Here is an 87,514-nt window from a genome sequence, read left to right as displayed (position 1 = left end):
ACGGCCTCGTCCTCAAACGCCGGACGGGCTGGGATACCTGGCGGGGGTCCAGGGGGCGCAGCGCCCCTGGCGGGGGTTTGGGGGCGGAGCCCCCAAGGACGGGACGGGTAGGGGCGGCGGGGGCGAAACACCCCCCACCCCAGCCCCGGACACACCGCAAGCCACCACCAACCAGAGAGGTTCACCCGACGTGCAGGACGAACTCATCGCACGGGCCAAGGCGTGGCTGGCCGAGGACCCCGACACGGACACCCGTGAGGAACTCGCGAGGCTCATCGACGCCAAGGACGTCACCGAGCTCGCCGCACGCTTCAGTGGCACCCTCCAGTTCGGCACCGCAGGTCTGCGCGGCGAACTCGGCGCGGGCCCGATGCGCATGAACCGCGCGGTGGTCATCCGCGCCGCCGCCGGCCTGGCCGCGTACCTGAAGAAGAAGGGCGAGACGGACGGCCTCGTCGTCATCGGCTACGACGCCCGCCACAAGTCCGCCGACTTCGCCCGCGACACGGCCGCGGTGATGACGGGCGCGGGCCTGAAGGCCGCCGTACTCCCCCGCCCCCTCCCCACCCCCGTCCTGGCCTACGCCATCAGGCACCTCGGCGCCGCCGCGGGCGTGGAGGTCACCGCCAGCCACAACCCGCCCCGCGACAACGGCTACAAGGTCTACCTCGGCGACGGCTCCCAGATCGTCCCCCCGGCCGATGCCGAGATCGCCGCGGAGATCGACGCGATCACGAGCCTCACCACCGTCCCCCGCCCGGACGACGGCTGGGAAACCCTCGACGAGGGCGTCCTGAACGCCTACCTGGCCCGCACGGACGCCGTACTCGCCCAGGACTCCCCCCGCACCGCCCGCACGGTCTACACGGCGATGCACGGCGTCGGCACGGAAACCCTGCTGGCCGCCTTCGCCCGCGCCGGCTTCCCGCAGCCCGTGCTCGTCGCCGAGCAGGCCGACCCGGACCCGGACTTCCCCACCGTCGCCTTCCCGAACCCGGAAGAGCCCGGTGCGATGGACCTCGCCTTCGCGAAGGCCCGCGAGACGAACCCGGACCTGATCATCGCCAACGACCCGGACGCCGACCGCTGCGCCGCGGCCGTCAAGGACGGCGCCGACTGGCGCATGCTCCGGGGCGACGAGGTGGGCGCGCTGCTGGCCACCCACCTGGTCCGCCGCGGGGCGCGGGGCACGTTCGCCGAGTCGATCGTCTCCTCCTCCCTCCTCGGCCGGATCGCCGAGAAGGCGGGAGTCCCGTACGAGGAGACCCTGACCGGCTTCAAGTGGATCGCCCGCGTGGAAGGCCTGCGGTACGGCTACGAGGAGGCGCTCGGTTACTGCGTCGACCCCGACGGCGTACGCGACAAGGACGGCATCACGGCGGCGCTCCTCATCGCGGAGCTGGCCTCCGAGCTGAAGGAGCAGGGCCGCACGCTCCTCGACCTGCTCGACGACATCGCCGTGGAGCACGGTCTGCACGCCACGGACCAGCTCTCCGTCCGCGTGGAGGACCTCTCGCTGATCGCGAACGCGATGCGGCGCCTGCGCGAGCAGCCCCCGACCCACCTCGCGGGCCTGCCCATCACCAGGTCCGAGGACCTGACGAAGGGCACGGACAAGCTCCCGCCGACGGACGGTCTGCGCTACACGCTGGACGGCGCCCGTGTCATCGTCCGCCCCAGCGGCACGGAGCCGAAGCTGAAGTGCTACCTGGAGGTCGTCATCCCGGTCGGCTCGCACGCCGGACCGGCCGCGGCCCACGCGAAGGCCGCCGAGCTGCTGGCGGCGATCAAGCGGGACCTGTCGGCGGCGGCCGGCATCTGACGCCGACGTCGCCCCCGGGCGCCGCCTGCCGATTCATACGGAGTTGGGCTGTCGCATGCTCCCCGGCTGCCCGCCCCGGCACCTCGCGCCCCACCATAGAACTGCTGTCCGGATGTGTTTCCGGTCCCCCCTGAAACACAATCGGCGTCAGGTGCCCCGCTGCCCCCCTTCACACCAGGCGGGATGCCGAACGGGGCCGGGCACGGTGGCTCAGTCCCTCATGAGGTAGCTGAATCCCGTGTCCGGCCCCACACACGACTGCAGGGTGAGATCGCCCCAGTAGAGCCCGGCGGCCGGGGCGCCGCGCCCCGGGGTCACGTAGCCGGCGTACACCGTGTAGGCCCAGGTGCCACGCGGGGTGGCGATGGTGACCTTCGTGCCGACGGGCAGGGTCGCGAACCGGTCGAAGCCGCAGTAGTCGTGGCCGACGAGCACGGCGGTACGCATGGTGTAGCCGTTCTCGGTGCCGAGCGCGGGCCCGGTCCACTGCACCGCGTCCCGGCAGGCGTCCACCTCGTCCTGACCACCGCGGGCGACCCGCGCGGACCAGGTGCCGATACGGATCGTGGTCTCGGTGCGTCCGGCCGCCGCCCCGGATCCGGTGCCGGTTTTCGGCGCGGAGGGCGTCGCGGGGGCTTTCGTAGGAGAGTCACGCGAGTCACGTGCAGACGTGGCGGGCGCGGGCTGGGACAGATCCGGCCCTCGTACGCGGCTGTCGCCGGTGGTGGCCGGGGCGCTCGTGGTGTCCGGCTTCGGGGTGACCGTCGCGGCAGGGCCGGACGGCGCGACGGAGTCGGGTGAGCTGCGCTCCGCGGACGGCTCGGAGGCGGACGCGGAGGCGGAGGCGGAGGCGGTAGGGGCCCGGCCCCGGGCCGCGGTGTCCCCGGCGGACTGCCCGGTGCCGGTCCCGGCACCGCCCCCGGTGAGCAGCGCGGCCAGGGCGAGTGGCGCCACCAGCGCCGCCCTCGGCCGGCGCCGCCTGCCCCCGGGTTGCCGTCCCGTCACCCGAAGCGCCCGTTCACGTAGTCCGCGGTCCGCTCGTCCTGCGGCGAGTTGAACATCGCGTCCGTGTCGCCGTGCTCGACGATCACCCCGGGTGTGCCGTGCGAGGCCAGGAAGAAGGCGCAGGAGTCGGAGACGCGGGCGGCCTGCTGCATGTTGTGGGTGACGATCACGATGGTGACCTCGGACTTGAGGTCGGCGATGGTCTCCTCGATGCGGCGGGTCGAGGTCGGGTCGAGCGCCGAGCAGGGTTCGTCCATGAGGAGCACCCGGGGGCGTACCGCCAACGACCGTGCGATGCACAGGCGTTGCTGCTGTCCGCCGGAGAGGGCGCCGCCGGGCTGACGGAGGCGGTCCTTGACCTCCTTCCACAGGCCGGCCTTGGTGAGGCACTCCTCGACCAGGTCGTCCTTGCCGTCGCGGCTGGTCTTGATGGCGTTGAGCTTCAGGCCCGCCAGGACGTTGTCGTAGAGCGACATCGCCGGGAACGGGTTCGGCTTCTGGAAGACCATGCCGATCGAGCGGCGGGCGTGGGTGATACGGCGGCCGCGGTCGTAGATGTCGTCACCGTCGAGCAGTACGCGTCCCGCGAGCGAGGCCGAGCCGATCAGCTCGTGCATGCGGTTGAGGATGCGCAGGAAGGTCGACTTGCCGCAGCCGGAGGGCCCGATGAGCGCGGTGACGCGACGGGCGGGCATGGTGAGCGAGACCCGGTCGAGGACCTTGTGGTCGGCGAACCAGGCGGAGATCTCGTCGGCCTGCAGTGTCGCGGGCCCCTGCCCGGGGACGACCGGCGGCTGGACGACGGTGTCGATGAGGTCGGAAGACATGGCTTGAGGTCAACTCCCGTGACGTACAAGGATGTTCTAGGGATCAAGGGATGAAGGGGCCGCTCAGAGAAGGTTGGGCAGCAGTCGGGTCAGGCCCGAGGAGACCGCGAGCCCGAGGGAGAGCAGCACCGGCACCGCGCAGATCCAGGTCTGCCAGCGGCCCCACTTCCGAAGGGTCCACACGGTCAGCAGCGCGGCGAGGAACAGCGCCTGCGACCACAGGAACACCGGCAGCCAGGCGTCGCTGTCGCCGCCGAGGGCCTCCTCCGCCGGGGTGATCCAGCCGCTGCGGATCAGCCGGGGCGGGCTGGGCTGGACGTCGGTGAGCAGCTTGGCGTCGACGCGCAGAATGCCGGAGGGGGTGTACGGGCCGCCGGTCGCGGTGATGAGCGTGAGCCGGCCCTGGCTGCCGGTGAGCGCGGCGGGGATCTCGTCGCCGGCCCGGCGGATGCCGGTGACCTCGTACACGGCCCTGCCCTGGCCGGTGGTGATCTCGACACGGCTGCCGGTGGGCAGGTCGTCCAGCTTGACGAAGGGGCTGCCGTAGCCCCACTGGCGGCCCATGATGACGGCGGTGCCGGCCTGTCCGGGCAACGGGGTGTCGCGGCGGTGGCCGGGGCCGGACATCAGTACCTCGGACGTGGTGCCCTCGGCGACGACCTCCTTCAGGCCCAGCGCCGGGATGCGCAGCAGGGCGACCGGCGCGCCGAGTGCGAGCGGCTTGTCGTCGAAGGTGCGCTGGCCCACCGGGGCGGTGCCCAGGGCGAGTTGCTCGCGCAGTTCGTCGTAGGCGATCTGCTGGTCACGGGCGTGCTGCAGATGCCCGGCGAGGGTGAGATGGGAGGCGAAGCCGAGCAGGACTGCGGCCAGCACGCACAGCGCGGCACCGGCGAGCGCGAGCCCCGGCCGGGCCGGCGGTCGCGGCTCGGCGGGCCGCGGGGACGGAGGTGCCTGGGCCGCGGGCGGGGCCGGGGGCGGTGGGGCGAGCACGGACACGGTGGGTGCGCTCCTCGGGCGTACGGGTGTGCATACGGGTGGGTGTGTGCGCGGCCGGGGGGCGGGGTCGGCGGCCCGCCCCCGGCCGTGGGCTGTGGCTAGAGGTGCTTCGGGGTGTCTCCGCCGAAGGTGAGCAGGCCCTTGCGGCGTACGTGCGTCACGAGCGCCGCGCCCGCGCACACCAGGGCGAGTCCACCGAGGCTCAGGGCGCCGACCTGGGCGCCGGTGGCGGCCATGGATCCGGTGCCGCCGGAGCCGCCGGTGCCGCCGCCCGAGGTGTCTCCACCGGTGCCGCCGCCGGAGGAGTCGCTGACACCGTCGGTCGCGCTGTCGCTGGTGGACGGGCTCGGCTCGTCGGTGGTCTCCACGCCGGTCGTGAACGCGAACTCGACGCTGTGACCGTCGGTCTTGTCCTCGGCGAGGGTCAGCACGTGGTCGCCGTCGGCGATGCCCTCGGGCACGGTGAACTCGTAGTCCGTGACGGTGCCGTCGGTGTCGGCCGTGGCGTCCTCGAAGGTCTCCTCACTGTCGGCGAGGGTGACGTCGACCGTGGAGTCGGCGCTGTAGCCGCGGGCGGTGATGTTCACCTTCTGGCCGGCGGCGAGGTCGGGGTTCGCATCGAGGGTGTTGCCGTCCTCGTCGGTGACGTCGAGGTCGGCGGGCTCGGTGGGCGAGACGGAGTCGGTGGGGGAGACCGAATCGGTCGGGGAGACGGAGTCGGTCGGGGTGACGGAGGTGGTGGGGGACGCGGAGGTGGTGGGGGACTGGCTCGGCGCGGTGATCTGGATGCTCTTGATGCTCTTGGAGCCGAGATAGGCGTCCGGATCCGCCGGAGTGAAGGTGGCGAAGTAGTAGAGAGTGCCGGAGGTGGCAGCCGCCGTGGTGGTGAACTCCGCTGTACCGTTCGCGACGTCCGCCGTGCCGAGCTCCGTAGGCGTTCCGGCGGCGGTGTCGCTGTATCCGAAGGAGACCTTGCCCGCGGCGCCCGGGGCCACGGTGGCGGTGAGCTTCAGTGAACTGTTGACGGCGGCGCTCGCGGGTCCTGACAACACGGTGGTGGTCGGCTGCGCCTGGACCAAGGACCAGTTTTCACCCGAGACTTGAATGGTTGCCGCGAACCCGGAGGTAGTGGCGGTCACTCCCCCACCACAGCCCAGGTACAGAATGTACTTCCCGTCCAGCGACCCGGTCGGCAGGTAGGCGCGCAGCTTGGTCTCCAAGCTCGGGTTCCCCGTGACAGCCGCCATCGAGACCGTGAACGGTCCCGTGATGGAGATCCCGTCGGCCGAAGAGGTCGTGGCGAGCCGTGCGCTGACAAGAACGGTCTCCGGGCTCCCCGGCTTGGCCAGCCACAGGTTCATGGCCGAGGGGATTGGTTTGTCCGGGTTCGAGGTTGCCGGGCAGGCGCCATCCGTCGTGACGGAGGTGGCGAACGGCGCGTCCTTGATACTTCCCGAGGTCGGCTGCATCGTGAACTTGCCGATCGGAGTCAACGCCTCAGCCTTGCCCGCCAACGCGAGCACCCCTGACAGGGCACCCAACAGCAGCGCGCAGCACATCAGCAGTGCCGCCGGCGATCTCCGTAGTGCTTGGCGATTCATGTGGTGTTCCCCCCACAGGGTTTCGGTTGTGTGTGGATACGCCGCTGGGCCGGGCACCCGTTGGGCGCCCGGCCGTCGTGCGGTTACGCGGTGGTGCTGATCAGCGCTCGCCCTTGAGGGTCGTGGTGCCGCAGTTGCTGATCGTGCCGAAGCCGTACGCCTCGATCGTGGCCGTGTCGGCGCAGACCTTGGAGGTCGTGCTGGAGGTGTTGACGAAGGTGGCCGCGATGGTGGCGTCGGTCAGCTTCGAGGTCGGGACGACGTTGTAGACGTCACGGCCGTAGGGGAAGGCGGTGTTGAGCGCCCCGCCGACGATCGGGGCGACACCGTTGACGTTGCCGAGGACGGTGTCACCGTGACGGTCGTTGACCACGCCGCTGGTCTGGGCGATGTACTGCGCGACGGAGTACGGCGCGATGTCGCCCGCACCCGTCAGCTCCCCACCGTTGTGCTCCTGCATGGTGCCGACGCAGGAACCGACCTGGGCCTCGCTGACGCCGATCTGGCCGAGGAAGAAGGTCCGGGTGCCGGAGTTGGCCTGCGGCAGCTTCGGCGTGAGGGTCACGCCGTTGAGCGTGCGGTGGTCCGCGGCGCACCGGTAGATGGCGGCGATGTCGGCCGTGAGCAGGTTCAGGGGGGTGGGGTCGTTCAGATCGCTGTCTTCGCGGACCGCGATGGTGACCGCGTCCCGGCCGAACGGGATCCACGTCAGGTCGGTCGTGGAGCTGTCGGCCGGCACCCGCGAGGAGCGGGCGAAGTCCAGGCAACCGGTGGTGTTGTCGACGGCGTTGCGCAGCGCGTCGATGCCCGCGGAGGAGCCGTTGGGGCGGTTGATGACGCAGCCGCTGTCACGCGTCTGGATCGTGGCGGAGCCGGTGGCGTCGTACGAGGCGATCGTTGCACCGCTGTCCACCGAATCACCCAGACCGTTCGCGACGTCCTGGGTGGTGTCGGAACCGACACCGGCGAGCACGCGGTGGCTGCCGTCCGCCGGGTCGGCGACAGCCGGAGCGGCCATGGCGCCGACACCGAGGGCAACAACGCTGACAACGGCACCGATACGTGCACGGGACTTGACGTTCACTACTGTTCTCCTCCGTCAAAACGGATTGCGAGGAATGGACGGTCAAGCAGAATCCGGATTTTGTTGCCGCCGACCCGTCGGCCGACCGCTGGAAACAATTCCGCACACCGGATCACTACGACCACCAAATCCAGCCGCCCATTGAGTTAAGAACACATTTCCAAGGTGACACATAGGGAGTTCGGCGCCGGGGAGCGCTTTTCCCCGGGACGGAAACCGCCCCGGGGAGCGCCTGCACCAGCCGGTTGATTCACACGGCGTCTCCCGAGGCCGCGGCCGCCCTGCGCATGGACAGCTTCAGCAGCACGGGCCCCGCCAGAGCGGCGACACCGCCGGCCACCAGAACCCCGAGCAGCACCCACCGGATCAGGCCCAGCACCTCCGACGGTGTGAGCCCGCCCGACTGCGCCACGGTCTGCTTCTCCGGGTCGGTCGGCGCGGCGGACGGCTGCGAGGTGTCCGCGGCGTCCGGATCGGCGCCCGCCGTCGGGTCCGTACCGCCGTCGGTGCCGGAGCCCGCCGACGTTCCGCCGCCGGCCGCACCCGCAGCCGCGCCTGAACCGCCGGAACCGCCCGAACCGCCCGAGCCACCGCTCGATCCCTCATTCGCCGAGGTCGGCGTGGTGCTCGGGTCCGTGGACGACGCGACCCCGCGCTCCAACTCGTCGGCGGCCTGCTCCGCCTGGTTCCGCCAGGCCGTCGGCAGTGGCGCGTAGCCCGGGGGCAGCTCCCCTCGGGCGGTGCCCTGCGTCTGGCCCGCGTCGGCCGCGTACCGGATCAGCCGCGCGTAGTCCTGGCGGGCGTCCTTGGCCTGGTCGAGGGAGGCCGCCGCGTAGACGGGCGCGGTCAGCGGGTAGGCGCCGTCCTTCGCCTTGGCGGGGGCGGGCGCCTTCACGTCGGCCACGGACGAGGCGGGCATCAGGGCTGCGGCCTTGAGCAGCGAGTCGTTGGTCGGTTTGATGTATTCGCCGTCGGCGTTCTCCAGCGCCGCCACGTCGAGCTGGTAGCGGGAGGCCGAGGCGGCGTCGGTGACGCCGTAGGCCTTGCGCTGCCCGGCAGGCTCTGTCACCCCGACCAGCTTCGGCGGAGTGTCACCACTCGCCAGGAAGGCGCCGCTCGTATTGCCACGCCGAGTCTTGAGTGCTCCGGTGTGCATGTCCTGTACGTAGGGCCCGAGGTCCAGGACGCCGTAGGACACCGTCCCGAGGCTGGTCGACACGTCGGTCGTGGTCGGATCGGCCTTGGGGAAGTCGGTCCGGGTGGTGTCCGTCGCCAGGTCCAGTTCCTTGAAATAGGGGTTCACCTTCATGCCCCAGCGGTCGGTCGCTCCCTTCAGGAAATTCCTGGCATCGACGTCCGACTGAAGGTAGTTCCACACCATTCGGTTCACGTCGGAGTTGTCCGACGTCAGCATGATGGGAAGCGGTGCGTCGGAAATGTTGACGCCCTCGAATTCCGGATTGAGAGCAAGGAATTCCGGGTCCGCGGTGATGGACTGGGGATTTCCCGCCAAGTGCTCGGGCACCGTCATACTCGACGAGTTCATCATGCGTACGTCTCGCACATAGGACTCGGTCAGTATTTTGGCGAGCAGCCTGGGGTTCAGTTTGACGTTCTTCATTCGGCCGCCGCGTGACGGGATCTCCCAGAAGAAGCCCACGGCCAGCCCGCTGAGCGCGACGGGCGCGTGCACCACGGGGGCCGCACCGTCCGGTGTTTCGACCGGGTCGACAGTGAAGGCGAGGCCGGGCGAGGAGGTTCCCGGGTTGGTGATCTGCAACCTGGCGTAGTCCTCTCCGCTCTGTGTGAAGGTGAAGCGGTTGCTGTTGCCTTCGCAGAGCTTGGACTGCCATGAGGTGATCGCGTCGGTCACCAACTCCGAGCCGATCACGCGGCGTTCCGCCTTGTCCGCGGTGCAGTCGTCACCGACGGGAAGGAAGTCCAGGCGGAAGTCCAGCCGGAGGTTCCAGTTCGACCGGCTCAGCGCAGAGGTGCGCAGCTGACCGTCGCTGGGCCGGCTGCCGTCGGGGTCGTGCTCGCCGCGCGGAACGACGACCAGCCAACAGGGCCGTATCGCCCCGGTCGCTGTGGTGCGCGCACCACAGCCCAGATGCGGCGACTCCCGCGAGGACTTCATCTCGAAGACCGCCTCGCCTCCCCCACTGGTGTCGTTGGGGATCCAGGACATGGAGTTGGTGTCCTCGGGACCGAAGTAGGTGTGGTCGCGGGGAGAGGTGGTCGCGGCTCCTTCCACGGGCCGGAAGGGGGCCCAGGTGACCGCGGTCGGGTCCTCGCCCGCCGGCTCCGACGGGTCCGCGCCCGGAACGAATTCGCGTAGCCCCTCGAAGAACGTGCTTCCTCCGGGCTCCGACCCGAACTCGCACTGGGTCCGGTCCGGCCCCTTGTCCGGGTCGTCACCCCAGCACTGCATGATCTGCAGGAAGTTCACATGCCTCCCGTCGCCGGGCTTCCCGCCCGACCAGGTGACCTGAACCCCCTGCCCCCGCAGATTCTTCGTCTGGTGAACCGTCACCTTCAGATCGGAGAAGTCGTCGTACTCCCCCTTCGACCCGCTCTTGGTCACCGCCGAGTCATCGGCGACCGCGGCCTGCGCCTCCCCCTGAGGCAGGGGCACAACCCCCAGCACCAACGCGGCGAACAACGCCCCGACACCGGCCACAACCCGCCGGCGTCCACGAAGCACGAACCTCATGCCGCACCTCCCTTGCGGCGAGCCCGCCCAGCGAGCGCACGTGCCGCGACCGGAGGTCCGACCACCACGCCCACCAACAGCAGCGCGGACAACGCCATCAGCGCCCCGCGCAGCCCGAACGACGAGCCGTACGCGATGTTCACCGGGTTGGCCGCCACGGACGTGTCCCCGGTCGCGGCCCCGTCGCCGAGGACCTCACCGGTGTCGGGGTCGATGGCCCCGCCGGTCGTACCGCCCGCGGCGCTCTGCGCGTCGGGCGTGCCGTCACCGTCGGTGTCGGTGGTGTCGGCGGAGGAGCCGGTACCGCCCGTACCGTTCGTACCGGACGAACTCCCCGACCCCGTGCCACCGCCGGCGGCGGCACCCGCCCCGGTGCCCCCGCCCGTGGACGTGGACCCGCCGTTCGCCGACGGCTTCACCGGGGTCTCCTGCTGGGCGCCCGCCGTGCCGGTGGTGCACTGCGTGGAGCCCTTCTTGTCGCAGTCCTTGGGGTAGGGCGCGCTCTTGATCAGGGTGTTGACGCCGCCGGAGAAGGTGGGGTTGCGGCAGTCGTTGATGTCGATGGACGACGTGGGGGCGCCGGGCACCCGGCGGACCTGGTCGAAGCCCGCCTGGACCAGGTTCTTCGGCAGCGGCGAGTAGCCCAGCTCCTCGGCCTGCTGCTGCCCGTCGCACAGGAAGTAACGGGCGAAGGTGCCGAGCGAGTTGCCCTTCGCCTCCGTCATCGGGTTCTTGTCGCCACCGATCGAGGTCGGCAGGATCATGTAGCTGTAGCTGGACAGCGGATACGTACGGCGGTCGTTGTTGCGGTACACGCCGTCGAGGATCTGGGTCAGGTAGTTCGACGAGTTCTTGTCGTTGTTGATCTGCGCGCCGGTCAGGGCGACCGCCACGCTGGACGCGGTCGGCTCCACGTAGTAGTTCGACTTGTTGAGCACCTTGGCCACCGGGAAACCGGTCTTGATGGCGTACGAGTACTCGACGTACGTGATCGACCCCTCGGCCTGCGGCTGCCTGACGAAGCCGGACACACCCAGCGAGCTCGACTTGGCGATCATGGAGGAACCGGGCAGCACCGGGTAGTACGAGGTCATGCCGCAGTTGCTGCCGCGCCCGGTGCGGCCGCAGTAGTCGTTCCAGATCGAGCCCTGCTCCTTGGCGAGCCACGTGGTGAACTGCGCGGTCGTACCGGAGCCGTCGGAGCGGACGACCGGGACGATACGGCGGGCCGGGAGGTTCAGGCCGGGGTTGTCGGCCTTGATCTCGGCCGCGTTCCACTGGGTGATCGCGCCGGTGAAGATCTTGGCCAGCACCGGGCCGGACAGACGCAGGTTGGTGACCTTCTTGCCGCTGATCTTGAGGTTGTACATGAACGCCGTACCGCCGGCCACGATCGGCATGTACGCGTACCCCCGGGGCGGCGGCGCGTCGGTGACGCCCTGCTCCGTGAGGCCGTACGGAATCTCGGAGACCGCGAAGTCGACGGTGCCGTTCTTGAACTGCTCACGACCCTGCGAGGAGCCGTTGGCGGTGAAGTTGACCGTCATGCCGAGGTTGGCGGAGATGTTGCGCCGCCACTGGTCGAGCGCGTTGGAGCTCCAGGTCGAGCCGGAGCCGGTGATCTTCGCGTACGACGCCGCCTGGGCGTCGGGCGGATGGACGGCGACCAGCGCGCACAGCAGCGCCAGCACCGTCGCCCCCAGTCGGAAGGCGGTTGCGGGTCTCACGACGAACTCCTCGGTTGCGTACGGGTCTGGGTGCCGGACTGTGTGGGGGCCTGCGTACGGGCCTGCGTACGGGCCTGCGTACGGGCCTGTGTGCGGGTCTCGAAGCGACGCGCGTCACGTCGCGACGCGGTGACCCGGCGGTGTTCCTGACGGTGCGTCAACTGGCCAGGGCCGCGCCCGCCGGCGATCCGGGCCGCCACGAAGAGCAGCAGCACCAGCGCCATCAGCGTGGCGGCGGTACCGAAGCCGCGCGCGATCATGGTGGGTTCGGGCGACTTGACGAACTCGAAGGTGGCCAGCGGCAGCGAGACCATCGGGCCCGCGGTCGGATCGAGGTTCATCTCGGCCGTCATCCCCGCGGTGAGCAGCACCGGCGAGGTCTCGCCGACCCCGCGGGCCGTGCCGAGGATGACGGCGGTGGTCAGTCCGGAGCGCGCGGTGGGCAGCACCACGTGCCAGACGGTGCGCCAGCGCGAGGTGCCCATCGCGTACGCGGCCTCGCGCAGCGTGCCGGGCACCAGGCGGATGACGACGTCGGCGGCGCGGATGATGATCGGCAGCATCATCACCGACAGCGCGAGCGCGGCGGCGAACCCCGAGCGCTCCAGGCCGATGGTGAGGATCACGGTCGCGTAGATGAACAGGCCCGCGACGATCGACGGCAACGCCGTCATCGCCTCGACGATGGTGCGCACCAGGCGGGCGAAGCGGCCCGGCACCTCGTTGAGGAACACCGCGCACACCAGTCCCGTCGGCACGGTGATGACCAGCGCGATGGTGATCTGGATCAGCGTGCCGGTGATGGCGTGCAGGATGCCGCCGACGCTCAGCGGCTCCAGCGGACCCGCGAGTTTCATGTCCTGGGTGAAGAAGTTGAGGTGTGGCAGGGCTCTGCGGCCCTCCCACAGCGTGTACACCACGACGAACACCAGAATGGTGACCAGCAGCACGCCCATGGTCCTGACCATCGCGGCCGCGATCCGGTCGACCACCGCGGGCCCGTCCTCGTCGAAGGAGACGAGCAGCGCGTACAGCAGCAGGAACAGGACGTAGGCGACGACGACGAAGCCGACCGCGCCGTTGAACGGCAGCAGCCGCGCGAACATCAGCCAGGTCAGGGCGAGGGCCGCCGCGGCGGAGCCCACCATGGCGTACACGTCGGAGGCCCGCAGCTGGGTCAGCGCGCGACGGCGCTCACCCGCCGGGTCGGTGGTGCGCGCGGGTCCGGGCCGGGTCGTACGGGGTCTGCCGGGAGCCGTGGGGCTCTCGGGTGCTTCGGGCGCGACGGTCATGCTGCTGCTTCCTCCTTGCGTGCCGCGAGCGGCCGTACGAACGTCATGGCGGCCCCCACGACTCCCATAGCCCCCACGACTCCCATAGCCCTCACGGTCCTCATGGACCTCACGGCTCTCACGCGTCACTCGCCGCGCCGGAACGGCTGCGGGCGACGATCGAGGAGGCGGCGAAGTTGACGATCAGGGTCATCACGAACAGGGCGAAGCCCGCGGCCATCAGGGCGGACATGCCGAACTCGCTGGCCTCGCCGTAGCGCAGGGCGATCAGCGACGACACCGAACTCGTGCCGGACTGCAGGACGTGCCACTGGACGACGAAGATCTGCGAGATGACCATGTAGACGGCGATGGTCTCGCCGAGCGCCCGGCCGAGCCCGAGCATGGTGCCGCCGATCATGCCGCCCTTGCCGAACGGGAGGACGACGCTGCGGATCATGCCCCAGCGGGTCGCCCCGAGCGCGTACGCGCCCTCCCGTTCACCGGCCGGCGCCTGCGAGAAGACCTCGCGCATGATCGAGCAGATGATCGGCGCGACCATCATGCCGACCACCAGGCCCGCGATGAACGTGGACGAGGTGTAGACGGTCTCGGGCGAGAGCGGGTCGCGCGGGTCCGCGCCGTCGACCTTGAAGACCGGGATCCAGCCGAGGTAGGCGGAGATCCAGCGGGCGGTCGGGAGCACATGGCCCTCGAGGAAGAAGACCCCCCACAGGCCGTACACCACGGACGGGACCGCCGCCATCAGGTCGACGACGCTGATCAGGGTGCGGCGCAGTCGCGGTGGCGCGTACTCGGAGATGTAGAGCGCGGCGCCGGTGGCCAGCGGTACGGCGACCGTGATCGCGACGAGTGCGATGAGGACGGTGCCGAGCAGGATGGCCGCGATGCCGAAGTTGTTCTGGTCCGGCGCCCACGCGGCCGTCGTCAGGAAGGACCAGCCCGCCCGGTCGAGCGCCTGCCAGGCCCGGTACAGCAGAAAGCCGCCGACCAGGAGCATGACGGCGAGCACGAAGCCGCCACCGCTCCGGGCGACGGCACGAAAGACCCGGTCCGGGATCCCGGAGTCCGCGTACAGCTGTCTGGGTACGTCATCGGCCGCGGCGGCTACCGCGGGCCGCGGCTGTCTCCCGAGCAGCGGTCTCTTCAGCGACGGTCTCTTCAGCATGGGCACACGCCCGACGCTGATGCCGCCTCATTGACATGCCCATCCCGAAGGGTTAACGAGGGGTTCCCTGCGGGCAACTTCCGTCATGTCACGCCACTCAGACCTCACCCCATAACTCCGCCCCCATGGTGCCCAGTTCGGGCAGCATCGCCCGGAAGCGCTCGTACGAGGAACGGCACGTGGCGTGTCGTTCGTACGTGCGCGCCGACGCCGCGACGTGACGGCCCGACGCGTCCCAGAGCACCCACACCCAACCGCCGCCCTCGGTGCTGTGCTGGATGCCGCCGCCGGTGTCGGCGTGACGTGTGCACATCCCGGTGAAGGCAGCGCGACATCGCGCGTGCGTGTCCTGCGACATGACGGAGACAGCGACCGAGCGGCCGTTGGGCGCCACTAATCGCCAGCCGAACCGGCCCTCACCGTCTATGTCGATCTGACATCTCATACCCGCCACCGGGACGGCGGGTCTCGCCGTCCTTCCGGACTGCTCCATGTCCCCACCCCCGCCGCCCATTGAGGAGTAAACCCGCAGGTACGGCACTCTGGACGGCATCAGTAATCTACTGAGACGGGAGTGACAGCCGACAGACGAAACTGGTGGCCGGGCACACGCTTCATGTCGAAGTAGCCCCTAGGTAACCCCTAGGAAAGCCAAGGAGAAAGCGCTCGCTGCACGGGTCGGACAACGTTGCCACAAAGGGACGGAAGCGCCCCCATGCGGCACCCGGTCACACAGCGGTCACACGAACTGATCAGCGAGTCAGTGGGCCAGGTCGGTGGGCCAGGGGTCAGTGGGCCAGCACCACGACCGCCGCCCACGCCACCGTGCCCACCACGGCGAGCGGCCACAGCGGACGCCCGCGCTCCCGCTCACCGCTCTCGCCCGTCGGCCGCAGCGAAGGGTCCTGCCACATGGCGGTGATCTCCGCCGCCGTCTTCTCGTACGGGTGGATCAGGTTCAACTTCCGCTCCAGCCAGGGCCATCGCGGGCCGTGGACCGTCCATGCGTCGAAGCTCGCACGATGGCTGTCCACCTTCAATTCGGCTCCCTTGCACCGGACGACCCGTATGTGGTCCCACTCGACGTGCCGGGACCCGCGCAGGCCGTTGACCCACAGCCCGGAGCTGTCGGCGGTGACGCGCCACGCGGCCATACCGGGCAGCGACAGCACACCGACGAGGCCGACCACGACACCCAGCGGATACCGCCACGAGCCGCTGTCGTCGAGGGCGATCGACGCCCCCCACACCACCAGCACGGCACAGGTGAGCCAGTCCACCCAACCCGCCCGCCAGCGCCGTACGGGCACGACGGTGACCTCCACCGCCGCCGCGGCCGCCCCGCGCCGCTCCTCGTACCGCGCCTCCCGGGCGACGGCCCGCCGCTCCGCGGCCGTACGACGCCGCACTCCCCACGCCGACAACGGCCGCACCGGCCCCGTCGACCACGCCACGACCGGCGGCTCACCCGCTTCCTCGGCGGCGCTGACGACGAGGACCTCGGCGCCGTCATAGGGCACTCCGTAGAGAACGGCCTCGCGCAGGGGCCCAGGAGAGTCGACATCGAGCGCGTCGAGAAGCTCCCCCAGATCGTCCTCGTCCTCGTCGTCATCGTCATCGCCGCCGTTCTCCTCCAACTCCCGCAGGGAGACGGTGAACAGCGGCCGCCGCGCCTTCAGGTCGTCCGCGGCGAAGACCTCCGTGTCCCCGCCCGCGTCGTCGCGGACAAGCACGCTCAGCACCGGCGCGGCGTCGCGCCGCAGTACAGCGGCCCGTCGGCGCCCCAGCCATCCCGAGAGCGCCGAGGTCAGGCCGAGCCCGACCGTGAAGTAGCCGACCATCCAGTTGCCCTGCCGGTCGTCGGCCAGGTCCCAGAGGTGCGTGGTGGCCATCAGAATCACCCCGAACACCGCCAGGACGAGACCGAGCGGGAGCAGGAACTTCCCGCGCTCCAGCGGCTTGCCCGCGTCGGGCAGCGGCGCCGTCACCCCGTCGGCCGCCGGCAGGGCCGCCTCCCGCTGCCGCCCCCTACCCGCCAGTCGTACGACGGCCACCGTCCCCGAGGCAACGAGAACCACCACCCCCGACACGGTCACCCCCCACGGCAGCGCGGGCTGCTGCACGAGCAGGACGACGACCAGCGCGGGGGCCGAGACCCGTACGACCTCGGGCCGCACCAGAACCCAGACCACCTGGAGCGGAACCAACGCGGCGAGGAAGGGCCGCACGTCCGCGAGCACCATCGCGAAGAAGGCGGCCGCCAGGGCGAGCCCACTCAGCACGGCGCTGTACCCCGCCCGCGTCCCCACCGGCACCCAGCGCGGTGGCAGGGCGTCCGTCCAGCGCCGCGCCCGCTCACCGTCCCAGGGACGAGTGCCGTCGGGAACCGCGGACGCGAGCAGCCGCAGCGGCCCGTCACCATTCATGTTCATTGATTCCCAGACGTTCGGGCCGGTGGAGCGTGACCCCTCTTTAGCCGAGAAGGCTGTGAAACCGGTCGGCGGTGCCGCCGCCACCGCACAGGTAAGAGAAAAACCGTGAACACTTTCCGCGAAGGTGTTCACGGTTTCCAAGGAAGGTTCCCGGGGGGACAGGTCAGCCCACCGCCAGCAGCACCGCGAGCAGCACCGCCCCGGCGACCGCGGCCCCCATCACCTCGTACGCCCACCGCACACTGACCTCGCCCTGCGCGCCCTCGGCGGCCCCCCGGGCCTCGGCCAGCCGGCGCAGGTCCTCCATGATCTGGTCGCTCTGAGCGCGCGACGGCTCGGCCATCGCCGCGGGCGTACGCCCGCCGCTGTTGGCCTTGGCCCCCCGGGCCTGCCGCCCGGCCGCGCGCTTGCGGGCCCGCAGCGAGACGGGGATCGCCCACAGCTGGTACTTCGTGCCGGAGGTGTCGACGACCTCGTTGGAGTAACTGGACCGCAGCGTGGCGACCGTGCTCCAGGGCAGCACGATGACGCGGAACGGGTTGCGGATGCGCAGCCGGTCCTCGTTCGCGTAGACGGCGGGGCGCAGGGTGAAGGCGCCCACCAACGGCACCAGGAGGAGCAGCGTGGCGAGCGCCACCCACGGCGTGCGGCCGTGCCCCGAGATCAGCGCGTCGATACCGAGCCAGCCGGCGAGGGCGAGCAGCAGTGCGCCGCCTGCGATGCCTGCGGGCGAGCGGTAGACCCGATCCTTCGACTCGGGTCGCGAGGCGTCCGGCACGGGTGACTGGTGGTCCGGGGTCGTCATGCCCCCGATTCTGCCCGACGGCTCGCGGCCGGTTCCCTCGCCCCCGCCGCCCCTACCCGTCCCATCCGTACCTGGGGGCTCCGCCCCCAGACCCCCGTTCGGCCTGAACGGCCTCGTCCTCAAACGCCGGACAGGCTAAAAGATCGCGGCCCGGCACTGAGAGTCCCCGGCCCCGACGGGGCCTTTTAGCCCCGCCGGGGCTATCCAGCCCGTCCGGCGTTTGAGGACGAGCCCTTCGGGCGAAGGCGGGGGTCCAGGGGGCGGCAGCACCCCTTGCGGGGGTCCAGGGGGCGGCAGCGCCCCTTGCGGGGGTCCAGGGGGCGGCAGCGCCCCTTGCGGGGGTCCAGGGGGCGCAGCGCCCCTTGCGGGGGTCCAGGGGGCGCAGCGCCCCTTGCGGGGGTTTGGGGGCGGAGCCCCCAAGGATGGGACGGGTAGGGGCGGCGGGGGCGAAAACCCTCGGCCCGCACACCCACCCCAGGGGTGTACAGCCGCTACGCGCGTAGATATGCTCGGCTGGTGACCATGCCCACCACTGCACCCGCACTCGGCGACGTAACCGCCTCCGACAGCACGCTGCGCCGCTTCCTCCACGGGCTCCCCGGCGTAGACGCGGTCGGCCTGGAGGCGCGCGCCGCCTCGCTCGGCACCCGTTCCATCAAGACCACCGCGAAGGCGTACGCCATCGACCTCGCGATTTCGATGGTCGACCTGACGACGCTGGAAGGCGCGGACACCCCGGGCAAGGTCCGGGCGCTCGGCGCCAAGGCGGTCCACCCGGACCCGACGGACCGCACGGCACCCACGACCGCGGCCGTCTGCGTCTACCCCGACATGGTGGCCACCGCGAAGGCGGCCGTCGCCGGCTCGGGCGTGAAGGTCGCCTCCGTCGCCACCGCGTTCCCCGCGGGCCGCGCCGCGCTCGACGTGAAGCTCGCCGACGTCCGCGACGCGGTCTCCGCGGGCGCCGACGAGATCGACATGGTCATCGACCGCGGAGCGTTCCTCGCGGGCAAGTACATGAAGGTGTACGACGAGATCGTCGCCGTGAAGGAGGCCTCCGGCGAGGCCCGCCTCAAGGTCATCTTCGAGACCGGCGAGCTGTCGACGTACGACAACATTCGCCGCGCGAGCTGGCTCGGCATGCTGGCCGGGGCGGACTTCATCAAGACCTCCACCGGCAAGGTCGCCGTCAACGCGACACCCGCGAACACGCTCCTCATGCTGGAAGCCGTCCGTGACTTCCGCGCCCAGACCGGCATCCAGGTCGGCGTGAAGCCCGCCGGCGGCATCCGCACCACCAAGGACGCCATCAAGTTCCTGGTCCTGGTCAACGAGACCGCGGGCGAGGACTGGCTGGACAACCACTGGTTCCGCTTCGGCGCGTCCTCGCTCCTGAACGACCTGCTGATGCAGCGTCAGAAGCTGGCCACCGGCCGCTACTCCGGCCCCGACTACGTGACGGTGGACTGATCCATCATGGCTTTTGAGTACGCACCCGCACCGGAATCCCGTTCCGTCGTCGACATCGCGCCGTCGTACGGCCTGTTCATCGACGGCGAGTTCACCGAGGCCGCCGACGGCAAGGTCTTCAAGACCATCAGCCCCTCCACCGAAGAGGTCCTCTCCGAAGTCGCCCAGGCGGGCGCGGCGGACGTGGACCGCGCCGTGCAGGCTGCCCGTAAGGCCTTCGAGAAGTGGTCGGCACTGCCCGGCTCCGAGCGCGCCAAGTACCTGTTCCGTATCGCCCGGATCATCCAGGAGCGCTCCCGCGAGCTCGCCGTCCTCGAGACCCTCGACAACGGCAAGCCCATCAAGGAGACGAGGGACGCCGACCTCCCCCTCGTAGCCGCGCACTTCTTCTACTACGCGGGCTGGGCCGACAAGCTCGACCACGCGGGCTTCGGCGCCAACCCGCAGCCGCTGGGCGTCGCCGGCCAGGTCATCCCCTGGAACTTCCCCCTCCTGATGCTGGCGTGGAAGATCGCCCCGGCGCTGGCGACCGGCAACACGGTCGTGCTCAAGCCCGCCGAGACGACTCCCCTCTCCGCACTCTTCTTCGCGGACATCTGCCGCCAGGCGGGCCTCCCCAAGGGCGTCGTCAACATCCTTCCGGGGTACGGCGACACGGGCGCCGCACTCGTCGCGCACCCGGACGTCAACAAGGTCGCCTTCACGGGATCGACGGCCGTCGGCAAGGAGATCGCGCGGACCGTCGCGGGCAGCCGCAAGAAGCTGACCCTCGAACTCGGCGGCAAGGGCGCGAACATCGTCTTCGACGACGCCCCCATCGACCAGGCCGTCGAGGGCATCGTCACCGGTATCTTCTTCAACCAGGGCCAGGTCTGCTGCGCGGGCAGCCGCCTCCTCGTACAGGAGTCGATCCAGGACGAGCTCCTGGACTCGCTCAAGCGGCGCCTGTCGACCCTCCGCCTCGGCGACCCCCTCGACAAGAACACGGACATCGGCGCGATCAACTCCGCCGAGCAGCTCGCACGCATCACCGCGCTCACCGAGCAGGGCGAGGCGGAGGGCGCCGAGCGCTGGTCCCCGGCCTGCGAACTCCCCTCCTCCGGCTACTGGTTCGCCCCGACGCTCTTCACGAACGTCACCCAGGCGCACACCATCGCCCGCGACGAGATCTTCGGCCCGGTGCTGTCCGTCCTCTCCTTCCGCACCCCGGACGAGGCCGTCGCCAAGGCCAACAACTCCCAGTATGGCCTCTCGGCGGGGATCTGGACGGAGAAGGGCTCCCGGATCCTGGCCGTCGCGAGCAAGCTGCGCGCGGGCGTCATCTGGTCCAACACGTTCAACAAGTTCGACCCGACCTCGCCGTTCGGCGGGTACAAGGAGTCGGGCTTCGGCCGCGAGGGCGGCCGCCACGGCCTGGAGGCGTACCTCGATGTCTGATCGACTCTCAGTCTTCAAGACCTACAAGCTGTACGTCGGCGGGAAGTTCCCGCGTTCGGAGAGCGGCCGGGTGTACGAGGTGACGGACCCTAAGGGCAAGTGGCTGGCGAACGCCCCCCTCTCCTCCCGAAAGGACGCCCGTGACGCGGTGGTCGCCGCCCGCAAGGCGTTCGGCGGCTGGTCCGGCGCGACGGCGTACAACCGCGGCCAGGTCCTCTACCGCGTCGCGGAGATGCTGGAGGGCCGCAAGGAGCAGTTCGTACGCGAGGTCGCGGACGCGGAGGGCCTGTCGAAGTCGAAGGCGGCCACCGTCGTCGACGCGGCGATCGACCGCTGGGTCTGGTACGCGGGCTGGACCGACAAGATCGCCCAGGTGGTCGGCGGCGCCAACCCGGTGGCGGGCCCGTACTTCAACCTCTCCTCCCCGGAGCCGACGGGCGTCGTCGCCGTCCTCGCCCCCCAGGAGTCATCGTTCCTGGGCCTGGTCTCGGTGATCGCCCCGGTGATCGCGACCGGCAACACGGTCATCGTGATCGCGAGCGAGAAGTCCCCGCTCCCGGCGCTCTCGCTGGGCGAGGTGCTGGCCACCTCCGACGTCCCCGGCGGCGTGGTCAACGTCCTCTCCGGCAGGACGGCGGAGCTCGCGGCCCCGCTGGCCGCCCACCAGGACGTCAACGCGATCGACCTCGCGGGCGCGGACGACGTACTGGCGAAGGAACTGGAGATCGCGGCGGCGGACAACCTGAAGCGAGTTCTTCGTCCACAGCCTGTGGATTACTCCGCGACTCCCGGTATCGAGCGCCTGACCGCCTTCCTGGAAACGAAGACGGTCTGGCACCCGACGGGCGCACTGGGCGCGTCGGGCTCGTCGTACTGAGGTTTCGGGCTTTCGCGCCCCCGTCAACGAGAGAGCCGCGCATCCCCTCCGTCCGGGGGAAGCGCGGCTCTCTTCTCGTTCCGTCAGTGCAGGAGCCCCGTCGCCTGTCCCAGCACCGGAACGCTGCCCACCGACGGAGCCTGCGCCAGGGGTCGCGTCAGGGCCTGCGACGACAGGGGCTTGAAGTCGGCGAGCTGAGTGTCCACCCCGTTGTCGAGCGGGTCGACCCCGGTGCCCGCGAGCGGGTTGGGCTTGAGGCCCTCGATCGGACCGGTGACATACCCCACCGTGCCGGTGGGCGCCTGCCGACCCGCCTGCGGGTCGACGTTGCCCAGTGAATGGGGCCGGGTGCGCATCACGTCCACGGCGGGGTCCGTGTTCGCGACGGCCGGTGTGGCCGCGGCCGCCACACCGGCAGCGACCACACCGGCCGCGGCGGCAATGCGCACGGTCGTACGAGTCATGGTGGTCTGCGGGGCCGGGTGTCGCGCCATCGGGTTTCCTTTTCGGAGAGCGGAGAGCGGAGAGCAACTGATTCCGCACGCAGGGTAGTTACTCGGCTTCCCCTCCGGGCGGTCCGGGCGGCGGATTCGCCCGTACGGGTCAACAGGCATGCGGACGTCGACCGGACAATCCTCAGGGCAACGGATGGGCGGGGGGATTTGGGCAGGGGATAATGTCCGGAGGCTTGCCGATGGACGGCGAGGCGACATCGAGTCACAGAAGGTACAGAGAATTGGGTTCCCATCCCCCGATACCCACCCGCGTGGTGCTGCTCTGCGGCCCCTCCGGCTCTGGAAAGTCCCTTCTCGCGGCCGACTCCGGGCTTCCCGTGCTCCGCCTCGACGACTTCTACAAAGAGGGCACCGACCCGACGCTGCCCCAGGTGGCGGGCAGTTCCGACATCGACTGGGACCATCCGCAGTCGTGGGACGCGGACACCGCGGTCGCCGCGATCGAGGAGCTGTGCCGCACGGGTCGTACGACCGTCCCCGTGTACGACATCTCCCTCAGCGCCCGTACCGGCGCGGAGGCGCTGCACATCGAGCGGACCCCGCTGTTCATCGCGGAGGGCATCTTCGCCGCCGAGATCGTCGAGCGCTGCCGCGAGCGGGGAGTGCTGGCCGACGCGCTGTGTCTGAGCCGCGGCCCCGTCACGACGTTCCGCCGCCGCTTCCTGCGGGATCTGCGGGAAGGCCGCAAATCGGTGCCGTTCCTGCTGCGCCGCGGCTGGCGCCTGATGCGTGCCGAACGCTCGATCGTCGCGCGCCAGACCGCGCTGGGCGCGCACGCGTGCGACAAGGCCGAGGCCCTGGGCCGCCTGGCCGCGGCGGCCGCGGAACGCCACGCGACGCCGCGCACGACCGCGGTGTAGCCACGGCCGCCGGCTCCCGGCCGCGCCCGCACAACGAAAACGCCCTCACAACGAAACGTCCGCACAACGAAAAGAGGCCCAGGCGGACCCCCCGTCCGCCCGGACCTTTTCTCGTTCCCCCCCGGTGCTCCCCCCGTGGTCCCCCGTGACCCCGTTCCCCCCAGACCCTCAGGCGACAAGCTCCCCGAAGGACTCCTCCTCGTCACGGCCGAAGCTGAGGACCTCGTCCTCACGCATCCGGCGCAGCGACCGCCAGATGCTCGACTTCACCGTGCCGACACTGATGTCGAGGATCTCCGCGATCTCCGGGTCCGTGCGGCCCTCGTAGTAACGAAGGACCAGCATCGTGCGCTGGAGTTCGGGCAGCCGGGCGAGCGCCTGCCACAGCACGGCGCGCAGCTCGGTGCCGCGCATCGCGTCCGTGTCACCGGCGGTCTCCGGCAGTTCCTCGGTCGGGTACTCGTTCAGCTTGCGGCGGCGCCACGCGCTGATGTGCAGATTGGTCATGGTGCGGCGGAGGTAGCCCCCGACCGCGGCCTTGTCACTGATCCGGTCCCAGGCCCTGTACGTCGAGAACAGCGCGCTCTGCAGCAGGTCCTCGGCCTCGAAGCGGTCACCGGTCAGGTGGTAGGCGGTTGCGTACAGGGAGGCGCGGCGCTCCTGGACGTAGGCGGTGAACTCCGCCTCCGACACCGAGCGACGCTCCCCCGTGCCCTCCCCGTACGCGGCTCCCCCGTGAGCCTTCCCCCCGGTGTTGCTTTCCCCCGTGTTGCTTTCCCCCGTGTTGCTTTCCCCCGTGAAAGCGTCAACCACCGTCATGTAACCGGTGTGCTGACGCCCGGTGCCGCGAGCGCACCCCCGCCCGCTCACGGCACCGGACTTCTCCGTGCCCCGGGTGACATCGTGCAGACGCGTGACAACTGCGCTAGCGCTGGTGCTGGTGCTGTGCAGCGTGTTCATCTCGCGCCCCCCGTCGTGGAGTCCCGGTTCTTCGGTGCGTTCCGTCGTGCTTCCTTGCTTGTGTCGAAAAGCTTGCCCGGGCCACTTCATGGCCGTGTCCGCCGACTGTCACAGACCTGTCACAGGGCCCCTCCGCAAGCGCGTCACAGCGTGATCACAGAGAAGCGCGGTAGCACTGCGCGGACGACCGCCAGGTGGCCCCTTCTGTGCGAGAGATGGGTGGGAGCGCTCCAACTGTCGAAAGACTCCCCCACCATGGGCCAGAATGACGTCCGTGCCTTCCCTGTTGCTGATCGAGGACGACGACGCCATCCGTACGGCCCTGGAGCTCTCTTTGACGCGCCAGGGCCACCGTGTGGCCACCGCTGCCACCGGCGAGGACGGTCTGAAACTACTGCGTGAGCAGCGGCCGGATCTGATCGTGCTGGACGTGATGCTGCCCGGCATCGACGGGTTCGAGGTGTGCCGACGCATCCGGCGCACGGACCAGCTGCCGATCATTCTGCTGACCGCGCGCAGCGACGACATCGACATCGTGGTCGGGCTCGAGTCCGGCGCCGACGACTATGTCGTGAAACCCGTGCAGGGCCGGGTGCTCGACGCCCGTATCAGGGCCGTCCTGCGGCGCGGGGAACGCGAGGCCACCGACTCGGCGACCTTCGGCTCCCTCGTCATCGACCGCGCGGCGATGACGGTCACCAAGAACGGCGAGGATCTGCAACTGACGCCCACCGAGCTGCGGCTGCTCCTCGAGCTGAGCCGGCGGCCCGGACAGGCCCTGTCCCGGCAGCAGTTGCTGCGCCTGGTCTGGGAGCACGACTACCTGGGCGACTCACGTCTGGTGGACGCGTGCGTCCAGCGCCTGCGCGCGAAGGTCGAGGACGTCCCCTCCTCGCCCACCCTGATCCGCACGGTCCGCGGGGTCGGCTACCGACTGGACTCTCCTCAGTGACCAAACCGCACGACAAGCTCCGCGGCTGGGCCGCGGCGCGCAAGGCGCTACTGGCGGGTCTGCGCTTCACCAGTCTGCGGCTGCGCCTGGTCGTGGTGTTCGGGCTCGTCGCGCTCACGGCCGCGGTATCGGCGTCGGGCATCGCCTACTGGCTCAACCGCGAGGCCGTGCTGACGCGTACGCAGGACGCGGTGCTGCGCGACTTCGAGCAGGAGATGCGCAATCACGCGAGCCTGTTGCCGGTGCACCCGGCGCAGGACGAACTGCAGCGCACGGCCGGACAGATGGCGAGCAGCAGCCAGCGCTTCAGCGTGCTGCTGATCGCCGAGGACGAGAGCGGCAAGACCGTCGTAGGCAACTCCGAGCTGGACGCCTTCACGCTGGAGGACGTACCCGAGTCCCTCCAGAAGGCGGTGAACAAGGAGCAGCCGCTCACCTCGAACAACAAGTCCGCTCATCACCTGTACTGGCAGCGGATCACCGACCACGACAAGCCGTACCTCGTGGGCGGCGCGAAGGTGATCGGTGGCACGACGACCGGATACATGCTCAAGTCGCTGGAGCCGGAGGCCAAGGACCTCAACTCCCTGGCCTGGTCGCTCGGTATCGCCACCGGCCTGGCGCTGATCGGCTCGGCGCTGCTGGCCCAGGCCGCCGCGACGACGGTCCTCAAGCCGGTGCACCGCCTGGGCACCGCCGCCCGCCGCCTCGGCGAGGGCAAGCTCGACACCCGGCTGCGGGTGTCGGGGACCGATGAACTCGCCGACCTCGCCCGCACGTTCAACCGGACGGCAGAAGCCCTGGAGAAGCGGGTGGCGGACATGAGCGCGCGGGAGGAGGCCTCCCGCCGCTTCGTGGCGGACATGTCGCACGAACTCCGCACTCCCCTGACGGCGATCACCGCCGTCACCGAAGTCCTCGAAGAGGAACTGGACGCGGAGACGGGCAGCGTCGACCCGATGATCGAACCGGCCGTACGGCTCGTCGTCAGCGAGACCCGCCGCCTGGGCGACCTCGTCGAGAACCTCATGGAGGTCACTCGCTTCGACGCGGGCACCGCCCGACTCGTCCTGGACGACGTGGACATCGCCGACCAGATCACCGCGTGCATCGACGCACGCGCCTGGCTGGACGCGGTGGAACTGGACGCGGAGCGGGGCATCATGGCGCGCCTCGACCCGCGCCGCCTGGACGTGATCCTGGCGAACCTGATCGGCAACGCGCTCAAGCACGGCGGCAGTCCGGTCCGTGTGTCGGTCCGCATGGAAACGGACGACCTGGTCATCGAGGTGCAGGACCACGGGCCCGGTATCCCCGAGGACGTCCTCCCGCACGTCTTCGACCGCTTCTACAAGGCGAGCGCGTCGCGCCCCCGCTCGGAGGGCAGCGGTCTCGGCCTCTCCATCGCGCTGGAGAACGCGCACATCCACGGAGGCGAGATCACCGCGGCGAACGCGCCCAAGGGGGGCGCGGTGTTCACGCTCCGGCTCCCGCAGGACACGTCGGAGCTGCTCGCCGACGACGAGCGCGAGCGGAACGGAAACGGGACCGGGAACGGGACCGGGAAGGGGAAGGGAACGGAGGGCACCGCCGGATGACGACCGTACGACGTCCACTTTGGCCGACCGCCGCACTGCCGGTCGCGCTGCTGGTCGCGCTGCTCGCGGGCTGCGGCATCCGCTCCACCCAGGTCCCGACGGACTTCGGCCCGGCGCCCTCCCGGGTGCCGTGTGCCCTGTCCGGCCAGGACATCTCCACGCAGACCTCGCACGGCGTCCCGGTCCAGGTCTTCCTGCTCTGCTCCGGGCAACTGGTGACGGTCGACCGGTCCGTGAGCGTTCCCGACGGTACGGCGGAGGCGGCGCGGCGTGTTCTGGTGGCACAGGGGCTCCTCGACGAGCTCTCCGAAACACCCTCCACACCCGAGCAGCAGGCGGGCTACACGACGGACGTGCGCGGCGGCATGACGGTGAGCGGTCCCGGGCCCAAGGACCCGGAGGGCACGCTCCGGCTGAGCACCCCTCCGCAGGACCTGACGTCCGCCGCCCTCGCCCAGATCGTCTGCACCTTCTCCGACTCCGCCGCCGCCCAGGACGACGGCTCGGTCGTCCTCGGCCCCGACACGGGCCCCCTACGGCGCTACGAGTGCACCCCCGACGTCCGCTCCGCCCCCGCGACGAAGTCCCCTCCGTCCACGACGGTCGACGGCACCTGAGGGTTCTCGCCCCCGCCAGGCATCCCAGCCCGTCATGGAGGTCCCCCCTGCTCGAGCGAAGCCGAGAGCGTGGGGGAGGGGAGGGGCGGCGGGAGCGAGCCAACCACCCCGTCCATGTGGCGCATCCCTCACCCGCCGGCCCCAAGCTCACCAACAACCCGGAACCGATCCCGCCGAACACCGCGTCTTGGGAGGCGTGCAACGTCAAGGCGAAGGCGGCGGCAGCGCCGCGATCCGCGTCCGTGCGGCAGGAGTCCTCCTCCTCGTCGCGCACCTCGCGCTCGTCGCCTGGATCACACTGCGCCCCCTGAACGTCCCCTGGGTGAGCCCCGCGAACCTACGCCCGTTCGCCAGTATCAGAGCCGACCTCGATCTCGGCCCCGCCGAGGCCGCCCGCCGTATCGCGGAGGGCCTCGCCCTGCTCGCCCCACTCGGCGTACTGCTCCCGATGGCCGGCGGCAGGCTCGCCGCCTCCCCGCTCGGCTCCCTGGTCCGCACGGTCGCCGCGGGCGCCCTGCTCTCCCTGGGCATCGAACTCCTGCAGACCGGCGTCCCCGGCCAGGTCGTGGACGTCGACTCGCTGCTGCTCAACACCGTCGGCGTGGCCCTGGCCCACCTCGCGATCGTGCCCGCCACCAGGGCCAGGCTCCGCCGCCGGGCCGAGACTCGACGTCGCGCGGCCCTCCGTCGGGAGGACGCGCCTCAGGGTCGGACCCCGACGATTCCCAGGGTCGGGATCGCACCGTAGAGCGACGCTTCGCCCCCCTTCGTCACCATAGCGTTGAGGACGTTGAAGACAACGAAGCCGGGAACCACACCCTCCGGCACTCAACCACCCACGGTTCACGAAGGAGCCGCCATGTCCCGCCTCGCCCGCCCCACCAACGGCCGCATGATCGGCGGAGTGTGCGCCGCGCTGGCGCACCGCTTCGGCACCTCCGCGACCACGATGCGCGTGATCTTCGTGCTCTCCTGCCTGCTCCCGGGCCCGCAGTTCCTGCTCTACATAGCGCTGTGGATCCTGTTCCCGTCCGAGGACAAGGCCCGCACTGCCTGGTAGTCACCGTGCCCACCTCCCTCACCGAACAGCGCGACACGCCGGTGGGGCGCACCCCGAACAGAGTGCGCCCCACCGGCGTTCGTACAGCGGTGGACTCAGCCGAGCGGCAGCCCGTTCACCACCGGCAGGCCCTTCAGGGGCAGTCCTCCGAGCAGCCCGCCCACCGGCGTGGTCGGCCCGCCGGCGAGCCGCTTCTCGGCGGCGGCCTTCTTCTTGGCGGCCGACTGGGCCGCGTCCCGACCCGTGCCGCGCGTGCTCTTCCCCTTGGTCACCGCCTTCCCCGAACCGGGGAGTGTCGACGCGGCGTTCTGCGCGGGCAGCGTCCGGGTGACGGTGTCCAGCGCCTTGGAGGTGTCCGGCACGGCCGGCGCGGCGTTCGCGGCACCGGTGCCGACGGCGGCGAAGGCAGCACCGAGAGCGGCGACACCGAGGGTCTTGGCAGCAGACTGCTTCATATGCAATGCGTCCTTGGATCCGTGTGACGGGAATGTGAGCGGTCCAAAACCGTAAACACGCAAGCCCCTCCTCCGCAAACATCAAAAGCAGTCGAGTCATGAAGGAGGAACGAGGGAGAAGTGAAGAACCGGCTGGCTCCCATCCCTCCGATCAGGCCTGATCCTCCAAAGAACCGCTGGTGGAGGCGGTCTGCTGGAACAGCCATTCGGATTTAAGTTCCGCATATCCGGGTTTGATCACGTCATTGATCATGGCCAGTCTTTCATCGAAAGGAATGAATGCCGACTTCATAGCATTGACCGAGAACCACTGCACGTCGTCGAGCGAATAACCGAACACCTCGACAAGATGCTCGAATTCGCGACTCATGCTCGTTCCCGACATGAGCCGATTATCGGTGTTCACCGTGGCCCGGAAATGCAGCCGCCGGAGCAGCCCGATCGGGTGGTCCGCATAGGAATCGGCTGCGCCGGTCTGGAGGTTGGAGCTGGGGCACAGCTCCAGCGGGATCCGCTTGTCGCGGACGTACGACGCGAGCCGCCCGAGCTTCACCGAGCCGTCCGCCGCGACCTGGATGTCGTCGATGATCCGGACGCCGTGGCCGAGCCGGTCGGCGCCGCACCACTGGAGCGCCTGCCAGATGGACGGAAGGCCGAAGCCCTCGCCGGCGTGGATGGTGAAGTGGTTGTTCTCCCGCTTGAGGTACTCGAACGCGTCGAGGTGCCGGGTGGGCGGGAACCCGGCCTCGGCACCGGCGATGTCGAAGCCGACGACGCCCAGGTCCCGGTAGCGGTTGGCCAGTTCCGCGATCTCCAGCGCGCGGGCCGCGTGCCGCATGGCGGTCAGCAGGGCGCCCACCCGAATCCGGTGGCCGTTCTCCCGCGCGCGCCGCTCGCCCTCCCGGAAACCCTCGTTGACCGCCTCGACGACCTCTTCGAGGGTGAGCCCCGTCTCGAGGTGCTGCTCGGGCGCGTACCGCACCTCGGCGTACACGACACCGTCCTCGGCGAGGTCCTCGGCGCACTCGGCTGCGACCCGTACGAGCGCCTCACGGGTCTGCATGACGGCACAGGTGTGGGCGAAGGTCTCCAGGTATCGCTCCAGGGATCCGGAGTCGGCGGCCTCGCGGAACCACACGCCGAGTTTGTCGGGGTCGCTCTCGGGGAGGCTCGAGTAGCCTGTGGCGTGGGCGAGTTCGACGATCGTCCCGGGGCGCAGGCCCCCGTCGAGGTGATCGTGCAGCAGGACCTTGGGCGCCCGGCGGATCTGCTCCGAGCTCGGGGTGTTCCGGATCTGGCTCGTCATTTTCGCACTGTAGCCCCTACGCGCGTAGATCTCCTGTCGCGCCGATCCGTCGATATGTAACGGTGACCCTGCGGACGGGTGGCGTACACCACCACTTCTGACACTGTTCTGACATGGCAACGCAAGCGACGCCGGTTCGCAGGACACGGCTGGGGAAGGCGCTCGGCACCGAGCCGACGGCGGTCAGCGGAGTGGTTCTGCTGCTCCCCGGCGGCGACGAGATCTCCGCCCGCAGGCCCTCCCCCATGCTGTCGGCCGCCTCCGTAAGGACGTTGGGGCGCCGTCTCACGCGCGCGGGGCGCACGGAAGGCCTGGTCGGCCACGTGGTGCACTACCGCTATCGCGGCTGGAACGGCAGCGAGGCGCATCTCGCGGGCGACGCGTCCTGGGCCGCCGACGAGGTCGTACGCCGCTATGGAGACGTCCCGGTGTGCCTCGTCGGGGTGAACATGGGAGGCCGGGCGGCGCTGCGCGCGGCCGGGCACAGCGCCGTCAACTCGGTGCTGGCGCTCGCACCTTGGCTGCCCGAGGCGGACGTGGCGGCGCCACCCGAACCGGTGAAACAGCTCGCCGGGCGACGCGTGCTGATCGTGCACGGCACCAACGACGAGCGCACCGACCCGGAGCTGTCCTTCCGGCTCGCGGCGCGCGCCAAGAAGTCCCACCGCGACATCTGCCGCTTCGAGGTCCACTCCGACGGGCACGGGCTGCACCAGTACCGGTCCGAAGTCCACGCGCTGGCCGAGGACTTCGTCATGGGCGCGCTGTTCGGGCGTGACTTCGCGCGCCCGGTCGAGGACGCGTTCGCGGCACCGCCGCCGTTGGGGTTGCGGATGCCGCTCGCCTCCGGGTTCGGGAAGGCGTCGCGTCGCTGAGTCGTGCGTCTTCTGCGGTTCGTGGGGGACGGTCGCGCCCACGCGGCGGAGCCGCGCCCGGTCACGGCCCCGCTCCCCCGCGGGGCGCTCCCGGCGCCGTCAGTCCGGGAGCAGGTGGCCCCTTCTCGACAGCAGGAACTTCTTGAAGGCGGCCACGGGTGGCGTGTCCGGGTGGCCGTCGAGCCAGGCGACGCCGATCTCGCGCACCGCGCGCGGGGCGGTCACCGTCAGTTCGACGACTCCGGGGCGGGCGACGGCCGGCGGCGGCAGGAGGGCGACCCCGAGACCGGCGGCGACCAGGCCTCGTAGCGTCTCCGCCTCCTCCCCCTCGAAGGCGATCCGCGGCTTGAAGCCGGCCTCCTGGCAGAGGTCGTCGGTGATGCGGCGCATACCGTAGCCGGGCTCGAGGGTCACGAACGTCTCGTCGGCGGCCTCGGCGAGCCGGATCCGTTTACGGGCGGCGAGACGGTGGTCGGCCGGGACCACGAGCCGGAGCTTCTGTTCGTCGAGGCGGCGGCCCACCAGGTCGGGCGCGTCCGGTACCGGCGAGGTCAGACACAGGTCCAGCTCTCCCGAGCGCAACCCCTCCAGCATCGCCTCGCCGTAGTTCTGGACGAGGCTGAAGCGGACGCGGGGGTGGTCGGCGCGGAAGGCGCGGATGAGCCCGGGGACCGTTTCCGACCCCATGGTGTGCAGGAAGCCGAACGCGACCTTGCCGGTGGCCTGGTCGGCGTCCGCGCGCACCTCGTCGGCGGCGCGCTCGATCTCGGCGAGGGCGCGTTCGACGGAGGCGAGGAACGTACGGCCCGCGGGAGTGAGGGAGACCGTACGGCCACGGCGAGCGAACAGGTCCACGCCCAGGTCCTGTTCGAGCCGGACCATGGCCCGCGACAGCGTCGACTGCGGGACCTGCATCTCCTGCGCGGCCCTCGTGACGTGCTCGGTGCGGGCGACCCCGGCGAAGTACGCGAGGCGTGGAGCAAGCACCGCGACAATGTCTTCTGTGTCACTGGACGGTGACAGGTGAGCCTGTGACCTCTGCTGATGCGCCATGGGAACGATTATGGCGTTTCCATGCATTGGACGGATGAGCGGCGGGTCCTTAGGTTCGAAGCATGCCTTCCGCCAGTACCGGGGCGTCCACCACCGTGGGCGCCACCGCTTCCGTCACCGCCTCCGTCCCTGTCGTCGACTCCCGTATGGCCCCGGGCGGGCCCGGCTACCGCCGGATGAGCTTCGCCCTCTTCCTCGCGGGTGTCGCGACCTTCGCGCTCCTCTACTCCACCCAGGCCCTCCTCCCACTCGTCTCCTCGGACTTCGGGGTCACCGCGAGCGAGGCGAGCTGGACGGTGTCGGCCGCGACGGGCGCACTGGCCCTGTTCGTCCTGCCGATGAGCGCCCTTTCGGAGCGGTTCGGACGGCGTACGGTCATGACGGCGTCGCTGGCGGTCGCGGTGGGCGTCGGCATCCTTGTCCCCTTCGCCCCGTCGATCGGCGCGCTGGTGGCGCTGCGGGCGATCCAGGGCGCGGCCCTCGCCGGACTTCCGGCGTCGGCGACCGCGTATCTGGCCGAGGAGGTCCGGCCCAAGGCGCTGATCACCGCGATCGGTCTGTTCGTCGCGGGCAACAGCGTCGGCGGGATGAGCGGCCGGGTCATCACCGGCTGGGTCGCGCAGGAGTGGGGCTGGCGGGTGGCCGTCGGCACGATCGGGGCGATCGCCGTGGCCTGCGCGGTGGCCTTCCGGCTGCTGCTGCCCGCGCCGAAGCACTTCACGCCGGGTTCGCTGCGGCCGCGGGTGCTGGCCCGCACGGTCCGCGAACACCTCGCGAACCCGCTGCTGTGCCGTCTGTACGCCATCGGCGCGCTGTTCATGACGGTCTTCGGCGGGGTCTACACGGTGATCGGCTACCGCTTGACCGACGCCCCGTTCTCCCTCCCCCAGGGCATCATCGGCTCGATCTTCCTGGTCTATCTGGTCGGTACGGTCTCGGCGTCCACGGCGGGCACGCTGGTCGCCCGGCTGGGCCGCCGCGGCTCCCTGTACCTGGCGGGCGGCACGACCACCGCCGGTCTGATCCTGTCGCTGGCCGACTCGCTGATACTGGTCCTGCTCGGTCTGGTCCTGATCACCGCGGGCTTCTTCGCGGGCCACGCGGTCGCCTCGTCGTCGGTGAGCCACACCGCCACCCAGGGCCGCGCACAGGCGTCCGCCCTCTACCAGTCCGCCTACTACATCGGCTCCAGCGCCGGCAGCACCCTCGGCGCCGTCGCCTTCCACGCGGGCGGCTGGGCCGGCACGGTGACGCTCGGACTGCTCGCGGTCCTCGGCGTCGTGTCGATCACGGTGTTCGGGTCGCACGCGGCGCGGGTGCAGGCCCGGAGCAAGCCGGCGCTGGCGCACTGAGACCTGCCCTTCGGCTCGTACGTTCCCCCTGGTCGGAGCCCGTTGTCAGCGGTGGCGCATAACCTCCGCTCGATCAACTGGCCCGAGCAGGGGGATTGTTCATGGAGTTCCGGACCGATCGCGGCGACTTCGCCGAAGCCGTGGCCTGGGCGGCCCGTACGCTGCCCGCGCGCTCACCCGTACCGGTGCTGGGCGGACTGCTCCTGGAGGCCGGTCGGGGGCGGCTGAGCATCTCCGGGTTCGACTTCGAGGCGGCGGCCCGCATCGAGACCGACGCCGAGACGGGGGCGGCCGGGCAGGTGCTCGTCCTGGGCCGCAGGCTGCTGGACATCTGCCGGGTCCTGCCCGAGGGGCCGGTGAACTGCGCGGTGGAGGGCTCACGGTTCACGGTGGAGGCGGGCGGCACCCGGTTCGGGCTGTCGACGCTGCCCACGGACGAGTACCCCGTGCTGCCCGTGCCGCCCGAGCCGCGGGGCACCGTGGACGCCGCCGCGTTCGCGACCGCCGTGTCCCAGGTCGCCGTGGCCGCCGGGCGCGACGACACCCTGCCGGTTCTCACCGGCGTACAACTGCGCCTGTCCGGCGAGGAGATGACGCTGTCCGCGTCGGACCGTTACCGGTACGCGGTGCGCACCCTGCCCTGGAAGCCGCAAGCGGCTCTCGACGAGGCAGTGGAGGCGCTGCTGCCCGCGCGGCGGCTGCACGAGATCGCCCGCTCGCTGGCCCGCTGCGGTGACGTACGCATCGGGTTCACCCCTGCGGGTGGCGGCATGAGCGGCATGATCGGCTTCGAGGGCGGGTCGATGCGCACGGCCGTGCGGCTGATGGAGGGGCGGCTGCCGCGGCACGGCTCGCTGTTCTCGGTGCCGGACGCGGCGGTCGCGGAGGTGGAGTGCGGGGCGCTGGCGGAGGCCGTGCGGCGGGTGGCCGTGGTCGCCGAGGAGAACAGTCCGGTGCGGCTGGACTTCTCCGGCGCCGAGGGGGGATCCGTGCTGCTGCGCGCCGGTTACGCCGACGACGTGGCCTCCCAGCGGCTGTCGGCCACGCTGACCGGCGCGGACGAGGTGACGGTGGCCTTCAACCCGGCGTATCTGCTGGACGCCCTGAACTCCTTCGAGGCGCCGCGGGTACGGGTGGAGCTGTTGGGGCCGGGGCAACGGGCGCTGCTCAGTGAGGCCGGGACCGCATCCGGTGCTGAGCCGGGCGCAGGGCATCGGCATCTGCTCATGTCCGTGAAGCAACTGGTCTGACCTGCGCTTTTTGCCACTCCGGGGGCCATTGTCAGTGGGCTGCGGTAGCTTCCGAAGTGCTGGCGCAAAGACGCGCCGGCAAGGCGGTGCGACGGGAAAGCCACAGGGGTGGGTTGGCCATGAGCGACGGTACGGCGACGACGACAGACCTGGACGTCCGACTGGAGAAGCACCGGATCGAGCTGACCGGGTACTGCTATCGGATGCTCGGCTCCTCCTTCGAGGCGGAGGACGCGGTGCAGGACACGATGGTCCGCGCCTGGCGGAGCTACGACAAGTTCGAGGGCCGCTCGTCGATCCGCTCCTGGCTGTACCGCATCGCGACGAACGTGTGTCTGGACATGCTGAACGCGGGCAACAAGAGGGCGCGTCCGATGGATCTGACCGGCCCCTCGCCGCTGGCCCAGGCGGCCCTCACCCCGCGCCCGGACAACACCTGGCTGGAGCCGATGCCCGACGCCCGCGTACTGCCGACGATCAGCGACCCGGCCGAGGCGGCGGTGGCCAAGGAGTCGGTGCGCCTCGCCTTCATGGCCGCCCTGCAGCAGCTGCCGCCCAAGCAGCGGGCCGTGCTCATCCTGCGCGAGGTCCTCGCGTGGAAGGCGAGCGAGGTCGCCGAGCTGCTCGGCACCTCGGTCGCCTCGGTCAACAGCGCGCTCCAGCGGGCCCGCGCGACCCTCGCGGAGAGCGAAGGCACCGAGGGCGCCGTCTCCGACCCGCTCGACGAGGAACAGCAGAAGCTCCTGGAGCGGTACGTGGCCGCGTTCGAGGGGTACGACATGGCGGCGCTGACGGCGCTGCTCCACGAGGACGCGGTCATGACGATGCCGCCGTTCGACCTGTGGCTGCGCGGCACGGCCGACATCACCGGCTTCATGACGACGCTGGGCGCCTCCTGCGCGGGCTCGCGCCTGCGGCCGGTGTCGGTGAACGGTCTGCCGGGCTTCGCGCACTACAAGCCGGACCCCGAGGGCGGCTTCAGCGCCTGGGCGATTCAGGCCCTGGAGATCTCAGGCGGCCGGATCACCGGGTTCCACTGCTTCCTCGACACCAAGCGCTGGTTCCCACTCTTCGGCCTGCCCCTCCATCTCGAAGCGGAGGCCCACCAGATCGAGTAGGGCGCGCAGGGGCGGGGCGGGGTCGCGCAGACGTATGCGGCCCCCGGCCCGCCGTGCGGCCAGCTCCATCCTGGCCAGCACGTCGACCGTGCCCAGACCGGGCGGCCCGAGCCCCGCGACATCGCAGACGACGACCCCGGCCCGGGTCGCTTCCAGCCGCGCCCGCACGTCGTCGCAGAGCCTCGGCACCTCGTCACGGGCGACGGGGCCGGGCAGCACGAGTACGGCGGGTTCCTTGGCGTCCACGGTCAGTAGACCGACCGGGGGCGCGGAACTCATCGGAGGGGGCGGCCGGGGCGTGGTCTGCCGTTACTCGGCGGGGAACTCACCGGTGTCGATGACGAGGTCGAAGGGGGCGGGGAGCTTGATGGCCTCGCCGAACTTTGCGGTGCTGAGCGGGCGGTAGACCTCGCCCTTCGGTTCTCCGTAGAGCGTCGCGGTGGGGCCTTCGGGCGCCCAGCGGTCGACGAGGAGGTAGAGCGGGATGCCCGCGGTGGCGTAAGTGGCCGGTTTGCTGATGCGGTCGTGGCGAGCGTTGGACTTGGAGGTGACCTCGACGACGAGTTCGGCCAGGGCGGCCGGAATGTGGGTGTCCGTCCCCGTGCCCTCCCGCAGCGGAGCCACCACGATGTCCGGCATGAGCATGCCCAGGCGCGGCGGCACGACGATGGCCAGCCTCTGGAAGACTCCCCAGTCCTCGGGGATCACGGAGTAGAGGCGGCGCTGGATGCATGCCGCGATCACGTGGTGGCGGCACGCGGGAGCAGGTGCCACCGTGATGATCCCCTCGACGATCTCCACCTTGCTGCCCTCAGGCCATTCCATCTCCTCCCAGAACCGGACGAGGTCGTCCCAGCTCTGGTCGGGGTCCTCGCTGACAGTGAATGCGCTCACGGAGGTCTCCTATCGGTGCGTCACCGACTCCAGCACGCCGAAACGGGACCGGCGGCGGTCCACCGATCCCGTTCACCCGAAAGGGAGAAGCGCAGCTCAGGCGATACGTTCCAGCACGACCGGCGTGGCCGTGAAGTCCGTGCCCGCCGCCGCGATGTCGTACGAGCCGTCCACCGACTCGAGGGCGTACTCGAAGCGCTCCGGGGTGTCCGTGTGGAGGGTCAGGAGGGGCTGGCCCGCGGTGACGGTGTCGCCCGGCTTGGCGTGCAGTTCGACGCCCGCGGCGGCCTGCACCGGGTCCTCCTTGCGGGCGCGTCCGGCACCCAGGCGCCAGGCGGCGATGCCGATGTCGTACGCGTCGAGGCGGGTCAGGACACCGGAGGACGGGGCCGTCACCACATGCTGCTCGCGGGACGTGGGCAGCTCGGCGTCCGGGTCGCCGCCCTGGGCCGCGATCATGCGGCGCCAGACGTCCATCGCGGAACCGTCGGCGAGCGCCTTCGCCGGGTCGGCGTCCTTCACGCCCGCCGCGTCCAGCATCTCGCGGGCCAGGGCGATGGTGAGGTCGACGACGTCGGCCGGGCCACCGCCCGCCAGGACCTCCACCGACTCGCGGACCTCCAGGGCGTTGCCCGCCGTCAGGCCCAGCGGCGTCGACATGTCGGTCAGGAGCGCGACCGTCTTGACGCCGTGGTCGGTGCCGAGGCCGACCATCGTGGAGGCGAGTTCACGGGCGTCCTCGATGGTCTTCATGAAGGCGCCGGTGCCGACCTTCACGTCCAGGACCAGCGAGCCGGTGCCCTCGGCGATCTTCTTGGACATGATGGAGGAAGCGATGAGAGGGATCGCCTCCACCGTTCCCGTCACGTCGCGCAGCGCGTACAGCTTCTTGTCCGCGGGAGCCAGGCCGTCGCCCGCCGCGCAGATCACCGCGCCGGTGGTGTCGAGGACGTGCAGCATCTCCTCGTTCGACAGCAGCGCGCGCCAGCCGGGGATCGACTCCAGCTTGTCGAGCGTGCCGCCGGTGTGGCCGAGGCCGCGCCCGGACAGCTGTGGGACCGCCGCGCCACACGCCGCCACCAAGGGCGCGAGCGGAAGCGTGATCTTGTCGCCGACGCCGCCCGTGGAGTGCTTGTCGGCGGTCGGGCGGGACAGCGAGGAGAACTCCATACGCTCGCCCGAGGCGATCATCGCGGCGGTCCAGCGGGCGATCTCACGACGGTTCATGCCGTTGAGCAGGATCGCCATGTTGAGGGCGGCCATCTGGTAGTCGGCGACCTCGCCGCGGGTGTACGCGTCGATGACCCAGTCGATCTGCGCGTCGCTGAGCTCACCGCGGTCCCGCTTGGTGCGGATGACGGAGACGGCGTCCATGGCCATGGCTTTCCTTCCGAAGGCTTCCGAAAATGCGCGGCCCCTCCGAGCCGATCGACACTCGACGCTCGTCAGTCGTCAGTCGTCGGTCGTCGGTCGTCAGTCGTAAGGAGGGGCCGCACGGGAGTTACTGGGTCAGATGCTCCGGCCCGAAGGCCTGCGGCAGCATCTCGGAGAGCGGCAGGATTCCGGCCGGGGTCTCCAGGAGCAGTTCGGGCCCGCCGAACTCGAACAGCAGCTGACGGCAGCGCCCGCACGGCACGAGGATCTCGCCCCGCCCGTCGACGCAGGTGAAGTGCGTCAGCCTGCCGCCCCCGGTGTTCTGCAACTGGGAGACCAGACCGCACTCGGCGCACAGCCCGAGCCCGTACGAGGCGTTCTCGACGTTGCAGCCGGAGACGGTCCGGCCGTCGTCGACGAGCGCCGCGACACCGACGGGGTAGCCCGAGTACGGGGCGTACGCACGGGACATGGCGTCCCGCGCGAGCTCCCGCAGGGCGTCCCAGTCGACGGCGTCGCGGCCCTCGTCGGCGGAGGTCACTTGCCCTGCCCCTTCCGGTACGGCAGACCGTCCGCCTTGGGCATCCGCAGACGCTGGGCGGACAGGGAGAGGACGAGCAGCGTGATGACGTACGGGGTGGCGGAGACGACCTGGTTGGGGACCTCGTTGGTGAGGGCGTACCAGAGGAACACCAGCACGCCGATGACCAGGGTGATCACGGCGGGCACGTACTTCTTCCGGATCACCAGCCAGACCGCGCCGATGACCAGCAGGATGGCGCCGAGCAGCAGCAGCGCGTGGACGTTCTCGGAGCCACCGCGCAGGTTGAGGCTGTCGGTGTAGCCGAACAGACCGGCGCCGATGGCGAGCCCGCCCGGCATCCAGTTGCCGAAGATCATCGCGGCGAGACCGATGTAGCCGCGACCGCTGGTCTGGCCCTCCAGGTAGAAGGGGTTGGCGACGATGGAGAGGAAGACGCCGCCGAGGCCGGCCAGACCGCCGGAGATGATCACGGCCAGGTACTTGTACTTGTAGACGTTGACGCCGAGCGACTCGGCCGCGACCGGGTTCTCACCACAGGACCGCAGCCGCAGGCCGAACGCGGTGCGCCACAGGATCCACCAGGTGGCGGGGATCAGTGCCACGGCGATGAGGGTCAGCCAGGAGACGTTGGTGACCAGGCCGCCGAGCAGTCCCGCGATGTCCGAGAGGAAGAACCAGCCCTTGGAATTGAGGGTGGTGAGCCAGTCGGACAGTCCTGGCACCGTGAAGTGGCCGAGCGAGTCGACCGGCGGGGACTGCTTGGCCGAGCCGCCCTGGACGCCTTCGAAGGCGAGCGGCGCGAGGTAGCGGGTGGCGCCGAGCGCGAGGATGTTGATGGCCACACCGGAGACGATGTGGTTGACGTTGAAGGTGACGGTGACGATCGCGTGCAGCAGACCGCCGATACAGCCGCCGATGATGCCGATGAGGACGCCGGTCCACGGGCCCCACTGGTAGCCGGCCCAGGCGCCGAACCAGGTGCCGAGGATCATCATGCCTTCGAGGCCGATGTTGACGACGCCCGCGCGTTCGGCCCACAGACCGCCGAGACCGGCCAGGCCGATCGGGACGGCCAGCTGGAGCGCGGTGGACATCTGGCTGACGTTGGTGATGCCGTCGGCGCCGGTGATGATGCGGACGAGGGAGGTCAGCGCCAGACCGCCGGCGATGACCAGCAGAAGGACGGGGAGCGTCAGCCGGCGGCCGCCGGGTGCCGCGGATCGCAGTTTGGGCTGCTTGACGTCGGTTGCGGTGGTCATCGGCCCGCCACCTCCTTCTCGGTGTTGTTGTCAGAGGAGGCGCCGAGGACGTGGCCGGCGGCCAGCTCCGCGCCGACGCGGCGCTGCTGGCGGCGCAGACCCCACTCGCGTACGGCCTCGTACGAGACGACGACCGCGATCACGATCAGGCCCTGCATGATGACCGCGATCTCTTTGTCGTAGCCCTGGTAGTCGAGGTCCTGGGACGCCTTGTCGAGCCAGGCCCACAGCAGGGCCGCGAAGGCGATGCCCGTGGGGCTGTTGCGGCCGAGCAGGGCGATGCCGATGCCCAGGAAGCCGATGCCGGTCGGGAAGTTCAGGTTGTACGTGTGCGAGTCGCCGAGCAGGATCGGCAGGCCCGCGAGGCCGGCCAGACCGCCGGAGACCAGCATGGCGGTGAGCACCATGCGCTTGGGGTTCACACCGCTGGCCGCGGCGGCGGTCTCCGAGGCGCCCGAGGCGCGCAGGTCGAAGCCGAAGCGGGTGCGGTTGAGGACGACCCAGTAGCCGATGCCGAGCAGCGCCGCGAGGACGACGAGGCCGTAGATCTCGCCGGCCTCACCCATGTCGAAGCCGGGCACCCAGCCGGACTCGTGCATCTCGCCGGTGGTGTTGTTGTTGCCGACCTTGACGCCGAAGACGTCGGGCAGCCACAGGTAGGCGATGAGGGAGGTCGCGATCGCGTTCAGCATGATCGTCGCGACGACCTCGCTGACGCCGCGGGTGACCTTGAGGACACCGGCGATGCCGGCCCAGAACGCGCCGGTGAGGACCGCGGTCAGGATCAGCAGCGGGACCTGGAGGACCGCCGGCAGCGCGGCATGGGCGCCGACGACCGCGGCCATCATGGCGGCGAGCTGGTACTGCCCGTCCACACCGATGTTGAACAGGTTCATCCGGAAGCCGATGGCCACCGCGAGCGCCGCGATGTAGTACATCGAGGCCTGGTTGATGATCAGGACCTGGATGTCGGAGAACGTGGCCTGCTCGAACATGATCGTGTACGGCTCGATCGGGTTCTTGCCCGAGGCGATCAGCACGACCGAGGTCAGCGCCACGGCCACGACGAGCGCGATGACCGGCCCGGCCACCGCGAGGAGCAGGCGCTCCTTGTCGAACTTCTTCATCAGCGGGCCTCGTCTTCCGGGGCATCCGGGGCGTCGGGGGTTTCGGATTGTTCTTCGAGCTCCACCTGTTCGGCGAGCTCTTCGTTCTCCAGGTGTCCGGTGGCGGCGCCGGTCATGGCCGAGCCGAGCTCCTCCGGGGTGATGGTGGCGGGGTCTGCGTCCGCGACCAACTTGCCGTTGTAGATCACCCGCAGGGTGTCGGACAGCCCGATCAGCTCGTCCAGGTCGGCGGAGATCAGCAGGACGGCGAGACCCTCGCGGCGGGCCTCACGGATCTGGTCCCAGATCTGGGCCTGTGCGCCGACGTCCACACCGCGGGTGGGGTGGGCGGCGATCAGGAAGCGCGGCTTGTGGCTCATCTCCCGGCCGACGATCAGCTTCTGCTGGTTGCCGCCGGACAGGGAGGCCGCGGTGACGTCGATGCCGGGGGTGCGGACGTCGTACTCCTTGACGATCCGCTTGGTGTCCTCCTGGGCGCCCTTGATGTCGATCCAGATGCCCTTCGCGTTGGGCTTCTCGGTGACGTGGCCGAGGATGCGGTTCTCCCAGAGGGGGGCCTCCAGGAGCAGGCCGTGGCGGTGGCGGTCCTCGGGGATGTAGCCGATGCCGCCCTCGCGGCGCTTGCGGGTGGACCAGGCGGTGATGTCCTCACCGAGGAAGGAGACGGAGCCCAAGGCGGCGCGCTTGAGGCCGATCAGCGCGTCGATGAGCTCGGTCTGGCCGTTGCCCTCGACGCCGGCGATGCCCATGACCTCGCCCGCGTGGATGGTGAAGGTGACGTCGTCGAGGACGCGCCGCACCGCGGCGGCGGTCTCGGCCGTGTCCTCCGTGACCAGGCCGCTGTCCGCCGTCGGCTCGGCGAGCTCGCCGAGGGAGGCGTGGCCGCTGGCGAAGGCCGTGAGGCGCTTGACCTCGATGACCGGCTTGTCGGTGACGGTGGACTCGGCGGTCTCCGGGGTGGGCAGCTCGCTGCCCACCATCAGCTCGGCGAGCTGACGCGGGGTGGTCTCGGACGGAACGGCCGTGCCGACCGTCGTACCGCGTCGGATGACCGTGATGTCGTCGGCGACCGACAGGACCTCGCCCAGCTTGTGCGAGATGAAGATGACCGACAGACCCTCGGCCTTCAGCTCGCGCAGGTTGTCGAAGAGCGCGTCGACCTCCTGCGGCACGAGTACGGCGGTGGGCTCGTCCAGGATCAGGATGCGGGCGCCGCGGTAGAGGACCTTGAGGATCTCCACACGCTGCCGTTCGGCGACGCCGAGGTCCTCGACCAGGACGTCGGGGCGCACGCCGAGACCGTAACGCTGGGAGATCTCCATGATCTTGCGGCGGGCCTTGGCGCCGATGCCGTACAGCTTCTCGCTGCCCAGGACGACGTTCTCCAGGACGGTGAGGTTGTCGGCGAGCATGAAGTGCTGGTGGACCATGCCGATGCCGCGTGCGATGGCGTCGGCGGGCGACGAGAAGGTGATCTGCTCGCCGCCGACGGCGATGGTGCCCTCGTCCGGCTTCTGCATGCCGTAGAGAATCTTCATCAGCGTCGACTTGCCGGCACCGTTCTCGCCGACGAGGGCGTGGACGGTGCCCTGGCGGACGCTGAGGTGGATGTCGTGGTTGGCCACGACGCCGGGGAATCGCTTGGTGATCCCGGCGAGTTCGACTGCGGTCACCTGACCGTTGACCGCGCCGGCCGGAGGGCTGCTGGACGCGTTGATGGCGCACTCTCCTGAAGGGAAAGGGGGTCGTCTACGCGCGTAGCGCCCCTACGGCAACATAAGGGGCGACGCGCCGCGAGAACGGGATACGGAGAGCCAGGCTCCCCGCATCCCGTTGAGCGGACGTAACCCCGCGGTTACTAAGCGGCTCCGGGGAAGAGCGGGCGGCCCCGAAGGACCCACCTGAACTTCCCCGGAGCCGCTCAGCGGTCCTGAGGTCTTGCTCGTCAGCTGGACTTGACCTTGATCTCGCCGCTGATGATCTTTTCCTTGGCCGCCGCGACGGCTTCCTGGACAGCGGTGTTGCTCTTGAACTCAGGGTTGGAGTCGGCGAGGCCGACCTCACCGGACTTCAGGTCGCCCCGAACGATACCGGTCTCGGGATTGCCGTCCTCGACCGACTTCGCAAGGCTGTAGACCGCCTTGGCGACGTCCTTGGTCGCGGAGGTCAGGATGGAGTCCTTGTACGCGCTCAGCGCTTCCTGCTGGTACTGGTCGGAGTCGACGCCGATCGCCCACACCTTGTTGGCGGAGGCGGCCTCGATGACACCCTGACCGGACAGACCGGCCGCCGCGTAGACGACGTCGGCCTTCTTCTCGATCTGGCCCTCGGCGGCCGTCTTGCCCTTGTCCGGGCTGGAGAAGCCACCCTCCTCGGCGGTCTGCGTCAGGTACTGCGACAGAACCTTGACCTTGGGGTTCGTGTCCTTGACGCCCTGCTCGAAGCCCGCCCCGAACTTGTGGATCAGCGGAACGTCCACACCGCCCACGAAGCCGACCGTGTTCGTCTTGGTGGCCTTGGCCGCGGCGACACCGGCGAGGTACGAGGCCTCCTCCTCGGAGAAGACGAGGTCCGCGACGTTCGCCGACTCGACCGTGGAGTCGTCGACGATGCCGAAGGTGGTGTCGGGGTACTTCTCCGCGGCCTCCTTGATGGCCGGCCCGTAGGCGTAGCCGATGCCGATGACCGGGTTGTAGCCCTTCTTGGCCAGCGAGACCAGGCGTTGCGTCTTGTCCGCGTCCGTCTCGCCGTCCGTGGGCTCCACGTCTTCGGTCTCGTAACCGAACTCCGTCTTCGCCTTCTCCAGACCCGCGTACGCCGCGTCGTTGAAGGACTGGTCGCCCTTGCCGCCGATGTCGTACGCGATGGCGAGACCCAGGTCCGCCTTCGAGTCCGACGAGCCGGCGGAGGTCGAGGTGCCGCCACAGGCGGACAGAACGAGGGCGAAAGACGCGGTCGCGGCGCCTGCGAGCGCGATGCGGGGAACCCGGCGCATGTGTTGTGCTCCTGTCGTACAAGCGCCTGACGGTACGATTTCGGCGCTGGCTTCGCCGCAGATTAACGCGCGTAGACCAACTAGAAAACCCCTTCTGTCCACCTTGTTATGCGGCTGTGCCCGACGACACGCGTCCGCCGGACAAAGGCTTGCCGACCGCAAAGATCCGGTGGCTGTGGGTGACCCTGCCCAGGGGGCACGAAAGCGGCAGGGCGCGCGAGCGGGCGGGCACGAAAGCTGCCGGACACGAGAGCGGGCGGGCACCTTGGGTACCCGCCCGCTCCGCGTGACTGCGTGGTGACTGCGTTCGCCGCTCGACTACTCGGTCTTGACCTTGATCGTGCCGTCGATGATGGACGCCTTGGCCTTGGCCACGGCGTCGGCGAGGCCGGAGATCTCCGCCATCTTCGGGTTGCTGTCGGCGAGACCGACGCCGTCCACCTTCAGGTCGAAGGTCTGCGTACCGGTCAGCGGCTTGCCGTCCTTGACGGACTTGGCGAGCGAGTACACGGCGCCACCGACGTCCTTGAGCGCGGAGGTCAGGATGTAGTCCTTGTGCGCGGCCAGCGCCTCCTGCTGGTACTGGTCGGAGTCGACACCGATCGCCCAGACCTTCGCCTTGGCGGCGGCCTCGATCACACCCTGGCCCGACAGGCCGGCGGCCTGGTAGACGACGTCGGCCTTCTTCTCGATCTGGCCCTCGGCGGCGGCCTTGCCCTTGTCCGGGCTGGAGAAGCCACCCTCCTCGGCGGTCTGCGTCAGGTACTGCGAGATGACCTTGACCTTGGAGTTGGTGTCCTCGACACCCTGCTTGTAGCCCGCCTCGAACTTGTGGATGAGCGGAATGTCCACACCGCCCACGAAGCCGACCGTGTTGGTCTTGGTGGCCTTGGCGGCGGCGACACCGGCGAGGTACGAGGCCTCCTGCTCGGCGAAGACCAGGGACGCCACGTTGTCGCCCTCGACCACCGAGTCCACGATGCCGAAGGTGGTGTCCGGGTACTTGCTGGCGACCGCCTCCAGCGCGGGGCCGTAGGCGAACCCGATGCCGATGACCGGGTTGTAGCCCTGCTTGGCCAGCGAGGAGAGACGCAGCTCCTTGTCGGCGTCGGTCTCACCGTCGGTGGGCTCGATGTCTTCGGTGTCGTAACCGAACTCCGTCTTCGCCTTCTCCAGGCCCGCGTACGCCGCGTCGTTGAAGGACTGGTCGCCCTTGCCGCCGATGTCGTACGCGATGGCGAGACCCTTGCCTGCGCTGCTCGCGCTGCTGCTGTCGTCGCCCGCCTCGTCGCTGGTGCCGCCGCAGGCCGTGGCCGCGAGTGCAAGCGACGCGACCCCCACCGCGACGCGTGTCAGTCTGGATATCCGACGCATCTGAAGGTTCCCCATTCTCCAAAGCCCCGCAGTGGGTGCTGAGTTCGGCGCACATTAACGCGCGTAGACAGTTCAGGGAACGGGGTTTCGCCTGGCCGTTATCCATTCGTGCCGATGGCCGGTTACGTCCCTGTGAACCATGGGACCGAAAGGCGCATGTGCGGACAGAACACTTGCCGCGGCGGTGACGATCCGTGTGCGAAGGGCGCGGTATACGTGACGGGGTGAGCGGTGGCGAGTGTCCCGCCCGCCGCCCGCCCGTCCGGCCCTCACACGTCGGCGTCGAGCAGGGCCGCCGCGGTGAAGAGTTCCACGCCCACCGTGATCGCCGACTCGTCCGCGTCGAAATCGCCCTGGTGCAGGTCGCGGGGAACGCGCTCGCCGGGCGTGCGCACACCGAGCCGGGCCATCGCGCCGGGCACATGCTCCAGGTACCAGGAGAAGTCCTCGCCGCCCAGGCTCTGCTCGGTGTCCTCGATGGAGTGCGCCCCGCGCCGGGCGGTCATGGCGTCGCGCAGCAGGTCGGTGACGGCCGGGTCGTTGACGACCGGCGGGACGCCCCGGATGTAGTTGATCTCGGACTTCGCCCGGTACAGGTTCGCGATCTCGTCGATGGCCGCGTGCACGAGGTCGGGCGCGGCCCGCCAGGCCGCGAGGTCCAGGCAGCGCACGGTCCCGGAGAGCTCGGCGTGGTTCGGGATCACGTTGCAGGTGTGCCCGGATTCGATGCGCCCCCAGGTCACGGCCAGCCCACTGCGCGCGTCGGTGCGGCGGGCGACCAGTGCGGGGACGTCGATGGCGACGCGGGCGGCGGCGGTGACGAGGTCGGTGGTGAGGTGGGGGCGGGCGGTGTGGCCGCCGGCGCCGTCGAGTGCGACTTCGAGCCGGTCGCATGCGGAGGTGATGGCGCCGTACCGCAAGCCGATGCGCCCCGCGTCGACCTTCGGGTCGCAGTGCACGCCGATGATCCGTCCGACGCCCTCGAGGACGCCCGACTCGATCGCGTCGGAGGCGCCGCCGGGCAGTACCTCCTCCGCGGGCTGGAAGATCAGCCGCACAGGGCGCGGCAGTCGGCCCTGCCGGTGCAGTTCGGCGAGCACGAGCCCGGCGCCGAGCACGACGGTCGTATGCACGTCGTGCCCACACGCGTGGGCACGGTCGGGCACGGTCGAGCGGTACGCGCAGTCACTCTTCGTGTCCGGGATGGGCAGGGCGTCGATGTCGGCGCGCAGAGCGAGCATGCGGCGGCCGCCGACCCACTCACGGCCGCCTCGCGCGCCGCCGTCTCGCGTGTCACTGTCCCGCGCGTCGCTGTCCCGCGCGCCGTCGGCCCACTCGCTGCCGTCGAGCCCGATGTCGCACATGAGCCCCGTCCCGGTGTCGAGCACCCGCGGCTTGAGGCCCGCCTGCTCGAGGCGCGCCTTGAGCGCCGCGGTGGTGCGGAACTCCTGGTTGCCGAGCTCCGGGTACATGTGCAAGTCGCGCCGGAATGCGATGAGTTCGCCGCGCAGCGACTCGGGCAGCGTGCCGGGGAGCGGCGCTTCCCCGGGGAGGTCGGCCTCAGGCTCTCGGGACATCAATTGGTTCACCCTTTGAAGGGTAGGGCGACGGGTCGGCCGACTGACCCACGATCAACAAAAGTTCAGCCCGTTAGGGGAAGATAATCTGGCCGCGCGACGCATAGCTGTCGGTGGAGATGGGTACACTCGCCTGTCTTTCCTGGCGATTAGATCTTGGTCCGGCCGCGGTCAACCCCTGGTCCGGGCTGTCGGGCGGCGCTCGATCCCATCCGCCGGGGCTGCCCGCGGATTCCCACCGGGAAGCGCTCGGGGTGTCCGAGCCCGTTCCCGTACTCCACGGTCCCACAGATCACACGAGATCATGCGTACCGATCCGAGGACACCACCCTCGGTCGACCACCGCTCCAGACGCCGGCGGGCGCGGGCTACGCCGAAGTCACCCCCGACAGCCGGTGTACGTCCCGGGCCGTTCCCGTGACACCGGACAGGAATCCCTGTGCCCTCGGCGAGGCGTTCTCCGTCAGCCAGCTGGGGTCGATGTCGCAGACGGCGACACGGACCTCGGTTCCGGCCAGGGCCAACGGCAGCGTGTGCACGACCGTCGACGGGAAGCTCAGGATCGTGCGGCCGATGGGGCCACGGCGGGCGATCAGTTCGAGGGGGAGGTCGGGGCGGACGATCTCCAGCCCCGTTTCCACGGCCAGGCGGTGGAGCTTGTCGGTGGCCTCGCGGCGGTGGGCGAAGTAGCGGGTCGCGCCGTGGGTCTTGGCGAGTGCTTGGACCGCCTCCAGGTAGCGGTCCGCGTCGACCACTCCCGTCTCGACGAGGGACGTGCCGACCAGGTCCGCGCCCTTGGTGAGGCGCGGTGGGCCGAAGCGGGCCCGGGTCCAGGAGAAGTCGTTGGCGGTGATACGGACGCCGTCCGGTGCCGATTCGATGGGCATGGAGGAGAAGACCTGGACCGTACGGGACCGGGTCGGGGTGAGACGGCGGCGGGCCGAGGCCGAGACCGGGGCGAAGAGCACGTCGCGGGGTCCGGGTCGACCGCCGCGCCGGTGCCAGCGCACCAGGCGTTCACCCTGGGCGAGTTGGGCGACGAACTCCATCGTCGCCGTGCCGTCGTCGACGACGACCAGGTCGCGGGCGCGGGTGATGGTCAGAAGGAGCTGTACATAGCGGGAGAAGGGGTCTCCCATCACGATGCGGTGAGCCTTGCGCAGCAGCGGGGCGAGGCCGCCGATCGTGTGGAAGGGCGCCGTGGTGCCGCCGCGCGCCTCCTCCCAGCGGACCTCGTAGCCCTCGTCGCGGGCCAGTTCGGCCATCCGGCGCAGTTGGCCGCGGGTCATCGGGTCGATGGGAGAGAGGACGACAAGGGTGAGCCCCGCGCCGGTCGCCTTGGCACTCCCGGTGCCCGGCGGTCCGGCGGCCGCTGCCGCCGGGCCCGCGTCGGGCGCGGGAGCACTGTCCTGCTCGGGCTGGTGGGCATGGACGTGTGCCCACTCCAGCACGTTCAGGAGTTGTACCGGACTCTCGACGAAGGCGAGAGTGTGGGGGCCGGTGGAACCGGCGCGGGGGCTCATCGGCGTTTGACCGTCCCGTGTCGACGTATGACCGATTCGTAAGGTGTTCAGACCGCTGTTCAGACCGAGAGCGGTTCGCCGGCGGCCGCGGCGATCTCCGCCTCCGCGACGACGCCGGTGACGCGGCGCAGCTTCTTCATCGGGCCGAGCTCGGACTCGTAGACCTTCTTGACGCCGTCACCGAGGGAGGCCTCGATGGTGCGGATGTCGCGGACGAGGCGCGTGAGGCCCTGCGGCTCGACGGAGGCGGCCTGGTCCGAGCCCCACATGGCGCGGTCGAGGGTGATGTGACGCTCGACGAAGGTGGCGCCGAGGGCGACCGCGGCGAGCGTGGTCTGCAGGCCCGTCTCGTGGCCGGAGTAGCCGATCGGGACGTTCGGGTACTCGGCCTGGAGGGTGTTGATGACGCGGAGGTTGAGCTCCTCCGCCTGCGCCGGGTACGTCGACGTGGCGTGGCACATCAGGATGTTGTCGCTGCCGAGGACCTCGACCGCGTGGCGGATCTGCTTCGGGGTCGACATGCCGGTGGAGAGGATGACCGTACGGCCGGTGGCGCGCAGGGCGCGCAGCAGCTCGTCGTCGGTCAGCGACGCGGAGGCGACCTTGTGGGCCGGGACGTCGAACTTCTCGAGGAAGGCGACGGCCTCGGTGTCCCACGGGGAGGCGAACCAGTCGATGTTCTTGCTCTTGGCGTACTCGTCGATCTGGCGGTACTCGTCCTCACCGAACTCCACGCGGTGGCGGTAGTCGATGTAGGTCATGCGGCCCCAGGGGGTGTCGCGCTCGATGTCCCACTGGTCGCGCGGGGTGCAGATCTCCGGGGTGCGCTTCTGGAACTTGACGGCGTCGCAGCCGGCCTCGGCGGCCGCGTCGATCAGCTTGAAGGCGTTCTCGAGCTCGCCGTTGTGGTTGATGCCGATCTCGCCGACGACGTAGACCGGGTGGCCGGGGCCGGCGGTCTTCGAACCGAAGGTGCGCAGACGGGAGTTGGTGCTCATGGTGGAACGTTCCTTACTTGTCGAGGGAGTCGAGAGAGGGGCCGAGGATCCAGCTGGCGATCTCTCGGATCGCGCCGTCGCCACCGGGGAGGGTGGTGACCGCGCGTGCGGAGCCGCGCACGACGTCGTGGGCGCTCGCGACCGCCACCGGCCAGCCGACGAGGGCGAAGCACGGGAGGTCGTTGACGTCGTTGCCGACGTAGAGCACGCGCTCAGGCGCGATGCCCTGCTCCTCGCACCACTGCTTCAGTGCGAGGTCTTTCCGGTCGATGCCGTGCAGCACCGGGAGCTTGAGCTTCCGGGCGCGGGCGGCCACCACCGGGTTCTGCTCCGTGGACAGGATCAGCATCTTCAGGCCGCTGTTGCGCAGGGCCGCGATGCCGAGGCCGTCTCCGCGGTGCACGGAGACGAACTCCTTTCCGTCGGAGTCGATCAGCACCCTGTCGTCGGTCTGGGTGCCGTCGAAGTCGAGGACGACCGCGTCGATGTCGTCGGCGGTCGGGAGGGCGCCGGGCCGGTCCGCGTCGAAGAGCGGCGCGAGGGCCCGGGCGCGGGCGAGGTCGTGAGGGTCGTCGATCTCCAGCACCCGGGCCGGGTCGGTGCGCACCGGCTCCGTACGGCCGAAGAAGCGGTGCTGGTGCTCGCGGAAGCCCGCCGCGTCCATCGCGTAGGCGGCGCCGGTCTCCAGGAGGTCCTGGGGGCGGTCCTGGCGGCGCGGGCGGAAGGACTTGTCGTGGTTGACGCCGTAGCCGCCCGCCGTGACGCCGGCGTTGGCGGCGGCGACCGCTTCGCCCACGGCCGCGGTGGCCTGGGCGTCCACGACCGCCGGGGCGTCGGCCGCGTCCCGCCAGATGAAGCCGTGGAAGGGCGCCACGGCCACCGCGGTGTCGGCGCCGTTCTCGACGACCGCGGCGGCGACCGCGTCGATGTCCTCGCGGACGATGAACGGGCTGGTGCACTGCACGAGCAGGACCACGTCGACCGGCGCGCCGTGCAGGGCCTCGTGGGCGCTCATGGCGTGCAGGACGGCGGCCTCGGAGGTGGCGGTGTCACCGGCGATGGCGGCGGGCCGCAGCACGACCTCGGCGCCGGCCTGGCGGGCGGCGGCCGCGATGGCCTGGTCGTCGGTGGACACCACGACGTCCGTCACCAGCCGGGAGGCGCGGCACTCGCGCACGGCGCGCACCACCAGCGGGACGCCGCCGACGGGCGCGAGGTTCTTCGCGGGCACGCCCTTGGAGCCGCCGCGCGCGGGGATCACCGCGAGCACCCGGCGCACCGAAGCGCCTTGGCCCGCTTCCGGGTTGGACATGTTCTGGGCTCCTTGCGAGGGATTCGGGGCGTTCACAGCTCCCCCATCCGCCGGATCACGGGGGCCACGCGCTGCACGCCGTGGCGGTAGGCGCCGCGGGCCGCGCGGCGCACGATCTGGCGCACCGGGCCCGGCTCCTTGTCGGCGGCGGGCGCTCCGGGCAGCGGAATGCCGTCCGGGGCGAGGTGGTGGCGGGCGAGGATGCCGGGCAGATAGCCCGGGGCGGTGACGGTCGTGTAGTACGGGGTGAGGGGCGGCATCCCCCCGGACCGGGCCAGCAGCTTGGTGATCCGCTCCCGCGCCGCGTCGAAGGCGGTCTCGTACGCCCCGTCCGCCGCGACTCCCTGCCGGGCCACCCACTCCGCGTCGGGCGCCGGCCGGTGGCCCGCGTCGAGCTGGTCCCAGGAGGCGAGGCAGCCGGAGCCCACGAAGTGGTGGTTGCCGAGCACCTCGCGCACGCCCAGGTCGGTCAGGACGACCGTGGGGATACGGCGGTGCAGCGCCTCCAGCGCGGCCGTCGAGCTGACGGTCACCAGCAGGTCGGTGCGGTCGAGCACCTCACCCATGTGGCCGTACACGAGCCGGAAGTTGTCCGGCACGTCCTTGCCCTGCACCAGTTTCTGGTACGGCGATTCCTCGATGTGCGTGGTGTGCTCGCCCGGCTTGGAGCGGAGCTTCAGCAGCACCTCGCGCTCGGGGTGCTTGCGTGCGTGCTGGATCAGCCGGTTCAGCAGGTACGTACGGTCCTTGCGGCTCTCGGGGACCGAGGGCTGCACGGCGAAGACGACCGTGTACGGGTCGTTCTCGCCGGAGTAGGGCTTGCCGCCGAGGAACGGCAGCGCCACCTCGGTGACCGCCGAGGCATCGGCGCCGACCCCCTCGTACACGGCGCGGAAACGGTCGGCGTCCTGGCGCGAGTTGGCGAGGACGAGGTCCGCGCCGTGCCGCAGCAGCAGGCCGTCGGCGAGCTTCTCGTAGACGACACCGACATAGCCGGTGACGACGACGGGACGCTTCTCCAGACCCTCCCAGACCCGGCCGAGGCCGTGCAGCATCGCCTGGACGCCGCCGCCGACGAGGGCGAGGACGACGATGTCGTACGACTCCTGCTCCATGGCGCGCAGGAACTCGACGGCCGTGACCTCCCGCAGGGAGTCGGTGCGCACGCCCACTTCCGCCAGTTGGCGGGCCGTGGGTGTGGACCGTCCGCGCAGCAGGAACCCATCCAGGGCCGGGGCCGTGGGGGCAACTTGCGTGTCGCCCCGCGGTCCGGCTTCGATGGACGGGCCCGGAGCGATCCGGGCCGCGGTCAGGGCACCCCATTTCCAGCGGGTGTCCGAGTCCGCGAGTACCGCGATCCGCGGGAGCTTCGTTGTACTTAGTGGCACGACACAGACGCTAGGAAGCAATTTCTAGTTGTGGCCCAACCGCATCTCAACGGAAAGTTAACAGAACATCACCGGAAGCCGAACTGGCTCGTCAAAGCCTAGAAAGTACACGGGATGCACCGTTCCGACACATCGAGTTCACCCTCCGTACAGCCATCGGCAAGTTCCGCTGCGGGGCCGCCTCTTAGGGTTTCGCAGGTGCCAAAGATTTCCGTGATCGTGCCGTTCTACAACGTGCAGCAATACGCCCCGGACAACATCAGAAGTCTTCGCCTGAACGCGCGGCGCGACATCGAATTCGTCCTGGTGGACGATTATTCAAAAGATGAAACGCCCGCCATTCTCGAACGCGCGGCCGACGAACTGTCGGATGTCGCTCAGGTGCGTTACATCCGTCGCGAGGAGAACGGCGGGCTCGCCACCGCGCGCAATACCGGCCTCGACGCGGCGACGGGCGAGTATCTGACCTTCCTCGACGGCGACGACTGGCTCGCTCCGGGGTACATCGGTGAGCTGGTGGCGGCCATCGATGAGCTGGGCTGCGACTTCATCCGCACCGACCATGTGCAGGCCACCGCCCGCGCCCGTTCCGTGCACCGGGCCCCGCACGGACGGCGCAACGAGGTGATGAACCCGCGCGAGGCGATCCTGCCCGCCGACCGCACGACCTCGGTGGACTACGCCTACGCCTGGGCCGGCGCCTACCACCGCCGGCTGCTCGACCGGGGTCTGCTGCACTTCACCGACGGCCTGCGCACGGCCGAGGACCGGCCGTGGATCTGGAAGCTGCACCGCGAGGCGGAGTCGTTCGCCGTGGTGAACCTGCTCGGCGTCTTCTACCGGCGTGGAGTCGCCTCCTCCCTCACGCAGATCGGCGACGTCCGCCAGCTCGACTTCATCCGCGCCTTCGACCAGGTCGTCGAGGAGACCGCCAAGGACGCCGACGCCGACCGGCTGCTGCCGAAGGCGGTACGGACGTACTGCGCGATCATCGCCCACCACCTCTCGGAGATCGACAAGTTCGAGCCGGACGTGGCCAAGCGGCTGCGGGTGATGAGCTCGGCGGCCATAAAGCGCATGCCGCAGGACGCACTCGGCGACGTACTCGACACCATGGACCTGACCCGTGCCTCCAAGCTGCGGCGGCTGCGGCGCCGGGTCACCACAGCGAAGGCGGCCGCCTGATGCCTCGTACCACCCAGATCTTCTGCGCCTCCACGCTGTACGGCGCCGCCACCCTGGCCGCCGCCCTCGAGTCCGACTGCTTCGCCGAGGCGGACCGCCGTCTGCTGCTGGTGTTCAACAACTCCGCGACGCCCGAGACCACGCCCGCCGTCGACGAGATGCCGGGCTTCGCGACGCTGCGCGAGCACTTCGACGGGGTGCTGTCCTTCAACGAGGCCATCCACCCCTTCCACCCGGGGGCCTGGGCCCCGCGCCCCGACGACCTCCCCCTGTTCGAGCGCTATCTGCGGCTGCTGTGGGATCTGGGCGACGACCGGGTGGAGCTGGTCATGGAGTCCATCCAGGTCAGCCCGGCGCTGACGCTGGCCCAGATGTTCCTCGGGGCTCCCATCGACGTCTACGCCGACGGGCTGATGAGCTACGGCCCCACCCGCAACAAGATCGACCCGCTGGTCGGCACGCGCGTGCGGCGGCTGCTGCACCTGGACCTGGTGCCCGGTCTGACGCCGATGCTGCTGACCGAGTTCGACGCGCCCGCAGAAGTGGTCCCGACGGACGCGTTCCTGAAGGTGCTGAGCCGGCTGGGCGGCACCGTCGCGGAGTTGCCGGCCCTGCCCGACAACGCGGCGCTGCTCCTCGGCCAGTATCTGTCCGCGCTGAACATCCTCTCCGCCCAGGAGGAGGAGGACCTGCATCTGCGGATGCTGCGGGGGGCGGTCGCCCGCGGGCACCGTTCCATCGTCTTCAAGCCGCACCCGACCGCGCCGGCCCGCTACAGCCGCGCCCTGGAGACCGAGGCCGCCCAACTCGGCGTGGACTTCACCCTCCTGGACACACCGGTGCTCGCCGAGGTGCTGTACGAGAAGGCCCCGCCCGCACTGGTGGTCGGCTGCTTCTCGACCGCGCTGTTCACGGCCTCCGTCTTCTACGAGCTGCCGGTCGCCCGTATCGGCACCGAGCCGCTGCTGGAGCGGCTGTCGCCGTACCAGAACAGCAACCGCGTCCCCGTCGTCCTGGCCGACGCGCTGCTGCCGGACCTGGACACCAAGAAGAAGCGCGACACCCTCGCCGCGGACACGCTGACCAATCTGATCACCACGGTCGGCTTCACCCAGCAGCCGCAGATCTACTGGGCCCTGCGCCCGGCCGCGGAGCGCTATCTCTCCGACTACTACGGCCCGCGCATCCAGCGCTACTTCAAGCGCAAGCGGCTCACCTCGCTCGGACTGCCCGGCGGCATCCCGGAGCGGCTGGCCTTCCTGCCCCGCAACGCCACGGCGCGACGGGTGGTGCGGCAGGCGCGTGCGCTCCGCAAGGCGGTACGCCGCTGAGCGCGAGCGCCGGAGAGCGGCGCACCGGCCCCTGAGCGGGTGGATCCCTCATCGATCCACCCGCTCTTGCCGTACGCGCCCACTCTTGCCGTACGCCCACTCTTGCCGTACGCCCGCGACCCCGCCACGGCTGCCCGATTTGCCCGGATCCGGCGAAGCCCAGGTGAACAACCGGGAACAGGTGATGAAACACCGGCACGTCGTCGAGTTGATCCGCTGATTCCCTGGTGGGACGGCTTTCACGCCGCCTAGGATCGCGCATTCAGGTCAGCAGAGGAATAAACCAACCGACTCCGTGAGGCACTCATGACGAACCTCGGCCGGCTCTATCCCCTCATCGACGACGTCGAGTTGCCGGATACGATCCCGTACTCCCAAGTGAGCAGCTGGGAGTTGCGGTTCCTGTATCTCCTGGGACGCCATCACCTCGCGGGCAAGGACCGGCTGGTGGAGCTGGGCTCCGGCGGCGGCGGCTCCACCTACGCCCTCGCCCTCGGCCTGCGCGACAGCCCTGTCTTCGACGAGCGCACGGGCAAGCTGCACGCGTACGACTTCTTCCACGTGGGCAAGGGCACGTTCGCCACCGAGAAGTTCTTCACCTCCGGCGCCAAGCCCGAGGGCGACAACTCGTTCCTGAACGACTTCCGCGGCAGGCTCGAGCCGTTCCTGCCGTTCCTGGAGATCCACGCCGGCGACCTCTGGCAGACCTCCGACCCCGACGACCACACCCCCGTCGAGTTCCTGCACATCGACATAGCCAAGACGGCCCGGGTGTTCCGCTGTGTCTCCGAGCGCTTCCTGACCCGGCTGCGGCCCGGCTCGGTCGTCCTGCACCAGGACTTCGCGGGCCCCCGGCTGCCCTGGCTGCACTACAGCACGGGCGCCCTGTTGCCGTACATCGAGATCGCCGGGCCGCCGATACGCTCCACGCTCGCCTTCGAGGTGATCAAGCCCATTCCCGACGACGTGCTGAAGGCCATCTCGGAGGACAGCTTCACCTTCGACGAGAAGCTCGCGCTGATCTCGGCCGTCCAGGAGCGCATCGACCGCGACCACACCGGCGGGATCCCCTTCAAGTCCGTACTGGAACTGGCCAAGGCGTACGTCGCGCACTACGACGGCCGGCACAAGCAGGCCTGGTCGATCGCCAAGCCGCTCACCTCGGACGAATACCTCAGCCGCACCCGCGCCGACCACTTCGAGCAGCTCAGAAAGGCCGCCGTGCAGGAGCGGAAGGCCGCCCCTGGCCGCCGTTCCCCGGTGGCGAGGATCAAGCGGCTGGTCAGGAAGGCCGTACGCCGGTGAAGCGCGGACGCTGACCAGGCGGGGCACATCTGGGCCACCGGCGACCTCGGCGAGGCCTGTCCACGGCCGCCGGGGTGGGCCCAGATGCGCCCATCACCCGCGGTAGTACGACGCCACGGCCGGCTGGCCTGTGTAGTTGGGGCCGGCGTGCGGGTCGGCGCCGAGGTAGGTGAAGGGCAGGGTGATGGAGCGACCGCCTCGCAGGCTGAGGCGATGGTGACGGGCCGAGTAGGCGAAGCCGGCGGCGCGAAGTGCCGCCAGGACCGGGCGGGAGGCGTCCCCTCCGTCGGGACGCCGCAGCGTCGCGGGGTCGAGATGGGCGACCAGCAGGCCGGTGCTGGTGAGCCAGGAGGCGGCCCGTTCCAGCAGGGCGAGTCGGTCGCCGATGTAGTGCAGCCCGTGGACGCAGGTGATCAGGTCGTAGCGGCGCGCCGGGGACCATCGGCCGAGGTCGGCGGTGATGAGTTCGAGGCCGTCGGGCAGCGCGGCCCGCAGCAGCGGGCCGACCAGGTCGACGCCGGTGATCACGGCCTGCGGGAGCCGCTGCGCCGCCGCGCGCAGGGCGAGCCCTTCTCCGCTGCACAGGTCCAGCCAGGACGGGGCGGGGCCGTGGCCGCTCAGGAACTCGGCGGGGGCGAAGCCGAGTTCGCGGGTATTGCTGTTGACGCCGGTCAGGACCCGCTCTCGGTTCATGGTGCTGTTGGCCACCACGGAATGGCCGGCCAGCTCGTCGTCCTTGATCAACCGGGGCGGCGGTTGGGCCGTTGTCGGCGAAGCACCGTCGTTCATCGCTCCATTGTGCGGGACTGTGCGGGGACGCCATCCTCCCGAGCCTGCCGGTGCGACCACCGGCGAGCAACGCACCTGCCCCCGCGGCCGGGTTGGCCGCGGGGGCGTTGTCGACGAGCGGGTCCGCTGTGGATCAGCCGCGCAGGATCGTGCGCAGCTCCGCGGCGTTCGCCTCGGTGGCCTTCCACAGTTCCTGCTGACGGCCGTGCACGTCGGCGACGGTCGCGGCGTGGTCGGCCAGCAGGCCCTGCGCGCGCTCCACGAGTACCGCGGCGAGGTTGCGGTCGTGCACGGACACGCCCCATTCGGGCCGCTCGATGTCGCGCAGGAAGTACGCCATCTTCGGGTGCGAGATGAGACTGATGATGGGCGTACCGCAGCCGAACGGGATCATGCCGGCGTGCCCGCGCATGCCGATCACCAGCTTGGTGCGGGCGTACAGGTCGCGGATCTCGTCGTTCTCGAAGTCGTACATCGGGATGACGGGCATCGAGATGCCGTGCTCGCGGCGCAGGTCGAAGGCCATCTTCTCGTCGTCGAGCGAGTGGGCCACGCACTGGACTTCGGCCAGCTTGCCCAGGCCGCGCACCGCTTCCGCCATCTGCGCCAGGAAGTAGGCGTAGTCGTGGCCGAAGCGCAGACCGGCGCGGTCGTAGGCCGCGTTGATCAGGATGGTGTCGTCGCGCCCGGCCGGGTCCTGCCAGCCGTCGACCAGCTGGCGCGTGACCGTGGTGGGGCAGGGCTGGAAGCGCACCTTGTCGTGCAGGTGCGCGGGCAGCATGGCCCGCACCTTCTCGATCGAGCCGTGGTTGCGCAGCCCGAAGAAGGCGGACTTCTCGACGAGCAGCCGCAGTGAATCCCGGAACCGGTTGGCGCGGTAGGACTGGCCGTCGAAGGCGTTGAAGCCCACGGCGAAGACCGCGATCGGCACGTCGATGCGGTTCAGCAGGTCGTCGGGGACGTTCCACTGCCAGGCGCTGTTGCCGTTGGGCATGGTGTCCGGGATGAACAGGCCGCCGCCGCCGATGACCAGGCCGCGGCGGGCGTTGACACGCTCCAGGGCGGCCTCGTCGAACAGCCGGTGGGCGTGCACCGAGTGCCAGCGGCGGGCGGTGGTGTCCGGATCGAAGGCGAGGCGGACGCTCTCCGGCAGCAGCTTGTCGCCCGCGTTGCCCTGACGGTCCATGAAGAACGCGACGTGCGCGAGCTGGTCCTCGGGGCTGCTCTGCTGCTGGGTCGGCATGCCGATGGTGCGCTGCTGCCAGAGGCGGCTGGCGCGGTGCGTGGGGTCGACGCCGAGACCGGCCATCGCGTACTTCTGCGCGGTGGCGTCCTCGTTGTGGACCCAGGAGATCTGGGCGAGCCGGGCGAAGGCGGTGGCGGCACGGTTGGGCGCGGAGGTGGCCAGCAGCAACTGGGCCTTGGCCTCCTCGTAGCGGGAGACGCTCATCAGGGCGTGCCCGTAGACCTCGTGCGGCCAGGCCTCGTCGACCGGGATGTGCACCCGCTCCATGATGTCGACGGCGGCCTGGTAGTCACCGGCGCCGATGTGCGCGAGGGCGACCTTGCGGGCGGTGTCGACGTCGCCGGTGCGCTCCAGGTGCGGGGTGCCGTAGTGCACGATCAGGTCGTGGTGCAGGCCCCCGGAGCGGGTGAGGTAGGTGGCGTGCAGTTCGGCGTCGTCGATGTCGAACTCGGCCCAGCGCTCCTGCGCCTGGCTGTATCCGGCCTCGCCGCCCTGCCAGGGCTTGTGCCGGCCGGTGAAGTGCAGGATGGCCGTGTCCTCGGGCACCGGGAGGTCCCCGGACAGCCGGCGCTTGACGAAGTTGTAGCGCGGGTCGAGGCGGACGAAGTCGCCGTCGAGCACGGCGTTCAGGATGCCCTGGTCGTGCTTGTCCAGCTCGTAGCTGCCGGCCCGGCCGACCTCGTCGATCTTCGCGCAGAACTCGTCGGTCAGGTATTCCTTCTGGATGACCAGCAGACCGCTGTTGAGCTTGTGCTGGCCGTAGAAGAACTGCGGTACGGCCGCGAGCCCCTCGCGCAGCGAGAGCAGCTCGGACAGCGAGCTGAGGACCACCATGTCGGTGTCCAGGGTGATGATGGTGTCGTAGTCCCGGATGCGGAACACGTCGAGGATGAAGTACGCCTTGCGGACCAGGTAGTTGTCCTGGTCGCCCTTGGCGAACGTGTCGTAGTGGTCGGCGTCGACGCGGCGCAGCTCGATGCGCGGGTGCAGTGCGCGGATGCGGGCCACGGAGGACGGGCGCAGATCGTCGTGCAGGACGATGAAGTCCTCGCACACGCCCGGGTTGGACAGCGCGAGCGAGCGCAGCAGGGCGAGGAACCCGGGCAGGTAGTTCTCGTCGACGAAGCTCGCGAAGGCGATGCGGCGCTTGCCGGTGAGATCACGGGCGGAGTTCTGGTCGGCGGCCGGTGTCGCGAGGCCGGTCGCGGCGGCGTTGCCCGCGGCGACGGAACCGGAGGCGGAACCGGGGGCGGGTATGTGGGTCGCGGTCATCGCAGGGAGATCCTCATGCCGGAGACGCTCTGGGCCCGTTCCATGACCCACGCCTTCTCGCTGGTGTATTCGTGCACGGACGTGATGGGCATCTTCATGGCGGCGTCGATGCGGTACGCGCCGCTCTCGTAGAAGTCGAAGCCGATCAGGTCGAGGGTGGGGCTGACGTCGAGGAAGTCGAGCATCCAGAGCATGTTGAAGCCACTGGTGGGAATCGCGGGCCACTTGTCGGCGCCCAGCCTGCCGATGTTGCGCAGCGGCCAGCGCAGCGACTCGTCACCCAGGTACTTCTGGGCGCCCGGCACCAGCCGGTTGCGCAGGGAGTACTTCCAGTCGCCGGATATCCCGCCGAAGACGAGCCGGGTGGTCACCGGCTTTTCCCAGTTGAACCCGTGCTTGTGGATGGACACGTGGATGTCCGTCCGCTTGCCGGTGTGGGCGGCGTCGATGCGGTACGAGTTGAAGCGCACGACCAGGTCGTACGAGTCGATCTCGGAGCCCATCGAACTCTCGCCGACCTTGCCGGAGTTGGCGATGAGGCAGATGGACTTCCCGGCGATCTGGTTGCGGAACTCGCCGAGGCTGAGCCACTGGGTACCGCCGAAGAGCGGGTCCTCCAGGGGGCCGCGCATCCGGCTGCGGCGCTGCTCGGCGAAGAGCCCCAGGATCTGGGTCAGTTCGGGGGTGGGCCGGAGGTTGACCCCGGTGCGCAGGTCGACGTACTGGCTGAGCGCTTCCTGGAAGTCCTGCTCGGGGGCTTCCGTGCGGTCCATGGCGACGAGCGCGCCGACCAGGCGGGCCTGCGCGCCGTCCCAGTCACCGTCGGCGTGCGCCTGGAGGCCCTCGGCCCATACGTCGGTCGCGGGCCGCGAGCTGAACTGCGCGGCGGTCGGGACGTCGCGCTCCAGCAGCGCGAGCAGCTCCGCGCGCCGCTCCTGCGCGTGACGGATCCCCGCGACCTTGGCGCGGACACCGAATCCGTCCTCCGTGGTCAGGCCCACGTAGCGCTCATAGGCGTCGACCGCGGCGGCCGGGCGGCCCATGGCCTCCAGCAGCCGGCCGCGCAGCCGCCAGCCGGCCCGGGAGTTCTTGCGCTGGGTCAGGACGGTGTCGCTGATGAGCAGGGCGAGGTTCAGCTCGTCGTCGTAGCGGCATTCCAGCGCCTTGTTGGCGACGGCGAGGAGCGCGTCGAGCAGTTCGTTGCTCAGGCTGCTGCCGACCGCTCCCTTGGTGCCGCGCCTCAGCAGGCTGCTCGCCGCGGTCGGCGCGGGCTGCTGGTCGGCGGCCCAGAGCGCGAGCATCCGCCGCAGCTGCTCGGCCAGCTGCACGCGCTTGGAGTCGAGGCTTCCCACGAGCTTGCCGCTGTGCGCGGCGCATGCGCGCAGGCATTCGTCCAGCTCGGCGGGGGTGGCCTCGGCGGTCGGCGGGCCGGCGTCCGTCGGCGGCGATGTCAGGCCCCCTGGCCGGGAACGAGACCATCTGCTGCGAACCGTCGTCATGGTGCTCCTGCTCTGGGTCTGGCGAAGTCGGTGAAGCTGCGTCAAGGCGCGAGTGGGTTGGAGCACAGTAAGAAGTCAATACGACGTGAAGGTGAACCCCTTGCGGCCGGAGGGCAAATCGTGGCTTCGATGAACAGAAGTCGTCGATTAGCGTCCTAGAGTTGTCGCAAACATCCGCTTTTTCCGTCTTCATCATATTCGACCAGGTGTGCGCGAACAGAGCCCGTGGCGCACTACGGGGGTACCGGCGTGACCGAAACGATCGTGAGGACACCAAAACCGCATCCCACCGTGACCGCCCCCAGGGAGGGGCGGGGCACCTCGGCCGTGAAGGCCCCCGGAGGCCGGCTGCGCGCGCTGGACGGGCTGCGGCTGGTGGCCGCGCTGATGGTGGCGGCCTATCACTACGGCGGCCGGGGCGGCGAGGTCACCCGAGCCTGGGGATCCTCACCCAAGGACCAGTTCCCCACGCTGCACTCGTGGTTCGCCTACGGCTGCCTCGGCGTCCAGATCTTCTTCGTGATCAGCGGCTTCGTCATCTGCATGAGCGGCTGGGGCCGACCGCTCGGGTCGTTCTTCGCGTCCCGCGCCTCCCGTCTGCTCCCCGCGTACTGGGTGGCGGTCGTGCTGGTGACGGCCGTGTTCGCGCTACCGGGCGTGGCGTACAAGACGGTGTCCTTCAGCGAAGCGCTGGTGAACCTGACGATGCTTCAGCAGCCGCTGGGCGCCGACCGGGTGCTCGGCGTGTGCTGGACGCTGTGGGTGGAGGTCCGCTTCTACGCGCTGTTCGCGCTGTGCGTCGTACTGCCGGGGGCGAACCGTCGGCGCGTGGTGCTGTTCTGCACGGCGTGGACACTCGCGGCTGCCCTCGCGCACGCCGCCCACGAGCCGTTCCTCAGCCAGGCCCTGATGCCCGAGCACGCGCCGTACTTCATCGGCGGCATGGGCATCTACCTCCTGCACCTCGACCGACGGGACGTCACCGCGTGGGGCATCGTCGCGGTGAGCTGGCTGACCGGCCAGCACTACGCGGTGACCGGTCTCTCGAGCGACTACCACCCCCAGCCGTTCTCCTACCGCTCGGCCGCCGTCATCATCCTGATCGTGACGCTCGGCTTCGCCGCGGTCCTCGCCGTCGCGCTGGGCCGGCTGCGCCGGGCCGACTGGCCGTGGCTCACCGTCGCAGGCACCCTGACGTACCCCTTCTACCTGGTCCACGAACACCTGGGCTGGGTCGTGACCGGGCTCTACCACCGGGACTTCGGCCTCCCGTCCTGGGCGACCTTCGGCGCGACCATGGCGACGATGCTGCTCCTCGCGTGGCTGCTCAACCGCTACGTGGAGAAGTGGTCCACGCCGCTGCTGCGCCGGTCGCTGGCCGCCCCGTACCGCGCCCCGACGCCCGAGATCAGCAGCGCCAGCCCCTCTTCGAAGTGCCGGTCGTAGTCCTCGAAGAGCTCCGCTCCCGCCGCCGCCGTCAGCGGGAATTCGGCCATCAGACGGGCGCGTTCCTCGATGTCGTAGCCCTCGCGGCGTTCGTCCGGGAGGGGCTGGACGCCCTGTTCCTCGGTGACGAAGCCAAGGGTGTACAGGTATGTGGTGGTGCTCGCGCGGACCGCCTGGGCCAGGGTGAAACCGGCCTGGGTGAAGGCGCGCAGGGCGGCCTCCATCTGGACGGCGTGCTCGGTGCCGGTGAAGCGTGAGCCACTGAAGACCTTCGCGCCGTCGCGGTAACGCAGCAGCGCGGCGCGCAGTCCTCGGCCGGCCGCCAGGAGGTGCTCCTGCCAGGTCGCGTCGGCGGGCATCGGCGCGCTCTCGGTCATCCGGCGGTACATCTCCGTCGCCATCTCGTCGAGCAGCGCCTGCTTGTCCTTGAAATGCCAGTACAGGGCGGGCGCCTTGACGTCCAGCTCCTTGGCGATGGCGCGCAGGGTCAGGCCGTCCAGGCCCACGTCGTTCAGCAGGCGCAGGGCCGTGTCCGCTACCCGCTTGCGGTCGAGGGGCGCTCGTCGTTCCGTGCTCACACTTGACAATTTAACAGCGTTAAGGCCATTCTCGGAAACGGCTGAACTTAACAGCGTTAAGGAGACTCGCGGTGGGAGCCATGATGACCATGGACATGGACGTACTGATCGTGGGCGCGGGCCCGACCGGCCTCGCCCTCGGCATCGACCTCGCCCGGCGCGGGGTGGACGCGCTCGTCGTGGAACGGGCCGACCGGCTGTTCCCTGGTTCACGCGGCAAGGGCCTCCAGCCGCGCACGATGGAGGTCTTCGACGACCTCGGGGTGCTGGACGCGATCCGCGCGGCCGGGGGCGACTACCCGGTCGGGATGATCTGGCAGGACGGAAAGCGGATGGGCGAGCATCAGATGTTCGACCCGGACGAGGCGGGCGAGGCGAGCGACGGCTCGCCGATCGCCGGGCCGTGGATGGTGCCGCAGTGGCGCACGCAGGAGATCCTGTTCGCGCGACTGACGGAGCTGGGCGGAGAGGTCGCCTTCGGGCGGGAGCTGGTGGGGATCGCGCAGGACGCGGACGGGGTGACCGCCTCCTTCGCCTCAGGGGCTCCGGTCCGTGCGCGCTACGCCGTCGCCGCCGACGGCGGCCGTTCGGCCGTGCGGCGCGCGCTCGGGATCGGCATGACCGGCGAGACCGTGGACCCCAGCCCGGTGCTGGTCGCCGACGTCCGCCTCACCGGGCTCGACCGCGACAACTGGCATGTCTTTCCGCCGAGCGGGGACGGCGACGGCTTCCTCGCGATCTGTCCGCTCGCGGGCACCGAGGACTTCCAGCTCGTCGCCGGGTTTGCGGAGGGGAGCGACCCCGACCTCTCCCTCGACGGTATCCGCAAGGTCGTCGCGGCCCGCTCGCACCTCGCCCCCGAGGACGTGACGCAGGTGCGCTGGGCCTCGGACTTCCGGCCGCGGGCAGCACTGGCGGACCGCTTCCGGGCGGGACGGGTGTTCCTCGCCGGGGACGCGGCGCACGTGCACTCACCGGCCGGCGGGCAGGGCCTCAACACCAGCGTCCAGGACGCGTACAACCTGGGCTGGAAGCTGGGCGCGGTGCTGCGGGGCGGGGCCTCGGAGACGCTCCTCGACACCTACGAGGAGGAGCGGCGCCCCATCGCCGCGGACATGCTCGGCCTGTCCACGAGCATCCACCGCGGCGAGGTCCGGCGCGGTGCGGCGACCCGCCAACTCGGCCTGGGCTACCCGGACTCCACCCTCACCCAGAAGACCCGCACACACCCGGGCCCGGTCCTCGCGGGCGACCGCGCACCGGACGCAGCCGTCGACGGCGGACGGCTCTTCGACACCTTCCGAGGCCCGCACTGGACCCTGCTGACGGTCGGCACGGACACGGAGCTGCCCCCGCTCCCCGTCCCCACGGTCCGGATTCCGCCGCACGAGGCGTACGGCGACGGGGTCTTCCTCGTACGGCCCGACGGGTACGTGGGCTGGGCGGGCGCGACGGCGGAAGGACTGGCGGAGTACGCGGCCCGCGTGGACGTCCGCCAGTCCCCTTGATTCGCTAGGCGCCGGCCAGCGTGAGCTTCACGGCGAAGCCCAGGAAGAGCGCGCCGGCGGCGGTCGTGGCCCCCGCGGACAGCCGCTTGCGCCGACGGAAGGCGGCCGACAGTTTCGTACCGCTGAATATCAGCGCGCTGAGGTACAGGAAGCTCGCGAGCTGGGCGAACGCGCCGAGGACGACGAAGGAGACGGCCGGGTAGGCATACGCCGGGTCGACGAACTGCACGAAGAAGGCGACAAAAAACAGGATCGCCTTCGGGTTGAACAGGCTGATGACCAGCGCCCGCCGGTACGGCCGCTCCTCGGCGGCCGCACTCGCGGGCGCCTCCGCCTCCGCCTCGACCCGCTCCCTCCGGGTCCGCCACATCCCCCACGCGGCCCGCAGCATCCCGACGGCCAGCCACGACAGATAACCGGCGCCCGCGTACTTCACGATCCCGAACAGCAGCGCGTTGGCCTGCAGCAGCGAGGCCACGCCGGCCGCGGAAAGCGTCATCAACACGGCGTCCCCGCACCAGACCCCCGCCGCGGCCGTGTATCCGGCGCGCACGCCGCGGCGGGCCGCGACAGAGAGGACGTACAGGGAGTTGGGGCCGGGGAGCAGGACGATCAGGACGAGACCTGCCAGATATGTGGGGAGATCGATGACGCCGAACATGGAAAAGAGTGTCGCACGGGGGTACGACACTCGGATTCCGAGTTGTCTCAGGCGACCCGGCCCACCTTGATGACGTGGACGGTCACGGTGACGTTGTCCGGTCGGTAGAGCACACGCCAGGCTCCGACAGACATCCGGTAATAGCCGGAACCACCCAAGGCACGCGCCTCCTCCGGCCTGGGGGAGTCCCCTAACCCGCGCACGGCCGCCGCGCACGCCTTCGCCCCCACGGGATCGGCCTGGCGGAGACGGCGGAACTCTCCCATGGCCTGGTGGTCCCACACGACGGTGTAGCTCACCGTTCGGCCTGCCGGTCCTCGGCCTCCAACTGGGCCATGAACTCGTCATGCGTCATGGCCGGCCCGACTGGAGCCGCCTCGCGGGCACGCGCCTCGGCGACGTCAACCTGATCACGAAGACGCTCGAGCTCCTCCAGCTCCTCTATCGGAACCAGGGCAGCCGCGGGCTTGCCGTACTCGCTGATCAGGATGTGCTCACCCCCGTGCCGGACCCGGCCGACGAGCTGCCCGAGCTGGTTACGCGCTTCCACAAGCGGATACGTCTCCATGCGAGAACTGTACACACCCGCAGCAGTGTACGGTGCCCCAAACGCAAGGCAGTCTGCCGTAGCTCTCAGAACGCATCACTCGGCACGTAAGTCCCCCAAACCTCCCGAAGGGCATGGCACACCTCGCCCACGGTCACCCGAGCCCGCAGCGCATCCTTCATCGGGTACAGGACGTTGCCCTCCCCCTCGGCGGCCTTCTTCAACGCCGCCAGCGCCGAGTCCACCGCCGCCTGGTCGCGCTCCGCGCGCAGCTTGGCCAGACGTTCCGCCTGCTGGGCCTCGATCGCCGGGTCGACGCGCAGCGGCTCGTAGGGCTCTTCCGCGTCGAGCTGGAAGCGGTTCACGCCCACCACGACCCGCTCGCCGGAGTCGGTCTCCTGCGCGATCCGGTACGCGGAGCGCTCGATCTCCGCCTTCTGGAAACCGTGCTCGATGGCGGCCACCGCACCGCCCAGTTCCTCGACCCTCGTCATCAGTGCGACCGTCGCCGCCTCCAGGTCGTCGGTCATCCTCTCGACGGCGTACGAGCCCGCGAACGGGTCGACGGTCGCCGTCACGTCCGTCTCGTACGCCAACACCTGCTGCGTACGAAGTGCCAGCCGCGCCGACTTGTCCGTCGGCAGCGCGATCGCCTCGTCGAAGGAGTTGGTGTGCAGGGACTGGGTGCCGCCGAGGACCGCGGCCAGGCCCTGGACGGCGACGCGGACCAGGTTCACCTCCGGCTGCTGGGCCGTCAGCTGCACGCCCGCCGTCTGCGTGTGGAAGCGCAGCATCAAAGATTTCGGGTCCTTCGCTGCGAACTCCTCCCGCATCACCCGCGCCCAGATCCGCCGCGCGGCACGGAACTTGGCGACCTCTTCGAGGATCGTCGTACGCGCCACGAAGAAGAAGGAGAGGCGGGGAGCGAGGTCGTCCACGTCCATGCCCGCCGCGACCGCCGTGCGCACGTACTCGATGCCGTCGGCGAGCGTGAAGGCGATCTCCTGCGCGGGCGAGGCACCCGCCTCGGCCATGTGGTAGCCGGAGATCGAGATGGTGTTCCACTTCGGGATCTCGGCCCGGCAGTACTTGAAGATGTCCGCGATCAGACGCAGGGAGGGCTTGGGCGGGAAGATGTACGTTCCCCGCGCGATGTACTCCTTCAGCACATCGTTCTGGATCGTGCCGGTGAGCCGGTCGGCGCTCACCCCCTGCTCCTCCGCCACGAGCTGGTACAGCAGCAGGAGCAGGGCCGCGGGCGCGTTGATCGTCATCGACGTGGAGACCTTGTCGAGAGGGATCCCGCCGAACAGCACCCGCATGTCGTCGATGGAGTCGATCGCGACACCCACCTTGCCGACCTCACCGCTCGCGATCGGGGCGTCCGAGTCGTGGCCCATCTGGGTGGGCAGGTCGAAGGCGACGGACAGGCCCGTCGTGCCGTGCGCGATCAGCTGCCGGTAACGGGCGTTGGACTCCACCGCCGTACCGAAACCCGCGTACTGACGCATCGTCCACGGCCGGCCCGTGTACATCGACGGATACACACCGCGGGTGAAGGGGTACGAGCCCGGCGCGCCCAGCCTCTCCGCCGGATCCCAGCCTTCCAGGACCTCCGGCCCGTAGACCGGCTCGATGGGCAGTCCGGACTCGGATTCGCGCGCCATAGCCGTGCCTCCCGCTGAAGCTGCCTACTCCTTGCTCACAGACCTGTCCACAGTTTCATTCCCCACGGCATCCCGCAGTTCGCAACCAGTCGCCCGCGGGGAGCATCTCAGGGGATACGACGACACAACGGGGGTCGGGATGCGTACAAGGGACATGAGGACATCGCTGGCCGCCCTCGCGGCGCTCCTCGCGGTGGGCGCGGTCGGCGGCTGTACGGCCCAGGCCGTGGACGCGGACGGCAAGCAGCCGCCCGTGCGGATCGACCGCACGACCGCACCTGAGGACGCCGAGCCGAGCACCGAGCCGAGCACCGGCCCAAGTACCACCCCGAGCACCGAGCCGAGCGCCGAGCCGACGCCACCCGCCCCCGAGGTCCTCTGGTCCCGCGGCGACAAGGGCACCGACGTCCGCGAGGTCCAGGCCCGGCTGCATCAGGTCGCCTGGCTCATCGCCGCTCCGACAGGGACGTACGACGCCCCGACGGTCGCCGCCGTGAAGGGCTTCCAGGGCAAGCGGGGTCTGCCGAGCACCGGAGAGCTGGACACCGTCACCTGGCAGCGGCTGCAGCGGATGACGCACAAGCCGGCCCAGTGGGAGCTGTACCCCTACGGCGGGCAGCCCGCCGCGCGGCCGGACGCGCGCTGTATGACGGGCCGGGTGCTGTGCGTCAGCAAGGCGAGCCGCACCCTGCGCTGGATGATCGACGGGAAGACGGTCTCGACGATGGACGTGCGGTTCGGTTCGCAGTACACGCCGACCCGCGAAGGGGTGTTCAGCGTCTCCTTCAAATCCCGCCACCATGTGTCGACGATCTACGACTCACCCATGCCGTACGCGATGTTCTTCAGCGGCGGCCAGGCGGTCCACTACTCCTCCGACTTCGCGGCCCGCGGCTACTACGGCGCCTCGCACGGCTGCGTGAACGTACGGGACGAGGGGAAGATCGCGGCACTGTTCGCGCAGGTCCGCACGGGTGACAAGGTCGTCGTCTACTGGTGACGGCCGACCCGGAGGGTGAATGGGGGCGCGGGCGGGACCGGGGGAACGTGTCCCGCCCGCGCCGTATGCACTGAGCCATGGGTACGGGGGGAACCCCGGCTCCGTGCGGCGGCCGATGACCAGTCGGCTCACCCAGTACTGCGCCACGACGGCCGAAAACGTCACACCCGGCCGAAAAAAAGTTCAAGGAACTACGAAACCGCAGGTCAGAGCGGAGTCGCAGAGGGTTCCCGCAGCTCAGACCGCCGAGGGCAGCGGCAGTGCGCTGTACGAGGGGCTCGGGACAGCAGGGGACGGCGCGGCCGACGTCGACACGACCGGCGACGGCACGACCGGGGACGGCGACGTCAGCTTCCGCGGCAGCAGCGACGCCAGGGCCGAGGGCGACGCCGGGGTGAGGATCCCGCCGTCGCCATGGTGGGCATTGCCGCCCGGGCGTATGTGGTGGGCGTCGTCCTCACCACCACTGTCCCCGCCGGAGTCGCTGCCGGAATCCTGGTCGTCGTCACCGGTGTCCTGGTCGCTCTGGCTGTCCTGGTCGCTCCGGTCACTCCGGTCCTGGCCGGTGCTGCCGTCCGCCTGGCCCAGGATGACCTTGCAGTACGCCTTCACGCGCCCGCCGCCGCCCGCGGCGTTCTCCAGGACGCGCTTGCGGCCGGCTTCCAGCGCCTTGCCGTCGAGGACATCACGGCAGGACAAGCGCGCACTGCTCCACCACTCGGAGGAACGGCCCGAGTCGCCCGCGCCGAACGAGCCGGGCTGTCCGCTCGCGGTGGCACCCCCGCGCGCCTCGTCCTCCGAGGAGCCGGAGGAGCCCGAGGACCCCGAGGACCCGGAGGAGGAGCCGGTGGAGGAGCCGGTGGAGGAGCCGGAACCGGACGACCCGCTCGTGGTCGCGCCGGGCAACGGCACCGCGGAGCCGTCGGCCCGCGTCGCTCCGGGCGACGGCGAGACCAGCGGCCGATCCGGCGTCACCGCTGCGGAAACCGTGGCGGCCGGATTCGGCGAGTCGTCACGGAACGGAGTCGGCAGCACTCCGGTTCCGGTCGCGAAAGCGACCCCGCCGATCATCCCGGCGGCCAGCGCCGCGGCGAGCCCGAAGCGCACGGGGCGGCCCCAACGAGCCCGGGAACCACCCGGAACCGGGCGGCCCAGACGGACCAGACCGGCGTCGGAGGAGTGGGGTGCGGTATGCGTGCGGCTGCGGCGGCCGAGCTCGGCCGCCTCGCCGTTCTTCCCGGTGCCCGTCGTGCGGAAGGCAGCCAACGCGGCCGCCTCGCCCGGGAGTTCGGTGCTGTTCAGGGCGGGTTCGGCGGCCAGCGCGCCGAGCGCTTCGGCGAGCCGGTCCGCCCGGCCCTGGGTGTCGGCGTCGACGGCATCCAGCGGCTCACCACGCAGCAGACGCTCCGCGGCTTCGCGGTCCAGCCACTTGTAGTGCTCGTCGGCCATCACATGTCCTTCTGCGTCCGCGAACGCGTATGCGTCACACCCGCGGACGTCACCGCGCGTGTGCGCGACTCTCTTTGTGGGGGGACAGCGCCGAGAGCGCCTGCGGATTCCGGATCAGACCCCGGACGGGATTCCGGATCGGGTTCCGGATCGGATCCCGGGTCCGATTCCCGACGGGATGCCGGATCCTCGCCGAGCAGCTCCGCGAGCCGCTTGAGGCCGCGGTGCGCCGCGGTGCGGACGGCTCCGGGGCGTTTGCCGAGGGTGTCGGCCGCGGTCTTGGCGTCGAGGCCGACGACGACACGCAGGACGACGGCCTCCGCCTGGTCCTGCGGGAGCTGCGCGATCAGCGAGAGGGCGCTGTCGGTGGCCAGCGCCTCCATGGCCTCGCCCGCGGTGTCCGACTCGGCGGCCCGGCCGGTCAGCTCGGTCTCGTCGCCGCCGATCGAGGGGCGGCGCCCGCGCATCCGTATATGGTCGAGGGCGCGGTTGCGGGCGATCCGGGCAGCCCAGCCGCGAAACCGGTCCGCGTCGCCGCTGAACCTCTCCAGGTCCCGGGCGATCTGCAGCCAGGCCTCGGACGTGACGTCCTCCGCGTCCGGATCACCGACCAGCGTCCGTACGTATCCGAGCAGCCGTGGGTGCACCGCGCGGTACACAGTCCGGAACGCGGTCTCGTCCCCGTCCTGTGCCGCAAGCACCGCGGCGGTCAGCTCCGCGTCGTCCCCCAGCACCGCGTGCCCTTCTGCGCCTAAACCGGCGCCGCTTTCGCGGACCGGGTTCTCGCCGTCGTGGTTCCTCAATTGATGGTTGCGGTCTAAGGCCCCTCGTGGTTTGCGGTGGTCCGCCCTCCGCGCCCCGGCGCGAAAGGCACGTTACGACTTGAAACAGCTCCTCGTCCATGTCCGTACAACTTGCAACTACGTCGTGACAGAACGAGGTGTGACACAAAACGCAGCCGTGGCGCTGTAGAGAGTACGGGCCGCCGCGCGGCCCGTGCCGCGCGACGGCCGGGGCCTCTCCTGTGGGGGGTGGCGGCCCCGGCCGTTGCCATCGGCGAGGGCGGGACCTGCTGCTTCCCTGGACATCACGGAACCGGGTCTACTACTTAACCCTTGCCCTTGGACTAGTCCTTGTCCTTGGACTTCTTGGGTTTCGGCGTTGCCTTGGGCGTGCTCTCCGGATTGCCGGCTCCGTCGACGCTGTCCGCCTTGCCCGGAGACTTGGCGGCCTCCTGGTCCAACTGCCCAGCGCAGTACGTCTCGACGTTGCCCTCGCCACCCGCAGCGTCGATGAGCCGCTGCCAGGCCGTAGAACTCAGCGCCTTGCCCCGGCCCTTGACCGCGTCGTACGCGCGACAGTGGGCCTCCATGTCCTGCGCCTGGGACGGGTGGCCGCCCGGCTCGGCCCGCCCGGGGCCGGCGGAGTCGGACGGCGTCGGGTTCGCGGGCTCGGATCCGGACCCGTCCGTGGAGGCGCTGCTCGACGGCCGGGTCCCGCCCTGGTCCGCACCGCCGTCGTCCGACACCGAACCGATGCCCGCGACGGCGACCCCGCCCAGCGTCAGGCTCGCCAGCAGCACGGCGAGCGTGGTCCGCAGCGGGCGGCCCGCCTTCCGCTGCTCCCGCGGCCGCCAGTCGTCGCGGCGCCGGGAGCGCGCGGGTCGCACGGCGTGCGCGCCCTCGTCGCGCGCGGCACGGAACGCGGCGACGGCCCGCGCCTCCGCGCCGGCATCGCTCGCCACACGCCCGCGCACGGCGGCGGCGAGCAGCACCTCGACGGTTGGGTCTTCACCCGAGGGACGCACCTCGACGACAGGATCGTCGCCCCCAGGCGGCTCCACGAAGGCAGACTCGTCGCCCGCAGGGCGCGCGACCCGACGGGCGGGCGTCCCGCCACCGTTCTGCCTCTCACCCATGTCCGGATCCATCCCTGAAACTGCCCGACGTCCTCGGCTTGCTCGACTTGCCCGACCTACTCGGCTTGCCCGACCCACTCGACCTGCCCGCCGACTTCTTGCCGCTCATCCCGACTCCCCCAGCGTCCGCGGTGCCTCATCCGTCACACCCTCGACGCCGAGCTGCCGCGCGAGGCGCTTCAGGCCGCGGTGGGCGGCGGTACGCACCGCGCCCGGGCGCTTGCCGAGGACGCGCGCGGCGGCGGGCCCGTCCAGGCCGACGACCACCCTCAGCAGTACGGCCTCGGCCTGGTCGCGGGGCAGCCGGGCAACCAGTTCCAGGGCGTCCTGAGTGGCGAGGGTCTCCAGCGCCTGGTCGTCCGTGCTGTGCGTACCGGGCAGCTCCAGTACGTCCTGCTCGAGCGCGGTCGCCCGCGGCCGCACCTTCAGGCGTCGCAGATGGTCGAGCGCCCGGTGCCGGGCGATGGTCGCGGTCCAGCCGCGGAAGCCTGCGCCATCCCCCTTGAACCGGCCCAGATCCCGGGCGATCTCCAGCCAGGCGTCGGACGCCACGTCCTCCGCGTCATCACCGACGATCCCCCGCAGATACCCGAGCAGTCCGGGCTGCACGAGCCGGTACGCGACCGCGAAGGCAGCCTCGTCACCGTCCTGCGCCCGCGCGACGGCGATGCCCAGGTCCCCGTCGTACGCCTGCACGCGGCGGGGTTCCCCTCGCTGGCCCAACACTGTCCTCGTTCGTACCGAGTTCGCCCGAATCTCACGCCGTTCGACACAGTCGGGCCGTGTCGACGCCCCCATGGTCATCAGCGTCGGCTCCCACAGAAATGTCACAGCACATCAGCCACCCCTCCGCCTCACTCGTACCTCAGGCGATCTGCCGGGACGCCCGCCCGTGCAGTTGCAGATACAAGGTCCGTACGGATTCCCGCTCCCCCGCCTCGAACCGCTTCACGACCTTGCCGAGCGGGTTCCACACCCGCCCGTCGGACATCCGCACCCCGACGGGCTGACCGAACAACTCCCGCTGCCCGGCATCGAATTCGACCCATCGCGCCCCGGCCCGCCGCACCAGCACCTCACCCGTGTACGCGCCGAGCCCGAACAGCACATGCTCGACGCTGCCGCGCTCGGGCTCCCCCTTCCGCAGCCCGTCCACAATGAAGTCGACGACCCGCAGACTGTTCACGGAGTAGTCCAGCGGCACCCGGTTCCGCGCCGTGATCTGCCGCACGAACTGCGCCGCATGCTGCCGCATCCACACATCGACCGACGTCCGCTCCGCCACGAGCCCCCGCCCCCTCGTCCCCCTGCACCCGGGGCGCGGTCACGCACCGGTCCACCTGACCAAGCGGAACGCGGGCGTCGAACGTCACGCGTGACCGGAGTGACAAAGGTCATGGCATGGAGTTACTGGTTCGGCACAACCCTTTACCCCTCGCGATCGTCGCGAACGAGGTCCCGCCCACCCTCCTGAACGAGGGCACAGTGCCACCCACCCTCACCGCCGCCCGCCTGGCCGACGCGGACGCCACCCTCGACGACGCCCTCCGCGCCACCGGCACCCTCAAGAGCGCCGACAGGTGAATGCGCCGGGTCCGTCCTACGCGTGGAGGAACCTGCTGCAGCGCTGGAGTGATGAGTGGCTCGATCCGGTCCTGCATGAGCAGGAGCGGGCCGAGCCGTTTCCCGACAAGGTTCGCAGGGCGCACTGGCTGGGTACGGCAGGGGCGCCCGCTGAGGAGGTCAGAGCGCTCGAGGACCGCCTGGGCACCGCGCTTCCGCCCAGCTGTCGGCAGTTCCTGCTGACCAGCGACAACTGGCTCAACACGACTCATGACATCGAGCGGATCCTGCCAGGCGAGTGGGAGGCCTGGTACCTCGCCCGCCGGCTCCCCGGCGCCGTCCGTCACAGGTCGTTCTGGGATCTGATGAACGACGAGTACAAAAGCTTCCGCGGCGAGCGATGACCGTTACGGAACACCAGCGGAACGCCGAATCAAGGTCGCTCAACTGACGCCCGCCGGAAGCCGGATGTCCCCGTCGAACACCCCCCGGTTCTCCTCCCGAACATTTTGGCTGTAGGTGATGCTTTGCCCCTGGTAGGGGATCAGGAAGCTGCACTCGAAGCGGTGGGAGATGATCCGGAAGGTCTTGGCATCGAGGACCAGCACCTCGTCGAGCCGGTTCAGCAGAATCTGATCCTTGCCCGCAGTGACCCCGGACTTCCGCAGTTGCGTGAGGGTCGGTTCCAGTTCTCGTACCGCCTTCTCGACCGCGGGACGGTCTTCGACCTCAGCCAACGGCTGTGAGTCAACGCCCACTTGAAGCCGTACCTCGCCACCCGCTTCCACCACCGCAACGGCCCCTTCACTCGCCTCGGCGTAACTCTCGAACGCCTCAAGGGCGTCCACAGGGTCCTCCACCTTGTTGGCGATGTCCGGATCGGAGAGGGGCCCCTTCTTCCATACGGCGCCCGCCCCTCCCTCCTTCACATAGCCAACTCCCCCGACGACAAAGACCTCTTCAGGCTTCCCCACCCCCTTGCTGACGACGGTCCCCGTCGAGTGAAGGGCTTCGGGATCCTCGGTTCGGCGCACCGTGGACGTATAGGAAGCGGCACTCTCCTGCCCCTGCAGCACAAGCCCCTCCTCCCCCTTCACCTCGAAGGCCCACCCGCCCTCGGCCGCCATTGCCTCCCGGGCACGATCCAGAAATTCCTCCGGTGTCTTCGGCGCCGCGAACTGTCGCTCCTTCTTCGCGTCAGGAGTCGCCTTGACCGCCGAATCCACCACATTCGGCGACTCTCCCGCCCCGCCACCGGCAGAACAGCCGACCAGCAACCACGACAGCGGTACACCGACCAACGCCGCGCATCCGAAGCGAGCTCTCATACCCAGGATCTCCCGTTCCCTATGAAGGGGCCCGGTTATACCGGAGCGCGGGACGCGGTCGCGATCGTACGGACATTCAGGGCAAAGGCCGTTACAGACATTCGGCCGGCGACCGTGGTCGGGCGAGCTAGTCGGACTTTGCAGATCCCCGCCCCTGTGTGGCGTCCTTGTACACCACGGGCAGCGGCGGATTACCCGCTTCCTCGCTGAATTGCTTCGGCTTGCCGGGACGGATCACGGGCGACAGGGCTCTCCACACTTGGGCCACACGTCCCTCGTCGTACCTGCGGACATACCGTGAGCCGGTCGTACCCACGCAGGTACGCCAAGGGCGTCGCGCTGCCGTGGAAGAAGACCGTCGAGGTGCCGCTCGGCAGGCCGCCCGTCGTGACCGTCACGCTCGGCGAACGGGGCGGGCAGGCCGGCTGCACGCTCGCGATCCGCGGCCGGCATGGGCAGATGGCCACCGCTTCCGGGAGGTTCGGCCACGCCACTTGTCAGGGGAGCTGCCCACGGAGCGACGTGGGCGATGCGGCCCTGTGGCGACACAGTCCATGCGGCCTGTGGTGACGCTTTGTGGTCTCTGTGCGCTTGGTAAGCGGGCCACCCCTGTGACGGGTGGGCTTTTCGTAGCCCTTTCCAGGGTGGTTGAACTTTTCTAGGGGTGGAGCAGTTGAGTCGCAGGACGAACCATGTGTACAGGCCGCTGAGTCTGAAGCGGAGAGCATGGCTGACGATCGGTGCGGTCGTGCTGGGAGGCGCGGGGGCCGTCACGTACGCCGCGGCGAATCCGTCGGCACCCGACGACGACAAGGCCGCCGGTTCCCGCAAGCCAGCCGTCCACACCGTGAAGCTCAAGGACGAGGGCGCCGGCCGCAAGGGCCTGGACAAGCAGGGCACCGACCGGTTCAGCGCCGTGATGCTGACCTGGAGCAACCCGGACGTGGAGCCGAAAGGCACGCCCGAGGTGCGCTACCGCGAGCGGGAGAGCGGCGATTGGTCGGCATGGCAGAAGCTTCCGGACGACCCGTTCTCGGCCGACGGCGAGGAGGCCGAGCACGCCGGGACACGCGGCGGCACCGCGTCCCTGTGGACCGGCGACGCGGACGGCGTCGAGGTGCGGGTGGTCGGCGCGGACGGCACCGAGGCGAAGGGGCAGCCGTCCGGGATGGACGTCAGGCTGCTCGACCCGGGTACCGATCCGGGTAGCGGTCCGACGGGCGCCTCCACGGCGCAGGCCGAGCCCGCCGCGTACGCCTACCCGGCGGAGGAGACCACACCCGCGGCGAGCGACTCGGCGACACCCACGGACTCAGCGACTCCGACGGACACGGGTACGGGTACGAGTACGCCCACGGACTCGACAACCCCGACGGACACGGTGACTCCGACGGCCTCGACGCCCCCGACCCCGACGGACACCGCCTCCCCGACGCCGTCCCCCACCCCCACCAACACCGTCCCGGCGCCCCGCCCCTCAACGGTCATCAAGCCCCCGATCATCACCCAGTCCCAATGGGGCGCCTCCGCCGCCTACGACGGCACACCCTCCTACGGCACCGAGATCAAGGCAGCCGTCATCCACCACACCGGCGTCGACAGCGACAACAAACTCTCCTGCGCGCAGTCCCGCGCCCGCCTGCGCACCATCCAGCAGGAGCACATCTCCCGCGGCTACTACGACATCGGCTACAACTTCCTTGTCGACAGGTGCGGCCAGACCTTCGAGGGCCGCAGCGGCGGCATGGACCTGCCCGTGGTCGGCGCGCACGACGTCGGCTTCAACACGAACACGGTCGGCATCTCGTACCTCGGCAACTACGAGAGCGCCCAGCCGAGCCGGGCCGGCCTCGACGCCATCGCCCGGATCGTCGCCTGGAAGTTCGGGATGTACGGCATCGACCCGACCGGCAAGGTGACGCTGACGTCCGGCGTCGATGCCGGGGTCGACGGCAACAAGGTCGCGAAGGGGCAGTCGATCACACTGCCACGCGTCCTCGGCCACCGTGACACCAACAACACGGCCTGCCCCGGCGTCAACCTCTACAAGAAGCTCCCCCAGATCGCCACCCTGGCCAAGCTCCCCGGCGTCTCGCACGCCCTCGCCACGACCGACTACAACCGCGACGGCATCAGCGACCTCGCCGCCGGTACGCCAAAAGCCGGCGCCGGCATCGTCACCGTGGTCCCCGGTGGCCTCGACGGCCCGGTCACGGCCTCGAAGCGAACGCTCACGCAGAACAGCGCCGGCGTCCCCGGCTCCTCCGAGGCGGGCGACAGCTTCGGCGCCGCCACCGCCTGGGGCGACGTCAACGGCGACGGCTACGCGGACCTCGCGGTCGGCTCCCCCGGCGAGGACGACACCACCGGCAACACCGACCGCGGCTCGGTCACCGTCCTGTACGGCCCCGCCCTCAACTCCGGCTTTTCATACGCCACTTCGACGGTGACAGCAGCCGGGGCCAAGCTCGGCGCGACCGTTGCGGTCGCCGACTTCAACGCCGACGGCAAGGCGGACGTGTTCGCCGCGGGCACCGGCAGGGGCGGCAACTGGAACGCCCGCCTGACCGGCGGCGCAACGCAGACCGGCACCCTCACCACCTCGACGAGCTCGATCGCGTACGCCGATGCCGCGACCGGCGACTTCAACCGGGACGGCTACGCGGACGTGGCCCTCAACTACCGTGACGCGGGCGGCATCGGCCGCGTCACCTGGTTCAAGGGCGGCGCGTCCGGCCTGACGAAGGTGTCCGTCATCAGCGTCAGGGGCGGCCGCTCGATCGCCGCGGGCGACGTGAACGGAAACGGCTACGACGACATCGTCATCGGCCAGCCGTACGCCACCGAGTCCGGCGGCAAGGCAGGCGGCCAGGTCACCATGGTCCCGGGCACCGCGACCGGCTTCACCACCACCGGAATGACCACCATCCACCAGGACACGACCGGCGTTCCGGGCAGCGACGAGTCCGGCGACGCCTTCGGCATCTCGGTCTCGATCGGCGACTACAACGCCGACGGCTACGCGGACGTCCTCACGGGCGCCCCGAACGAGGACCTCACCCGCGACGGCGTCAACCGCGCCAACGCCGGCACGGTGACCCTCGTCAAGGGCACCTCCGCCGGCCTCACCGGCTCCGGCGCGGTCGCCGTCTCGCAGGACACCGCCGGCGTCCCCGGCTCCACGGAGACCAACGACAAGCTGGGCTCGGCCGTCTCACTCACCGACCTGTCCGGCTACGGCCGCGCCGACCTCACACTCGGCGCCGAGGGCGAGGACGCGGGCAACGGCATCCTCCTGTACGTCCCGACCAACAGCACCGGCCTCGGCCTGTCCACGGCGGCGATCCTGGGCAGGACCCCGCTGGGTACGCCGACGGGCGCCCACCTCGGTCAGGTGGTCACACCGTAGGTACGACCTCCGCGGCGGCGGACGCTCCCGCCGCCGCGGACAGTCGTCGACGGTCGAGTCGCGGGCTCAACGCGTGGCCTCCCGGCACAGCAGCCGCAGCGACCCGTCGCCCGCGTAGCAGCGGCGGGCCTCGGCGATCGGGTCCCACAGTCGCCCGTCGGGCGTACGGATCCAATGATCGCCGCCCGTCTCCCACCACTCCGCGCCCGTGTACCGGGCGACGACCTCACCGCCGTACGCCCCGAAGCCGCGCAGCACCGTCTCGACGGCGGCGTACGGCGCTCCCTCCCGGCGTATCTCCTCGATCAGCCGGTCGACACGCCACAGACTCTGCGCGGAGTAGTCGAGGCGCAGCCGGGCGCCCTCACGCATCGTCGCGACCGCGTCCGCCGCCCAGCGGATGGGCTTCGTCGCAGCTTGGGGCCGGGTTGCTTGAGTTGCGTTCACACTCGGAAGAGCGCCCTCCGAACAGAATTCGTCACGCCCGTCCGACGACTCCCCGACACCGGCGCGGGATCGCCCCGCGGCGCCCGCAGGACGGGCACAGGACTCTCGCAGGCGACGGGTTTACGACGCGGAGGGCGCCGTACCGGAGGGGTGTTGGCGACAGGACCCGCAGAACGCCATACCGGCGAGGCGCGGCGGTACAAAGTGGGAGACGCCGTACCGGGCGAGGCGCCGGCGCTGTCTACGCCCGCCCCCGTGCCCGGCGCGACACCACCGCCCGCAGCACCCGCCGCCCCTCCGTCGACTGGCCCAGGACATGCCGCAGCCCACCCGCGCCTCGGTCCGCGAGCAGCTCCAGGATGGCGATCTGGCGCCGCAGTTCGGCGGCGACGAGCGGTGACATGCCGTCCGTACGGCCCTCGCGGCGGGCCGCCACCGAGGACGTGCCGTCGGCGGCGATGTCGAGGAGCTCGTGGATCCGCAGGGCCGCCACGGAACAGGCGTCGGCCCACGCCCGCAAGGCATCGGCGGAGGACTCGACCGGAACGGTCGCGAGCATGCGGCGGACGAGGAAGGCGGCTTGGTCGTCGGGCGAGGCACCGGGGCCGGGGCCGGAGCCGAGATCGGAGCCGGAGTCACAGTCAGGGTCGGCGCCCCCCGGCTCGCCCAGATCCGCCCGCGCCTTCGCGACCCGCTCCCCCCACGCCTCCCCATCCACCAGGCTCGTCCACAGAGGCCGCAAAACATCGTCGTCATCGCCGCCCAGCAAGGGAACGCACCGATCCAAACAAGCCAGTCCGCTCGCCGCCAGACCACGCTCGTCGGCCTGAGCGATCAGGTCCACCAGGCTCATCGCGCCTCCCTCGAACTCCTCGAACACCAGGACAGGGCGCCTGTTTCTCACGGAGCCCGCACTTCCCCTTACTGCGTGCGACAGACCGGGAGTGTCACAGGAGCTCACAGGGGCACGACGCCGAGCCGGTCCAGGAACCGGAACAAGAGGTTTTCAGCCAACGGGTCGGCGTCCGCGGTCAGCACCTCGAGCAGCGGGCCCGCGACCACCGTGCGCCCGGCCTCCGCGGCCCAGGTGACGGCCCGCTCGGCGGCGTCGGACGGCTCCAGGAAGTAGTCGTCGACGGTGAGCCCCTGCTCGCCCGCCCCGAGGTACCCGGCCATCGCGGCCCGCGCCAGACACGTCGTCCAGGTCCCGCTCTCGGGCGCCGCCGCCTCGACGACCACGCAGTCGCTGTCCATGACGTACCCGAAGAGCGCGGGCGCGCCGGTCTCCCCGGCCAGGGTGTTCATGCTGCCGACGTCGCCGTCGCCGCTCGGGTACTCCCACACCTGCCAGCCGTCGGGTGCCGTCGTCCGCAGCACCATTCCGTCCGCGTCGGCCAGCGCGTCCAGCTCGGCCAGCGGCCGCTCGCTTCTGCCGACGACGTAGTACCCCCAGTAGCCCATGGCGGTTCCCCCTGGTGTCTGTCTCGGTACGGCTCGGGCCGAATACACCACAGGGGCAGGAGGGTTGGCCAGCGAATCGGGCGAATCGGCGCGCTTCAGACGGCCGCGGGGACCGGGCCGCGCAGGGCCTTCTCGTTCTGCATCCGGGCCAGCCGCAGGACCACGAGGCTCGCGAGCACGGCGGCCGCGAGGTCGAGGGCGTCCGCGAACATCACCTGACTGACGGCGTCGTGGATCTCCTGGGCCGTTTCGGCCTTGCGGTACGCGGTGACCCCGGCCCGGTCGGCGGCCAGCGAGATGATCCACAGCGTCCACCAGGCGTTGACGAGCCCGTGCCGACCGCGACCCGCGGGGCTGCTCGCGTCCCAGATGTCCAGCATGATCCGGCGCGGAAACCAGAGGTTCACCACCGGCACGAACCATCCCCCGACCGCCCAGCCGCGCTTCTTGCTGTGCCCGAACGGGTTGAATACCTCGGCGTTGACCCGTACCCGCTGGAACCAGATCAGGTAGACGACGATGGCCGCGACGAGCACGGACGTCTGCGTTCAGCCCAGTCGGTCCGCCAAGCTCTTGAAGTCCGCCCAGGACAGCGCCGGCCGCCCCGGATCCCACAGCTTCTGGACCGTCGCCCGCAGCGGCATCCTGATCCCCGCCGCCACCTGGTCCTGGGTCTGCGCACCCGAACGGTCGCACCAGACGGCGAAGGTCCCGCCGAGGATCTGGTCGTTGTACGTCGCGGCAACCGGGGTGGTGCCGCGCAGGACGAGCGGGGTCCACTGTTCGTAGATGCGCTGTCCGGTCGGGTAGACGAAGGTCTGCGGCTCGCCGAGGACGTAGTAGAGGAACTCGTCGTTGTAGTTGAGTACCTTGCGGCCCGCGCTCAGATATTCGACGGGCGGCCGCGCGCCCAGCTCCTTGCCGGTCCAGTACGCGACTTGCAGGTCGCCGTCCGCCTGCACCGTGCCCCCGCGGAAGAACCCGTCGTTCCAGGCCCGCATCGTCCGGTCGTGCCCGCGGATCACCTCGGCGCGGCCGTTGAGCCAGCCGGTCGCCAGATCGGCGACGCCCGCGCCCGCGCCGTAGGCGTTCTTGGCCGCGGTGGCCAACTGCGGATAGGAGGCCTCCGGGTTCGCCACCGTCAGCGCCTGGTACTCGTCGCCGCCCAGATGCCACTGCGAGCCGGGGAACAGTCCCGCGTACTCGTTCAGCAGGTCGTCGACGAGGTCCGCCGCCGCGGGCTTGGAGATGTCGATGGCGCCGCGGGTGGCCACCCCCGAGACGTTGCGCAGCTGAAGGTCGGGGTGCGCGGCGATCACCGCGCCCAGGTGCCCCGGCGAGTCGATCTCGGGGACGACGGTGATGTGCCGGCTCTTCGCGAGCTCGATGATCCGCGTCACCTCCGCCTTGCTGAGGTGCTCCTTCGACACGATCTCCGGGTGCGTGGTCGACGCGATACGGAAGCCCTGGTCGTCGGAGAAGTGCAGGCCCAGCTCGTTGAACTTCAGATCACCCAGCTCCCGGATCCGGTCCTCGATCCAGGCCGCCGTGAAGTGCTTGCGCGCGATGTCGAGCATGAGCCCGCGCCGCGGCTTCGCGGGCTGGTCACGTACGACACCCTCGGACGCCGTGCCGCCGCCCCGCACCTCCTGCTTGAGGGTGCGGGTGCCGTAGAAGACACCCGCCTCGCCGGGGGCCGTGATGGTGACCCGGCGGTTCTTCACGGTCAGGGTGTACGACTCCGGGTCGGCGTCCGTGTCGTTCAGGCCCAGCTCGACGTCCCCGTCCCGGGCCTGTGTCTCTCCGGCGTACGACAGCTTCAGCTCGCCGGCGAGCAGCCGCCCCTCGTCGGCGAGGTCACCGTCGCCCACGACCACGCGGGCGCCCGTGGCGGGACGCCAGCCGGGCCCGCGGGCGGGAGTGTGCTCGCGTACGGCGGGAATCGTGCGGGGGGTCTGGGACAGCGGGTACGTCCGGGTCGGCGAGGGAGACGGAGCGAGCGCCGACGCCGCCGGGCTGGACGTCCTGCCCGGCAGCACACCGGCCCCCGTCGCCTCGCCGCTGCCGCCGGCGGGCCAGAGCGAGACGGTCGCCGCGAGGGCACCCGCCACGGCGACACCCGTCACGACCAGCACCGGCCGCCGCCTCTCTTGCATCGGCGCCCGTCGCCTACCCCTGTTCACCGCATCACGCCCCTCACGTCGCGCACCTCACGTCGTACACGTCACGTCATACACGTCACGTCATACACGTCACGTCATACACGTCACGTCATACACGTCACGTCGTACACCTCTCGGGGAAACTCCAGCCCCCATCTCCACTTCAACCGTCCACTACACGTACCGAAACTCTCCCGGTCGGGTGAAATTCGGGCATCCGTCGGACAGCTCCCGTCAACGGTCGATAGCGTGGTGGCACAACTCTCACTTCTTTCCCAGCCGACACACATGTGGCATCCGAGTGACGTCACCGCTTTCCATCTTCATCCCATCTCCGAGAACCCACACCTCCATCCATCGCCGAGGACCCACGCTGCCTTCGCACCGTCTCCCACGTCTCCCCGGCCGGCTCGACCTGCCCGAGTTGTCCGAGCAGAAGAGCGCGCCGCCGTCCCCGGTCCGCCTGGAGCCGTTCAACTCCGCGTCCGCCGAAGCCGTCGAGGCCGCCCTCCTCACCTGCTGCCGCAGCCTGCGCTGGGCCCACCGGCTCGCCGACCACCGCCCCTACCCGGACCTGGACGCACTGCTCGCCGCGGCCGACGAGGCGGCGTACGACCTGACCGCCGCCGACCTCGCCGAGGCCCTGGCCGGCGAGTCACTCACGCTGCTCCCCGACGGCGGGTACTCCGCCGCCCACACCGCACTGAGCGCCGCGCACGCCGCGTACGAGAGCCGTTTCGGACACGTGTTCGTCATCTGCCTGGACGACATGCCCCCGACGGAAACCCTCGACCGGGTACTCGCCGCCATCCGATCACGATTGACAAACGATCCGGAGGAGGAACGGACCATCACGGCGGACGAACTCCGCCGCCTGGCCAGGGGCCGCCTGTCCCGCCTGGTCCAGCACTACGCGCCCCTTCAGGGCCTGGGGCAGTGACATGGTGCGGCCCCGCCGCATGGGCGCGATCAGCCACAAACAACCCGCACCCGACAATCCCCCGCAATAGCCCGAACGTGCCTGATTGATTGCCAGTTTGATCACATAGATAGGGCCGCTGTAAGCGTTCCGACAACTCGTCGCTACGATGGCCAGGGCCGGTGGACCGTACCCGGCCGGGCCCACCGACACAGAAGCCGGCGCGGCCCCAATCCCCGCTCCCGGAGGGTCTTCCGTGCCGGCTGGAACGCTGTACCGCGGCCGGGAAGGAATGTGGTCCTGGGTGGCTCATCGAGTCACCGGCGTCCTCATTTTCTTCTTCCTGTTCGTACACGTGCTGGACACCGCTCTCGTTCGTGTATCCCCCGAGGACTACGACAAGGTCGTAGCCACGTACAAGACGCCGATCGTCGCGCTGCTGGAGTACGGCCTCGTCGCCGCCATCCTCTTCCACGCGCTCAACGGCCTGCGTGTCATCGCCGTCGACTTCTGGTCGAAGGGCCCGCGCTACCAGAAGCAGATGCTCTGGTCCGTCGTCGGTATCTGGGTCGTGCTGATGGCCGGGGCGCTGTACCCCGTCCTCGGTCACGCATTCCGCGAAGTATTCGGGAGCTGACGCAGATGTCCACTACAGAGACCGCCGCTTCCGGCATCGGCCCCGTCGAGGGCGCGGGCGCGTTCTCGGCGTACGGCGTCGACAACCCGGCGCCGCTCATCGAGGCCCCGCGCAAGCGCACCAAGAAGACCCCGAAGTCGACCCGCGGCAACTTCGAGATGTACGGCTGGCTCTTCATGCGCCTGTCCGGCATCGTCCTGGTCGTCCTGGTCATCGGCCACCTGCTCATCCAGCTCGTCCTCGACGGCGGCGTCTCCAAGATCGGCTTCGCGTTCGTCGCAGGCCGCTGGGCGTCCCCCTGGTGGCAGACCTGGGACCTGTTGATGCTGTGGCTGGCGATGCTGCATGGCGCCAACGGCCTGCGCACGGTCATCAACGACTACGCGGAGCGCCCGAACACGCGGCTGTGGCTGAAGGGCCTGCTCTACACCGCCACGGTGTTCACGATCCTGCTGGGCACGCTGGTGATCTTCACCTTCGACCCGAACATCCGCTAGGCGCACGGGACTGAGGGACTGAGAAAAGCACTCATGAAGATCCACAAGTACGACACAGTCATCGTCGGCGCCGGCGGCGCCGGCATGCGCGCCGCCATCGAGGCGACGAAGCGCAGCCGCACCGCCGTGCTGACGAAGCTCTACCCCACCCGCTCCCACACGGGCGCCGCGCAGGGCGGCATGGCCGCCGCGCTGGCCAACGTGGAGGAGGACAACTGGGAGTGGCACACCTTCGACACGGTCAAGGGCGGTGACTACCTGGTCGACCAGGACGCCGCCGAGATCCTGGCGAAGGAGGCCATCGACTCGGTCCTCGACCTGGAGAAGATGGGCCTGCCGTTCAACCGGACGCCCAACGGGACGATCGACCAGCGCCGCTTCGGCGGTCACAGCCGCAACCACGGTGAGGCGCCGGTGCGCCGCTCCTGCTACGCGGCCGACCGCACGGGCCACATGATCCTCCAGACGCTGTATCAGAACTGCGTGAAGGAGGGCGTGGAGTTCTACAACGAGTTCTACGTCCTCGACCAGCTGATCACCGAGGTCGACGGCGTCAAGAAGTCGGCCGGTGTGGTGGCGTACGAACTCGCGACAGGCGAGATCCACGTCTTCCAGGCGAAGGCCGTGATCTACGCGTCCGGCGGCACCGGCAAGTTCTTCAAGGTGACGTCCAACGCGCACACGTTGACGGGTGACGGCCAGGCGGCGGTCTACCGCCGTGGACTGCCGCTGGAGGACATGGAGTTCTTCCAGTTCCACCCGACCGGCATCTGGCGCATGGGCATCCTGCTGACGGAGGGCGCCCGCGGTGAGGGCGGCATCCTCCGCAACAAGGACGGCGAGCGCTTCATGGAGAAGTACGCGCCGGTCATGAAGGACCTCGCGTCCCGTGACGTCGTATCGCGTTCCATCTACACGGAGATCCGCGAAGGCCGTGGCTGCGGCCCCGAGGGCGACCACGTCTACCTCGACCTCACCCACCTCCCGCCGGAGCAGCTGGACGCCAAGCTGCCCGACATCACGGAGTTCGCGCGCACCTACCTGGGCATCGAGCCGTACACGGACCCGATCCCGATCCAGCCCACCGCGCACTACGCGATGGGCGGCATCCCGACGAACGTCCAGGGTGAGGTCCTGTCGGACAACACGACGGTCGTCCCGGGCCTGTACGCGGCCGGCGAGGTCGCGTGTGTGTCGGTGCACGGCGCGAACCGCCTGGGCACCAACTCGCTGCTCGACATCAACGTCTTCGGACGTCGTGCGGGTATCGCGGCCGCCGAGTACTCGGCCAAGGCCGACTACGTCGAGCTGCCCGAGGACCCCGCGTCGCAGGTCGTCTCCCAGGTCGAGAACCTGCGCAACTCCACCGGCACGGAGCGGGTCTCGACCCTGCGCCTGGAGCTGCAGGAGTGCATGGACGCCAACGTGATGGTGTTCCGCACCGAGCAGACGATCAAGACCGCGGTCGAGAAGATCGCCGAGCTGCGCGAGCGCTACCGGAACGTCTCGATCCAGGACAAGGGCAAGCGGTTCAACACGGACCTCCTGGAGGCCATTGAGCTCGGCAACCTCCTGGACCTGGCCGAGGTCATGGCGGTCTCTGCCCTCGCCCGCAAGGAGTCCCGCGGCGGTCACTACCGCGAGGACTACCCGAACCGCGACGACGTCAACTTCATGCGCCACACCATGGCGTACCGCGAGGTCGGCGACGACGGCACCGAGTCCATCCGTCTCGACTACAAGCCGGTCGTCCAGACCCGCTACCAGCCGATGGAGCGTAAGTACTGATGGCTACCCCTGTTCTGGACAAGGTCGAGGCGGAGTCCGCGGCCTCTCCCTACATCACGGTCACGTTCCGAGTCCGCCGCTTCAACCCGGAGGTCTCGGCCGAGGCGACGTGGGAAGACTTCCAGCTGGAGATCGACCCCAAGGAGCGCGTCCTCGACGGCCTGCACAAGATCAAATGGGATGTCGACGGAACCCTCACCTTCCGCCGCTCCTGCGCGCACGGCATCTGCGGCTCGGACGCCATGCGGATCAACGGCAAGAACCGCCTGGCCTGCAAGACGCTGATCAAGGACATCAACCCTGAGAAGCCGATCACGGTCGAGCCCATAAAGGGTCTGACCGTCCTGAAGGACCTGGTCGTCGACATGGACCCGTTCTTCCAGGCATACCGCGACGTGATGCCGTTCCTGATCACCAAGGACACGAACGAGCCCACCCGCGAGCGACTCCAGACCGCCGAGGACCGCGAGCGCTTCGACGACACGACCAAGTGCATCCTGTGCGCGGCGTGCACGTCGTCCTGCCCGGTCTTCTGGAACGACGGCCAGTACTTCGGCCCGGCGGCCATCGTCAACGCCCACCGCTTCATCTTCGACAGCCGTGACGAAGCGGGCGAGCAGCGCCTCGAAATCCTCAACGACAAGGACGGCGTGTGGCGTTGCCGCACGACCTTCAACTGCACGGACGCCTGCCCGCGCGGCATCGAGGTCACGAAGGCGATCCAGGAAGTGAAGAGGGCGCTGATCACGCGCCGCTTCTGATCTTCTTGCTTGTACGTGTACGAGGGCCCCGTTCCCGGGTGGGAACGGGGCCCTCGTCCGTGCGGGCCCGGTGGCCCTTGAACCTCGCCCTATGACCCAGCTCACATGGTGGCCGTGCAGCAGACGAGAGGGCTTCCACGTCGAGGAGGGGTGACAGGAAGGGAGGAGCGTGTGGATCTGGCAACCGAGTGGAAACTGGGCACCGACCTCAGCGGGTCCGAGTCGTCGAAGGTCGATTTCCACAGCTTCGTCGACGCCCGGTCAGCGGCGTTGTTCCGCGGCGCCCTCGTCTTGACGGGTAACCGCGAGGCGGCGGAGGACCTGGTCCAGGAAACCTTGGAGCGGGCCTGCCGCAAGTGGCGCACGATCAGCACCAAGGACGCTCCGGACGCCTACGTCCGGCGCATCATGGTGAACCTGGCCAACGACCGGTGGCGGAGGTTCCGCCGCATGGTTCCGCAGCAGGACAGCGGCGACAGGGCAGCTCCGGGGGACGAGTACGGGCGCATAGACAGCAGGGACCAGTTGGTCCGCGCCCTGCAGCGTCTGCCGATGCGTATGCGCACGGTCGTGGTACTGCGTTATTTCCACGATCTGTCCGATGCCGAGATCGCAGCCGACCTGAGGATCTCACCGAGCACCGTACGGTCCCAGCTCGCACGCGGAATCGAAAAGCTGAGAAGCCAGTTCCCCGCACTCTCCGGCCCTTCACCACGGCAGCCCACGGAAGGAACCCGATGACCTCGAACGATTCGCGGCCTCCCGGCTGCACCTCTCATACCCCCTTCGAAGAGGAACTGGTAAACGCCATGAACAACTTCGCGAACACCGCCGGCGCGCCGGACTTCGACACCGCCGGCATAGTGCGCAAGACCCGCCGCAAGCGGAAGTCGGCCATAGCCGGTATCGCCGCCGCCCTCATCGTGGCCGGCGGCGGCACCGCCCTGGCCACCGGCACCAGCGGTTCGGACGCCCCGAAGCCTGCCGCCGCAGCCACCGCCGACGCCGCCACCATCTTGGTGGACGGCAGCAAGTACACGTACGAATTTGCGGGCCTCAGCCTGGACTTCGGCAAGCAGCTGCTGCTGAAGTTGCAGCTGAAGCTCGGCACGGTCAGCGAGACGGACTGCGGCAAGAACGGCAAGCCGGGCTCGGTCACCGCGGTCGACCCCCACAGCCCGAAGACCGTGTCCAAGGGCGACACCGTCAATCTGACGCTCTGCGCCGACTGACCTGAGACGCCCTGTCCCCACGTACGTCGCTGTGGCCCCGTCTCCCGGTGTCGCGCCGGAAAGAGGGGGCCTGTCTCGACCTGGACGCCACCGACAACCGGGTCACGGTCGCCAACACTTTGGCCCGAAGTGTTGGCGGTTTCCGAGAAGGGTCCCGGCAGCGGATTGGCCAACAGCGCATATGACCCTGAACGCAGAAAACCCCTGTACCGGATTCCCGGTACAGGGGTTTTCTCTACAATTAGTTCGGCGGCGTCCTACTCTCCCACAGGGTCCCCCCTGCAGTACCATCGGCGCTGTGAGGCTTAGCTTCCGGG

General features: G+C 70.0%; 81 protein-coding genes and 1 rRNA gene. 31 read left to right on the top strand and 51 right to left on the bottom strand.

Translation table 11 applies throughout. The features are described 5' to 3' along the window. Nucleotides 1-190 precede the first annotated feature (190 nt). Nucleotides 191-1,822 carry a phospho-sugar mutase gene (locus tag ACX28W_RS30730; RefSeq protein WP_459003042.1) on the top strand — a complete coding sequence of 544 codons (1,632 nt, stop codon included), beginning with the start codon at nt 191-193 and terminating at the stop codon, nt 1,820-1,822. 210 nt (nt 1,823-2,032) lie between these two features. Here the strand turns inward: ACX28W_RS30730 and ACX28W_RS30725 are convergent, their stop codons facing one another. The 12 genes from ACX28W_RS30725 to ACX28W_RS30670 all read right to left on the bottom strand — a co-directional run bounded on the left by ACX28W_RS30725 (nt 2,033) and on the right by ACX28W_RS30670 (nt 17,472). Then, the gene (locus tag ACX28W_RS30725) at nt 2,033-2,776 is read right to left on the bottom strand and encodes a sortase family protein (protein ID WP_459003041.1); all 744 of its coding nucleotides are present in this window, start codon (nt 2,774-2,776) and stop codon (nt 2,033-2,035) included. 47 nt (nt 2,777-2,823) lie between these two features. Further along, a complete protein-coding gene (locus ACX28W_RS30720) occupies nt 2,824-3,654 on the bottom strand; it encodes a phosphate ABC transporter ATP-binding protein (protein ID WP_459003040.1) in 831 nt (276 codons plus the stop codon). A 63-nt stretch (nt 3,655-3,717) separates the two neighbouring features. Beyond that, a complete protein-coding gene (locus ACX28W_RS30715) occupies nt 3,718-4,650 on the bottom strand; it encodes a sortase (RefSeq protein ID WP_459003039.1) in 933 nt (310 codons plus the stop codon). 98 nt (nt 4,651-4,748) lie between these two features. Continuing rightward, nucleotides 4,749-6,251 (bottom strand): hypothetical protein, encoded by a 1,503-nt coding sequence (locus ACX28W_RS30710; RefSeq protein WP_459003038.1) that lies wholly within the window; start codon nt 6,249-6,251, stop codon nt 4,749-4,751. A 100-nt stretch (nt 6,252-6,351) separates the two neighbouring features. After that, entirely contained in the window at nt 6,352-7,335 is a 984-nt protein-coding gene (locus tag ACX28W_RS30705; RefSeq protein WP_459003037.1) for a substrate-binding domain-containing protein, read from the bottom strand. A 250-nt stretch (nt 7,336-7,585) separates the two neighbouring features. Next, nucleotides 7,586-10,048: a hypothetical protein gene (locus ACX28W_RS30700; RefSeq protein WP_459003036.1), complete on the bottom strand. Its 2,463-nt coding sequence runs from the start codon at nt 10,046-10,048 to the stop codon at nt 7,586-7,588. Next, complete coding sequence (pstS, locus tag ACX28W_RS30695) at nt 10,045-11,775, bottom strand: phosphate ABC transporter substrate-binding protein PstS (RefSeq protein ID WP_459003035.1); 1,731 nt, start codon at nt 11,773-11,775, stop codon at nt 10,045-10,047. Before pstS ends, ACX28W_RS30700 begins: the two co-directional genes overlap by 4 nt. After that, nucleotides 11,772-13,067 carry a phosphate ABC transporter permease PstA gene (gene pstA, locus ACX28W_RS30690; RefSeq protein ID WP_459003034.1) on the bottom strand — a complete coding sequence of 432 codons (1,296 nt, stop codon included), beginning with the start codon at nt 13,065-13,067 and terminating at the stop codon, nt 11,772-11,774. The genes pstS and pstA overlap by 4 nt, the downstream gene beginning before the upstream one ends. A 118-nt stretch (nt 13,068-13,185) precedes the next feature. After that, on the bottom strand, nt 13,186-14,235 hold the full coding sequence (pstC, locus tag ACX28W_RS30685) for a phosphate ABC transporter permease subunit PstC (protein WP_459003049.1): 1,050 nt from the start codon (nt 14,233-14,235) through the stop codon (nt 13,186-13,188). Nucleotides 14,236-14,332: 97 nt separating this feature from the next. Then, a complete protein-coding gene (locus ACX28W_RS30680) occupies nt 14,333-14,548 on the bottom strand; it encodes a hypothetical protein (protein ID WP_459003033.1) in 216 nt (71 codons plus the stop codon). Nucleotides 14,549-15,023: 475 nt separating this feature from the next. Then, a complete protein-coding gene (locus tag ACX28W_RS30675) occupies nt 15,024-16,661 on the bottom strand; it encodes a hypothetical protein (RefSeq protein WP_459003031.1) in 1,638 nt (545 codons plus the stop codon). A 169-nt stretch (nt 16,662-16,830) separates the two neighbouring features. Further along, nucleotides 16,831-17,472 carry a PH domain-containing protein gene (locus ACX28W_RS30670; RefSeq protein ID WP_459003030.1) on the bottom strand — a complete coding sequence of 214 codons (642 nt, stop codon included), beginning with the start codon at nt 17,470-17,472 and terminating at the stop codon, nt 16,831-16,833. 522 nt (nt 17,473-17,994) lie between these two features. Between ACX28W_RS30670 and deoC the strand changes: the two genes are divergently transcribed. Genes deoC through ACX28W_RS30655 form a run of 3 tightly spaced genes read left to right on the top strand, consistent with a single transcriptional unit; the run spans nt 17,995 to nt 21,256 of the window. Then, a complete protein-coding gene (gene deoC / locus ACX28W_RS30665; RefSeq protein WP_459003048.1) occupies nt 17,995-18,942 on the top strand; it encodes a deoxyribose-phosphate aldolase in 948 nt (315 codons plus the stop codon). A 6-nt stretch (nt 18,943-18,948) separates the two neighbouring features. Next, nucleotides 18,949-20,379: an aldehyde dehydrogenase family protein gene (locus ACX28W_RS30660; RefSeq protein ID WP_459003029.1), complete on the top strand. Its 1,431-nt coding sequence runs from the start codon at nt 18,949-18,951 to the stop codon at nt 20,377-20,379. Further along, nucleotides 20,372-21,256 (top strand): aldehyde dehydrogenase family protein, encoded by an 885-nt coding sequence (locus ACX28W_RS30655; protein WP_459003028.1) that lies wholly within the window; start codon nt 20,372-20,374, stop codon nt 21,254-21,256. Before ACX28W_RS30660 ends, ACX28W_RS30655 begins: the two co-directional genes overlap by 8 nt. 83 nt (nt 21,257-21,339) lie before the next feature. Here the strand turns inward: ACX28W_RS30655 and ACX28W_RS30650 are convergent, their stop codons facing one another. Then, nucleotides 21,340-21,750 (bottom strand): hypothetical protein, encoded by a 411-nt coding sequence (locus ACX28W_RS30650; protein ID WP_459003027.1) that lies wholly within the window; start codon nt 21,748-21,750, stop codon nt 21,340-21,342. A 242-nt stretch (nt 21,751-21,992) separates the two neighbouring features. Between ACX28W_RS30650 and ACX28W_RS30645 the strand changes: the two genes are divergently transcribed. Further along, nucleotides 21,993-22,631, top strand: a complete 639-nt coding sequence (locus tag ACX28W_RS30645; protein WP_459003026.1) for a uridine kinase family protein — start codon at nt 21,993-21,995, stop codon at nt 22,629-22,631. Between the two features lie 168 nt (nt 22,632-22,799). Here the strand turns inward: ACX28W_RS30645 and ACX28W_RS30640 are convergent, their stop codons facing one another. Then, entirely contained in the window at nt 22,800-23,591 is a 792-nt protein-coding gene (locus ACX28W_RS30640) for a SigE family RNA polymerase sigma factor (RefSeq protein ID WP_459003025.1), read from the bottom strand. A gap of 274 nt (nt 23,592-23,865) precedes the next feature. Between ACX28W_RS30640 and afsQ1 the strand changes: the two genes are divergently transcribed. The 5 genes from afsQ1 (at nt 23,866) to ACX28W_RS30615 (ending at nt 27,818) form a co-directional block, all read left to right on the top strand. Then, nucleotides 23,866-24,543 (top strand): two-component system response regulator AfsQ1, encoded by a 678-nt coding sequence (gene afsQ1, locus ACX28W_RS30635; protein ID WP_459003024.1) that lies wholly within the window; start codon nt 23,866-23,868, stop codon nt 24,541-24,543. Further along, nucleotides 24,540-26,141: an ATP-binding protein gene (locus tag ACX28W_RS30630; protein ID WP_459003023.1), complete on the top strand. Its 1,602-nt coding sequence runs from the start codon at nt 24,540-24,542 to the stop codon at nt 26,139-26,141. The genes afsQ1 and ACX28W_RS30630 overlap by 4 nt, the downstream gene beginning before the upstream one ends. Further along, nucleotides 26,138-26,758 (top strand): hypothetical protein, encoded by a 621-nt coding sequence (locus ACX28W_RS30625; protein ID WP_459003022.1) that lies wholly within the window; start codon nt 26,138-26,140, stop codon nt 26,756-26,758. The genes ACX28W_RS30630 and ACX28W_RS30625 overlap by 4 nt, the downstream gene beginning before the upstream one ends. Nucleotides 26,759-26,954: 196 nt before the next feature. Further along, entirely contained in the window at nt 26,955-27,506 is a 552-nt protein-coding gene (locus ACX28W_RS30620; RefSeq protein WP_459003021.1) for a VanZ family protein, read from the top strand. A 111-nt stretch (nt 27,507-27,617) separates the two neighbouring features. After that, nucleotides 27,618-27,818 (top strand): PspC domain-containing protein, encoded by a 201-nt coding sequence (locus ACX28W_RS30615; protein WP_459003020.1) that lies wholly within the window; start codon nt 27,618-27,620, stop codon nt 27,816-27,818. A 95-nt stretch (nt 27,819-27,913) separates the two neighbouring features. Here the strand turns inward: ACX28W_RS30615 and ACX28W_RS30610 are convergent, their stop codons facing one another. Both ACX28W_RS30610 and ACX28W_RS30605 read right to left on the bottom strand, forming a co-directional pair. Beyond that, nucleotides 27,914-28,273, bottom strand: a complete 360-nt coding sequence (locus tag ACX28W_RS30610) for an ATP-binding protein (RefSeq protein WP_459003019.1) — start codon at nt 28,271-28,273, stop codon at nt 27,914-27,916. Nucleotides 28,274-28,424: 151 nt separating this feature from the next. Next, on the bottom strand, nt 28,425-29,579 hold the full coding sequence (locus tag ACX28W_RS30605) for an adenosine deaminase (RefSeq protein WP_459003017.1): 1,155 nt from the start codon (nt 29,577-29,579) through the stop codon (nt 28,425-28,427). A gap of 113 nt (nt 29,580-29,692) precedes the next feature. Here ACX28W_RS30605 and ACX28W_RS30600 point away from each other — a divergent pair, with 113 nt between their 5' ends. Then, nucleotides 29,693-30,454: an alpha/beta hydrolase family protein gene (locus ACX28W_RS30600; RefSeq protein WP_459003016.1), complete on the top strand. Its 762-nt coding sequence runs from the start codon at nt 29,693-29,695 to the stop codon at nt 30,452-30,454. A 99-nt stretch (nt 30,455-30,553) separates the two neighbouring features. On the opposite strand, the gene ACX28W_RS30595 is transcribed toward ACX28W_RS30600, so the two are convergent. After that, nucleotides 30,554-31,507, bottom strand: coding sequence for a LysR family transcriptional regulator (locus ACX28W_RS30595; RefSeq protein ID WP_459003015.1), 954 nt, complete (start codon nt 31,505-31,507; stop codon nt 30,554-30,556). Between the two features lie 62 nt (nt 31,508-31,569). Here ACX28W_RS30595 and ACX28W_RS30590 point away from each other — a divergent pair, with 62 nt between their 5' ends. The 3 genes from ACX28W_RS30590 (at nt 31,570) to ACX28W_RS30580 (ending at nt 35,227) form a co-directional block, all read left to right on the top strand. Next, nucleotides 31,570-32,859, top strand: coding sequence for an MFS transporter (locus ACX28W_RS30590; protein ID WP_459003014.1), 1,290 nt, complete (start codon nt 31,570-31,572; stop codon nt 32,857-32,859). Nucleotides 32,860-32,960: 101 nt separating this feature from the next. Then, a complete protein-coding gene (dnaN, locus tag ACX28W_RS30585) occupies nt 32,961-34,109 on the top strand; it encodes a DNA polymerase III subunit beta (protein WP_459003013.1) in 1,149 nt (382 codons plus the stop codon). A gap of 119 nt (nt 34,110-34,228) precedes the next feature. Further along, nucleotides 34,229-35,227, top strand: a complete 999-nt coding sequence (locus ACX28W_RS30580; protein WP_459003012.1) for a sigma-70 family RNA polymerase sigma factor — start codon at nt 34,229-34,231, stop codon at nt 35,225-35,227. On the opposite strand, the gene ACX28W_RS30575 is transcribed toward ACX28W_RS30580, so the two are convergent. The 14 genes from ACX28W_RS30575 to ACX28W_RS30510 all read right to left on the bottom strand — a co-directional run bounded on the left by ACX28W_RS30575 (nt 35,120) and on the right by ACX28W_RS30510 (nt 51,592). After that, the gene (locus ACX28W_RS30575; protein ID WP_459003011.1) at nt 35,120-35,506 is read right to left on the bottom strand and encodes an STAS domain-containing protein; all 387 of its coding nucleotides are present in this window, start codon (nt 35,504-35,506) and stop codon (nt 35,120-35,122) included. The genes ACX28W_RS30580 and ACX28W_RS30575 overlap by 108 nt on opposite strands. 30 nt (nt 35,507-35,536) lie before the next feature. Further along, entirely contained in the window at nt 35,537-36,121 is a 585-nt protein-coding gene (locus ACX28W_RS30570) for a Uma2 family endonuclease (RefSeq protein ID WP_459003010.1), read from the bottom strand. 96 nt (nt 36,122-36,217) lie between these two features. Further along, nucleotides 36,218-37,501 (bottom strand): thymidine phosphorylase, encoded by a 1,284-nt coding sequence (locus ACX28W_RS30565; protein WP_459003009.1) that lies wholly within the window; start codon nt 37,499-37,501, stop codon nt 36,218-36,220. A 121-nt stretch (nt 37,502-37,622) separates the two neighbouring features. Next, the gene (locus ACX28W_RS30560; protein ID WP_459003008.1) at nt 37,623-38,036 is read right to left on the bottom strand and encodes a cytidine deaminase; all 414 of its coding nucleotides are present in this window, start codon (nt 38,034-38,036) and stop codon (nt 37,623-37,625) included. Continuing rightward, on the bottom strand, nt 38,033-39,298 hold the full coding sequence (locus ACX28W_RS30555) for an ABC transporter permease (protein ID WP_459003007.1): 1,266 nt from the start codon (nt 39,296-39,298) through the stop codon (nt 38,033-38,035). Before ACX28W_RS30555 ends, ACX28W_RS30560 begins: the two co-directional genes overlap by 4 nt. After that, nucleotides 39,295-40,425, bottom strand: a complete 1,131-nt coding sequence (locus ACX28W_RS30550; RefSeq protein ID WP_459003006.1) for an ABC transporter permease — start codon at nt 40,423-40,425, stop codon at nt 39,295-39,297. The genes ACX28W_RS30555 and ACX28W_RS30550 overlap by 4 nt, the downstream gene beginning before the upstream one ends. Further along, nucleotides 40,425-42,098, bottom strand: coding sequence for an ABC transporter ATP-binding protein (locus ACX28W_RS30545; RefSeq protein ID WP_459003005.1), 1,674 nt, complete (start codon nt 42,096-42,098; stop codon nt 40,425-40,427). Before ACX28W_RS30545 ends, ACX28W_RS30550 begins: the two co-directional genes overlap by 1 nt. A gap of 272 nt (nt 42,099-42,370) precedes the next feature. Beyond that, on the bottom strand, nt 42,371-43,420 hold the full coding sequence (locus ACX28W_RS30540; protein WP_459003004.1) for a BMP family lipoprotein: 1,050 nt from the start codon (nt 43,418-43,420) through the stop codon (nt 42,371-42,373). A gap of 318 nt (nt 43,421-43,738) precedes the next feature. Beyond that, nucleotides 43,739-44,794, bottom strand: a complete 1,056-nt coding sequence (locus ACX28W_RS30535; protein WP_459003003.1) for a BMP family lipoprotein — start codon at nt 44,792-44,794, stop codon at nt 43,739-43,741. A gap of 269 nt (nt 44,795-45,063) precedes the next feature. Continuing rightward, nucleotides 45,064-46,371 (bottom strand): amidohydrolase, encoded by a 1,308-nt coding sequence (locus tag ACX28W_RS30530; protein WP_459003002.1) that lies wholly within the window; start codon nt 46,369-46,371, stop codon nt 45,064-45,066. 368 nt (nt 46,372-46,739) lie between these two features. After that, on the bottom strand, nt 46,740-47,894 hold the full coding sequence (locus ACX28W_RS30525; protein WP_459003001.1) for a hypothetical protein: 1,155 nt from the start codon (nt 47,892-47,894) through the stop codon (nt 46,740-46,742). 59 nt (nt 47,895-47,953) lie between these two features. Further along, nucleotides 47,954-48,892: an N-acetylneuraminate synthase family protein gene (locus ACX28W_RS30520; protein ID WP_459003000.1), complete on the bottom strand. Its 939-nt coding sequence runs from the start codon at nt 48,890-48,892 to the stop codon at nt 47,954-47,956. 13 nt (nt 48,893-48,905) lie between these two features. Continuing rightward, complete coding sequence (locus ACX28W_RS30515) at nt 48,906-50,204, bottom strand: cytidylyltransferase domain-containing protein (protein WP_459002999.1); 1,299 nt, start codon at nt 50,202-50,204, stop codon at nt 48,906-48,908. Between the two features lie 32 nt (nt 50,205-50,236). Beyond that, nucleotides 50,237-51,592, bottom strand: a complete 1,356-nt coding sequence (locus tag ACX28W_RS30510; protein ID WP_459002998.1) for a DUF6716 putative glycosyltransferase — start codon at nt 51,590-51,592, stop codon at nt 50,237-50,239. A 198-nt stretch (nt 51,593-51,790) separates the two neighbouring features. Between ACX28W_RS30510 and ACX28W_RS30505 the strand changes: the two genes are divergently transcribed. From ACX28W_RS30505 to ACX28W_RS30495, 3 genes are all read left to right on the top strand, one after another. Continuing rightward, nucleotides 51,791-52,777 carry a glycosyltransferase family 2 protein gene (locus ACX28W_RS30505; RefSeq protein ID WP_459002997.1) on the top strand — a complete coding sequence of 329 codons (987 nt, stop codon included), beginning with the start codon at nt 51,791-51,793 and terminating at the stop codon, nt 52,775-52,777. Beyond that, on the top strand, nt 52,777-54,108 hold the full coding sequence (locus ACX28W_RS30500) for an alpha-2,8-polysialyltransferase family protein (RefSeq protein ID WP_459002996.1): 1,332 nt from the start codon (nt 52,777-52,779) through the stop codon (nt 54,106-54,108). The genes ACX28W_RS30505 and ACX28W_RS30500 overlap by 1 nt, the downstream gene beginning before the upstream one ends. A gap of 306 nt (nt 54,109-54,414) precedes the next feature. Then, a complete protein-coding gene (locus ACX28W_RS30495) occupies nt 54,415-55,413 on the top strand; it encodes a class I SAM-dependent methyltransferase (RefSeq protein WP_459002995.1) in 999 nt (332 codons plus the stop codon). A 93-nt stretch (nt 55,414-55,506) separates the two neighbouring features. Here ACX28W_RS30495 and ACX28W_RS30490 read toward each other — a convergent pair whose 3' ends face one another. From ACX28W_RS30490 to ACX28W_RS30480, 3 genes are all read right to left on the bottom strand, one after another. Then, nucleotides 55,507-56,202 (bottom strand): class I SAM-dependent methyltransferase, encoded by a 696-nt coding sequence (locus tag ACX28W_RS30490; RefSeq protein WP_459002994.1) that lies wholly within the window; start codon nt 56,200-56,202, stop codon nt 55,507-55,509. A 133-nt stretch (nt 56,203-56,335) separates the two neighbouring features. Continuing rightward, nucleotides 56,336-58,720 carry a glycosyltransferase gene (locus tag ACX28W_RS30485; RefSeq protein WP_459002993.1) on the bottom strand — a complete coding sequence of 795 codons (2,385 nt, stop codon included), beginning with the start codon at nt 58,718-58,720 and terminating at the stop codon, nt 56,336-56,338. Continuing rightward, nucleotides 58,717-60,219, bottom strand: a complete 1,503-nt coding sequence (locus tag ACX28W_RS30480; RefSeq protein ID WP_459002992.1) for a glycosyltransferase family 29 protein — start codon at nt 60,217-60,219, stop codon at nt 58,717-58,719. Before ACX28W_RS30480 ends, ACX28W_RS30485 begins: the two co-directional genes overlap by 4 nt. 249 nt (nt 60,220-60,468) lie before the next feature. Here ACX28W_RS30480 and ACX28W_RS30475 point away from each other — a divergent pair, with 249 nt between their 5' ends. Beyond that, complete coding sequence (locus ACX28W_RS30475; RefSeq protein ID WP_459002991.1) at nt 60,469-61,665, top strand: acyltransferase family protein; 1,197 nt, start codon at nt 60,469-60,471, stop codon at nt 61,663-61,665. On the opposite strand, the gene ACX28W_RS30470 is transcribed toward ACX28W_RS30475, so the two are convergent. Next, entirely contained in the window at nt 61,554-62,243 is a 690-nt protein-coding gene (locus ACX28W_RS30470; RefSeq protein WP_459002990.1) for a TetR/AcrR family transcriptional regulator C-terminal domain-containing protein, read from the bottom strand. The two genes, ACX28W_RS30475 and ACX28W_RS30470, sit on opposite strands and share 112 nt — an antisense overlap. 89 nt (nt 62,244-62,332) lie before the next feature. Here ACX28W_RS30470 and ACX28W_RS30465 point away from each other — a divergent pair, with 89 nt between their 5' ends. Beyond that, nucleotides 62,333-63,751 carry an FAD-dependent oxidoreductase gene (locus ACX28W_RS30465; protein ID WP_459003047.1) on the top strand — a complete coding sequence of 473 codons (1,419 nt, stop codon included), beginning with the start codon at nt 62,333-62,335 and terminating at the stop codon, nt 63,749-63,751. A gap of 4 nt (nt 63,752-63,755) precedes the next feature. Here the strand turns inward: ACX28W_RS30465 and leuE are convergent, their stop codons facing one another. The 4 genes from leuE to ACX28W_RS30445 all read right to left on the bottom strand — a co-directional run bounded on the left by leuE (nt 63,756) and on the right by ACX28W_RS30445 (nt 66,626). Continuing rightward, nucleotides 63,756-64,412: a leucine efflux protein LeuE gene (gene leuE / locus ACX28W_RS30460; RefSeq protein ID WP_459002989.1), complete on the bottom strand. Its 657-nt coding sequence runs from the start codon at nt 64,410-64,412 to the stop codon at nt 63,756-63,758. 47 nt (nt 64,413-64,459) lie between these two features. Continuing rightward, nucleotides 64,460-64,711, bottom strand: coding sequence for a type II toxin-antitoxin system RelE family toxin (locus tag ACX28W_RS30455; protein WP_459002988.1), 252 nt, complete (start codon nt 64,709-64,711; stop codon nt 64,460-64,462). Continuing rightward, a complete protein-coding gene (locus ACX28W_RS30450) occupies nt 64,708-64,980 on the bottom strand; it encodes a type II toxin-antitoxin system Phd/YefM family antitoxin (protein WP_459002987.1) in 273 nt (90 codons plus the stop codon). The genes ACX28W_RS30455 and ACX28W_RS30450 overlap by 4 nt, the downstream gene beginning before the upstream one ends. A gap of 65 nt (nt 64,981-65,045) precedes the next feature. Then, nucleotides 65,046-66,626 (bottom strand): acyl-CoA mutase large subunit family protein, encoded by a 1,581-nt coding sequence (locus ACX28W_RS30445; RefSeq protein WP_459002986.1) that lies wholly within the window; start codon nt 66,624-66,626, stop codon nt 65,046-65,048. Between the two features lie 154 nt (nt 66,627-66,780). Between ACX28W_RS30445 and ACX28W_RS30440 the strand changes: the two genes are divergently transcribed. Continuing rightward, entirely contained in the window at nt 66,781-67,626 is an 846-nt protein-coding gene (locus tag ACX28W_RS30440; RefSeq protein WP_459002985.1) for a L,D-transpeptidase family protein, read from the top strand. 237 nt (nt 67,627-67,863) lie between these two features. Here the strand turns inward: ACX28W_RS30440 and ACX28W_RS30435 are convergent, their stop codons facing one another. The 5 genes from ACX28W_RS30435 to ACX28W_RS30415 form a co-directional block, all read right to left on the bottom strand. Further along, on the bottom strand, nt 67,864-69,075 hold the full coding sequence (locus tag ACX28W_RS30435) for a hypothetical protein (RefSeq protein ID WP_459002983.1): 1,212 nt from the start codon (nt 69,073-69,075) through the stop codon (nt 67,864-67,866). Continuing rightward, nucleotides 69,075-69,809: an RNA polymerase sigma factor gene (locus ACX28W_RS30430; protein ID WP_459003046.1), complete on the bottom strand. Its 735-nt coding sequence runs from the start codon at nt 69,807-69,809 to the stop codon at nt 69,075-69,077. The genes ACX28W_RS30435 and ACX28W_RS30430 overlap by 1 nt, the downstream gene beginning before the upstream one ends. A gap of 392 nt (nt 69,810-70,201) precedes the next feature. Further along, nucleotides 70,202-70,993: a hypothetical protein gene (locus ACX28W_RS30425; protein ID WP_459002981.1), complete on the bottom strand. Its 792-nt coding sequence runs from the start codon at nt 70,991-70,993 to the stop codon at nt 70,202-70,204. 105 nt (nt 70,994-71,098) lie between these two features. Continuing rightward, nucleotides 71,099-71,716, bottom strand: a complete 618-nt coding sequence (locus ACX28W_RS30420; RefSeq protein WP_459002979.1) for an RNA polymerase sigma factor — start codon at nt 71,714-71,716, stop codon at nt 71,099-71,101. Between the two features lie 142 nt (nt 71,717-71,858). After that, nucleotides 71,859-72,248, bottom strand: a complete 390-nt coding sequence (locus ACX28W_RS30415) for a hypothetical protein (protein WP_459003045.1) — start codon at nt 72,246-72,248, stop codon at nt 71,859-71,861. Between the two features lie 146 nt (nt 72,249-72,394). Between ACX28W_RS30415 and ACX28W_RS30410 the strand changes: the two genes are divergently transcribed. After that, a complete protein-coding gene (locus ACX28W_RS30410; RefSeq protein ID WP_459002978.1) occupies nt 72,395-72,577 on the top strand; it encodes a hypothetical protein in 183 nt (60 codons plus the stop codon). Next, on the top strand, nt 72,574-72,960 hold the full coding sequence (locus ACX28W_RS30405; RefSeq protein WP_459002976.1) for a hypothetical protein: 387 nt from the start codon (nt 72,574-72,576) through the stop codon (nt 72,958-72,960). The genes ACX28W_RS30410 and ACX28W_RS30405 overlap by 4 nt, the downstream gene beginning before the upstream one ends. A gap of 39 nt (nt 72,961-72,999) precedes the next feature. Here ACX28W_RS30405 and ACX28W_RS30400 read toward each other — a convergent pair whose 3' ends face one another. Then, on the bottom strand, nt 73,000-73,884 hold the full coding sequence (locus ACX28W_RS30400; protein ID WP_459002974.1) for a hypothetical protein: 885 nt from the start codon (nt 73,882-73,884) through the stop codon (nt 73,000-73,002). Nucleotides 73,885-74,181: 297 nt separating this feature from the next. Between ACX28W_RS30400 and ACX28W_RS30395 the strand changes: the two genes are divergently transcribed. Continuing rightward, a complete protein-coding gene (locus ACX28W_RS30395) occupies nt 74,182-74,454 on the top strand; it encodes a hypothetical protein (RefSeq protein ID WP_459002973.1) in 273 nt (90 codons plus the stop codon). A 124-nt stretch (nt 74,455-74,578) separates the two neighbouring features. Continuing rightward, nucleotides 74,579-77,293, top strand: coding sequence for an FG-GAP-like repeat-containing protein (locus tag ACX28W_RS30390; RefSeq protein ID WP_459002971.1), 2,715 nt, complete (start codon nt 74,579-74,581; stop codon nt 77,291-77,293). 66 nt (nt 77,294-77,359) lie between these two features. Here ACX28W_RS30390 and ACX28W_RS30385 read toward each other — a convergent pair whose 3' ends face one another. The 5 genes from ACX28W_RS30385 to ACX28W_RS30365 form a co-directional block, all read right to left on the bottom strand. Beyond that, on the bottom strand, nt 77,360-77,740 hold the full coding sequence (locus ACX28W_RS30385; protein ID WP_459002969.1) for a hypothetical protein: 381 nt from the start codon (nt 77,738-77,740) through the stop codon (nt 77,360-77,362). A gap of 241 nt (nt 77,741-77,981) precedes the next feature. Continuing rightward, nucleotides 77,982-78,593, bottom strand: a complete 612-nt coding sequence (locus ACX28W_RS30380; protein WP_459003044.1) for a hypothetical protein — start codon at nt 78,591-78,593, stop codon at nt 77,982-77,984. Between the two features lie 104 nt (nt 78,594-78,697). Beyond that, on the bottom strand, nt 78,698-79,201 hold the full coding sequence (locus tag ACX28W_RS30375) for a hypothetical protein (protein ID WP_459002968.1): 504 nt from the start codon (nt 79,199-79,201) through the stop codon (nt 78,698-78,700). 95 nt (nt 79,202-79,296) lie between these two features. Next, nucleotides 79,297-79,737: a DUF4328 domain-containing protein gene (locus ACX28W_RS30370; protein WP_459002966.1), complete on the bottom strand. Its 441-nt coding sequence runs from the start codon at nt 79,735-79,737 to the stop codon at nt 79,297-79,299. Nucleotides 79,738-79,749: 12 nt separating this feature from the next. Continuing rightward, the gene (locus tag ACX28W_RS30365) at nt 79,750-81,336 is read right to left on the bottom strand and encodes a beta-N-acetylhexosaminidase (RefSeq protein ID WP_459002964.1); all 1,587 of its coding nucleotides are present in this window, start codon (nt 81,334-81,336) and stop codon (nt 79,750-79,752) included. Nucleotides 81,337-81,778: 442 nt separating this feature from the next. Between ACX28W_RS30365 and ACX28W_RS30360 the strand changes: the two genes are divergently transcribed. The 7 genes from ACX28W_RS30360 (at nt 81,779) to ACX28W_RS30330 (ending at nt 87,197) form a co-directional block, all read left to right on the top strand. Continuing rightward, nucleotides 81,779-82,303: a 2-oxo-4-hydroxy-4-carboxy-5-ureidoimidazoline decarboxylase gene (locus tag ACX28W_RS30360; protein ID WP_459003043.1), complete on the top strand. Its 525-nt coding sequence runs from the start codon at nt 81,779-81,781 to the stop codon at nt 82,301-82,303. Between the two features lie 235 nt (nt 82,304-82,538). Then, nucleotides 82,539-82,919 (top strand): succinate dehydrogenase, cytochrome b556 subunit, encoded by a 381-nt coding sequence (sdhC, locus tag ACX28W_RS30355; RefSeq protein ID WP_369233716.1) that lies wholly within the window; start codon nt 82,539-82,541, stop codon nt 82,917-82,919. 5 nt (nt 82,920-82,924) lie between these two features. Beyond that, nucleotides 82,925-83,416 carry a succinate dehydrogenase hydrophobic membrane anchor subunit gene (locus ACX28W_RS30350; RefSeq protein WP_459002962.1) on the top strand — a complete coding sequence of 164 codons (492 nt, stop codon included), beginning with the start codon at nt 82,925-82,927 and terminating at the stop codon, nt 83,414-83,416. 33 nt (nt 83,417-83,449) lie between these two features. Next, entirely contained in the window at nt 83,450-85,204 is a 1,755-nt protein-coding gene (gene sdhA / locus ACX28W_RS30345; RefSeq protein WP_459002961.1) for a succinate dehydrogenase flavoprotein subunit, read from the top strand. Further along, entirely contained in the window at nt 85,204-85,965 is a 762-nt protein-coding gene (locus ACX28W_RS30340) for a succinate dehydrogenase iron-sulfur subunit (RefSeq protein WP_459002959.1), read from the top strand. The genes sdhA and ACX28W_RS30340 overlap by 1 nt, the downstream gene beginning before the upstream one ends. A 171-nt stretch (nt 85,966-86,136) precedes the next feature. Beyond that, complete coding sequence (locus tag ACX28W_RS30335; protein ID WP_459002957.1) at nt 86,137-86,706, top strand: SigE family RNA polymerase sigma factor; 570 nt, start codon at nt 86,137-86,139, stop codon at nt 86,704-86,706. A 68-nt stretch (nt 86,707-86,774) separates the two neighbouring features. Further along, nucleotides 86,775-87,197 (top strand): hypothetical protein, encoded by a 423-nt coding sequence (locus ACX28W_RS30330; protein ID WP_459002956.1) that lies wholly within the window; start codon nt 86,775-86,777, stop codon nt 87,195-87,197. A 244-nt stretch (nt 87,198-87,441) separates the two neighbouring features. Here ACX28W_RS30330 and rrf read toward each other — a convergent pair. Beyond that, nucleotides 87,442-87,514: ribosomal RNA gene (gene rrf, locus ACX28W_RS30325) — 5S ribosomal RNA — on the bottom strand; the annotation flags it as partial.

The organism is Streptomyces sp. SD15, assembly GCF_054462255.1.
Note: the sequence above shows the minus strand (reverse complement) of the source record. Positions and strands in the feature narration are given on the sequence as shown.

Coding starts and splice junctions, on each gene's coding strand:
- ACX28W_RS30720 (WP_459003040.1), bottom strand. CDS start 3,654: ATGTCTTCCGACCTCATCGACACCGTCGTCCAGCCGCCGGTCGTCCCC.
- ACX28W_RS30710 (WP_459003038.1), bottom strand. CDS start 6,251: ATGAATCGCCAAGCACTACGGAGATCGCCGGCGGCACTGCTGATGTGC.
- ACX28W_RS30700 (WP_459003036.1), bottom strand. CDS start 10,048: ATGAGGTTCGTGCTTCGTGGACGCCGGCGGGTTGTGGCCGGTGTCGGG.
- pstA (WP_459003034.1), bottom strand. CDS start 13,067: ATGACCGTCGCGCCCGAAGCACCCGAGAGCCCCACGGCTCCCGGCAGA.
- pstC (WP_459003049.1), bottom strand. CDS start 14,235: ATGCTGAAGAGACCGTCGCTGAAGAGACCGCTGCTCGGGAGACAGCCG.
- ACX28W_RS30680 (WP_459003033.1), bottom strand. CDS start 14,548: ATGTGCACACGTCACGCCGACACCGGCGGCGGCATCCAGCACAGCACC.
- ACX28W_RS30675 (WP_459003031.1), bottom strand. CDS start 16,661: ATGAATGGTGACGGGCCGCTGCGGCTGCTCGCGTCCGCGGTTCCCGAC.
- ACX28W_RS30670 (WP_459003030.1), bottom strand. CDS start 17,472: ATGACGACCCCGGACCACCAGTCACCCGTGCCGGACGCCTCGCGACCC.
- deoC (WP_459003048.1), top strand. CDS start 17,995: ATGCCCACCACTGCACCCGCACTCGGCGACGTAACCGCCTCCGACAGC.
- ACX28W_RS30660 (WP_459003029.1), top strand. CDS start 18,949: ATGGCTTTTGAGTACGCACCCGCACCGGAATCCCGTTCCGTCGTCGAC.
- ACX28W_RS30655 (WP_459003028.1), top strand. CDS start 20,372: ATGTCTGATCGACTCTCAGTCTTCAAGACCTACAAGCTGTACGTCGGC.
- ACX28W_RS30650 (WP_459003027.1), bottom strand. CDS start 21,750: ATGGCGCGACACCCGGCCCCGCAGACCACCATGACTCGTACGACCGTG.
- ACX28W_RS30640 (WP_459003025.1), bottom strand. CDS start 23,591: ATGAACACGCTGCACAGCACCAGCACCAGCGCTAGCGCAGTTGTCACG.
- ACX28W_RS30625 (WP_459003022.1), top strand. CDS start 26,138: ATGACGACCGTACGACGTCCACTTTGGCCGACCGCCGCACTGCCGGTC.
- ACX28W_RS30615 (WP_459003020.1), top strand. CDS start 27,618: ATGTCCCGCCTCGCCCGCCCCACCAACGGCCGCATGATCGGCGGAGTG.
- ACX28W_RS30610 (WP_459003019.1), bottom strand. CDS start 28,273: ATGAAGCAGTCTGCTGCCAAGACCCTCGGTGTCGCCGCTCTCGGTGCT.
- ACX28W_RS30605 (WP_459003017.1), bottom strand. CDS start 29,579: ATGACGAGCCAGATCCGGAACACCCCGAGCTCGGAGCAGATCCGCCGG.
- ACX28W_RS30600 (WP_459003016.1), top strand. CDS start 29,693: ATGGCAACGCAAGCGACGCCGGTTCGCAGGACACGGCTGGGGAAGGCG.
- ACX28W_RS30595 (WP_459003015.1), bottom strand. CDS start 31,507: ATGGCGCATCAGCAGAGGTCACAGGCTCACCTGTCACCGTCCAGTGAC.
- ACX28W_RS30590 (WP_459003014.1), top strand. CDS start 31,570: ATGCCTTCCGCCAGTACCGGGGCGTCCACCACCGTGGGCGCCACCGCT.
- dnaN (WP_459003013.1), top strand. CDS start 32,961: ATGGAGTTCCGGACCGATCGCGGCGACTTCGCCGAAGCCGTGGCCTGG.
- ACX28W_RS30580 (WP_459003012.1), top strand. CDS start 34,229: ATGAGCGACGGTACGGCGACGACGACAGACCTGGACGTCCGACTGGAG.
- ACX28W_RS30575 (WP_459003011.1), bottom strand. CDS start 35,506: ATGAGTTCCGCGCCCCCGGTCGGTCTACTGACCGTGGACGCCAAGGAA.
- ACX28W_RS30565 (WP_459003009.1), bottom strand. CDS start 37,501: ATGGCCATGGACGCCGTCTCCGTCATCCGCACCAAGCGGGACCGCGGT.
- ACX28W_RS30555 (WP_459003007.1), bottom strand. CDS start 39,298: ATGACCACCGCAACCGACGTCAAGCAGCCCAAACTGCGATCCGCGGCA.
- ACX28W_RS30550 (WP_459003006.1), bottom strand. CDS start 40,425: ATGAAGAAGTTCGACAAGGAGCGCCTGCTCCTCGCGGTGGCCGGGCCG.
- ACX28W_RS30540 (WP_459003004.1), bottom strand. CDS start 43,420: ATGCGCCGGGTTCCCCGCATCGCGCTCGCAGGCGCCGCGACCGCGTCT.
- ACX28W_RS30535 (WP_459003003.1), bottom strand. CDS start 44,794: ATGCGTCGGATATCCAGACTGACACGCGTCGCGGTGGGGGTCGCGTCG.
- ACX28W_RS30530 (WP_459003002.1), bottom strand. CDS start 46,371: ATGTCCCGAGAGCCTGAGGCCGACCTCCCCGGGGAAGCGCCGCTCCCC.
- ACX28W_RS30525 (WP_459003001.1), bottom strand. CDS start 47,894: ATGAGCCCCCGCGCCGGTTCCACCGGCCCCCACACTCTCGCCTTCGTC.
- ACX28W_RS30520 (WP_459003000.1), bottom strand. CDS start 48,892: ATGAGCACCAACTCCCGTCTGCGCACCTTCGGTTCGAAGACCGCCGGC.
- ACX28W_RS30515 (WP_459002999.1), bottom strand. CDS start 50,204: ATGTCCAACCCGGAAGCGGGCCAAGGCGCTTCGGTGCGCCGGGTGCTC.
- ACX28W_RS30500 (WP_459002996.1), top strand. CDS start 52,777: ATGCCTCGTACCACCCAGATCTTCTGCGCCTCCACGCTGTACGGCGCC.
- ACX28W_RS30495 (WP_459002995.1), top strand. CDS start 54,415: ATGACGAACCTCGGCCGGCTCTATCCCCTCATCGACGACGTCGAGTTG.
- ACX28W_RS30490 (WP_459002994.1), bottom strand. CDS start 56,202: ATGAACGACGGTGCTTCGCCGACAACGGCCCAACCGCCGCCCCGGTTG.
- ACX28W_RS30485 (WP_459002993.1), bottom strand. CDS start 58,720: ATGACCGCGACCCACATACCCGCCCCCGGTTCCGCCTCCGGTTCCGTC.
- ACX28W_RS30480 (WP_459002992.1), bottom strand. CDS start 60,219: ATGACGACGGTTCGCAGCAGATGGTCTCGTTCCCGGCCAGGGGGCCTG.
- ACX28W_RS30465 (WP_459003047.1), top strand. CDS start 62,333: ATGGACATGGACGTACTGATCGTGGGCGCGGGCCCGACCGGCCTCGCC.
- leuE (WP_459002989.1), bottom strand. CDS start 64,412: ATGTTCGGCGTCATCGATCTCCCCACATATCTGGCAGGTCTCGTCCTG.
- ACX28W_RS30450 (WP_459002987.1), bottom strand. CDS start 64,980: ATGGAGACGTATCCGCTTGTGGAAGCGCGTAACCAGCTCGGGCAGCTC.
- ACX28W_RS30445 (WP_459002986.1), bottom strand. CDS start 66,626: ATGGCGCGCGAATCCGAGTCCGGACTGCCCATCGAGCCGGTCTACGGG.
- ACX28W_RS30440 (WP_459002985.1), top strand. CDS start 66,781: ATGAGGACATCGCTGGCCGCCCTCGCGGCGCTCCTCGCGGTGGGCGCG.
- ACX28W_RS30435 (WP_459002983.1), bottom strand. CDS start 69,075: ATGGCCGACGAGCACTACAAGTGGCTGGACCGCGAAGCCGCGGAGCGT.
- ACX28W_RS30425 (WP_459002981.1), bottom strand. CDS start 70,993: ATGGGTGAGAGGCAGAACGGTGGCGGGACGCCCGCCCGTCGGGTCGCG.
- ACX28W_RS30415 (WP_459003045.1), bottom strand. CDS start 72,248: ATGCGGCAGCATGCGGCGCAGTTCGTGCGGCAGATCACGGCGCGGAAC.
- ACX28W_RS30410 (WP_459002978.1), top strand. CDS start 72,395: ATGGAGTTACTGGTTCGGCACAACCCTTTACCCCTCGCGATCGTCGCG.
- ACX28W_RS30400 (WP_459002974.1), bottom strand. CDS start 73,884: ATGAGAGCTCGCTTCGGATGCGCGGCGTTGGTCGGTGTACCGCTGTCG.
- ACX28W_RS30380 (WP_459003044.1), bottom strand. CDS start 78,593: ATGAGCCTGGTGGACCTGATCGCTCAGGCCGACGAGCGTGGTCTGGCG.
- ACX28W_RS30375 (WP_459002968.1), bottom strand. CDS start 79,201: ATGGGCTACTGGGGGTACTACGTCGTCGGCAGAAGCGAGCGGCCGCTG.
- ACX28W_RS30350 (WP_459002962.1), top strand. CDS start 82,925: ATGTCCACTACAGAGACCGCCGCTTCCGGCATCGGCCCCGTCGAGGGC.
- sdhA (WP_459002961.1), top strand. CDS start 83,450: ATGAAGATCCACAAGTACGACACAGTCATCGTCGGCGCCGGCGGCGCC.
- ACX28W_RS30340 (WP_459002959.1), top strand. CDS start 85,204: ATGGCTACCCCTGTTCTGGACAAGGTCGAGGCGGAGTCCGCGGCCTCT.
- ACX28W_RS30330 (WP_459002956.1), top strand. CDS start 86,775: ATGAACAACTTCGCGAACACCGCCGGCGCGCCGGACTTCGACACCGCC.